The organism is Paenibacillus agricola (assembly GCF_011440305.1).
Lineage (GTDB): Bacteria > Bacillota > Bacilli > Paenibacillales > NBRC-103111 > Paenibacillus_S > Paenibacillus_S agricola.
Genome location: NZ_JAAOIW010000015.1, coordinates 1 through 115,343 on the forward strand (window position 1 = coordinate 1; position 115,343 = coordinate 115,343).

Here is a 115,343-nt window from a genome sequence, read left to right on the forward strand (position 1 = left end):
TAATCCTTTTCGATGGATTATGGACAGGTGCTACCTGACCATTTCATTGTAAAGGATTTTTTTATGCCTGAACGATAGAAAGTCGGAAAATTATGAAGATTCAGAGAAAATTAATGCAACGCTAGTGATACAAAACATAAGATTAAAGCGGAATATAGGATAAGTTATGGGTGTAGGTACAAAATAAACGAGTTGGGAAAGTAATATGATGCCTAAAATTATCATCGTATACATTCGTTTCAAAAATGAAATGGGCAGCAGGTAGTCTTGCTTTTCCTTCAAAAACACAACAAAGAAATGCAGAAAAAGGATGGGAACCAGCATCACTAATAAAAAAATCATGATTTTCCCCATTGCATCTCCACGAATTGAGGCTCCAAGAGCCATAAACACACCTTCCATGTCAAGCAATATCAATGACAAATACTTCGCAGATGGTGAGTTTTGTTTGTTTTTAAGCAGTAAAAGCGAGCCAACCAATGCAATCGCCGATACAGTTAATGCCAACACATCGAAGTCCGAAAAGTTACGATCGACTTGAAATGAAATCAACAATGGGATGTCATTTCTTGTAATATGCACATCCTTCGCCTGGTCGATTGTCCTCCATTTCATTATTGAAGCAAACTGATTGGGATCACCATCGTTAACCCGTTCAATCACATCGCCAATTTGCAGTCCCGCTTGCAGAGCTACATTTCGTTGGGCTATCGAACTAACGACCCAGCTACCCATTGCATCCTGTTCGACATTCACCCCAATTACTGGGTACTGCGAACTAATATAAACAAACCAAAGTTGGATTGAAATAAATAAAATCAGGACATATTTGGAAAAAATGATACTTTTCATCCCGTAACCTCTTTCTTTTTTAAAAAAATGTGATATAAAGGAATTAATAGATTTATTTGTCAAAGGAGGTGATAACATGCAAATGATTTCATGGTCTGCCGATCTTCATGCAACCGTTAAAAATCTCAAAAAATTGGATCCTTCCGCTCTCCAAGCACGCCTAAATGACCGTAATTTTATGAATTCCTTGGCTCTCTCCGCATCAGAAGAGCAAGCATTAGCATCTTCATTCCAATACAAGAACAACAATGAGATTAAGGCAGATTGGGGTTAAATCACCACTTCAATATTTTACCAAAAAAAAGAGAGAATGTATATCAAGAAACTGTCGTTTCTGATATCCATTCTCTCTTTTTATGTCGAAGCCTGCAATGGGTTGCAACTAAAGTCTGCCTCCTTACGCACTATAAATGTGCTGATATCCGAAGCAAAACCATATATGATAGAAGTACATATTATGGGAATTAATGGAATGGAGTGCAACATATGCGCATGCTTAGTGATCTTGTACTTATCGAGTGTTTTTGGGATTCTTTGGAGCTTGAGCTTGACGAAGATTTTATTGAACTATTAATATCTGAAATGAAGGAACGTAATATAGAAATCCCATCTTTGGATAACCACTTGTTTCCTTATTGCGAAAACCCTACTTTGTTCCCCGCTTCTATTAGCTATAGATCATAAATAGAGATTATTCGTGGTTTGTAACTAATGAAGCCTGCGGCGGAAAACATCTTAACAATTGCAGCTTTTCTCCGGTGGTACGTTCGCAACGAAGCTCTTCCACGCCTGCCGGCAAAAATATTTGGTCTCCCTGCTTTACTTCCATGCTGCCACCATCCCAAACTAAATTACCACCGCCTGTGGCAACAACAAGCGCTGAGAAGCTTCCCTGTTGGCCCACTACGCACGAGGTCGTAATTTCAATAGAGCTAAGTGCAAAATATCTAGTATCCTCGTAGCTAATGAGTGATCTCTCTATAAACCCCTTCGATTCATGGAGAAGCTTGGGCTCTAAGCGAAATCTCTCTGCAACTTCTTCTCGAGAATAAGCATCGTAATGAAAGCAATCAAACATTCGCTCGAAACCAATCCCTTGATGGCACATGAAGTCTGGAATAACTCTTCCGCCAGGCGTTGCCCGCTCTACACGAATCGTAAAATCCGTCGGCTCTTGGATCTCTAGCAGGAAACAGCCCGAACCAATGGCATGTGGCATACCGCCCTCAACCAAAAACACTTGCCCAGGCTCAACCTTTAATTTATTAAGTGAATCGATCATACCTGCTATATCTTGGTCCCAAAAAAGCTTTTCCCATTTTTCCCGAGTCATTCCCTGCTTAAATCCATATAAAATATAAGGCTCCTCGCCATCGATCTCTCTGCCTCCGAGAATGTACCAAGCCTCTGTTTTACCAAAAGCGGATTGAAAAAGCGCTTTCGCAGTTTGTCGATCGGGATGCACTTGGATGGTCAACCGTTCAGCTGAATCCAGTGCTTTGACAAGCACGCCCAGTTGGCTGCCAAACATCTGTACATGGCGTTCTCCCAAGAAGGAAACCGGCGCTGTGGACACAAGCTCCAATAAAGAAACAGGTGTCCCCCCTTCGATGTCCACCAAGCTTAAGCCCTCTATGATATGCTCTCGTCCCGCATTACGAGCCTGGACAACCGAAGCAATCCACTCCTCTGGAAAAGAATTATCCTGTGGTTCCTCATTGCCCTGCCATTGCTCAATCATCTTCCCTCCGTGGTAGGTTCTCCACACTCGGTTAGATAAAAGCTTCAATGGTCTTTGGCTCAAGTGTAACGATGGTTGCGGTTGCATAAGTAATCCAGCCTCATTTCTTGATCAATTAGTTACGAGTATAGCATAAACTTTCGGAATTTATAATGATATTGTGTTCGCCTTCTCCGATTATATGTTTACAATCGCCTTAATGACACCCGTTTCCGGCTTCATCCAGGACTCATAGGAGGTAATCATCTCATCAAAAGCAGCGCGATGCGTAATAAAAGCATCCGTGTCAACCTGCCCTTCAAGTATACTGGCAATTACCCGTTCAAAATCAATACGAGTAGCATTACGGCTGCTCATCATGGTCATTTCACGTTTATGGAACTCCGGATCGCTGAATGTAATATCCGCTTTCACCAAGCCGACATAGACCAAGCGCCCGCCGTGGGACACATATTGGATAGCGTTTTCCATGGACTTGGCATTGCCGGTTGCATCCATAACTACTGTAGGCAGGTCGCCTCCTGTAATCTCCTCAATTAATTGCATAGGGTTCTGCAACGCATTGACCGTATAATCGGCAGGCACCCAATTTGCGCAAAATTGCAGGCGATCCTCATTGATATCCATAGCGATCACCTGAGCACCTGCAAGCTTAGCATATTTCATCACACCCAAACCGATGGGACCGGCACCGATAACGAGCACAAATTCACCAGGCTCAATTTGCGCTCTGCGGACAGAATGGGCACCGATACTATAACATTCTATGATGGCGGATTGGTCAAGGGAGAGACCGGAGGTTGCAATTAGGTGGTCCACAGGCACAACCATGTATTCCCTCATGCCACCGTCCTGATGAACGCCAAGCACACTCATCTGGGTGCAGCAATTGGTTTTGCCTTTGCGGCAGGCAATACAATGGCCACATTCCATGTATGGCATAACTGTCACAACATCACCCAAGCTTAAGCCGGTTGTACCCGGTCCAAGCCCCGCCACTTCTCCGGCCAACTCGTGGCCAAGTATACGTGGATACACAAAGTAAGGCTGCTTGCCTGTATAGGCATGCAGATCCGTCCCGCATATGCCGACTCTGCGAATCCGCACCAAAGCTTCTCCTTTGGCGGGAACGGGTTGTTCCGTTTCTGTCATCACAAATTGAAGGGGTTGCTCACAAATAATCGTTTTCACTATAATTTGCCTCCTAATACATTCATAATATTTTGTTAACCATCCTTATCTCTTCATTCCTTATCTTACTCTTCAGCTATGCGATTCGGTGCTGTGGCGAAAACGGCGAAAGCCCCATTTCAACAACAAAGGCACAATAAACAAAATAAATAAAATCCGAAACATCTGGTAAGCTACGACCAACGATACATTAGCGCCTACCGCCGTAGCTGTAACCCCCATCTCCGTCATTCCACCTGGCGATGTACCCAGAAATGCAGTCATTACCGAGATGGGCAGCAGCATGCTGAATACATAAGAGAGCCCTAACGAAAAGCCTACAACTGCCGCACTCCCTATAATCGAATAAGGAAGCAGCTTCTTCCAGTTGTGCAGGCTGCTGAGCTTAATACCTAACCCCATATAAATGCCAAGGCTCCATTGGGCAAGAAGTACGAATAACGAAGGCAGCGGCGGCGGATCATAGCTTCCTACGGTGAACAACGCCGCCGCGAGGATAGGTCCAAGGAAATAGGGCGTCGGAAATCTTAGTTTGATCGCGATCCATGTCGTAGCGATTACCCCGAGAAGCAGGATAACGGCAAACATCGGCCTTGCCCATACAGCATCCAGGGCAACCGTAAAGGAACCTAGCAAAGTATCTTGGATGCTGTCCGCTTGCCTGCCAAGCCCCGCCACTCCGCTGACCGACCCATTAGCCAAGCCATGCACAGCGAGAAAGGGGACAGTAAATATAACCGTCAGCAAACGAATCGTCTGCATAAAAGCGACCACTGCAGTGTCCGCGCCCTCCACTTCTTCGCTAAGCACGACCATTTGCGATAGCCCGCCGGGTATACTCCCGATGGCGCTACTCGCCACATCAATGCCGGTTTGCCGCGCCGTTATAAAAGCCACAATCAGGCTGAATATAACGGTTGTGATCGTCGCCACCAGCATGGAGGGCAGCTGTGTGGATATTTGACGGGCGCTTTCCATTGTAAAGGAAAGCCCCATGCTGTAGCCGAGCAGCGCCAAGCTCATATTGCGCAGCCCCACCGGCCAAGCCAAGCTGCGGCGGAGTAGAGCCGTCCATAGCAGCACGGCCGTCAAGGGTCCGAGCATCCAGCTTAAGGGCACATGGAGCCATGTGAAAACCATTCCGCCTGCAAATGTGACAAGGATCGTTTCTGCGAATCGATTCATAGAGTTTCCTCTTTTCCATATGCCGTTATCAAACGATACCTTCCATTATAACAAATGAACAGGGATGGGTATGAACTATTTTTGGAATCATGGCAAAAAGCCAAGCTTCACGGCTATTGCCCGTCCACTTGACTCTGCTATTTATGCGATGGATATAGAGCTTAAAACTGCACCAGGTCGGCAACCTTAACAGGCAGCCCGGTTTTGATGGAGCGGTTGCCAGCAATCCCTGTGAGGATCGACATCGCACCATCCACATGGGAAGCGGCACGCTCGAACCGGTCTGGAGCCGGTACGCCGAATAGATCGTTTAGCAGCACAGGATCTCCACCGCCATGCCCACCCGTAGTTTCCTCTACCTTAACATCATAAGGAGCGTCGAACATCGGATATACCGTAATTGCTTTTCCTTTTACAGCACCTTCGAGGGCTTGTTCGCCACCAGAATTCACGTAGGAGGCTTCGACTACATTCATCTCGATCCGTCCTTTGGTACCATTAAAGTTAACGCGGAAGCCTTCCCAAGGCGAATACGCATACAGGTTATAGGTCAAAATCGCATTGCTGCGGTATTTCACCATTACGCCCATTGTATCTTCAATATTAATGCCATCGCCGAACACGCTTTGGTCGCGGATATAGCCGTCATCCTTCTCGGCATCCAGGTACATAGCCTTGAGCTTGTCGTTCTCTTCCATATGGAGTGCGAACGGGTCATTTTTGGCATATTCGCTGCCATGGGAACGCGTGTAAAATTCGGTAACGCCACGCTTCTCTGCATTTTCACGACCGTAGAACATTAAATCGCCTAACGCATAAACCGTAGCCGGCTGCGTGCCGAGCCAAAAGTTTACAAGGTCGAAGTGATGCGTAGATTTATGGACAAGCAGACCGCCACTATTGCGCTTGTCGCGGTGCCAACGGCGGAAATAATCCGCGCCATGCTTCGTATTGAGCATCCATTCAAAATGTACACTTGTGACATCGCCGATAGCTCCGTCCATGATCAGCTCACGGATTTTTGTATTATGAGGGGAGTAACGATAGTTAAACGTAACACGCAAATGCTTGCCCGTTCTCTTGACCGCATCCAAAATTTCCTGGCATTTCTCTTCATCAACCGTCATCGGTTTTTCAGAAATCACATCACAGCCAAGCTCCATCGCCCGGATAATATACGTATGGTGCGTACGGTCAACGGTCGTGACGATCACGATATCAGGCTTGGACTCCTCAATCATTCGCTCAAATTCATCTGATTTATAAGTAGGTAGCGGCCCCACACCAAAAGGGGCGATTTGCGAATTTGCATAATCCATTCTAGTTTGATTGACGTCACAAAAAGCGACCAAATCGGAGGTATCCTTAAAATCCTCAACAATAGCTTTGTAGAAAAATGCAGCGCGCCCTCCAGTACCAACAAGCGCATATCTTTTACGTTCTGACATCTGTATTTCCTCCCTTGTGTATGCTATTGTGAGTATAGCGCAATAAATACATGAAAACAGCACTAAAATTGCTTACATTTCATTTTCACAACTTATCTTGCTATTATATAGCTGCTGAAGGAGGATGAACTGCCTAATGAACAATCAACGAGAGCCCAAGAAGCTTATTCATACGGAAAAAGATCTCTTTTATTTACATCATAATATTCGCACCGCCCCCTATACCATGCTGCAAAATCATGCCCATAATTCCTATGAAATCTATTATTTGCGTTCGGGTGAGCGCTATTATTTCATAAAAGATCGCTCCTACCATGTCAGAAAAGGGGACCTGGTATTGATCCAGCCTAATGTGCTGCACAAAACGATGCATGCGGAAGCTATCAGCCATGAGCGGATTTTGATCAATTTCCGTGAGAGCTATATCGATGGCATCTTCCACGAGATCTCCCCGGACTTGCTGCGCGTTTTTGATGAGGAGCCCGTGATCCATCCTGATTCTCTGGAGCTTGCGATGGTGGAATCGATCATGGAAAAAATGATGCGCGAGCAGAAGCACGCAGAGCCTGGGGCAGCGGGCTATACCAAGCTGCTGCTCGCAGAATTGCTGCTGCTGCTTTACCGGCATGTGCGGCCTGTGGACAGCCAAGGCAAAACTTCCGAGCATCCAACCACACTGCACCGCAAGGTATCGGATATCGTCAAATATATTAACGAGCATTTCCGTGAGCCCTTAAGTCTGAAGGGCCTTGCTGACCATTTTCATATTTCTTCCTATTATTTATGCCGCATTTATAAAGAAGTAACCGGCTTCACCGTGATTGAATATGTTAACCAACTACGCGTCCAGGAGGCGCAAAAATTGCTGAAAACGACCCGTTACTCGGTGACGGGCATTACCGAAAAGGTAGGCTTCGAGAGCAGCACCCATTTTGGGCGTATATTCAAAGCCTTATGTGGGCTCTCCCCGCTGCAATACCGCAAATGGAATGGATAGGCGCTATGCACTAAAGGTTCTCGTTCATTGGCCTTACAATCTTTAATAACAAAAGCAGCATGCCTAGCCCCAAGTGGGACAAGCATGCTGCTTTGAATACTCAGCGCACCGATCCTGGGCACGCATAGCTGCTATTGATGTTGCTGTGCTGGTAGTACTGCCTTAAATGTTAAATTAAATTTTCCGGATTTAGCTGCTCCAGCTCCGCTAGCACAAACCGCCCATCCTTACGAATCAGCACATCGTCAAAATAAATTTCGCCGCCTCCAAATTCCGGACGCTGGATGAGCACCATATCCCAATGCACGGAGGAACGGTTCGTATTATCTGCATCCTCATAGGCATTGCCTGGTGTAAAGTGGATACTGCCGTCGATTTTCTCATCGAACAAGATATCCTTCATCGGCTGCTTAATAAAAGGATTGACACCAATCGCAAACTCGCCAATATAACGAGAGCCCTCATCAGTATCGAGAATCTCATTAAGGCGTTTTGTATTGTTGCTTGTTGCTTCAACAATCCGGCCATTCTCAAAGCGCAGCACGACATTATCAAAAGAAGTTCCCGTATAAATCGTGGGGGCATTATAGCTGATCACACCATTAACCGAGTCTTTGACAGGTGCTGTGAATACTTCCCCATCGGGAATATTATGTGTGCCCGCGCAGGGGATAGCAGGGATATCTTTAATGGAAAAGCTTAAGTCGGTTCCTTGTGAAACCAAGCGCACCTTATCTGTGCGATTCATCAAGGCGACGAGCGACTCCATCGCTTGTGCCATTTTACTGTAATCCAGATTGCATACCTGGAAATAAAAATCCTCAAAAGCCTCGGTGCTTGTATTGGACAATTGCGCCATTGAAGCGTTCGGGTAGCGCATTACGCACCATTTGGTATGGTTGACGCGTTGCTCCACGACAGGACGTTGGTACTCCTGGACGTACAGCTTCATTTGCTCCTCAGGCACATCGGACGTTTCCGTAATGTTATCGCCGCTGCGTATCGCCAAGTAAGCATGCATCCGCTTCATCCGCTCCAGCTCCAGCACTTTAAGCGTCTGGTATTGCTCCTTCGTGCCTCCAAGCATTAAGCTTCGGGTTACTGCCGGATCACGAAGCTCGATAAAGGGATGCCCGCCAGCCGCGTAAACCTCCTCGATCAGGCATTTCGTCAGCTCTTGGTCATGCAACCCAATCATCTCGATCAGGATATGCTCACCCGGCTGTAAATTGACAGAATAACGTATCAAATTATTAGCGAATACTTTTAATCTAGGATCTCTCATTTCCAACATCTTCCCTTCTATTGGCCTACTACTTACTAATGTAACCAATTTCGGGGCAAACATCAATCATTCGCGATTTAAGTAGTAAATACCCATCACTATCCAGCTAAGCATAGGAGACATCATCATGCTACCAAGCACAACAGCGGCAGAAAGGGCTTCTTCGGCAGCTCCTTTGGCTATCGATTATTTATTAGTGGATCCCTCGCCCTTGATTAAATGCCTGAACTATCAATAAGCTCCAGCTCTTCGATTTTTTCAAACTCATTTAACACCTTAAAGCGTAGCTCCTGAAAAGATACATTCGATTTTTTCCTTGGGAATGGCAAGTCAATAGGAACGATATTACGGATCGAGCCAGGACGTGGTTTTAAAATAACAACTCGATTGGCCAAATAAATCGCTTCATCAATATCATGAGTAACAAAAATCATCGTCATTTTGTTTTTTTGCCAAATATCAATCAATACTTCCTGCATATGCGCTCTTGTGAAAGCATCCAAGGCACCAAACGGTTCATCCAACAGCAGCACCTTCGGATTTCTGAGCAAGGCTCTGGCAATGGCGACGCGTTGTGCCATACCACCTGATAGCTCCCTAGGGTAGGATTTTTCAAAGCCCTTTAAACGAACCAATTCGATCAGCTCATCTACCTTTTTGCGGGTATCCGCATTTTTTAACGATAGATCAGCGGCGATATTTTTCTCGACTGTTAACCATGGGAATAAACGAGGCTCTTGAAAAATAAACCCTTTTTCGATTCCCGGCCCCACTACCTGGAGATTTCCAAGCTTTACACTGCCGTTATATTGGGTATCCAAACCTGCAATTATTTTCAATAATGTGCTTTTCCCGCAACCACTTGGCCCGATGACAGTCAGAAATTCGCCCTCTTTAATATTCAGTTGAATATTGTGCAAGGCTTGCACAGACCCCTTGTTGGATTGAAATGTTTTGTTAAGATGGCTGATTTCCAATAATACTTCGCTCATTGTTTTCTCCCTTTCTTTTTATATTTGTAATTTCTAAAAAAAAAAACGAAGATATCCCAAGCTTTCTGGGACATCTCCGTTTGTACGGTCGATATCGTATTGCATTCATTTTTAAAAACCAAGTATTCCAATAAGATTTAATAAAGCTGATATTATCAAGATTTATGTATGCTGTCAATCCTTTTATTCTGATAACTCATGCTGGCATTTTCAAAAAAATATTATTTACTCTGCACTTATATGGGTAATGCTTTAGTAAGTGTATTTTACAGATCGTTTTTAATCTAAAGGAGGCGTTTTTTTATGAGTCCAGAAAAAGTTGCGCAAGTAGAGAAAATCCGTAAGGAAGAGAAACAATACCATGAGCAGTATTACGAGGATCATAAGCTTTATGAAGAGGACTCCTGGCTGGAAGAACCCGTTCCGCTTATTCTGGACCTAGCCGACCAAGTGAATATCGGGCAGCCGATGAGCATATTGGACTTGGGATGTGGGGTAGGCCGCCACAGTATTCCTTTGGCTCAAAAGGTGCAAGCAAACGATGGAAGAGTTGTCTGTGTAGACCTTCTGGATAAAGCACTTCAAAAACTGATTCACTACAGTGGCCAGTACCAAGTGAAAAATGTGATTTATACGGAGCAAGCCGATATCAGCGAATATCCAATTCCTGAAGGTAAATACGATTATATCGTAGCAGCATCTAGCCTGGAGCATGCCAGATCTAGACCTAAGCTAAAAAAAGTGCTGGATTCCATGGTTAATGGCACTAAAGGCGGCGGGATTAATTGTATTATTATGAATACGAATATCGAGGAATATGATGCCAAAAGCGGAAAGCAGCAGGATGCGTTATTTGAGGTTAATATGAGCAAGGATAAGGTATTAAAGCTATTGCGCCAGCACTATGAAGGCTGGGAGGAAATCCACGTTTCAGACGAGCCTTTGGAATTGGAGATAATCCGAGAGGATAAACCTGTGCTATTGAAGGCAGATTCACTTATATTCGCAGCACGAAAGCCTTAAATAAGGAATTCTTAGGCTCCAAAAAAATATAAGCCTCGGTGCTTGGTCTAAGAGCCAAATGAGCCGAGGCTTTTCTCGGTCTGTTTTAGAGCTTAGCGGCAGCAGTAATGGTAAATTCGTGCGTTGGCTTGAAGGGGAATTGCAGGGGGAGTAAAATCACGGCAAAATAAATAGGAGGTCCCCGGAAGACCCCCCCATTTACTTCTTCATATTATAGCCGGCTTCCCCAAAGGGCTGAAGCTGCTCGATCCATTTGGCCTCCAGCTTTTCAAGCTCATCAGGTATGTCCTGGTAGCCCTCATTACGTTGTTCTAATTGCTCCAGCACCTCAAACACAAATTGCTGCTCCCCAAATTGCTTCCAATCATTTTGCAGGTCGGCGATACGCTCCATATTCATGTTTAACTCAAATTGATGCCGGTTCCACCTGCCCTCCAGGTTAAGGCTGCTGCCAATAAATATTTTGCCATTCGCTGTGTTGCGCAGCCTGTATATGCCCATTGGCTTCTTCATTTCTTTGTAGGCCAGCACTAGCTCTTTTCTTTTTTCCTTCGACATTTGCTTTACCCCCTCCTTAACCCAATAAGCACTGCCATCAGGTTCCCGCTCCATTAATCCATATTCAATCATATAACGGCGCAGCGTCACATGATCGGCATACGCTTCTTGCAGCACCGAATTAATTTCCTTTTCTGTATAACGTTTGTTTGTCTTAAATCGGGAAATCAGATGGCGAAGAATGATGATTCTCCGTTTCTCTTTAGAAGGAAAGCTGGTAAGCGGCCCATCCAACCCTTCGGCGAAGGCATTCAATATGACTTCCTGGTATTCCTGTTCCGTGATCGCATATCGCCCATCTTGAATGGGAGCCGACCGTTGCGCAGCTGTCTGCTGCTTCATGGTACGTCCGCTCTTAGGGGAGCTGCTCGTTTTCTGCTCCAGCAAATCCATAATAGCCAAAAACAGCTTGGCTTGCTTCTCCTTCTCGCGCAAGGCAAAGCGGTGGTTACGGATCGTTGATGTGCTGCCGCCATCCAGCTTGTCAACAATTTCATTGTCGTTGACACCCTCATAAAAAAGCTGCAGCAGGTTTTTTTGCAGGTCGCTTAAGCCTGTTTGCCTTTTGCCCAAACCTAGCAAATACTCGAACATTGATCCATGCTCTCGGGTAATATGGATCGTTGTAAATTTTTCAGCCTCATAATAAACTTCAGCTTCCTTATAAATAACCCCTTTAGTAAAGCTGCTGCCACATGCTAAACAAACGAATGCAGCCGTGCTTTTATCAAAAGTATAACCCAGCTTTAGCTCCTCTAAAGGTACCTTCCACAATAACTCTGCATCCAACATTTATAAACATCATCTCCATACATCTATCAATATATAGATATATTATAATAATGTTTGTTTATTGTCAAACATTTCGATACCATGTCGGGATAATCCGTTCAAATCCAAGATGATCCTCCAACACAACTGCCATTCGTTTTTTCATGGATTCCAGCTGCTTCGGCACAACCTCAAGTGTCCAGGTAAGGGTTGGATATAAATTCATCGCCGTGTATAACGCGTATAAACCCCAGAACGAATCAGGTACCTTATTATCAAAATAACCATGGATTTGCCCTATACAAAAGGGAACGCTTACTTCCCGGCTAAAATAAGCAATTTTCAAAAAGTCTTGGTAGGGATCCCCCCAATCGTAGCGGTTAAAATCAATAACGCCGGAATAGCTCTCACCCTTAACCAATAAATTGCTAGGATGAAAATCATCATGCTGGAAACGGTTAGGACGATCCTTCATAAGCTGAAGATGAGCTCCAATAAATGCATTCACCTTCGCCTCCCCGTCAAATTGAACCCCACAGCTTGTGTACGCAGCCAAATGCCGCAAGTATTTGCCCTGCCTGCGTACATGCCAAGCCTCCAAGCCTGCTGGAGCCTCCAGTCCATGCATAAGCCGCAGCTCGGAGCCAGCATTCACGCCTATCTGGTATTGCTGGTCCCCAGTTAATGTAGGCAAGCGCTCAGCCGCCTCTTCTCCATCTACATAACGCAGAACCATATAACTTAACTCAAGTGCCTCAATCGTCCCAAATAGGATGGGCTCCGACGTTTTTACGCCAAGATCGTACACTCTTTGGATCACTTCATATTCAGCTTGCTTCTTAACATATTGCGACAATGGTGCCGTTCTTAGTACAAACGCTGGTTGATGATTGGCTTCACTCAAAAAATATTTACTGTCAAAAGAAAACCCACGTTCTACCTTGCTTACATGGGATATACCACTAAGCGTTGGCATATACAGTTGAACAGCAGCCAAGTCCATAGACTAGCCCTCCTCCTCATCATCATCATGCTGCCATAAATGGCGCAGCTCCTCATTCGTTTCCAGAAGCGATTTAAGCGTGCCTTGCGCCTCAATGCGCCCATCTTTCATCACGATAATATGGTCAGCGTGGGCAAGCGCGGTTTTGCGATGCGAAATGACCAGGCAAGTCGTCTCGCGTTGTGCATAGATACGCTCCCACAGCTTGCGCTCGGTTTCGACATCCAGCGCGCTGGATAAATCGTCGAACACCAGCAGCTCCGCGCCGCGGACGAACATTCGCGCCGCGGCCGTTCGCTGCGCTTGGCCTCCTGAGAGCTTCACACCCCGCGGACCGATGACGGTATCCAGACCGTGCTGCAAATGCTCAAGGTCAGGCTCCAGAACTGCCGCATGTACGGCAGCTTGCAGCACGCTTGGGTCATTAGCTTGACCCAGCAATATATTGTTCTTTAGCGTATCGCTGTAAAGCCGTGGAACCTGGGGTGTATAGGCGCTTTGCGGTGGAACGAAGAAATCTCCCGGCCGCTCCACGAGCTTGCCGTTCCAGCGAATACCACCAGCATCCATCGGAAGCAACCCAAGCAAGGCGCGAACCAGCGTTGTTTTGCCTGAACCGATCTGCCCGGTAATGACCGTAAACGAGCCCCGCTTAAGCTGCATACTAATATTCTGTATGCCACGGCCGGTTGCTGGGTATTGGTAAGTCAATCCATCCACCTCAATGACTTGCAGGCTTTCCTCACCTTTAGGAGGCGCATGCTGGGCACGAAGATCAGCCTCACTAATATTTTGGCGTAAATAAAGCGGGTGATGCTCCGTAAGCGTGTGCTCATCTGCGCCTTGGACTAAATCTGCCAACCGTTTTTTGGCTACGGTGCTTTGTTTAAAGTAGGTCAGAAATTTACCGAAATTTTGAATAAACTGGGTAACCGACGATAAATAATAAACAAATAAGGCAAAATCGCCAACCGTAAAGCTTCCATCTCTCATCGCTTGGGCGCCCAGCAGTAAAATAAACCCTGTGCCAATATTGACCGTATTCGAAAATATCGAATCCAGCGACTGGGTCAGCAGCACATCCTTGACCATCGCATGGCGGCGAGTTTCGTTCAGTTCACGAAACCGCCCAATTACCCGTTCCTCTGCCCCCGCTACCTGAATGGACTGCACCGTGCTAAACATTTCACTGATGGCACCCGTAACCTGGCTGGTTGCTTCTCGGCTGGCCGCACGGAATTTCTGCAGCATTGTTGTAGCTGCCTGGGCAATCGTAACGACAACAATAAGCGGCAGAAACACCCACACTGTCAACGATGCATTAATTCCATATAAAATCGTAAACGACACAACGGCAAAGGTCATCATTGCAAAGGCATCCACCGACCAGCTTACAGTTTCCTCAATTTGCTCCACATCATCACGAAAATTGCTGATGGCCTCCCCAGGCGAATAGGGAATAGCTTTTGCCCCCGGCTTCTTGAGGATGCGGCTGAGCATGTTTCTGCGCAGAAGCGCACCAACCCGGAAACGAAACTGTACATCGGTTACAAAGCCGATCACGATTAGGACAACACGCCCCAATGCGGAGGCAATAAGCAGAGCAATTAAAGCCCATACACTAAAGCCGAATGGGGAAGAGCCAGTAAGCGTATCGAAAAACTGCTTGGTTATCCAGCCCGGTATAATCGGCATCAAATAAATCAATGTCCAGGCAAGGGCATTAAGCAAATATAAGCCGATCCGGTAACGGGTTAATTTAAACAGAAAACCAAATGTACTCATGACAGCATCTCCTCCATTCCAACCTGCAGCATATGGCTATAACGGGAGCTACTGTCGGCAGCAAGTACGCTTCTGTCGCCAAACTCGATGATCCTGCCTTGCTCCAGTACGAGAATCTTGTCGGAGCGCCCAATTGTTGCCAAGCGGTGGGCGATAATAATACAGGTACGGTTCACCAATAATCGGTTGATTGCCTTCTCGATATGGTGCTCAGTAGCTGGGTCAAGTCTAGACGAAGCCTCATCCAGAATAACTAAGCCCGGATCAGACAAAAAGACGCGGGCAAAAGAGAGCAACTGGGCTTCACCAGCCGATAATCCGCCTCCGCCCGATTCCAGCAGGCTATCCAGTCCAGCAGCCAAGGAATGAAACCAATTGCCCAGCCCAAGCTCCTCCAGCACATGAATGATGTCCTTATCTTTAATCGCATTGTCAAAAAAAGTTAAATTATCCCTAACGCTGCCTTGAAAGATTTCGATATTTTGCGTGACCAGCCCTACCCTGCTACGCAGCTCCTTCAGTGTCATATCCCGCAAATCAACCCCCTCCATAAGCACACTTCCTGTGCGGGGATCGTAAAATCGCAGCAATAAACGGGCAAGCGTCGTTTTGCCGCTTCCGGTTCTCCCCAACACACCCAGCACCTTGCCACGCTCCAGATGAAGGCTCAGGTTATGCAGGGTCGTGATATCGGCCTCATAACCAAACTCTACTTGATCAAAGGTGACCGATAACGCCCCTTCCGGCAGCGGCAGGCCGATGCCATCCTTAATCGCCGATTCGGTCTCCAGCAGCTCCCGCACCCGAATAATGCTGGCATCCGCTTTTTGCAAATCCTCCATTTGTGTACGGATTTTCTCAATAGGCTTAGCCATCAGCTCGGTATAATAAAAAATCATATAAACGGTTCCAATCGTAATCGAGCCCTGTTTATATAAAATCGCGCTTAATCCAAAGGCTACAGCGTTGCCAATTGTGAAAATAACGAGCGTTGTGACCCACATCGCTGCCCAGCCCAAAAACGCTTTAACGCGCAAAGGCAGCCATTCCTTCATCATCATATAAAAGCGATACATCACGTAATTCGATGCCCCGTTGGCCCTTGTATCCTCCGTCCCCTCCAGGTGCTCGCCAAGAAAACCATAAAATTTGGAGCTCATCTGCCGCATATTCCCCCAATGTGGGACAGCAAACTGGCGTATATATTGGATCAAATAGATCGCAAAAATAACGAATAGGGTCATACTTACCCCAATTACCCAGCCTTCGAGAAATAACAATACCAGCATGCCTATAACCAACAATAAATTGCTTAATAAAGAAACGACAAAGTTAGAGAAAAAATTCGCCAGATTATTAATATCACCATCCACTCTTTCAATGATCGCACCCGAGGTGTGGGCCTTATGGAAGGACATATCCAGCTTCATGCAATGCGCCGCTACGTCGCCACGCAGCTTATTGGTGGCAATCCAGCCGATATTCTCGCCGATATAGGTTGCTGCTACCGTGAGGCCTTGATGGACGAGCGACACCCCAATAAACAATAAAGCCGCATAAACCAATGGTGCCGTGCTATCCCTGGTTTGGGCTGTATCAATAAAGTAACGAATAATTTGCGGATTGATTAATTGCATCACGATTCCACCAATGAGCAGAATAGAAAGCCATGTAATGCTTTTGCGCTGAGTATTTAAATAGTTTTTTAATAAGCCGATATATTCAGCTACCGGTATTTTCCGGTTCATAAAGTTCTCCCCTGTTCTAATCTTAAATAAAATTCGGGCAATTCAGCTATAGGTATTGATATGCATACTATTGACCCCTATAATATACGTAAAGTAACCTAATAGAATAATGGAAGCGCTTAAGCGGATGGGAGCATATTTATGTTATTTAGGCCCGCCAACCTTTTACGTTCAGCGGCTGTTTGTATAGTTGCCTTTCTTTTTATAGTTCTCAGCACCTCCTTGCCCTATGCCGAGCCCACACATCCTTTAGTGCTGAAAGAGAAGCAGGACGATTGGATACCTGAAGACTTACAACGCAACCCCAATATCATTATAGTCTTAAGCGAAGCCTTCTGGGATCCGACAAAAATTCAAGGGCTTAGGTTCAGCCGCGACCCCATCCCGACCTTTCATGCGCTCCAGGAAAAATATACGAATGGAACGATGCTTTCTCCCCAATTCGGTGGCGGGACAGCCAATGTAGAGCTTGAAGTATTGACAGGCAACTCGATGCGTTTTCTGAATTCAGGCGAGATCGCTTATGAGAAAATGATCCATCACCCGATTGATTCTTTAGCAAGTATTTTGGGCAGACAGGGCTATACCACTACGGCCATTAACCCATTTGATAACTGGTATGCGAATAGCCTTAATGTATACAGGCGTTTTGGCTTCTCCCGGGTCATCCCTATTGAGTTTTTTAATCCCAATGAATATGTAGGTCCTTATATGGGCGACCACGCCGTTGCCAAACGAATTATCGAAGAAAGCAAACGCAGTGACGGGCCAGATCTAATATTTACGAATACTATGGAAAACCACTACCATTACTGGTCGGATAAATTTAAATCCAATTCGATTCAAGTCAAAGGACCCATATCCGATGAAGCGCTGGCGATTGTCGAAACGTTAGCACAAGGCATCCATGGATCCGACGCGATGCTGCAAGAGCTGGTCAAATATTTCGGGCAGCTTAAGGAGCCAACGATTGTTGTTTTTTTTGGAGACCATCTCCCCCACTTGGAGACCGATTATTACGTCTATCGCGAAAGCCAATATATTCAAGGAACCGACGATCCTAATTTTCTCGATAAAATGTACCGTACGCCTTTATTAATCTGGAACAATTATTTGCCTGCCAACAAAGAAATTGTTCATTTCAGCCCTTCTTTCCTAAGTCCCTATCTGCTAAACCTGGCTAAGCTTAAAGGCAGTGCGTATACAGATTTTCTATACAAGCTTTCCCAAAAAATCCCCGTTATCCCGCCAAAGCCCTATTATGAGGCTATGGGCATTAACGAAGCGGATTTAAGCGAATACGAGCAACGCCAGCAGGCGATTTTTGCGGAGCGCGAGGATGCAGGTGAGTATGCGGACGAATTTACAGGCAGACTTATGTCCGAAGCCACACAGCCCTTTATAATCGGCTATGGCGAGCCGACCATTGAATCTGTCACACCTGAAAGCATCAACGTGAGCGAGGGCTTTGTGGCCGATTGGATGAAGACCATGACGCTGATCGTAAGGGGCGGGCGGTTTGGCATCGGCAGCATCCTGTTCGCTGATGGCAAACCCTTGCCAACAGTTTGGCAGACGGAAACAAGCTTAAGTGCAAGCCTTCCCAAAGACATGTATGAACAGCCCCGGGGAGGGCTGGAGCTGCAGGTTCGTGTTGTTGATAGCCAAGACCATGTGCTTGCCCAATCCCGCAACCATTGGCTGCCCCTCACAGGAAATATACAATGAGCTGCTTTTCACAGATAGCTGGCCCTTATGGCTAACGTGCATCTGTGAGCTGCAGCTTGTTTTGCTTGCGGAATATGGCAGGCGTCATGCCTTTGCTTTCTTTGAATATACGGGTAAAGGTATTATAAGAACCGTAGCCTGCTTCCAACGCAATCTCCAGCACGTTCATTTCGGTTGCGATTAATAAGGCGCACGCCTGGCGAATTCGCACCTCATGCACGAAGGAAACGAAGTTTTGCCCGATTGTTTTTTTAAAGAGCTCACTTAAATAAGAAACGCTAAAGCCGAACCTCTCTGCTAGCCCAGACAGTGTTAAATCTTCCCTATAGTGCTCATGAATATATTGAATCGCTTTCCAAATATCGCTGTTTGCCCTTCCCCGGTCTCTTCCCTCAAGCTTCGCCACGTCTGGTACCGGCTCTTCGTGATCCGTATTCCTTCTAAGCCTGTCGAACCGGATCAGCACCTCCGTCAGCTTGGCCTTGATCAGTCCTTGCCTCCACAATTGCGCTCCCTTATACTCCGCAAATAATTCTTCCATAATGGCAAGGAATTGCGGTTGCTCCGCAGCAGGCACTTGTGCATATGGCGGCACCTCCACATCTTCGGAGGCTTCAATCGAACCTGGCAGCGGCTCTGCCGAATTGTATAAATGGATGCCGAAATTGCAATTATATAGCCTTAATGGACAATCTGGATCGGTATGGATTGCATGAAATTGATAGGGCATAACTAACGTAAAGGTACCAGGCTCCATTGGATGCTTAACCCCATTAATAATTTCAAAGCCACGGCCTTCAATTACATAGGAAAACTCCAGGAAATCATGGCGGTGTGAGCCAAAATCCCTGTTCAAATGGTTAAGTTTAATATGAAAGGGCAATGCCGTATCCATATTGGGGTAATGAGTTAAATAGACCGGTACAACCGTCATAGGCCGTTCACTCCTGTTGAGCATTTATTGAAAGCTTGCCATAAGTTTAACACGCTTACATCTTACTATATAATGAAAGTGTACCACAACTTAATTTATCGGAGGTTCTAGTCATGAAAATGAATGAAAAAATCCGTCTCGGTATTATCGGAGCAGGTAATATCGGTAATGTGCACATTAAAACTTTCAAAAAATTAAGTGCGGATATTGACATCGTTGCCATTACTGACTCCCATAATCCATTAGCGCAATTACGTGCTGCTGAGCACGGGATTCCCAAATGTTATATGACTACAGAAGAGCTTATTCAAGATCCGGATATTGATGCTGTTGTCATTGGTGTACCTAACCAATGGCATGCCCCATTGGCTATACAAGCCCTGAGGGCAGGCAAGCATGTGCTTCTGGAGAAGCCCATGGCTATAGATGTTCCGTCTGCCCGCGAAATCGTCCGCTCGCAGCGAGAAACCGGCAAAGTGCTGATGATTCCTCATCAGATGCGTTGGGAATGGCTGCCGATGCAAGTGAAGCAGCAGGTAGATAAAGGTGCCCTTGGCGAGATTTATAATGCCAAGGTCGGTTGGCTCCGCCGCAAGGGCATCCCCGGCTGGGGAACCTGGTTTACCAAGCAAGAGGAATCCGGCGGCGGCCCGCTGATTGATATAGGCGTACATATGCTGGATCTGGCTTTCTTTTTCATGGGTGATGTGAAGCCATTATCCGTATTTGGTTCTACCTATGCCGAATTTGGTCCCAAAAAACGTGGCATCGGCACCTGGGGTACACCCGATTGGAACGGCTCCTATAATGTAGAGGATTTGGCGACAGCCATGATCAAAATGGATAATGGCAGCACGCTAACGATCGAGGTGAGCTGGGCGGTGCATATGGATACAGACGCCAAGCATTTTGTTCACCTGATGGGCACAGAAGGTGGCGCCTCCATCCGCGGCACTCAAGGCAAGCTGCTAACCGAAGCATTCGACCGGGCAACCGAGGTGGAGTTAGTTACACCAGATAATGACGAAGGTGGGCGTATCCGCCTTAGCCGCCATTTTGTCGAATGCATCCGTGAGGGTAAAGAGCCAACAACGTCAGCTATGACCGGCTATACGAATAACCTGATCCTCGATGCGATTTATCAATCCTCACGGACAGGACATGAGGTTATCTTGGATTGGTCGTTCTAAGCTGCCAAAATATCGGCTTTGCTGAAAAAATGGGATACCCTCCGTAAAAAATGAAACGTTTTTTATGCGCTTACATTTTATGATAGGTGAAGGAACTGACACCTAAATTTATGATTAAGCGGAGGCTATTACGATGACAATTAATAACAAAATAAGGCTTGGCATTATCGGCTCGGGTAATATCGGCAATGTCCATATGAATATTTTTAAGCAATTGCCTGAAGACGTTGAGCTTGTTGCTTTAACTGATATTAACTATCCCTTAGCGCAAAAATGCGCCGCTGAGCATGGCATTCCTACTACTTACGTAACCAATACAGAATTGATTGAAGATCCGAATATTGATGCTATTGTTATCGGCGTTCCGAATCAATTTCATGCTCCACTAGCGGTACAAGCACTGCGCGCCGGCAAGCATGTACTTTTAGAGAAGCCGATGGCTATTGATGCTAAAGCTGCCCGCGAGATTGTAATCGCACAGCGTGAAACAGGCAAGGTGCTGATGATTCCTCATCAAATGCGTTGGGACTGGCTTCCTTTGCAAGTGAAGCAGCAAATTGATAATGGCTCGATCGGCAAAATATATAATGCCAAGGTAGGTTGGTTCCGCCGCAAGGGGATTCCTGGCTGGGGAACCTGGTTTACCGACCATGCCCAATCCGGTGGCGGACCGTTGATCGATATCGGTGTGCATATGCTTGACCTTGCCTTCTTTTTTATGGGAAATGCCAAGCCAGTTTCCGTCTTCGGCTCTACTTATGCAGAATTCGGTCCCAAAAAACGTGGTATTGGCACATGGGGAACTCCAGATTGGAACGGCAGCTATGATGTTGAGGATTTGGCGACGGCGCTTATTAAAATGGACGATGGCAGCACCTTGTCCCTTGAAGTAAGCTGGGCTGTACATATGGATACGAATAGCACGCATTTCATTCATCTGATGGGCTCAGAAGGCGGCGCATCGATCATTGGCAATAAAGCCAAGCTGTTAACTGAAACGTTCGAACGTGCAACCGAGGTGGAATTGGTAACACCTGAGAAAGACGAGGGCGGACGTATCCGCGTTAGCCGCCACTTTATCGAATGTATCCGTGAAGGCAAGCAACCTACTACATCGGCAATGAGCGGCTTTACTAACAACCTGATTCTGGATGCCATTTACGAGTCATCCCGCACCGGCCACGAGGTTATACTGGACTGGAATATTTAATAGATATGAAATTAAGAAATGTACTGAAGGAGGCGCAAATATGTTAAAAGGACTTACACGTGCTGGAATTGGCGCCGTGGGCAGTATCGAAGATTTTGTCCGCGCTGCCGCCGCGCATGAATTCGAGGCCATTACCGCCGGAGGCAAGGAGCTGGAGGATTGGATCACCGAGAAAGGTGCAGACTCCGTCAACGCCTTTCTAAGCGAGCAAGGCATTAGCATTGCCAGCATCGGCTTGTCCGTCCAATGGCGTACGACCGAGGAGGAGTTTACCGCCGGTCTTGCCCGTGTGGCCAAGGATGCAGAAGCTGCTGCTGCCGTAGGCTGCACGACCTGCACCACCTATGTACTCCCGTCCACTGACGATAAAGCGGCACATTTTATGGCGATAGCCACACGCCGTTTGCGTATTTGTGCGCAAATTCTGGCGCCTTACGGTATTCGTTTTGGTCTTGAATTTGTTGGCCCCCACCATCTGCGGACACGCTGGGCCAATCCGTTTGTCTGGGGTTTACAGGAAACGATTGATTGGATTGATGCGATCGATGAACGCAATGTGGGCTTACTCTTCGACAGCTACCACTGGTATACGAACGAGCTGGGTATCGACGATATTTTACGTCTGGATCCAAGCCAAATCGTATTGGTGCATATCAACGATGCCCCTGACGTACCCGTGTCCGAGGCGATCGATAATGAGCGCTTATATCCCGGTGAAGGCGTTATTGATTTGGCAGGCTTCCTGCGAGCGCTTAAGCAAATTGGTTATAAAGGCACAGTTGCCCAGGAAATCCTGGTGCCTAAGCCCTCCGAAGAATCCAGCGAAACCTTGCTGCTTCGTTCCCAAGAAGGCTTCCGCAAGGTTTACTCGGCCGCGGGTTTATAAAATCTTATATTAGGAGGGGCTCACTAAGGTGAGCCTCTTTTTTTGTCATAAAATGAGGAAATCTGACAAAATGTTAAATTCAGCTTGTCTAATTGCAGACGTTGTAATATTATCTAACATATAAAGATATTATTTATACTCAATAATGTTATTTATACCTTAACTAGAAGGTAAAACCGAGGAGTGAGACCCTATGTATGATTTGAAAATTTTACTATGCGACGATTCTCTGCTTGTCCGGAAGAAATTAAAAGGAGCCCTAGCGGAACAAGGCTTTACCCAATTGTTCGAAGCCGTTGATGGCGAAGAAGCTGTCGCTTTCTGCCAAACCAAACAGCCCGATCTCGTTCTTATGGATATCGTAATGCCCAAGAAGGATGGTATTGAAGCGTTGCAGGAAATCAAACTACATAACCCATCCATTCACGTTGTGATGGCCTCTTCGGTGGGTACTCAAAGCAATTTAATTAAAGCTCTTAAGTTGGGAGCGAATAATTTTCTCCAAAAACCAATTGCCGTTGAAGCAATTGTCGACATTGCGAAAAAAATCATCGAAGAACGGGGTGCCCGCTAATGTTCGCACAATACTTTGGCCAATTTTTATTGAATCGTTCGCTTGTTACTGCATCCCAGCTGGACCAAGCCATGTCTGCACAAAAGGAAACCAGGGTAAAGCTCGGGGTATTGGCTATTAATAAAGGTTATCTGAGCCCCGAGCAGGTTGAAGAAGTACACCAAGCCCAAACCAGAATAGATAAAAGATTTGGCGAGATTGCCGTGAATCTAGGTTATGCCAAGGAAGAGCAAATAAGCGAGCTATTGTCCTCGCAGCAAAGCGCCCACCTTACTCTTGGCCAAACCCTTATTGATCAAGGCACGATCGACTACGAAGGATTTGCCAGCGCTTTAGCCCTTTATAAAAAGGACTACAGCCTGACCGACGATAAATTCGACGCTATTGTAAACGGCAATATCGAAGCTCTGCTGGAAGCTATCCTGACTAAGGAAGGCATCAGCCTACATTGGGCTATGAACGATTATATAAGCCTATTCTCCAAAAATATGATCCGTTTCATTGATAGCCATATTCGCCTCGAAGTAGCAACTGGCGAAGCAGCGACTGCTTATGAATGGACGGCGCAACAGCCATTATTGAGCAGTGACCGCATCATCTCCAGGATTACAGGCATAGGCGGCAGTGAAGCCTCATTCTTGAAGCTTGCTTCCTTGTATGCTCAAGAAGCTGTTGAGGCACCTGACGAAATGATGGAAGCCTCAGTAGGTGAATTTCTTAATCTTCATAACGGCATCTTCCTTGTGAACCTGTCCAACAGAAGCATCGAGCTTGAAATGGAGCCTCAATCCGTCACAAGAGGTACCGAATTGGCAACCACCACTCCCGTTAAAGTCATTATCCATGTAGATGGGCCTCAAGTTAAATTCGACCTCATTATTGCCGATCTTGGCGATCTTATAGCTACTAATTACAACAGAGAAGCTTGAATCCATGCTTAATTGCCCAACAAAAAGCCTCGACAACCACAAGAAGTGGCTGCGAGGCTTTTTTTCATTTTCCTATTGCATTCCTGGATTCACAATTCAATAAACGCCTATAGCTCTAAACCTTATATCCATTTCCTGCTTTAAGGATGCTTTCTCGCGATCCTCCAAAAATCCAGATTCCACACCATTTATCACCAATGTTGAAAGCTCACGGAGCGTAAAACCAAAACGTTCCTTCAAGACCCGGTATTCTTTGGTTATATCGGTGCCCGAGACGATTGGATTATCCGTATTCACTGTAATCTTAATCCCTTTGTCAAAATATTCACGTACGGGATAGGCATCCCAGCAGGAAACTGCCTTAGTTTGGATATTGCTGATCGGGCACATCTCCAGCGGAATCTCCTGCTGTATCACCATGTGTAGAATAGCCGTATCCTCTTTGAGCCGGACACCGTGGCCAATGCGTCGGGCCCCCAGATTGTTAACAGCTTCCTTAATATTATCTGCTCCAGCAGCTTCCCCAGCGTGGATGGTTACCGGAATCCCCCGCTTATGGGACAAAGCGAATACTTCCCTGAACAGCTCAGGTCGGAACGACGCCTCATCTCCGGCCAAATCAACGGCTGCCAACCCTTTACCTATATATGCAGCAGCAGCTTCAATAACCTCCAGGTTATCCTGAATAGAATGATTCCTCATGCAAATGGCAATCACTCTGGCTTTAACTTTAAACTGCCTTTCGCCCCTCCTCAGCCCTTCTATCACATGATGAATGCTTTCTTCTGCCGACAAGCCATTGCTGCGATGTAGCTGCGGTGCAAACCGTACTTCAATATATAGGCAGTTATGGGCAGCTGCTTGCTCAACAACCTCATAGGCAACACGCTCTAACGCTTTGGCAGTTTGCATAAAACGTGTGGTGAATTCAAATTTGCTTAAATATTCAGCCAAGCTGCTGCAGGTCTCATCCACTTGCATATAAGGAAGCAATAACTCTTTAGTAGATACGGGCAGTTCGATCCCTTGCTCACGCGCCAGCTCCATAACCGTCCCCGGATTCACGCATCCATCCAGATGCAAATGAAGATCAACCTTCGGTAACTGCTGTAACAAATCCCCACTCCAATTCGTTTCCATACGGATCCCTCCTTAGGATTCAAACGATTTGTTTAAATGTAAACCAATGTTATTTACATGTCAATATATTTAACATAAATTGAACAGCCTAATTTTCATAAAAAAAGGCACCCTTTCGGGCGCCTGTAGGCTTTTAATGGAAATACCATTCACTTTCGGGTTAGCAAATACAGAAAATAGGGAGCGCCGACCGCAGCGGTGACGATGCCTACAGGAATATCGACTGGCTGGGCAATAATTCGTCCTATTGTATCGGACACTAGGACAAGAATGGAGCCGATGAGAGCCGATGAAGGAAGCACTACCCTGTAATCCCGGCCGATTATCCTCCTGGCCAAATGTGGAGCAATTAAGCCGACAAAGCCAATGCTTCCGGCAACAGCTACACAAGCGCCAGCCAACCCTACAGCAATAGCCATTAGAATGGTGCGTTCCTTTTGAACCGAAAGTCCTACTCCTGTCGCTATATCCTCGCCCATGTATAAAATATTAATGCGGTGTGACTTGTAGAATGCATAAGGGAGCAACAGCAGCATCCAAACCAAAGCAGCCAGCACGTAATCCCAGTTCGTCCCGGATCGAAGGTTATTTATTTTTCCGACTAACCAATACTACAAATTCTAATCTACTAGCGTAACCGAAACACGAACGTCGAGCTTTTGGTTCCCGCCACGATATACGCCCTGTAGCGGACTTACATCCGCGTAGTCACGTCCGGTTCCAACCCGGATATGGTTCTCTAAAGCTTCCACATTGTTAGTGGGATCCAGACCAACCCAGCCTACGCCTGGAACCATCACTTCTACCCATGCGTGGGTAGCTGAGTCGCCTCTAAGTGCTGAGTCCTCACCTACATATAAGTAGCCGCTAACGTAACGGGCAGGGATATGCTTGGCGCGAAGGATACCGAGCATCACATGGGTCGTATCCTGGCATACGCCTCTTTTTAGCTCGAAGGATTCCTGGGCTTTCGTATCGACATTAGTGGAATCACCATTATACGTAAATTTCTCAAATAAATACTTCATGACATCAATAGCAAACTGGACAGGGTTTTCCACCTTGCCTATATCGTCAATCACTTCCTGCACCTGATGGGGCAGTAAATATGTGTAGCCCGTATCATTCAGATAAGCTAGGTAATGCAAGCGAAACAGCTCAGAATGAAAGATCGCTTCCATTTCCGGTGAATAATCGATCCGATGAATAAACGGGCTTCGTTGAATGCTTACGACGGAAGTCGTTTTCACCTCCAATAAAAAATGCTGCTCTGGAATAAAAAAAGTTTCCACTTGGTTACCCCAAAGATCCGTATGCTCCTTAGTTAGCGATGCAGGCAGGATGTCTGCCCGGTAAGCCACAAGACGCTGGCACTCATCCGTTAGCGGTTTTAACCTAATGGTATTCATACTTTGATCGACAGCCGACTCATACTCGAACGTATTCGTATGTACGATTTGATATTTCATAAACGATCGTGCCCCCGTATTCTGATATTGTAGCTGGAAACCTGCATTCCCATCCTTGCCCAACAGCGTAACGGGTTCAACCAAATAATAGGTTTTAGCAAAGATACGACCAATTTCATTGCAGCTATTCTGGAATTGATCCAAAAATGCACTCAATTCATCCGAGTTCAATTCCTTAATTTTTACTTCATCGAACTCATCCATTAGTGCATCCAAGGACGCATACATTTCCCAGGAATATTTGGTTACTTTCCCGTTCTCCAATTCGTGGATGGCATCCCGTACATGGTTCATGCAATACCGAATCGACCTCGGAAAATCATCATCCGCAATCAGAAAGGACAACACCGTTTTGGAGTCCATTAAAGGAGGGAACTGCTTTAAATAAGCTTCATATCCATTAACCAGTTGTAGCGCCGAACGCCAATAATAGTAGTTCTCACCAGGTCTCCCCTGCTCGTTCTTACCGTTGGCATTACTGATTACATTCAAGATACGCGCCGTTTTCTCGGCTCGCTCCAGCCATTTGCCGATCTTGATAAAGCGGTAAGCCACGCCTCTGGACATCGAGGACTCAATATCGCCCTGGGCGGTGAGGGATGTCATTTTCATTTGCTGCAGAAAATATTGAATATCTTTTTTGGAGCCATTGGAAACACGCGCCTGCTGCGTATATAAGTAAAAGCCATTCCAAATTTCCCAAAAATCATTGGGCAAATGCGTTCTTGTATAGCGTGCATTTTCGCGTGCCATGCGGACACAATTCGCTATCGAATTCGGATTGCCTTCAGCGAATGAAAGGTGCTGGATGATCGCGTCTCCATGCACGGTGTCCGTCCCATGAAGCTGCTTGAACAGCTCAAAGCTTTCCTTCGAAGCACAAATTTCAAAAATAATTTTCCAGTCATGGTTTGCCAATATTTCCTCTTCCGAGGACTCTAGCATTTGAATTAACTGGACACTTAATATCCGGGCATTATTCTCGGCACGTTCAATATTACGTCCCATCCAATATAAGGAATCTGCTACTCTGCTTAACATTAAGCGTCACTCCCCCCGCTTCTAATGACCCATGTATCCTTGCCGCCGCCGCCTTGCGAGGAATTGACGACCAAGGAACCATCCTTCAATGCAACCCGCGATAAGCCTCCCGGCAATACATGTGTTTCTTTACCGCGCATGACATAAACCCGTAAATCTACATGGCATGGGTAAAATCGATTATCCTGAAAAGCTGGTGCCCTCGACAATTTAATCGTCGGCTGAGCAATATATTGGTGCGGTTCACTAATAATTTTTTTGCGAAAAATTTCGATTTCTTCGGCAGACGCATGAGGACCAATAAGCATATCATAACCGCCTGAAGCTCCTACGTTTTTGACAACAAGCTGATCCAAGCGCTCCAGCACCCATTTACGTTGCTCCGGATCCTGCAAGCGGTATGTAGTCACATTAGGAATAATAGGCTCTTCCTTTAAGTAATAACGAATCATATCCGGCACATAGGCATACATCGCCTTATCGTCGGCAACACCATTGCCAATCCCATTAAGAATCGCTACGTTTCCTCTTCGATAGGCTTGCAGCAAGCCGGGAACACCAAGCGTAGAATCCTCACGGAATGCTTTCGGATCTAGGAAATCATCATCTATGCGGCGATATATAATATCTACGCGCGTTAGCCCCTTAATGGTTTTCATATAGACGACATGGTCACGAACCTCAAGATCACGTCCCTCCACCAACTGGAGATTCATCTGCTGCGCCAGGAATACATGGTCATAGTAGGCCGAATTGAACATCCCGGGTGTTAGCAACACTGCCGTTGGCTCCGTGCCTTTTTTCATCGTGTTGGGGGCATGGGACAAAACAGCCTCATGTAAATACGAAAGCTGATGCTCCAAGGAATGGATCGAATGCTTATTGAAAAATTCCGGATAGACCTGCCTCATTACATAACGATTTTGGAAAACATAAGATATGCCCGAAGGATTGCGTAAATTATCCTCCAATACATGATATTCTCCGGATTCGTCACGAATCAGATCAATACCAGCTAGAAAAATATGGTTTTTCAGAGGAATATCAATACCTTTTACTTGGTGGTGGTAATAATAAGGATTCTGCTCTACCAATTCTCGTGGAATAATGCCCTCCTGCAAAATCTGCTGGTCCCCATAAATATCCTCCAAAAACTGGTTAAGCGCTTCGGTTCTTTGAATCATGCCTTGCTCAATTTTCGACCATTCCTTCGGAGGAATGATAACAGGGATAAAGTCGAACGGCATTGTTCGTTCTATGCCCACATTGTCACTATAAACGGTAAAGGTGATACCTTGCCTTAAAAAAGAGAGCTGAGCAGTCTCATGCTTCTCCTTCAATTCTTCATCGGAAAATTGCTGTAGCATCTGGTGGAATGCTTCATAATGCTCTCTTGGTAAACCGTTCGAATCTAGCATTTCATCGAAAAAAGGTTCGGTTTTGTATGGTTTAAACATTTCGATCAGCCTCCACCTTTTCAATTAACTCGTCCACTCCATTGTGGTGCAATGATGCAGGGTCGATGTTAACAAGTATATCATTCATTACCCGAATTTTCTAAATAAAACTATTTTCCGCAGAAATAAATCGGTTGACAAGTAAGATACCTAACATGCGACCCTCTTTACAAAACGCCAGCATTTCCGTAATCTTAATAGATAAGTGTTTATCAAGTAGTGAAAGGATGAATATCCATGACAAATGACCAGAAAAAAGCAAGAATAGCTGAATTGAAAATGGACTATATTCGGCTTCAGGAGGATATGGAAAAGATGGAGTCTAACGGTGTTAATATGGATAATGCCGAGCGCCAGTTGGTCGCTATTGAGGAAGAATTGAAGCAATTGCATCAATAAAGCAGTTTCTACGAAGCAATTTTAACCAACCTATATTAATTGGGTAATTGGTATGACCAAAAAGCCTGCAAAACCACCGAAGTGGAATTGCAGGCTTCATCTTCATCGTTCAAGCTTCATATACTACAATCCCATTGGCCACAGTCTCTACGATATCTAGCAAATGGCCGTCTTTCAAGCGATAAACAATAAAGTCAGCCGGAGCACCTATCTCTAGGCTGCCCAATCCATCACCATCAATGCCAAATAACTGGGCTGGATGGAGCGAAGCCATTCGAATTGCTTCTTTCATCGAAGCAATTCCTAGCCTAACCACATTCTCTACGCCGCGGTATAGCGGCAATGCTGCTCCCGCCAAAATATCGGGTGTATCGGCTAGGTGCAAGAAACCATTGGGCTCCAGTACAACATTATCATTCAAAGGAGTAGCATAACGTCCGGGTGGCATCCCCGCCAAATTGACCGCATCGCTCACAAGGACCGCTTTATCCCCTTTGGTTCTGATCATGACTTTCAGTGTAGACGCCGGAAGATGAAACCCGTCGGCTATAAGCCCTGCCCACAAACGATCATCAGCCAGCTGCGACCAAATATAATTCGGATGGCGTTTGATATAAGGGTGTGCGCCATTGCCGAGATGAGTGCTCATCGTGGCTCCCGCCTCTACTGCCTGCTGAATAATTTCTTCTGACGCATGGCAGTGCCCAATCGAAGCCACGATTCCGCGATGCTTAAGCTTGCGAATGAAATCAATGGCCCCAGGCTTCTCCGGAGCAAGCGTCACTTTGGCTATTTTCCCTGCGGCCGCTTCATCCCATTGCTCAAATTCTTGCCAATCAGGATCACGAATCCAATTCTTATTATGCGCACCTCGGGGGCCGTCTTCTCCAGATAGGAACGGACCTTCAACGTGAATCCCGATAACGGCATAATCCACGATTGGATCAGCCGCGCAAGCCGCAGCGATTGTACGGATACAGTGAAGCATTCTTTCTTTGGGCCCTGTTACTATAGTCGGACAGAATCGGGTAACGCCGCCCTTCTGCAAATAACGCACAACCTCTTGGACAGTTTCAACCGTAGTATCCATGCCATTGAGGTCAAAGCCACCAATACCATTCACCTGTACATCGATAAGACCGGGAGCAATCCATACATCAGATGGAACCTCCACAGACTCCTCTTCGGCAATCCTGCCGCCTTTCGTTGTAAGCTTCACCGCTTGCCCATTCTGCCAATGTCTTGCAACCCAAGAATGCTTCATCTATAATCCCGCCTGTTACTTGGTATTTTTATCAATGTCTTTGATCGTTTTTTCTGTTTCATTGATAAATGTTTCCAAATCATACTTGCCTGTTAAGTAATTCTGTAATTGGACCGGGATATACTTGTCGAGTACCGGATATTCCTTGTAAAAAGGAGCTGTTACCGATTTATCAATGATGGATTGTAGCGTTAATTTCCAGTCCGCACTAATTTTTCCATAGGATTCGTTAATAACCGGAAGCTTTCCCCATACGGTAGCCGTATCACCTTGAACATCAACATCCATAAGTGCCTCTTTAATAAATTGTACGGCCAGCTTAGGAGCCGGAGTAGCTTTGGGAATAAGAATACCAGCGGCAAATGCCGAAGAACCTTTTTCCAACGAGCCCGGGATTGGTATTACCGAAACATTCTCAGCGCCTACAGTCGGAGCGGCTTCCGGAGCACGAGCGCCACTTTCTAGCAACATTGCCACCTGGCCGGCTTTATAATTGTTACGTCCCGCATCTTTGTTCGTGAATGTATCGATGGAGAAAACACCTTCATCCGCGCCTTTTTTCCATATTTTCAGAATTTCTCTAATTTCTGGTGTATCGAAGCTGATCACATTGTTTTTATAAAAAGTTCCGAGTGCAGCTTGCTCTACGGACATGAGCGTATAAAGAGCATTAGGCCCCCATTGGATGGTCATACCTTGCTGAGTAACCTTATTGCCATCCTTAATGGTCATCTTCTTCGCATATTCGTAAATTTCCTGCCAATTTTTTGGATTAATTATTTTTCCTGAAGCATCCGTCAAACCTGCTTCTTTAAACATTTTTGTATTTACATTGATCGCGTAAGCTTCCAGACTAATCGGAATTGCGAATTGAACCCCATCCAAGTCACCAAAGCTCAACGTTTTTCCTACAAATTTGTCTTTAGTCGTATTTCCCGTAAAAAATTCGGTTTTATTAAAATCCAGAACTAAATCTTTGGCCAAATATTGTACAGCTGAAGCCGTTCCATCCACCATCACGACATCCACATCTGTTTTGTTCTGGCTCCACTGTAAGGCAAAGTTAGATAAAATCGATTTATCAGCGTAGGGGGCAATGATTACATTAATATCCGGATGCTTGGCTTTAAACTTCGCTACAGCTTCATTGACTAGCAGCTTTTCCACCATCCATGATTCTACACCAATTCGGAGTGACTTGGGTTCTTCTTTAGCTGCTACAGGTGCTCCCGCTGTATTTTCTGCTGGCTTTGAGCTGCACCCTGCCAACAGCACTGATAGACATAATGTGGAAACCCCAACTACTTTCAAACTTCTCTTCAACATATAACCGCCTCTTTTCATTTATTATGTGCATGTCCACTTATCTGACTTACCCCTTAACTGCACCTTGCGTAATACCCTCAACCAATTGCTTTTGGAAAATGATAAATATGATAATAGGTGGTAGCATCGAGAGAACAATAACGGATGCCAGCGTCCCAAAAGCCCAGGTCTCACCCTTAAACAAAGTAAGCCCAACAGTTAGAGGCATCGAAGCCTGGTCGGTGGCGAGTGTCTTGGCGAGTGTAAATTCACCCCAAATGTTGTAAAAGGCATGGATAACAATGACTACAAGACCATTCTTACTGATTGGCAGCATAATTCGCCACCACGTCTGTAACACACCGCATCCATCGATCTCCGCCGACTCTTCAACTTCCTTAGGTATGGAGACGAAAGCACCACGCATAATAAAGATAGCAAAGGGCAGGACGACAGCGACATTCGGCAAAATGAGGCCAAGGTTCGTATTCAAGATATTAAGGTTGTTTTCCATCATATATATCGGGATCAGGAAAATAGCTAAAGGCATTGTAATGGTCATCAGTAGAAGGACAAGCATCCCTTCTCTTCCTCTAAACGGCAATCTGGCGAATGCATATCCAGCCAAAGAGCTTAGCAATACCACAAGCAGCACGCCCCAGAAAGTAATAATGACACTATTCATAAAATAACTAATGAAGCTACCTTGGGTAAAAATCTGGGCATAGTTATCAAGGATGAAGTTTTTCGGAAAAAAACTTTGAGGCACTTGATAAATTTCCTTTTCCATTTTAAATGAATTGAAGAATGTATAAATAAAGGGGGTGACGAAAAAAACTGATGTCACAATTAAGACTACATACATAACTGCTTTGGAAACAATCTTTGCTTTCATGACTCCACCCCCTAAGCTTCCTTAGTACGATTCACATAAAAATTAAGCAAGGCAAACAGTAAAGCGATAAATCCAAGAATGTAAGCCATGGCGGATGCATATCCCATATCAAAGAAGGAAAATGCGGTGTGATAAATTTCCTGGTACAATACGGTAGTTGAATTACCCGGTCCACCATTGGTCATGACCATCGGCTCAACAAACACCTTTAACCCATGTAAAATCGCCCAAATTCCAGTTAAAATATAAGTTTCACGCAGATTAGGAAGGATAATATAAATTATCCTCTTAAAGCCGCCTGCTCCATCCACTTCCGCAGCTTCAAGTACTTCCTGCGAAATCGATTGCAGCCCACCGAGGAACAAGATAGTCTCAAACCCTATCGTTGACCATAAGCTTACCCCGATGATACTTGCCATAGCAGTCGTCCCATTATTTAACCAAGGAAGAGCCAAATCCGGAAGATGTAACACATCTCTGAGTACCGAATTGAGCAGACCGTAGTTTTCTTGGAGTATCCACATAAAGACAAGCGCGGATAGCGACACAGGAACAACAATCGGTAAAAAGGTAAATGTTCTAAATAACCCACTAAACCTATTTGTATGGAACAGCAGTAACGCCATAATGAGCGAAGCGACCATAATGACTACAAAGTAGACAGATCCAAAGACAAATGTATTCGACAATGCGGTTAAAAAACTATCATCTTGGAAGGCTTTCACATAATTGGCGAAGCCAATAAATTTAGGCGAGCTATCATAAACAAAATTAAATTTATGCAAGCTCATGTATAGGGAATAGACGATCGGGTAAACCATAAATGCAAATATGAAGAAAAACGCTGGCACGACGAACAGAATACCGTACCATCTTTTTTGTCGCCAGATCTTGCTTGAGTGTGTTTTGGTTTTGGTAACTTGTGTCTTCATAGCCAACCCATTTGGCATCCTGTTTACCCCCTTAGCAACTTATTTAATGGTTTCGAGAAGGTCTTTATCTACTTCAGAGGCGGATTGTTCATCAAGGAAAAGAGCCATATTCCGATGTGTTTTCAGCATAGTTGCCGGGATCAGGTTCGTTACATCATTAGCAATCATGTCCTTAATTGCTTTCGCTTTAACGCGATGCGGGACACTGGACACGATAACTTCGCTTTGCATGATCTGGTGTACCGTCATTGAAATCGCCTGATTAGGCACTTCTGCAAGGGATGGAAACCAGCCTTCACCTACCTGCTGCTTCTTGCAGCCTTCATCGAGATCAACAACGATATAAGCTTCTTTCGTATCAAAATCAGCCGGTGGATCATTAAAAGCGATATGGGCATTTTCCCCAATACCGATCAGCGCTAAATCGATTGGAGCTTTTCTAATTTCTGCTGTCAATTGCTCGATTTGTTTAAGCACATCGCCTTCACCGCTAACAAAATGCACGTTCAACATAGTGGGAACCAGGTCCACTAATCTTTCTTGCAAATATTTACGGAAACTTGCTGGATGGCTAATAGGAAGATTGACATATTCGTCCAGATGGAACATCTCCACTTTGCTCCAATCTAATGGAAGTGCAATTAAAGCCTTCAAGGTGTCAAATTGGGAAGCACCTGTAGATAAGATAATTCTAGCTTTTCCATTTTGTTCGATTTTCTCTTTAATTACCTTTGCTGAATACAATGCTGCTTGCTCGCCTAATTCTTGAGAATCTTTCCACACAGAAACTTTCATTTTGTTATTCCTCCAGGTTAATGTTATTTTAACTAACATATAAAAATAAAAAAATTATTAAAATAAAAAAGTATTAAGATGAGATAAACTATAAGAAATCGATTACTATGGGTATATAATACCATTATATATCATTTATCGTCAATAAAAACTTAAAAATGTTGTTTAACTGCTAGATATCTTTGTAAATATTGGTTTACAGTCAATACCAAAGCAATCGATTTCTTTTTTATTTAAACAAAAAGGCCTCACTTAAAGATGCCCCTTTATGTTAGATATATTATCTTTCCTCATCTAACAGCACCTCAACTGATTTCCTTTCAATTAGTTTAGGCTGAAGCACAACTTCTTTAATGTTGGATTCCACGCCTTTCAACAAATCAAATAACATGTTGCCGGCAAACCGACCCATTTCGTATTTCGGATGCCCTATGGTCGTAAGGGGTGGATAGATCATTTGTGTCATTTCGATATTATCAAACCCTATAACCGACATCTCACCGGGTACTTCTATACCCTGATTGTTCAACTCGTTGATTACCCCAAAAGCAATCATATCATTACAAGCAAATATTGCTGTAGGCCGCTGCTCAAGACTTAGCAGCCTTTGTGTTAATTTCTTCCCAATGGCAAACTCCCATGTACCCCCTTCTATCCCTTCCTCACCACGCTCAGAAACCTGCAGCCACGATTCAAGCGGCTTAATTCCATAATCCTCCAGCGCCTCCAAATAACCACGATAGGTACCTTTACGGCTTGGGCGATCCAATGGTGCAGTTACGAAGGCAATTTTACGATGACCCTTCGCAATTAAGTGCGAAGTTGCCATATAACCTCCCTTTCGATAATCAAACCCGATTTGATAAATGTCCGCATCCTCGATCATTTGATCGATCGAAACGACATTTATCTTTCTTCTTATATATTCGCTGAGCATATCCTTGTTCAATATTACGGATGAAATAATAAGCCCGTTCACTTGCTTTTCAATTAATGTTTGCAAGTATTCATGCTCCAGCTCCAGGCTTTGATGAGTGTTACAAAGCAAAACATGATAACCGTTGTTACGCGCAACCTCTTCAATCCCTAATACAATTTCCGAATAAAATGGATTACTAATACTTGGTATAATGACACCGATCGTCATGCTGTTATTTTTTTTCAACTGTCTGCCAAGCATGTTTGGTGAATATTTTAGTTCCTCAGCTACTTTTCTGATCTTCTTACTCATTTCTAAGCTTACCGGATAACTGCTGTTGCTAAGCACCCGTGAAACCGTAGCCGCTGAGGCATTCACTTTTTTTGCTATATCATAAATGGTGACGGGTTTATCCATGATTCCCTCCTAGTAGATATAGATGCTCCAATAATTTGGATTGATGATGCATTATTATCCTATCACATGTTTCCAGTCTTTATATAGTAGTTTGGCTCATAAATTTAATCTAGAACTCCCTCAATATTTTTGAACTGGTTGACGAACATTCGGTTATACGCCCCTTGTTCCTTGATCAGGCGGTCATGGTTGCCTTGCTCAACTATCTCACCATGATCGATAACCATGATCGTATCCGCGTCACGGATCGTATTTAACCGATGGGCGATAATAAAGCTGGTGCGCCCCTGCATAATGCTTAACAGCGCATCCTGGATATGAAGCTCGGTTCGCGTGTCGATGCTGCTTGTAGCTTCATCGAGGATAAGAATGGACGGCTTGGCCAGGATCACCCGGGCAATCGCGAGTAATTGCCTTTGCCCCTGGCTTAAGTTGCTGCCATTTTCCGAAAGCACCGACTCATATTGATTAGGCAGACGTTTAATAAATATATCAGCATTGGCCATTGCTGCCGCGGCTTCAATTTCCTCATCAGTCGCATCCGATTTGCCGTATCTGATATTTTCCTTAATGGTACCGGAGAATAAATATGTATCCTGCAAGACGATGCCAAATGCCCTTCTCAGGCTATCCCTCGTATACTCTTTAATATCTCGGCCATCAATGAGGATTCGCCCGCCTGTAACATCATAGAAGCGAGTTATCAGATTAACGACAGTTGTTTTACCTGCTCCTGTCGGCCCGACGAATGCGGTACTGCTGCCTTGGCCCGATTCGAAGCTGATGTTTTTCAGGATAGGTACATCCGCCCGATAGCCAAAGCTGACATTCTCGAATACCACATGTCCTTTGGAATTTTCCAAAGGAATCGCATTCGGCGAGTCCAAGGTTTCCTCTTGCTCATCAAGTACCTCAAACACGCGTTCCGCACCTGCTACACCGGATTGCAGGACATTGAAAATATTGGCAATCTCATTCAAAGGCCTAACAAATTGGCGGGAATAGCTCAAGAAGCTAGCTATAATCCCAACGGTAATCATGCCCTTTACCGCCAGAACCCCACCTACGACAGCTACAGCAGCGAAGCCTAGATTGTTAATGACCGCGAGGAGCGGCATCAGAAAGCCGGACCAGATTTGCGCCTTCAAGCCTACCTCACATAGCTTCGCATTGACGATATCAAACTCTTGAATCGCTTGTTGCTCATGGTTAAAAGCTTTAACTACCTCAATGCCCGAGATCGTTTCTTCTACATGGCCATTGAGCTTGCCCAGCTGGATTTGCTGGTCTTTAAACAGCACACTCGTTTTCTTTGTAATCGTGCGGGCTAGCAAATAAACCAACGGTACCGTAATCAAGGTAGCCAAGGTGAGTATAGGGCTTAAGATCAACATCATCACCAAGGAACCAATGATGGCTATTGAACCGCCCATCAGCTGGGTGATGGATTGCGATAAGCTATTGCTCACATTGTCAATATCGTTGGACAAACGGCTCATAATTTCTCCATGCTTGCGTGAATCGAAATATCCCAGAGGCAGCTTCTGTAGCTTCCCGAATAACGCAGTCCGTAGATTCATCACGATGCGCTGCGAGATGCCCGCCATTAGCCAGCCTTGGAGAAAGCTTAACAATCCATCTGCCACATAAGCAACAATCAATACAATAATAATAATTTCGAGCAGCCTGAAATTAACCGTGCCTTCCACAGACATCGCATCGACAGAAACACCGATCAAATAAGGCGCCGATAGCGTAAGTACCGCATTAATAAGAACGAATACAAAAACAAGCGTTAACAGCTTCCGCTCGCTTCCCAGGTAGAACCACAAGCGCTTGATGGTCGCCTTAAAGTTTTTCGGCTTTACGACAGCGCCCCTTCCACGCATACCCATACCGCCAGGTCTTCCACCCATGATCGGAATATCAGGAGGAGCCACTGACTCTTTGCTTTGCTCATTTCGACCCGACATGTTTATTCAGCTCCTTTAGGAACAGTCGAATATTGTTCATTTGTAATTTTCGAAGGTTCCCTTCCCAATTGGGACTGGAATATTTCTTGGTAGACACCGCAGCTTTTCATTAGCTCATCATGTTTGCCCATACCTACGACCTGCCCCTCGTCCATAACGACGATTTTGTCTGCATCCATTACAGAGGTAATGCGCTGGGCAATAATTAAACAGGTTAACCCTTTGGCATAGGTTTTTAGGGCTTGCTTAATATTGCTTTCAGTCGTTACATCAACGGCACTTGTGCAATCATCGAGAATAAGAATTTCCGGTTGCCTGACCAAAGCGCGGGCAATCGAAACCCGTTGTTTTTGCCCACCAGAGAAATTGACGCCATGCTGTCCTAATTGAGTTTCATAGCCTTCTGGAAAAGAGGTAATAAATCCATGGGCATCAGCCATCCGCGCCGCATTTTCTATCTCTTCCATAGAAGCGTCCTCTTTGCCAAATTTGATGTTATCCCGCACACTTCCCGTAAATAGCATCGTTTTCTGGGGAACTATGGCAATCTTCTCTCTGATTCTATGCGGATCCATCTGTCGTACATCTTCCCCGTTCACTTTGACAACACCCGAGCTTGCATCGTAAAAGCGCGGGATCAACGCCACCAGGCTGCTTTTGCCAGAGCCTGTAGAGCCAATAATTCCAACGGTTTCTCCAGGCAAACAGGTCAATGTCAAATTTCGGATTACAGGCAGCCCAGACGTTCCTGCATAGGAGAAGCTCACATTTTCAAAATCCACTCTTCCTTTAATCGGAGTTTCGCTCACAAAGCCACGATCCCATTCCATCCCATTTTCCTGCGAAAATACCTCATCAATCCGGCCCGTTGAAGCTTTTGCTCTGACAAACATATTAAACACCATGGAAATCGTCATTAAAGCAAACAAGATCTGGGTCATATAGTTCACAAAAGCAACAATATGCCCTACCTGCATATTCCCTGCACTTACCCGTAAGCCACCCAGCCAAATGACCGCAACAATACCCAAATTCACAGTCATCGTAATGGCCGGGCTAAATACAGCCATCGCACGCATCGCTATCGTCGATCGGGATTGGTATTCTTGATTGGCCTGATCAAACTTATCCACTTCATAATCAAAACGGTTAAAAGCCCGGACGACCCTCACACCGGATAAATATTCCCTCATTACACTATTGACGCGGTCAAGCGCTTTTTGCACCTTCAAAAAAAATGGAAAACCAACCTTCATATTCATAAAAATCAAGAGGCCCACAATCGGAATGACAACCGTAAGCACTACGGATAATTCAGGGTTTAACCGCACCGCCATAATCAGTGCCCCGATACAAAGCAAGGGAGCCTTAGCAAAAATCCTCATTAGCCCATTCACGAAATTCTGCACTTGTGTTACATCATTGGTTAATCGGGTTACAAGAGCGGCACGGTCAAATTTATCGATGTTCTCAAAAGAGAGCGATTGGATTTTTCGAAACAAATCCGACCGGAGCTCTGCAGCAAATCTTTGTGAAACATGCGTTGCCAAAATATTCCTTCCCGTTGCACCCAATGCTCCTACGGCGGTAATCAGCAGCATAAGTCCGCCTAACCTCAGCACCGTATTCATATCCTTATTGGCTACCCCTATATCGATGAGCTCCGCCATGACCGTAGGCAGCAGCAGGTCACACATCGCTTCAAGCATCAGAAAAGCGAAAGCAGCGCTAAACAGCTTCCAATATTTCCGCTTATATTTATGTAAAAATTGCATGGACAGCCCTCCTCCACCGCTATTTTGATGATGGCTAATATAACACGAAGCAACTTTAGCAGGCTGATCGTGCTCAGCTTGTCTGGGCACCTACAGCTTGCGTCCATGCTCGGGCAATCAGTGCGTGGCCACGCCGCCGCCATCAGGGCGTAGCCTTTGCCTAAATCATCAGCTATGTCGCGGTTGCGCTCCCCCTTCTGTAATGCTATCCCCTTGAAATAACACCACATCGCCTTGCCCGATCATTGCTTCCATCGTTCCATGTCCTCCTATATGTAGCGAGTAAGTTTCTTTGAAAATGCTTTGATTATTATACCATATTATTAAAATGCTGGCGTTATCATAAAATGAATGCAACCATTAATTTAGTAGGATTGTAACATAATCGAAAAAAGGGAATTTCATCCTATTCCTAATATTCATTCTCTACATTATACTTAAAGGAAGGCTTTACCCATCTTGTTAATGAAGGGGGCGAATATGACGCATTTATTTCCCAAGCCTATCGGAGCTCATCATTCGCGAGAGCCTATCGGCGGACCCACCAAAAGGCATCAGCACAAGCAGCAGGCTGGCGGCGTTTCCAGCGCTATACCAGGGATTATGCGTCTGCAGGCGACAATCGGAAACCGGGCTGTCGGACAACTCATGAGAGCCGGTACCTTGAACGTTCCTTCGATCCAAACCGCGCAGCCTGATCTATCGATACAAATGATGCCGAAATTTAAGGACGAGCACGAAGCGATACTTTATTTTGAGGAATGGGAAACCGAATCTGCATTCGAAGAGCATTACAATGAAGTTAAACAATTGCTTCGGCTTTGCAGCCAACAGGGCTGGGAGGATTTACAGGAGCGCATTGAATACGCGCAAAGCCAGAGCGAAGCATTCGCACTTCGACAGTTCCGCGAATGGGATTTGTCGACTGACGCCCGTCTCCCAGAAGCGAAGAAGCTGCTGGCGCTGGCACAGGACAACGAATGGGACAATCTAGAGGATCTCGTCATCCATTATGTGCGCAAATCTGAGGATGCCCAGCCTCTTGTTCCGATCAAGCTTGCTAAGGAGCCGTTGCTGCAGATTCAAGAAGAATTTCTCGCTGAGTGGAAGGAACAGGCATCGATCCCTTATGAAGCTTTGCTGAAGCTGGTTATCCATGGCGGTAGAACCAAAGAAGAGCTGGCTTGGCTGCAAACCCTGCTGCGACTACCCATTCCGCCATTAAGTCTAGAGCAATTTGATCTCCTCACCGACTACAAAGCGGATTTGGAAGCCAATGTCCCTGCACTTAAACGAGTGGTGGATATTGTTTCTGTTACACCGGGCACGGAAGAAGCCAAGCAGCATATAGAGCTGGTAAAAGACTTCAATTATGATATTGAATTTGCCTTGGAGGCCATTACAGGTGCTTATGAGCACGCCGAGCATATCCGGGAATCGGAGCTTGCCTTGATTGCCAAAAGATTGCAAGCGGACAAGCAGCAAACGCTACAAGGAAATTATGATGCGGCGGTGAAAAGCCTCACCTCCAAGGAACGAAAGGATTTCGATAAAGGCTTGCGCAAAACCGAGCTGGAGCCTAAGGTGAGCAGCAAGCAGCAGGCGCTCTCTCAGGGTGCCCTCGAGCAAATTGAAGAGAAGGCCAAAGAAGCCGAGCAAAAGGTTATCTTGATGATTGGTCCTGAAGCCTATGAAAAACGGCGAAACGAATATGTCTCCTTTTTCCGCAAGATAAATTATCATCCTGTCGCAATTGCAGCGCTGGCTTTAAGCGGAAATCAGTTCGCATTCGCTGAAAAAATCGTTGAAAATGTTAGACAAGCTCCTAACCTGCAAGCGTTAATCGAAAACGAGAATATAACGAAGCAGGCTTATATGCTATGCCTGAAAGTGCTTAAAGCGACCGATTTGGGTGCGATTTTGAGCAAAATCGATAGCACCGAGCTGCTTATCTTCGCAGTTAACGAGAAGCGCCTTGGCTTGCTGAGCCAGTTACATACCGATAACGTCCCGAATGCACATATGAAACTGCTGGCCCAAAGCCTCGGCTCATTCAATAGCTATTGCGAGCCTGCGGTAATTAGCGATTTTTCCAGACTGCTCGTCCACTATGAACCTGCCGAGATTGCGAAGCTGATGCCAGTCACCCCAGGAGCGGATCATACAAAGCTGGCATTTCTGCTGACGCTTCAGCCCTATGCGGCATCTGCCGCCGACCTGACTGCATGCCTGGAGCTGACTTCGGAGTTGAGATGGAACCAGGCCACTGTGGCCACGAAAATAGCTTTGTTACCTGCCGGACAAACAGCCGCTCTTTTCAAGACACATATTTTCAACCAAAAGCTTGGGATTTTTATAAGAGACAATAAATTTGCCGAATGGATCAACACGCTGTTCGTTTTAATGAGGGATAATAACTATACCGTTACAACCACCAATGCCTATTTACTAAAAGGCGGCACCACCTATGAAAGAACCTGCAATATTTACGATGATACCGGCACATGGCTGAACGATTTTGTTGTCCACTATCATCCGGGGGCAAAAGCCGATGTCAAAAACCCTAACGGCTCCGGCGCGCATATCAAACCCCATCCCGGCAATGCACAGACGATTCGGATTGGCCTGGATTCTTTGAAAGGTAATCTGAAGGCTTCTATACCCTCGAACCGCCATTAGCGAAAAGGTCTCGATCTTCTATGGCCATCAGAGAATCGAGACCTTTTGCATATGAGCAAAAAAAGGAGATCCGCAGATCCCCCTTGTTCGCCTTCAGCTCATACATACGCATTAACATCATTGCCGCTAAGCCATATTTTCCCACATGGCTTGTGTGACTTCTGTCATTGTTTTCTCCTGCTTCATGCTGCGAACCATATCCTCCACAACACTCTGCATAAGCGCCAGATGACCTTCTACAGTTGCTCCCGCAACATGGGAGGATAACAAGACATTATCCAGCTTGGTCAGAGGGCTGTCCGCTGGTAAAGGCTCCTTCGTGAACACATCCAGTGCTGCAAAAAAACGCCCCTTTTGCAATTCTTCAATCAGTGCTTCCTCATCTACTACATCGGCACGCGAGGAATTGATTAGAATGGCCTTATCCGGAATCGAGCTGATCATCTCTTTAGTGATCATCTTGTAGGTTGCTGGCAGTTTAGGCGCATGGATCGAAATAATCGGGCATAACATGACCTCTTCCAGGCTCGCTTTCTTCACGTGAAGCTGGGCTGCCGCTTCATCCTTTAAATAGGGATCATATACCAGCACATTAACGTTAAAGGGAGCCAGCAGCTTGAGAAAAGCTCTTGCTGTAGAGCTGGCGGATACGATCCCGATCGTTTGTCCGGCAAGCTCTCTGCCTTTTAAAGAATCTATGCGCCAGTTGCCTTCCTTAACCTGCTTATCGAAGGTAGGCATGTAACGCAAGGATGACAATAATACAGTTAAGCAATATTCCGCTACGCTTTGGGCAATTCTTGGCGCTGCGGAGAAAATGCGGATCTCCTTGGCAAAAGCTGTCGGCGGGATACGCCCTTTCACGGTTCCAGCAGCATGCCCAATCATTCGCAGCTTGGGCGCCAGCTCCAGCAGCTCTTCGGTCATGACCGGAGATCCCCAGCTGGTTAATAAAGCTTCAGCTTGGGAGGTACGAAGCAGTTCGGCAAGCTCCTCCTGTGTATAATCCTTACCTTTTTCATTCCAGATCGGCTCGAAATGCTCCTTTAACAAGCTTACGCATTCCGCTGAGCAGACCTCGTCCATTCTTGACTGTGGCGGTAATATAAGTGCTTTGGGTTTTCCCATTGTCGTGCTCCTTCTTCTATTGATATATTAAGTCATAATCGCAAGCTGCTCCTCTTTTACTTCAAAGCGCAATGACTCCTCGTTATAAAAATGTTGCAGCTCCTGCACCATTAATGTGCCTATACGCAGCCTTGAATCGGGATTAACACCAGCCAAATGCGGTCTGGCTATCACATTGCTCATATTGCGGAACACGCTGTCTGCTGACAGCGGCTCCACCGTAAACACATCCAGCCCTGCGTAAAAACGCGCTTTCTTCAATTCTTCGATTAACGCTTCCTCATCAATCAAATCACCTCGTGCCGTATTGATTAGGATAGCACCATCGCGGATGAGCGATAGCTCCTCTTTACCAATCATCTGGAAGGTTTCCGGCACCTTCGGTGCATGTAGCGAAATGATATGCGATTGCGTTATTAAATCATGCAACGGCTTCAGCTCCACACCCAAATTACGGGCAGTTTCAGGATTCACAAAAGGATCAAAGCCCAAAAGCCTAACCCCAAATGGCTTTAGCAGTTGAATAACCTCACGGGCAACCATGCCAAGACCGACCAATCCCACTGTCCTTCCTCGTAGTTCGTAGGACTCATAAGCGGCGCTTTTGGGATGCCCCCCCGCTCCCATTACCCGATCTACTGGGATAATACGGTGGCCAAGCGCCAATATAAGCGCAAGCACGGATTCACTCACGGAAACACCAATCGCATAGTTACTGTTGAGTACACGGATACCCTTGCGATAGATTGCAGTAGTTGGCAGAATCGGTTTTACCGACCCTGCCATATGCGCGACCAGCTTGAGCTGGTCCGCATTTTTCAACACCTCATCTGTAATGGGCGCACTTCGCCAGGTCGTAATGACGGTATCCACACCTTGGATACGCGCTTTCAGCTCTTCCTCAGTAAAAGGACGATCATGCGGATTCCATTCCACTTCTCCTAATAGCTTGATCGCTTCCAGGCTTTCCGGGGTAAAAAAGAGCTCCACTTGATTATGCGGAATTTGCACTAAAATTTTACGCATCCTTGTAGGTTTCCTTCCTGATTTACTATTTCCATCCATGCTAGCTTGCTATTTCTTCACATTTTTGGCATCCAGCGCTTTTTGGTAAATCTCGATGTATTTCTTTAGGTTCATTTTTTCCAGCGTCGCAATATAGTTATCCCAGCCTTTGTCGATATCTTGGTCACCCGTTGTGAACAACGCAATATTGGATACTACAAAGTCATTAATCGTTTTGTCCAGATCAGCAAGCTGCTGGGACTCGGCTGGCGAGAAAAAGATGGGAGGCACGATTTCTTCAAGTTTTGGTTTATACGGATCATAATTTTTCTTCGTGATGTCATAGTACATTTTTTCTTTGTCTGGCAGCTTAAGAACGGCCTGGCCTGCATAGTAATCCTTGTCTGTCCGGTAATTCAACCCGTATTGCGCCCAGTTTTCATTTTGTACGCGGCCATAAGGAATTAACAGCCTGTAGCTTGCCGGAGCGCCATCGCGCCCTAGATCCCCTGGCTTTGCTTTTTCCCAAGAGGAGCCTTCAACACCAAAATTGGAATATAATGCTGCCTCAAATGTGTACATAGCATCCGCCCAGCGCATTGTAGCTTCCTGGTTTTTATTGGCATTGGTAATAATAAATTGGCCCTTACCATTTGAAACCTTGTCATAAGCTAACCAAGTTGCTTTTTGTACGCCGTTTGGTCCTTTAAGCGGTGCAATTGGTTGGTAATCCAGCCATCTTCCGCTTTTCCCTTCAACGATCGTAATATCTGAAGGCGAATGGGCAGGAATCGCGCCACCGATCGCAATATCCGGATTCTCAGCTATCGTTTTTAAGCCAGCCTTGTCTATAGTGAACGATTGGCGGTCTAGCAAACCATCCTTGTACAGCTTGTTCAGGTACTTCAAGCCTTCCTTCCATTCCGGTTTGTTATACGCAACATCGACTTTGCCATTGTTAACCGTCATTCGTTTAAATCCATCATCATAGATGAAAGAATTCATCAAAAACACATCAACCTGTGATTTGGTAGCCGTAGACCCTGCGCCGCCGATTAAAGCAATTTCATCTGCTTTACCGTTACCGTTCGGATCTTTTTCTTTAAAAGCTTTGAGCATATTGTAAAATTCATCAAGCGTAGTTGGCTCTTTTAAACCAAGCTTATCCAGCCAAGGCTTGTAAACGTACATTTTGAAGTCAAGTGAGCAATGGAAGCAATCATTAATATAAGGAAGCGTGTAAATTTTATTGCCTGGAGCTGTTACTGCGCTTTTCGCTTCTGGCATTTCGCTGAAAATCTTTTTCGTGTTTTCACCATACTTTTCAATTAAATCTGTCAACGATACAAATACACCTTGCTCGCCATAAATCATTTGCTGCTCAGGGGAGACATCCAAATTCATGATAACATCAGGGAGGCTGCCGCCTGCCAACAGCAGGTTCAACTGTTCTTTGGAGCTTTTTTCATCCAAAATTGTCCAATCCACATGCACATTGGTTTTTTCTTCCAGCCACTTTGTGTACCCATTCGTTTTCATATCTTCAACCAGGCTGCTGCCTTTAATAGCTACCTTTAATGTAATTTTATCCTTTACAATCGGGAATTGCCCGACAGGCGCTACATTCGAAGCCGTCGCACTTTCCTTAGCTGTACTTGGTGCTGCCGGCGCTGCCGTGTCTTTGGTGCAAGCGGACAATAGTAAAGAGCTACAGAAGAACGTGGTAAACAACATCATGCTCATTTTTTTCATACAGTCGACCTCCCTTTTCTTATCAAACGATATGACTGCGACCTTGCAGATCTACAAGCTATCCCCCATCCTTAACCCTTGATCGAACCAATCATCACCCCTTTAACAAAATGTCTTTGTACGAACGGATAAATCAACAACATCGGAGCCGTAGCTACAACAATTAATGAATATTTCAGCAAATCGGCCAGGCCCTGGCGGGCAACCAAATCCTCTTCGCTTGTTACCATGCTGGGGTCGATTTGATTCTGGATCAATATCGTTCGCAGAACCAATTGGATGGGATAAATGCTTCTTTCTTTTAAATAGAGCAACGCGCTGAAATATGAATTCCAGTGGCCAACTGCATAAAAAAGACCAAGAACCGCAATAATCGGGCCTGATAAAGGAAGCACAATCTTCCATAAAAACTTCCAGTCCGTGCAGCCGTCAACCTGTGCCGCTTCGAGCATTTCACTAGGTATCGTCGTTTGAAAGTAGGTTCTTGTAATAATGACATTAAAAACGCTTAATGCTGATGGCAAAATCATTGCCCAGCGCGTGTCCAAAATACCCAGATCCTTCACCAACAAATAGTTAGGGATAATCCCGCCGGAGAACATAATAGTAAATACGAAGATAAACATAATTGCATTGCGACCAACAAAATCCTTGCGTGATAACGGATAGGCTGCAATAATCGTCAAACCTACATTTAGGATCGTCCCCACGATTGTATAAAATAAAGAATTGCCAAATCCCGTCCAAATAGCCTTATATTCAAATACAGCCTTGTAACCCTTCAAGCCTGGTTCAACCGGCCATAGCCACACCCTTCCAGATATAACCGCATCCGTCGAGCTAAACGAAGCGCTTACAATATAGACAAGCGGGTATAAGACAATAAGAAAAAATATCGTGAGAATCGTGTAGTTTACAATATTGAATAACCTGTCAACGCCTGCTTCTTTAATTGTAGTATTCACTAGTCGCCCCTCCTGTCTACCACAGACTGCTCTGGCCCATTTTTTTAGCCAAGCGGTTAACGGCAAGAAGTAAAATAAGATTGATTATATTTTTAAATAAGCCGATCGCAGAAGAGTACGAGAAGTTAACTACCGTAGAAGCCAAGCCGACTTTATAAACGAACGTATCAATAATTTCGGAGGCCTGCAGATTTAATGGATTTTGCATCAGAAAAGCTTTTTCAAAACCGATCTCCAGCATTCTTCCAACTTCCAGAATAAGCAGGATCATGGCGATAGGCAATATGCCCGGCAGGTCAATATGCCACATTCTGCGAACTTTCGTCGCACCATCCACAACGGCTGCCTCATGCAGCGCAGGATCAATCCCCGCTAATGCGGCCAAATAAATAATACAGCTGAAGCCTACATTTTGCCACACGCCAGACCATACATAAATGCTTTTGAAATATTCAGATTGGCCCATCAAATTAATGGAGCCAAGCCCTAAAGCTCGCAGCATCTCACTAACGATCCCGATTCTAGGGTCAAGCACCTGGAAGATGATACCTACCATAACCACAACCGATATAAAATGCGGTGCGTATGTGACCATCTGCACCATTTTTTTGAATCTTTCGTGCATGATATAGTTCAGGCTTAACGCTAATATAATCGGGAAAGGAAAGCCAGCAGCAAGCTGGTAGAAGCTAAGACCAATGGTGTTCCCCATAATATTCCAAAACTCATACGAATCGAAGAAACGCGTAAAATTGTCAAACCCAATCCATGGACTGCCCCAAATGCCTTTGGTTGCAATAAAGTTTTTGAAAGCGATCTGTGCTCCATACATAGGAATATATTTAAAAATAATAATGTAAGCAAAAGGAAGCGCCATCAGTACATAAAGCTGCCAAACCTTAGCCATATCTTTAAGCAGCCTTCTGCTTTTTTTCTGCTCTTTCACCTTCGATACCTCATTTACGCTCAAGGCTTTCAAACTCATAGCCTCACCTCCTCCAGTTCACTGCCTTTTTCTTGGAGCAGAGCGGAATCTACGACTCCGCTCTGCTTCTATTATTTCCCGCTAAGCAATGCTTGAGCTAGGATCGTTTCTGCAATCTCCATCGTCTTTAACGCATCCTTAAAATTCGACGAAGGTTGTGTCCCGGCATGGAGACAATCGATAAACTCGCGGTGCTTCGCCAGAAAACCGCCATATTGGTAAAGCTCACTGCCTCCCGCCTCTTCGCGGGCATCATATTCCACGCCTGTTGTGTCGCCATCCGCGTATATATAGCCTTTCGTCTCATGCTCGGCCTCGACACAAATATTCGGTGCATGCATTTCTACAGAAAAGATTCTGCGCCCGCTCGACCAGCTATTGATTAAATATCCGGTCGCCCCGTTATCAAATTCAATTGTCGCTGAAATAAAATTAATATCTGGAACGCCTATACGTTTGGTTGTACTCTCAATCTTCACAACCTCGCCGCCGCACATCCAACGAATCGTATCAATGGAGTGGACGGTGTCATCCATCATCCGGTCACGTGCTCCTATAAATGGCTCAATTTCCGATTTATAAAATTTGCACACTGCGTGGGTAATCGGTCCTCGCTTCAGGCATTCCTCACGAAGCTTCGTAACCATGGGCGAGCTGCGCCGCTGGAAGCTCACCTGCGTAATGCAATTGTTTTTCTCAGCCATATATACCAAGGACCTGGCTTGATGGATCGTGATGCCAAGCGGCTTCTCAATATAAAGGTTAAGGCCCTCTTTCAGGCAATACATCCAAATATCATACATAATATGCGGCTGACCAATCGCGTACACGGCATTAGGCTTGGTTTCCTCCAGCATTTTTTTGTAATCGGAGAAACGGTTAGCAATCCCATATTTATCCGCAGTTTGCGCAAGCGATTCGGGATAAAGGTCGCAAATGCCTACGATTTCTACTTCTTCCTTCAATGAAGCCAAGGACGGATAATGGACGCTATTAGCCATTCTCCCTGCTCCAATAACTACCACTCTCAGCTTCGAGCTCATCTGTGCTTCCTCCTATTAGACGAATAATGATTTGGCATAAGCGATATCCTCTTTAATTAAGCGGTCTGTTTCTTCCGCATTCGTATATTCGGCACTTAAACAAATCACTCCGTTATACTCACGCTTCTGGAGATATGCTGCTGTACGCGGCCATGAAGCAAGCCCTTGCCGGCCGGAAGTGAAATATTGCTTCCATTTCGCTGACTCAGCCTCCGGTCCACTCAGAAGCTTATAAAATGCATTCTTGAAATTAACCATACATAGATCAGACCAGACAATATCAAGACCAAATTCAGGCTGCTGTCCAGCAAGCGCATCATGTGCAGTATCCCAAATCGCCCCAACATATTTAGGGTCATAAGGCTCCAGGAAGCTGCGCAGCCCCGCAGAATCAACTACATTGTTACCGTAGTGCTGCTGGCAGCCAACCATCACTCCATACTTTTCGCATAGCGGCAGCAGCTTATCAATTTGCTCTCGCGCCTTTTTCTCTGAAGCCAGATAGCCTTGCTCATGCGTAATGGCAGGCATAATCCGGATCATCGGAATTCCAGCCTCAGCGCAGCCGGCGAATACATTCTCTGTCGGTTCACTAGCCACACTGAATATTTTCAAGCCGTGGTCAGCAAATTGCTTCACCAATTGCGGAAGCTGGTCCGCGTTAGCCGGTTCTAATTGGTAGCCGTCTCGCAATGGAAATTCTATGCCGTCAAACCCCAGCTCACTAACAAAAGCTCCGAGCTCAAATACCGATTTTTGCTTCCAAGGTTTCGTGAAAAGAGAAAAGGATATAGATGAGGTTGTCATATCGTGCACTTCCTTTGTTTTTATTATGGCGAATGGGAATATGTTTAGTTAAACATCAGCTTCGATAAGATAACGCTTTCATTACCATGAAATCATTCTATCTCAGTAATGAATATTATGTCAATATTTAAATTAACTTTACAAAAAAATAACTACTTTGATGAATACACTTAAATAAAGCGTTTTCTTTTATCGATAATATCCACTATTAATGCATGTATGAACCTACGAAATAATCTTATGTCTACTTATGAACTTTAATAGATACGACTATTTAGTCGACTTTCATAGTAATCAGGATTGCTGCCAAGTTTTTCCCAAACAGGTTGTGTGATCTCATTAAGCCGATCGATAGCGCCAGATGTAAGCTCGTAAGTTGCACCTTGAACATTCAGATCCAGCTGTGCGATATTTCTGGAGCCCACAATTGTCGTGCATACCGCTTCATTGGCTACAGCCCAAGCGAGCGAAAGCACGATGGGATGGGTGCCAAGCTCGTCTGCCAGCTTGCGAATATCCCCAAGCGCCTGATTAATTTCCGCCTCTGCTCCCTCCTCACCATGGCGAGTGCCCTCGCCCCTGCTGTGGTGAAAATGGCGGGATCTTGCCTGCATCGGCCTAAGCTCGTCAATACGGGCATATTTGCCAGTGAGCAGCCCTTGCAGCAAGGGCATGTAGCCAATAACACCAATGCGGCTTTCTATGCAATATGGCAAAACACTTTCTTCAATAGCCCGCGACAATAAATTGTAGGCCATTTCATTGGCCACGACCTCAACGCCAGTCGCTTGTACTTCCTTCATCTGCTGCACACCGTGGTTGCTAATTCCGATATGGCGGATTTTACCTTCCTTTTGCAGCTCCCGAAGCGATTCGAATACCTCCTGCACCTGAGGTGGATTAGCGATTAACGCCTCATCCTGCGTAAAATGCTTAACCGAAAGCGGACTGATCGGCCAATGCAGCATGTATATATCAATATAATCGGTTTGCAGCCGCTTTAAGCTGGCTTCGCAATGCTGCCTCAACACGGAGGACTGAGTATTCGAGGTGCTGATTTTGCTGCCGATGATCGCTTCGTGGCGCCTTCCTTTCAAGGATATCCCCAGCGACAACTCGCTTGCTCCATCGTTATACACCTCTGCCGTATCGAAATAATTAACTCCCATATCGAGCGCTCGATGTACTACAGCATCAACGTCCTGCTGGTTTTGCTCGCCCCAGTAGCTGCCGCCCCCATACTGCCAGCAGCCCATTCCCAGCACGCCGACCTCCAGGCCCGATGAGCCTAATGTACGTTTTTTCATGACCGAACCACTCCTTTTTTCAGAATCAAATTGCCCTTAAAGGATCTATCACCTGTGGCTACAATCGCAAATGCTTGAAGAGCGCGGTCATAAAAGGAAAACCGTTCTTCAAACGCAAAGTCCGTGAAGGTACTCTCGTAGGGCTTGATTAATGTGCGATACGTCTCCCATACTTCAGGCGTCGGATCATTAGGAAGCAATGCCATCACAATAGCTGGGCCCTGGGTTGCATGGTCGAGCGGAAAAAGCGGGATAATCGCTTGCAGCAAATCCGGGATCGTATGTCCGTCACTGCGTATTAGCCGTTTGGCAAGCGAAGCTGCCGGAAAATTGCCATCCGCCAATATAATCTCATCACCATGCCCCATCTCCATCAATGTCTTTACCAGCTCAGGTGACAAAATCGCTGGAATTCCTCTTAGCATGTTTGATCCTCCTTCCCGTAAGTAACCGTTTCCAAATTATTTTAGCATCACCTTTGATTTATGTAAAGATTTAAATTATCTTAGTTCATTTCGTTGAGATTAGCTCTTTTTATGCTATAATGGGTAATGTCATCGTCGCCATATTTGTATAAATGAACTTATATACTATAGTTAGGGTGTTATTATGAGCCAACTTGAGCTAAAAGACCAAAAAGGAAGCAAGCTTAGTATTTTACAAACCTTGCGTGTTCACGGCAGTATGTCAAGGATTGACCTAACCCGCCTGACCGGACTAAGCCGCGCGACCATTTCGATCTCGATAGCTGAATTGATCGAATGTAACCTGGTTGGTGAAACCGATAATCGAATGTCTACTAAAGGCAGGCCTGCGACCGCATTGGAGCTAGTCCCTAATTCCAGAGTCATTATTGGGGCTGACCTTGATAACAAGACTTGGACCTTAGGGGCATTTGATCTGCTGGGCAATGTAGTCAAAACGATGAAAATTCCCGTATATACCTTTGAGCCTGAAGAAACCTTTAAAGCCCTGGCCAAAGAAATTGCCAGCTTCGTAGCAGGCTTGGACAAAGCCCCTATTCCTTTGCTGGGCTTGGGCGTTCCTGGCCTGGTCGACGCCGATCATCGGACGATTCGCAGCGCCGCTGACCTTGAATGGAACCAGGTGGATGTAGCCAGTATTATGGAAAGTGAAATTGGCTGGCCCACGGTCGTCGTTAACCGCCACCGCGCCCGCGGATTAACGGAGTGCCGTTATGGCGCAGGTGTCTCCTTTGACAATATGATCTATATTGGCGTAGGGATGGGTATTGCGGCAGGCTTGTACATAAACCGCCAGCTATTGTCGGGCTCGCTCGGTGGTGCCGGAGAAATCGGCCACACCACGATTGAGCCGTCAGGACCGCTTTGCCCTTGTGGCAACAACGGCTGCTTGCAAATGCTGTCGGCAGGTCCCGCCATCGAGCAGGAATTTCGCAAGCTGGTGCGTGCCTCCGAGCATGAGATCGTTTACCCGTACCAGAATGTGGACTTGCAATTTCTGAAGGTGCATGATGTGTGTGCCGCCGCCGAGGACCATGATGAGCTTGCCATTCAGGTCATTACGAAAGCAGGCTCTTATCTGGGCATCGCGATGGCTAACCTGTTGAATACATTCAACCCCGAGGCGATCATCCTGGGCGGGACGATCCCTAGCGCCAGCTCACTGTTTGTGGATATCGCCACTAAGGTCATGCGCCAGCGGGCAATGCGTCCCCTATCCGCTGATACCATTGTCAGAACCTCTGTATTTAAGGATATCGGCGGTGCGTTGGGCGCAGCAAATTTCGCCTTTGACAAAAATATGTCCATTGGTATTTTCAACTAATTGAGTGAATTGATGCAAATAATGTGACACATTAATGCAGATTTACAGTGTTGATCATAGTAACATAAATAGGCTTCGTAGGTCGATCACTAGGATCGACCTACGAAGCCTATTTCTACTTTTTACGTGCTGGCAATTTCCTGCGATTAAGCAAGCATTTTAATGCCCGCCAAAATAATCCCGATCAGAAATCCGCATATCGCACCATTAACGCGAATCCACTGCAGATCCCCACCAATTTTATCCTCCATGAGAACAATCAGCGTTTTATCATCAAACCGGTCAATATTTTCACGGATCAAAGCGCCTATCTTATGGTGGTTAGCTTCAATCCAACGTGCGATTTGCTCCCGCAGCCCACTTTCCAGCCGATCAAGCAACTCCACATTGCTGCAAACCTCGTCAACAAGGCGGGTTACGAGCGGAATTACATACACCTCAACATAATCCTCACGATGCACCCATTCCAATGCTTGTGCCTGCAAACGCTGAAGCAGCTCCAGCAGCTTCTCATCCAGCTTAAATTCATCCAGCATTTGCGATTTCCAACCATCCAGCTCCAAGGTAATCTTCTCCTGATTGGACGGATTGTCCAACCAATTGTGGATCGCCTTCATAACCGCCCGGCGGTTAGGGTTGCTATGCAGCCTCAAGCCCTCGATCCCATTAAGCATAAACTGCTGAATCAGGCTGCCCAGCTTCTCGTCATTGAAAAACCCGGCAAAAGCATTAAGCGCAAACTGCATCATACCGCCTGCATTAAGATTTTGCAGCGCTTGGGAAGCCATCGCTCCCATACGGTCACGAATCTCCGGCTTCATAATCAAATTCTCAGCCGTATCCAAGGCAAAATCGAAGGCCAGTTCATCGTAGCCTCTTGTGTATACCTGCTGCAACGCTTTTTGCAGCATTTCACGCAAATCGACCCCATCCACGATATTACGGATTTCCCGCTCTCCTATTGCCGCTAGCTTGTCCAACGGCAGCTGGCGAATCGCGTACTCACTAAGGGATACCATTCCCATTTTGGCTGATTCCGAGCCTAATTGCTCGGCTGCACCTCGCAGCAGCTTCTCCACGATCGGCACCTGCGCCAGCTTTTCGGTAATACTTTTTTTGCTGAGCAAATCATCCTGAATGGTTGATACCAAAGCACGTGACACTTTTTCACGATTTTTGGGCAAAAGCGCTGTATGCGGGATCGGAATACCCAAGGGATGGCGGAATAAGGCGGTCACCGCAAACCAATCGGCCAGCCCCCCTACAAGACCCGCTTCAAATCCACTTTGCAAAAAGCGAACCCAAGTGGACCCTTCAAAAAACAAAGTACCTACAAAGCCTACCGCCATGACTACAAGCGATACCGTAGCCGTATATCTGGAATTACTCGCCATTGTCATCTTCACCATCCTTAGAGTCTGTGGAGCAAACTAACTTCTTAGCATCACAACATTATACCATCAATGGACATACCAAGGAAAATAAGCCCAGCATCTATGCTGCCGGCGTCGACACCGTTGGCTCCACACCATATTTTTTAACCAATCTTTGACCGAATAAAGCAGCGAGAATTTGCTGAAAAAGCATGCCGGCAATAACCGGAATCGCAACCGGAGGAGGAAAAAAGCTAATAGCGAGTACGGCACCCGCACTTAGATTCCTCATCCCAGAGTTGATCGTAAGCGCTATCGTAACCTCGCGATCCCATTTCAACCAATGGGCAACCAGCCATCCGGCCACATAACCAACAACCGCAAGCACAAGCGCTACAATAAATATTTTTAATAGCTTGATATCAAAATTTTTCAAATAAGGGGCAACCACCGAGCTGTTAATCGCAACCACGACGAACAAGCCGATTTTGGAAAAGGGAGCAAGGTTAGGACCCCATTTGGTTTTGATTTTACCCTTCGTCCATTGATTCAGCGCCATCCCGATTAATGAAGGCAACACCACCATCCAAAGCAGCCCACCCATAATATCCAGAGGCTCCATATGCACCTTGGCCCCTACAATCCATGACAGGCTCAAGGGAACAATAAAAGGAGATATCATCGTATCCAGCAAAATCAAAGCTAAGGTCAACGCCAAATTACCGCGGTAAATCGTGACCCATACAAGGCTAACGACACCTGTTGGAATGACAAATAATAGGACAAGTCCGGTTTGGGTCAAATCATCCCCAGGGAAAAAGATCAGTCCTGCCGCCCAGCCTAGCAGAGGCATGACCAGATGCAAAATAAGCAGATTAACGACTATCGGCTGTGGATGCATCAATACTCGTTGCAAGTCGCGAAAATTAGAACCAATGCTGCCCGTAAAGGTCATTGCCGCAAAAATCCAAGGCACAATAAAGCTAAGATTATGCAGCCATACGGCACCAATCAAACCAACTACCACACCCGTCGGGGTTATAAACGGCATAAATTTTTCTAAAGCCTTATTCAAACGATTAATCATACTCAGCCCTCTTCTGAATTAAGATTAGGATTCGATCAGGAATCATCGTTTATTGTAGCATAACCTTGACAAGCAAAAACGATCTATTTTGTCAATTTTTATAAAATGCAAGCACAAAAAAGAGCAACTTTGTAAACAAGTCGCTTTTTTCCAATAAATTTGCAGCTAGGGGTAGCTAGACACAGCTACCCTTATGGGCTTATTCGCCACCTAAACCCTCACCAGAATAGGAGATAAGCGGCGAAATCTCGACGGGCTCTTGGAATTGATCCAAGGGAACACCTGCTTGTTGCAGCCAGCTTCGGTGCAGGTTATACATAAGCTGCCGCGCGGATTCCGGGCTGTCGATTCCCGTTTTGTTTTTGACTGGGGCAAATTCGCCTTCGCGCTTCATGCGGAGCACTGTAATCTCGCTAGCCCGAGGGAAATAATCGAAGATTAGCGTTTCGAATTTGTAGCCATCCGGCTGGTCGCTCTCTACCTCATGGCCCTGCTCATTTATGTGCTTGATTTTTTTGTGCGCCTTATGGTAGGGAAGGTCACTGCCAAGCTGTTGTTCAATCCAATCACGGCGAAATACATGGATCGAAATATTACCCAGCCCATAAACAAGCTTCCCTTGATCATCCCGCTTATGCATCAATGGCTCCGGTAAATCCGTATATTCAATAACAGCTGGCCGGTTCTTGTTCATGCAAATAATACCAACCTTCTCCTCAGGGCTTGCTTTATCCACAACTTTTGTAGCAATAGGATGATTGAAATGGGCCGCTACTCCAACAAATTTGGGATCAGCCACCTGGATCAACGCATTATCTACATTATAATAAAATAACCAATCCACTCCGCGGCGCTGCATATCTGCTAATGCACCCTCACGATGCAAAACGGCAAAGCATTCCCCATTGCCACTCGGAGCCAAGCTTATTTCATCCTTAGCCGCTAATAAAATACGACCAGCCCCATCAACAGCAGGCATAACCCCTTGCTTTACAAACATACAGCTTTTACGGTCATATCCAAAATAATTCGCTTCCAAGAAAAAACGCAGCGTTTCTATATGGTTATCTGGGCTTGTCATAATATACCACGGAATCGTACTTCCCGCCCGGCTAGAAAGGTTCATCAGCCGCTCAGCCTGCAGCTGAAAAAGCGATTTATGCGAGGGCAGACCGATATCAAATGTCCCTTTAGGCCCGCTATGACCGAGCCTGCTGCCTTGCCCGCCAGCTACAACAACCGCTCCTACCTTGCCGGTCTTAAGCAGCTGCCAGCCTTTTTCTTCGTAAAAGCGCTGCTCCTCTGGACTAAAAGCTTCCCAATCATAACCCTCAATCGGTGCTAAATCTGCGAATGGATCGACGGATAAATCGGTCGGGCTTGCTGTTGAATTCAGGGAGCTGCTCAGGCTTGCTGGAGCCTGCCCGAATGCTGAATGGGCTAAAGCAGCCTCAAGCTGCTCCCAATTCATAAGCCTAATTTGCTCCAGCAGCTTCTGCTGGGAAGACTCCGGCAGCTCCGCATAAAATCGCAATACATGCGTCTGGCGATGCTGGGCGAGAACCTCCAGAGCAGCCTCATAATTTACGTTCATTTGGGCTTCGATCCCATGGGCAGCAGCCCGATTAAATCTTCCATCGGAATTTCGGGGTCTGGGTATGACAATGACAGCTTTTTGAGCGCATCTACCAGAAGGCCGAGCACGACATAGTCCCGATACCACCGATTGTTAGCTGGCACCAAATGCCATGGGGCTTCCTTCGAATTACAGTTTGTAAAGACACCCTCATAAGCCTTTTGATAAGCATCCCAATAGTTACGCTCCAAAAGATCGCTCGGATCAAATTTCCACTTTTTCGCCGGGTTATGAAGCCGCTCTTCGATTTTTTGAATTTGAAAATCCTTCGAGATGTGCAAAAATATTTTCAATATAATCGTATCATGGTCAGCCAAAAGCTTTTCAAAGCTTTTAATATGTTTAAAACGTTTTTCTGCTTCCTCATCATCAATCTGGTTATGTACACGGGTAATGAGCACATCTTCATAATAAGAGCGGTTAAACGCCGTTATAAATCCACGCTCGGGCGTCTCCTTGTGGGCGCGCCATAAGAAGTCATGTGCAGATTCCTCGATAGTCGGTTTTTTAAAGGAGTTGACCTTGAAGCCCTGCGGGTTGACCCCGGACAGTACTTTTTTAATAACACCGTCCTTGCCGCTGCAATCCATACCTTGAAAAATGATCAGCAAGGAATGTTTTTTTTCGGCAAATAACATGTCCTGCAGCTCCGTCAATTCTTCCTTAAGCTTGGCATAATGCTCAGCGACCTCATCCTTATCTTTGAACGAAGCCGTATCATCCGGGTCGAACTGGCTGAGCTTAATCTTTTTATCACGGGGCAGCTTATAGTTTCGGGACATATCTTCATCACTCCAATTTTATTGTATGAGATGCTCTAGCTTGTAGAAATGCAGTGCATTATGCCCAAAAATCGCGGCACTCTCGGCTTCTGTCAAGCCCTCCGGTAACGCTGCTTCCAAAATTTTCACGACTTGCCCATAGCTTGCTGCAAGCAGGCAAACAGGCCAATCACTGCCGAACATCACGCGGTTTGTCCCAAAGGCCTCCACCATATGGCGGACATAAGGGATAAAATCCTCAACGGCCCAGCCGTTGTGGTCAGCCTCAGTGACCATGCCCGATAGCTTGCAATAGATCCCTGGATAGGAGGCAAGTTCTTGTAGCTGCGATGCCCATGGCTCCCATTGTCCCTTTGCGATATCAGGCTTGGCGATATGGTCAATAACGCCACGAAGCGTTGGCACCTCACGCAATAGCTGCTGCACCGATGAAAGCTGGCCGGCATGCATTAGCAGATCAACCGAAAAATTTTCGTCAGCCAAAAATTGTAACGCTTCCAATGAAGCTGGACGCAAAACATCGTCTGCATTTTTCATGCTCTGGATCATCACACGGATACCCACCAAGCCTGGCTGGGCAAGCAAATGCCGGTATTGCTCCCGGTAATCGCTGCGCTCAAGATCCATCCAGCCTACCACGCCGGCTATCGACTCATTGTCTTTAGCTAGTCCAAGCATAAACTCGGTGTCCTGCAAAGTCGGGGCAGCTTGCACCACGATGGTCTTGTCGATTTTACTCTCTTGCAGGTGCGTTTTCAAATCCAACGGCAAATAGTCACGGTGAAGCACCTCTTTACCTTGTGTCCAACCGTAATCTCCCCTGGCTATTTGCCAGAAATGCTGATGTGAATCCACTCTCATTTTTGCAGCCTCCATTTTTCATAGACTTCCTTTGGAACCATTTTACAATAGTTTTGAGCATTTGGCACATTCAGTCATTTTTTTCATCATTAGGTGTTTTAAATAAATCGGAATGGGTTAATAAGGTGTAACGAAGAACTACGGTAAAACGAGAAAGTAAGATTACCCGAAAATGCCTTTAAAATGTAGCCAAATTTTAATGTTATTTTAATAAACGTAATATATACTATTATTATATCCAACTATTAGGCGGGTGAGCGAAATGAAATTGTTTATAACAGTCCAAAATAAAACAGTTCCTGTATACTCTGATGAGAAGAACAAAAAGAAACTCAACCTTTTGGTATCCGCTTTGGAATCGAAGGTAGTTAAAGGTAAAAGAGCGATTAAAAAATGTCTGGATTCTTTGATCAGCATTGAAATCGTTGGATGCGAAGCCATTCTCCATTCCTACAATGAAACTGATTCATTGGCTTTATCGCTATACTAGAATAGACTCCTATGCGCGGTAAAGCTTTCATGCCCTACCAGCACTATACATATTTGATACACAAAGAAGCTGCATATGCGGCTTTTTTTGCCATGAGCTTTAGTTTAAATATCCTCCCTAAAACAGCTTATTACTTCTCCTAACATCGCTTATTTTCATATTGTGTCCATAAGCGTTATGATAGATTTCAGAATGAACCCTATGGAGTGATGTTATGGCACTATTGCCTATTAATACTGTTCTTCCTCAACTAATGAAGGCCTTACATACCCATACAGGTGTTGTGCTGGTTGCTCCGCCAGGCGCAGGCAAAACCACCCGAATTCCACTGGCATTGCTGGAGGATGAGCTATTCGCAAACCAGAGGATCCTCATGCTGGAGCCGCGACGTTTGGCTGCTAGGACAGCAGCGAGATTCATGGCGGCCGCTTTAGGGGAGCAGGTCGGCGAAACGGTCGGCTATCGGGTACGGCTGGATACCCGGGTCGGGCCCAAGACGCGAATAGAGGTGATCACGGAGGGCGTGCTCACCCGCATGCTCCAGCATGATCCTGGGCTGGAGGGTGTCGGCATTGTGATCTTCGATGAATTCCATGAGCGCAACCTCCATGCCGATCTTGGCTTGGCTTTATGCCTGCAAGCGCAGGCTTTGCTTCGGGATGACCTGCGGATTCTTGTCATGTCCGCAACCCTCGACGCGCAAGCGGTCGCTAAGCTGATGGGCCAAGCACCAGTCATTATAAGCGACGGGCAAAGCTACGAGGTAGCTACCCACTATCTCGAACGCCAAATTGAGGCACGACTCGGTGCGGCTACATCTGTTGCGCGCATTGAAGCGGCTGTAGTGCGAAGCATTTCCGATGCGCTTGACAAGCATGAAGAAGGGGATGTGCTCGTTTTTCTTCCCGGAACGGGTGAAATTCGGCGTGTCGAATCACGGCTAAAAGCGATGAAGCTGGGCTCCTCTGTACAAATCATGCCGCTATATGGCTCCTTGCCGCAAGAAAGCCAGGATAAAGCCATTGCGCCCGCAGTACCTGGAATCCGCAAAATTGTGCTGACCACCTCCATTGCGGAGTCGAGCCTGACGGTTGGTGGCATTCGCATCGTGATCGACAGCGGACTCAGCCGCGTCCCCCGCTTCTCGCCGCGGACCGGCATGGCACGGCTGGAAACCGTGCAGGTATCGCTGGCCTCGGCAGACCAGCGCCGAGGGCGTGCTGGACGGCTCGGTCCCGGCACCTGCTATCGGCTATGGACGGAAGCGGAGCATAAGCTTCTCGTCCCACTAAGCAGGCCGGAAATCGCTGAGGCTGATCTCGCTCCCTTGGCACTCGAACTGGCAGCTTGGGGCGTAGCCGACCCGCTTGAGCTGCAATGGCTGGACCCGCCGCCCCAGGCGGCCTTCTCGCAAGCGCGCTCCCTGCTCGTCCAGCTAGGCGCGTTGCATGCGGATGGATCGATTACGGCAGCTGGGCGCCAGATGGCTGGCCTTGGCATGCATCCGCGCCTGGCGCATATGGTGCTGAGCGCCATCCCGCTTGGCTTGGGGGAATTGGCCTGCGAGCTGGCCGCAATGCTCAATGAGCGCGATATCCTCAAGGGAGATCCGGCAACACCCAATGCCGACCTGCGGCTTCGCTTGGAGGCGTTGCATATGGCGATGAGATCTGGATTCGAGTACAGTTCGGGGGATTTCGGGCGTGTTGAGCATGGTGCAATGCCCCGGCTCCAGCACAATACGAAGGAATCCGAGCTGGGCTCAGCGATGAAAGCTCCTCTTTACCATGAAGGATTCAGTGTTGACCTAGCCGCCTGCAAACGTATATGGACGGAAGCGAAGCAATGGAAAAAGGAGCTTCAGTTAACCCGTCCCTACAATACCGAGGATGTGTTTGCCTGCGGTCTGTTGTTAGCCTTTGCATTCCCTGACCGCATTGGGCAGCGCAGAGCGCAGGGAAGCTTCCGCTTAAGCAATGGGCGCGGAGCAACGTTCGCACAGATGCAGCCGCTATCGGCGGCGGCTTATTTGGTGGCCGCTGAGCTCGATGACCAAGGCACAGACAGCCGGGTTTACCTTGCTGCTCCCATTGACATAGAGGAGGTGGAACGCCACTTCCACAGCAGTATTGAGCAGCAGAAGGTGACGGCCTGGGATGAATCCGTCCAGGCCGTGCGCTCGCGCACCTATGTCCGCTTAGGTGCGCTCCTGCTCAAGGATATGGCGAATCATTCGCCCCATCCTGATGAAGTTCTAGCTGCGCTGCTGAACGGGATCAGCGAGCAAGGCTGGGCGACGATGCTGCCCTGGAGCAAGGCAGCGAATCAATTGCGCGAGCGGCTCCGCTTCATGCATCGGCATGATGCCGAGTGGCCCGACGTTTCCGATGAGGCTCTCACCGAATCGCTGGGCCACTGGCTCGCGCCGCATCTGCACGGCATGAAAAGCCGCGGCGACCTGCAGCGGCTGAATGTCGTGGATGTGCTGGAGTCGCTGCTCAGCTGGGAGCAGCGACGCATGCTCAACGAGTGGGCTCCCACCCACATCACCGTCCCAAGCGGCTCGCGGATTGCCATTGACTACAGCGACTGCGAGGCCCCGACGCTTGCGGTAAGGCTGCAGGAGCTGTTTGGGCTGAAGCAAACGCCGCGGATTGCCCGGGAGCGAGTTCCGCTGCTGCTGCATTTACTGTCGCCTGCCCAACGCCCCGTCCAGGTTACAAGCGATCTGGCAAGCTTCTGGAGCAACACCTACTTCGAGGTCAAGAAAGACCTCAAAGGGCGTTACCCGAAGCATTATTGGCCAGACGACCCGCTCGTTGCGATGCCCACTAGCCGGGTTCGTCCCAAGAACATTCAATAATCGTTATCCAGTGCGAAACAAAAAAACAGCTCTGTCGCATTCAAGCGCCAGAGCTTTACTTATTTGACCCAACTTCCGTATCAATCCTATGTATTTCTAATCCAAAGGAGTCTCAATTACTACTTTATTTGCCTATTCCGTATTCCTTACTCCCAAGGAAACTTCGTAATCAAAAAATGGGCGAACTTTTTGCTTTCCTCGCGACGGTACTTGCGCATCTCCGCACGTTTGAAGCCTGTTTCATGAAGCTGGCGCTCCTCCTCGGTTTCGGGGACAACTGCGGGAACCTTGACGGTTTTCCGATTGCTGTCCATTGCCACAAAGGTCAGGAACGAAGTCGCGGCAATTGCGCGTTCGCCGGTTTTCAAATCCTCGGTCACTACCTTGACGAACACCTCCATCGAGCTTGTTCCTGTCCAAGTGACGAATGACTCCAAGGATACAGCATCACTCGGGTTGATCGGCAGCAAAAAATCGACCGAATCCGTCGAAGCTGTAACGACCGAGCAACGACAGTGCTTGGATGCCGCAATGGATGCAATATCATCGATATAGGCCATCAATTTGCCGCCGAACAGCGTGTTATTGTTATTGACATCAACCGGAAATACCCGTGATGTTTTGTAAGACCTTGACTCTTTTACAAATCGTTGCTGCTCCATAGATGGGCTCCTTTGCATATAAACTTTACATATCATATCATATCTTCTCGAATTCGGCCTACTACTTACATTAAACCCCCACAAGCTTTTGAGGTAGGTCCAGGGACTATTAACTCGTGCAGCTTTTTCATTACAAATAAACATGGTAAACTACGTATAAGATCAAAAACTTTCAGGAGGAACACCTATGGCACATTGGATCAGTCCCGTTCACTATTCGAAGTTCGACGATGAAGAGCAAGCGATGGCTTTTTGCAAAAGCTGGGGTCTATTGCCCCAAAAAGCGACCAAGCCCAAAACACTACGATATCGAGCGCAAAATATGGATGTGGCTTGTGAGGTTATTGGCTACGCGGATCTGGTGTTCGCTGTTATTCAGGTTGGCGAGCATCTCCATAATATTCATCCTTCTTATCTTCGAGAGATGCAAACCGCAAGCTTTGGCAAAGGCAAGCTTGAGGAAGATCCCGACGTTTTGGAGTCGGATTCCTCAGGGATCGCTACCCTTGAGGCTGGGGTGGTAGAAAATGCCTTAGAAGCTGGGACTCGAGATGCTGGCGCAGCAGAAGCTGAGTTCGTCAACTCGGTTGAGAAGAAGCCAGCCAAAAGCGAAGCGAAAAAGGAAGCCGGCAAACCCCAAGCTCCACCCGAGCCACCTGTAGAGCTTCCCGAGGGCAAGGTCTCCATTGAGGCTACTGTCTCTGAGTTTGCGATGGTGCCTAATCCATTCAGTGATAATGATGATGAGGTTGTTATCTTTGAGTCCGTTTCCTTTGCCAGTAATGAGGAAACCTTTACGTTAGACACGGCCTGGTCCAGCTACAGTAATGCTTTGAAAAAAATAGAGCTGCAGATTGGCGACAAAATTACATGTGAAGCCAAGCTGGTAGCGAAGAAGCTAAGCAAGCATCCAGTCAAATACAAAATCAACAATGCGGCCAAAATCGTGAAAACCAGCTAGGCAGGATCAAGGCTTGGTCAGACAAACTTGATCTCATCTTGCTAACTATGCATGTGGCCATGTCTCCACCTTATCTTCAACTATGCATATCGCCTAACAAAAAAGAGCCCGAAGCTGATCATACAGCAGAGGCTTTTCTTTTTTTGTCTAATCTCATTATTGGACAAGCTGGGCAGGGGAAGCCTGCTCGGCTAAGGTAAAAAGCGCGCGTAAGGCTTGAATCGATGCCATTTGTAAATGATCTCCATTTTGAAACTGCACACCATATTCAAAAAAATCGCAATCCTGCATTTCTTGAAACCAAGCGATCTTGCCGCTAAATTCATAAGCTTCATTGAAAATTTCGATTCTAAATTTGATAACCGTATCCCCATAAAGAGGCATCCTAGCCGCCATTAAAAAGTTCAGCCCTTTAGCTCCTATATGGGTAACCAACACTTCTTTAATACCAAGCTCCAGCTTTTTGTCTTTGAACATCTCTATTTCCATCATGGCGATTAAGGGATTAACCCAATCAAGTCGTGAATAACCTCTACGGTTACTTACTATCTTGGCCTGGTTCCTGATCGCCAGTTGAGTATTCATTTGCTTACTTTTCAATAATGCCTCTAAATCCTTGATATCCAGTGGACGGCTGAAATAATAGCCTTGGATTTCATCACATTCCTTCGATTTCAAGAACGCATATTGCTCTGCTGTTTCGACACCCTCAGCAACTACATTCATATTCATTGCCTTTGCCAGGCTCAAAATACACTCAATAATGCTTTTATTCACAGGATTTGTTAAAATCTCTTCTACAAATGATTTATCTATTTTAATAGTGTCCAAGGATAATTGTTTAAGTAAATATAACGAGGAAAAGCCTGTTCCGAAATCATCCAAAGACACTTTGATTTTCCGTTTTTTCAGCTCATCAAGCAAATGGATCACTTCTTTTTCATTACTGATAAAGGAGCTTTCTGTGATTTCAATTTCCAAATACTCTGGAGAAAGTCCGGTTTCCTCAACAATGCGGTCGATCGTTTGCAAAATATTTTGTTGCAATAGCTGCTTTACTGAGAAGTTGACCGATACGGTCATGCTCGTAAAGCCCATGTCCTGCCATCGTTTATTTTGCTTGCAGGCTTCACGTAATACCCATTCCCCTATCGGAATAATCAGCCCTGTTTCTTCGGCAATCGGGACAAATTCTGCTGGGGATACTAGGCCCCAATCAGGATGATTCCAGCGGACGAGTGCCTCCACTCCCAAAATTTCGGTCGTTTGGGCTTGAACACGAGGCATATACTGAATGAATAGCTCATCTTTAGCCAAAGCCTTCCGAAGGTCATTGCTTAAAGCAAAGTGTTTAAATGAATGCATATTTAAAGCGGCGGTATAGTACTGAACCTGGTTTCTCCCTTGTGATTTGGCATAATAGAGAGCTGTATCCGCATGCTTAAACAAGCTATCTACTGTGCTTCCGTTCTCAGGGGAACGACTAATGCCGATGCTGGCAGAGATATGAAGCTCATATCCATCTGCGATAAATTCTTCTTTGGTCATTTGCAAAATTTTATCCGAAACCATTTCAATCTCATCCTGGCTTTTAATATCCGTTAAAATAATGCAAAATTCATCTCCGCTAAGCCGATAAACCGTTTGTCTTTCATCCAGGCAGCAGCCTTGCAATTTGGTAGCAAATTGGTTTAGAAGCGCATCTCCAATAGCATGTCCTAATGTATCGTTCACCAGCTTAAACCTATCCAAATCGATCAGCATGACGGCTATTTGTTGGGTAAGATCTAAATTCCCGCTAAGCAATGTACCTAGCCGCTGCTCAAACATTCTGCGATTAGGAAGCTCCGTTAAATAATCATGGTAAGCGATATATTGGTTCAATTCCTCCGTTTTTTTACGATCTGTAACATCCAGAACGGTACCAATTGTCGCAATTTCTCCCTGGTGAATGATTCTGGTATAGTGAACCTCAACAATAATAATCGTGCCATCTTGTTTGATTGTCCTATGGCTCAGATTCCTGATCGATTGGCCTTCCTTTAAAGCAAGAATCTGAGTAACTACATTCTGCCTATCCTCAGGATGTATGCTTTCATAGATATCGGTGCCCAATAAGGTAGTTTGACCAAGCAGTTGATTCAAATGCGGGTTCGTGTAGACAAATTTACCATGCTGTGCAATAAAAACACCCACAATAGACTGCTCTACAATACTTCGATATTTAATATCTGCTTCCCTTAAAGATTGTTCAAGCACTTTTTTATCGGTAATATTTTTAGCGATCCCATATACACCCACCAATTCACCATTAATGATAATCGGGATATTCGTCAAACTAAATTCCATCCGATCCCCATTTTTGTGGATTCCAATGCTTTCATAGTTTTGAGGCATTAGCGTGGTTTTTGTTTTCATAAAGAAATCTAATGTTTTTTGATAGCATTCCGGTTCAACAACATCCTTAAAGCTTAATTTTAATAGCTCTTCCTTACTGTAGCCAAAGGTCTCCTCAAGCACTTTATTACCAGACAAAAAATTCCCTTCAAGGTCAAAAGAAAAAATAGAATCCGCATTATTGTTAAACAATGATTCGTAGTATTGTTCTTCTTCTTTTAAACGCAAACGAAGACTTTTGTTTTCCGTTACATCTTGAATGACACCTATAATCGTTGCCAATTCGTTGTTTGAATCCAGCATAAATTGCACAGTTTCGATCACATACCGCACTTCACCGCTTGGGCGGACTAACCTTAGTTCAATTTCATATTCGGTCTTATTTTCAATAGCAGCTAACATCTTTTCCTCTGCTTGCTTCCGATCCTTAGGGTGCACAAGTTTGAAAAAGTCTTCATGCTGCATAGTCACACCTGTAGTAATACCACATATGATAAACATTTGCTGGGACCACGTCACAAGATTACTCTTATAGTCATATTCCCAAGTACCTAAATTTGCTATCTTTTGGATAATTTCAAAGCTTTTATTTTTTTTTATATGTAGCCGGACTAACTCATCATGATCCGTTTCACTCAAATTTGGAAAGTCTTTATGGATGATAAATTCGTTTCGCATCGTCTACTCTCTCCGATCATCTTGTTTACGCGTTAAATTAAGTATATAGCGCCAATGTTAGAAAAGTATTAGACTTATCCTTGAGAAGTATTAGTTTTACACACGAAAAAACCCAACCTGGTCAACGTCCACCAAGCTGGGTTTACTTATTCTCTTATTATTTATCGATTGATCTTGGAAGATAAATGGTCCTTCGTGCTTTCCGCTGCTGCTCTTATTAGGCCCAGAAAATCGCAAATTTGCTCATAAGGCGGCTCTGAAAGATATTTGGGGTGATTGACATCAGCATTGACCCATAATGTCTCTAATGGAATATACCCCCTGTAATTGCTATACCGAAGTCTGGTAAAGAACTCCAACAGATCAGTTAGCTGCTCAGTATTGGGTCCGGCAGGCTTTCTTTTGACCTGAAAATTAAGGGTGTAAGGAACGACTGCTTCAATATCGTCATACCAAGCATAGCCTTCACCAGTTTTTTCGTTGAACTTCTTGTAGCAACCGGTATCATTAACTACGCCAAGATTCGGGTGATCCACCCACTCCAGGATGCGTATGACCTGATCGGCCGTTGAAGTCATATCGCCATGATTTTGCATGCCAATCTTGACCCCTTTGGTTGCTCCGTATTCGGCACATTCTCTTAAGCTTGGTACGATCCGCTCCTTGGCTATGGTTTCCCAATCCTGGCTTAGTATATCTTCTGGGATCTCCCCATTAAACACACGCATAACAGGGGCTCCCATTTCGACCGCTATATCGATCCAATACTTAACACGCTCGATATCTAATGCACGTCTTTCCTCATTCGGGTCGGCAAAATCGTTCTTGACCCCCGTCCCGCTGATGGCTATTCCCAATTCAGCACAAAGCTTTTTGATATTCCTCGCATATTCGACGATTTCTTCAACTGGTTTCGTGGGCAAGGTGAAGTTCTCATAGCCAGGAATATAATAAGCGGTGATATCCACAGAATCAAAGCCAGCTTCCTTAGCAAAGCGGATGAGCTGCATCGTATCAACCGGAGGCGCGCCATCCGTGCTGCCTTGCAGCCATGAGCTCAAATTATGACTGAAGCTATACAGATTGAGACCCAGCTTGTAATCACCCGTATAATAGGGCCCATTGTGGTTGTTTATCAAATAATGGCTGGTCGGGATTTGTGTATAAACCTTTGCAAATGAGTCCTCTGTAGATTGTATATTACTCAAGACTGTGTCCTCCTTTTCTTGAGGCAAATTTTATTGTTTATCTATTTCTTTGAACTCAATCATAGTGCCCATCTTGGCGACTGAATCAAAATAAGCATAACGTTCCTTGCCTTTCTCTTGCTTAAAGAAGGCCGGCATTTCTTTACTTCCCATTAATTGAATATGCTCCTCAAAGCCATCAATATGAAATGTCATAAAATGGATGCCCGGTCCATGCTGCTCTCTAAATTCGGTCCAGGGACTTTCTTCATCGTAAGGCTCTATCAATTCAAGATAGATGGGCTCCAAAGGAATGATAGCCGTTCTGCAACGTGCTTTTTTGTATTCGCCCCTATACCATACAAAGGGTGTATTTCCTCCCTCCGGAGCTGCTGTTGCAGTAGAACCGGCTGGTGTGGAATCAGACTGTGGGGGTCTGGGTTTGGGTGCTCTCATTTTGGCAGGATCAAGCTTAAATAAATCCATATAGTATTGAAACGCTTCCTCCAGATTATCCACGACAACACCCAGCTTAATGATTTGGTTATTCGATATCTTATCCAAATTAATCGCTCCATTCATTCGTCATTATAGTCTTTGGCCTATGGTTCCATCGCTCAAATACGTGTCGTCTATTCCTTCAGTTGATAACTCACAAATGCCAGCTGCTTGCTGTCGGGCGACCATGAGTTGACATTGAGTGTGCCCTGTCCGCCGAATAGCTGCGCCAGAGTCTGAAATCCGCCACCGTTGGATGACATTAATCGAATTTCAACATCTTTATTCGGTGGATGATCTCCAGGAGCTACATCACCCTTGCGGTAGGTGATATAAGCTATCGATTCTCCGTCCGGGGACACGTGCGGAAACCAGTTATTGCTTTCATCGAAGGTCATCTGCGTCTGTTCGCTGCCATCTGCGTTCATACGCCACACCTGCATGAGTCCCGTTCGCGTTGAATTAAACCATATATGCTTACCATCCGGTGAATATTCGGGGCCATCGTCAAGACCTACCACATCAGTCAGCTGTGTCTCTACACCACCTGTTACCGATATCGTATAGATATCGTACTGGCCGTTTCGTTCCGCACAGTAGGCGAGCTCGCTTCCGTTCGGCGACCAGCCGTGCAAATAGCTGGGAGCCATAGGGGTGAGCAGCACCGGATTACCACCCTCAAGGGGTACAACGTAAATGCGGGACTTGCCATCCTCGTAGGTGGCGTGGCTAATCGCGATTTGTGTATGGTCGGGGGATAAGACATGGTCATTATTGCACTGATCCGCGTATCCGGTATCGATAACCGTGCTTTCCTGTGAGTCGATGTCAAAGGAATATATGCGACCAAGGCTGTTATAAATAAGCTTCTTTCCGTCTTGAGTCCAGTTCGGAGCCTCGATCAAATAGTCGAACTGGGATCGAACAATTCGCTCACCCGTTTGAATATTTATAGTTTCAAGCGTACTTATCACGTTCCGCCCTGTAATCCTGCGAGGAATTTTTAAAGTATCCATCATCAAAGCCTCCCTGATTTATTGGGCTGTGCATAACTCAATTATTAAATAACGAATCTGGTTCCTTATATATCAACGCAGCCAAGGCGTAACGGTCATATTCTCTATATGTACGGTCATCGGAAGACATAATAGATACATGACCAAGCTGGATATATCCTCAGGCCTTAACATGGTAGCCCTGTCCTCTGGTGTCACAAAATTGGTTTTGTGGTTCCATATTGGGGTATCGACCGCACCTGGACTAATCGAGGAGATTCGTATCCCTGAGCGCCTGTTTTCTTCAATCATTGCCTCGGTCAAAGCCCTTACTCCGAATTTCGAAGCTGCATACAAGCTATTACCGCTTGAACTCTTATACGCGGCTGTCGATAAAATATTTATTATGAAGCCCGAATTTCTACTGATCATAAGGGGCAGAGCTTCCCGGCACATCAGGTAAGTTCCTGTTAAATTCGTGTCTATAATCCGTTTCCACTCTGCTGTATCAGAATCTTCCAGCCGTTTCTTATCACTCATGCTTACTCCTGCACAGTTCACAAGAATATCAATATGGCCAAATTCGGTAATGATTTGTTTAAAAGTCTGTTGCACATCGTTCTCATCTCTAACATCCGTTCTTATACCTGTAATCTGAGCTTTGCTTGCTGCACCTAAAGAGTCCAACGATTGATTTAATACGTCTAGATCCCGCACAAGCGCAATGACCTTAACGCTCTCTTTAGCTAAAGCTTGCACCGTTGCAAAGCCAATGCCTTGGCTACCGCCGGTAACTACGGCTATTCTATCCTTGAGCTCCACTGGGCCACCTCCTTGATTAGGAATCCTGCGAGATAAAACCGCTGCTTTATGCCTTGTCTCCTCGTGTTAAACCACCGACTCGCAGCATCGCAGTACAGAGCTTCGAAGCAGCTCGATCATCCCTGGATGAAGGAGCCCTTCTTTATTATGAGCCGGAGTCAAGCAGCAAACCTGTCCTTGACCAAAGCTGTGCGCCCAGCCCCCTATAGAGCTGCCGTCAACCGATTCAGATTTCAGAAAAATATCGGTATTCGCCTCATCACAGCTGACAAAATAATGCTCATCCACAATCTCAAACGATATTTCCCGAGACGGCTCGGAAGGAAGCACTCCTTTATAGCTTACTACTTGGTGCTTGGATGGATGATGCTCGAAATAACCTCTGAGCATTTGAATAAATGCCGAATCCGGCGGGTAAGAGGCAAGTCCGGAATGCCAGGCGAGGAAGCCCCCTCCCTCTTCCACATAACGGGTAATTGCAGTCGATAAAGGCTCCGTTAGCCAATGCTCGATATGATCATCCTTTGGATTAACCCGATCCTCCTTAAACAGGATGACTGCCGCAGGCTTGCTAAGTAGTCGATCGGTCAAATCCTCCGCCGATACATACGCCAATTCATATTGACCGCTATCCGTCAGAGGCTTCATAGCTAAACTCAAAGATTGTTGAATCAGATCCCCGGGATGATAGTAATCCCCGACAATCGCATAGATGGTTTTCATGATTTGGTTCCTCCCTATGTGTAAGTAAAGGCTTAAATCGGCATCGGTTCTCCTTTAAAATTAATAAAGAAGTGCTCGTCGGGAATCTCCTTTTTCATCTCCACAATATCGAGGATGCCCCGCGCACTTTCCACGGGGTCGCCGGGAGCCTTCTCACCGCCCATATCCGTTTTGATCCACCCCGGATGGAGAGCATAAACGCGAATTTCTCTACCCTTTACATATTTTCTTAGCTGCTTGGAGAACATGTTGATCGCTGTCTTTGATATCGCGTAGGGATAGTCCCCGCCGTAAGCGTTGGACATGCTTCCCGCTTCAGATGATACATTGATTACCACGCGCGATGCTCCGTCCGGCATTAAGGGCAATATATGCTTGATCACCCTCATCGGTCCGAACAAATTAATCTCAAAGCTCTGGGCTACATCCTCCATCTGCAGGTCTTCGAGCTTGACGCCCCGACCAAGCAGAATGCCTGCGCTGTTGATGATCGCATCTACCGTTTGCCCTGCCGTCTTCAGCTTCTCCGCCAATCGGGCAATAGTCTCCTCACGGGTTACATCCAGTTCTACAGCCTCGATCTGACCGGGAAACCCGTTGATCAGCTCCAGCAACTGCCCGTCCGGGCTGGAGGCACGGATTCCCGCGATAATATGGTGACCCCTCTGGGCTGCAATCGTTGTCAGATGGTAACCAAGCCCACGATTTGCACCTGTTATTAGAATGTTCATTATTGTACCTCCACCTTCGGCATAACCGGATTATCCTTAGGTTCACCCAGCTCCTGCAGACCGAGCGTAACCCCAAGCTTTGCAATCGTGTCAAAATAGCTGTAGCGTCCTTTTCCATATTCGCCTTTATGGGTCAAAGGAAACCCTTTACTTTCCATCAAATTAATATGCTGCTCAAAACCGGGAACTGTAAATGTTATGAAATGAACGCCTTGTCCCGCCTGCTGCTTAAATTCGTTCCACGAGCTAGGCTCATCGTAGGCTTCCAGCAATTCAACTGTCACCGGCCCCATCTGTAAATTGGCTAATTTAACGCGACCCGGAATGAATTGGCCACGATACCAGGTGTATCCGCTCTCTGTATGCTGAGGTTCTTTGCTAAAATCAGGTGTACGAATAACAGGCATCTCCATACCGAACAATTCAGTAAATTGCCTAGCCGCCTCTTCGATGTTATCCACGACGATGCCGATTTTCATTAAATTCTGGTTCTCGATATGCTCCATGTCTTTACAGCTCCTCGCAGGATGGTTACTCGCCTATTTGTTTTTTGCCTACTTCTTTTTATCTCTCTCCAACAGCTCTACAATGATTTTCAAGGGCTCAAGCGTATCGATATAGGCATATCTTCCACCTGTATATTCGCCTTTTTGCAGTAAAGGCATTTCATTACGCGCAAGCGTCGTAACGATATCCTTCATTCCCTCGACTCCAAATGCGATATGATGCGGACCCTCACCATGCTCATCCAAATATTCCCGCCATGTGCTAGGATGCTCATCGGGTTCAATCAGCTCCAGCTGCAGTGAGCCCATATTGAAGAATGCCAGCTTCGCTCTGGCTTCCGAACGTTCTCCTCTGTATTCCGTTTCGGCCACATCCACAGCTCCGGTGATCGACCAGCCCGGATTGGCCACACCGAAGAAGTCGGCATAAGCCTGAGAGGTCTTTTCAATATCATGAACCAAAATACCGATTTGTGTAATAACATGAGTACCCAGCAAGTTTTTTTCCATTTTCCATTCTCCTTTGAACGATTTGTGGTTTAACCTTTTACAGATCCTAGCAGCATGCCTTTATTGAAATACTTTTGCAAGAAGGGATACACGATGAGCAGCGGTGCCGCTGTAAATACGACCGCGGCCATCCTCACAGCTGGACTGAACTCCAATCCCTCCACTGACGCCCCCATGTTTTCACTAGGTTGAATCAACATCTGCCGGAGAAACACTTGTATGGGCAGCTTGTTGGAATCATTAATATACAGGATCGCGCTAAAATAGGAATTCCAATATTCCACGGTGTAAAAGAGTGTGAAGGTGGCGATTACCGGCATGGATAGCGGGATTACGATTCTCCAAAGCATACTGAATTCCGAGCAGCCATCAATGCGCGCAGATTCCTCAATTTCAATGGGAAAGTTCTGGAACGAACTCCGAATAACAATCAGATTAAAAGGAGCAATCGCACTGGTCAAGAATAAGGCCCAATAGCTGTCCAGCAGATGAAGACCTCTTACAAGCAGATAGAGTGGAATCATTCCCCCGCTGAACAGCATCGTAAACAGCACCATGAAATTTATAATATTGCGGCCCTTCAGCCAGGTTTTGGATAATCCGTAAGCCATTAAGGTGGTTAACACCATACTTATCGTTGTGCCAGTTGCCGTGATAATAACGGAATTTTTAAAAGATGTCAGAAAGTTACGGTTATCCATTAGATAGGAATAAGCGTTAGTCGTCCAAACCTTCGGTATAAGAAAAAAACCTCGCGTAATAATTTCTTGTTTGGTCGCAAAGGAGGTCAGAAGTACATACAAAAATGGAATCACGGCTATAAAAATAACGAGAATCAGCAAGCTAAACACTACGGCTTGGTACACAGGAGCCCTACCTCTGAAATCATGTGCTTTCATCTTAATAGACCCCCTCTTCCCCAACCTTTTTGGCTGTCCAGTTCGCGATTACAATCAAGCACAGGCCAATCACAGATTTAAACAGCCCTACAGCTGTCGTATAGCTGAAATCTCCCTGGATAATACCGGTCCGGTATACGAAGGTATCGAATACATCCGATAGCTGCAGGTTCGTCGGATTTTGCATCAGGAGTATGTGCTCGAAACCCGTATCCATTAAATAACCAACCCTGAGAATGAACAGGATAATGATCGTCGTTCTTAATCCAGGTAAGGTGATATGCCACATTTGTCTCCAGCGGCTGGCTCCATCCACAACGGCTGCCTCGTATAAGGTAGGATCAATGGAAGCTAGTGCCGCGAAGAATATAACGGCGCTCCAGCCGGCCTCTTTCCATATACTTTGAAACACATACGTGAAGCGGAAGTAATCCCGATCGGTAAGTAATTGAATGGGATTGAAGCCCCATTCCATCAACAGCTTGTTGACGCCACCTTCCTGTACCGAGAACAACAGGATTGTAATACTGACGACGATTACCCATGATAGAAAGTGGGGGATATAAACGACGGTTTGCACAATTTTGCGGAACCATGTCTGCCTGACTTCATTAAGCAATAAGGCCAGCAGTATCGGTGCCGGGAAGAACAAGAATAGATTCATTCCGCTCAGAATCAAAGTGTTTTTGAGCAGCAGTGTGAAATCCTGCTCCCCGAACAGCTTGCGAAAGTTCTCCAGACCCACCCAGTCGCTGTTAATAAATCCGTCGAAGGGATCAAACGCTTGGAAGGCAATAAGGACCCCGCCCATAGGAATGTATTTAAAAATGATAAAGTATAATAATCCCGGGAAAATCATCAGATATAACGGGATTCCCCGCTTCCATGCACCTAACTTCCGCCTACTTTCTGTCAAAGACGATGCTTCTTCTTGTTTGTCCTTTAGACTTATCGCCTTCATCATCATTGTCCTTTCCCAAGCCATTGTGTAAAAAGATGATCACCAGACAAAATTCTGAATGGTGATCCTCTCCTTATAGAAATGTTCGTTTATTTCGTTAGCTTATACTGCTCGTTCATTTCAGCTATGATGTTGTCCCCACCATTTTTCTTCCATGCATCTACGGCAGCTTCAATCGTATCCACAGGCTTCTGACCCATAATAATGGCTACCATCTCACCCATCAGCTTTTGATCAAGGGATGCGCCGGATTTGGTAGACGTTTCCGAGAAGAGCCCAGCCCCCTTGTCGGCCACCAGATACTTCTTGTTCACCTCAAACAAAGCGAGCACCTTTTTAGGCTTTTCCTGATCTTCCCAAGGTCTTACTGTGTTAAGCGGGTCAAATTTGTGGAAGAACCAAAAGTTGATCAGCATAGGACGGTCGGATTCGAATGCTGGAAGGACTTCATATTTGTCACCTGTTTTTTTGTAGTGAATGCCGTTTACTCCATAAGTGATTAGAGAATGTCCTTCATCTGTCACCATATAATCCATCAGTGCCATAATGCGTTCTTGCTTTTTCTTATCTATTTTGGCATTAATAACAACCTTATTGGTGGTCGCATATGTCGTATTACCCTGACCTGCAGGTCCTTTTGGCGGAACGATCTGCAGCACCTCCGCGGTAGGCACAACCTTAAGCAGATTCGGAAGACCGCTGTCATAAATGTTGGTTGCAGGCACATCCGTAAACCCGACCTTGCTGGCTTCGAATTTAAAATCCGGATCCTGATTTTTATTGATGGCAAAATCCTTATCAAGAAGCCCATCCGCATACATTTTATTCGTAAAGGTTAAAAAGTCTTTCAATTCCTTGGTTTGTGCCTGCCATGGAACGATGGCCCCGTTTACTTCCTTCCACCCGTTAGCTAAACCAAAAGCGAAGCGGAGCGGGTCTGCACCACGGGTAAAGCTTCTGTTGTTCGAGACGGCAAAGGAGTAACCCATAGTGTCGTCTTTACCGTTGCCGTCTGGATCGTTCTTCGTGAATGCTTTGGCAACTTCATAAAATTCGTCGATGGTTGTTGGCGCTTTCAAATTCAGCTTCGTCAACCAATCCTTACGGATAAGCAGTGTTTCGCGGGCTTCCGGCGTCCAGTTCGGCAGGGCATACGTTTTCCCTTTGGGATTCCCGACAGCAAGCACTTCCGCGGAAATTTCCTTGGTTAAGTTCGGATAATCCTTGATCATTGGGGCTATGTCCAGAAAAACACCTTTATCGCGCCACTTCAAAAATTCAGAGCTATTGATTCTGAATACATCGGGAAATGAATTGGAAGCGGCCATAACACCCAGTTTTTCTACATAGTTGTCGGAGGGAACCCACTGAATTTTCAAATCGATATTAAGTTTCTTATTTAGTTCATCGATCACCGGGTGCTTGTCCGACCATGCCCCACCTTCATAGGCAATGGACATCATGTTAATACTAATTTTCTCGCTAAATGCATCTGCTGGTTTGTTTTCTGTGGGTTTGTTTTCTGTCGGTTTAGTTGCTGCATTTGGGCTTGGTGCTCCTTGAGAGCATCCAGCAACGATACTGGCAGATAATGTAAGCACGGCCGATATTTTCATCCACTTAACCATTCTACGTTCCCCCTTATTCAACCTTAATCTTACATACTAAAGATATACTAAAATGTAAGCGAATACATTATTCAATCTTCTGATTACTGACTCAATCCTATCATCTTTAATGAGCATTTCTTATTGCTCTAGTCATTCTAGATGGATCGGTATGCGCAGGGAAACCACAGCTCCCCGACCCGGAAAGGAAGTTAGCTTAACACCATACTCCTTACCATATTGCAAGACCAGCCTTGCATGGACATTAGCAATACCAAGCGAGTCCTGCTGCGTATCATTCTGTTCGACTGTAGCAGAAAAGTTGTCCAATTGCTCGGTTATCCGCTCAAGCTCACGTTCCTCTATTCCCGGTCCGTTATCCGCCACCTCAATGACGAGATCGGGACCATCATCATAGGCACTAATATTCACGATCCCTTCCCCACCTCTTGGCTCAATAACATATTTGACGGCATTTTCCACTATGGGCTGGAGAATAAATTTAACAACACGGCATTTATTGAATTTTTCATTGATAAGAAACTGGCTATGAAAATGCTTTGGAAAACGAACATGAATAATGTCCAAATATTTGCGAAGATGCCCCAGCTCTTCTTCGAGCTTCACTTCCATATCGGTAAATTTTGCGGAGTATCTGTACACATCCGCCAAATTACGCGATACCCTCTCAATGACCGGAACCTTTTCAAGATAGGCCATACCGGCAATAATACCTAGTGTATTATAAAGGAGATGGGGATTAATCTGATTCTGCAAGGCTTTAATCAATGTCTCCTTTTGCTTTAACAGCGCTTGCATTTCCTTCATCTGCAGCTTGGAATTCGTAACTAGCAATTCATCCAGCCGCTTAACCATGATATTAAAGCTATGAAACAGCTGCTGAAGTTCATCCTGCCCCGGCACGGATTCGGTTTGTACGCTTAGGTCACCCTTTGCCACCTGCCTCATCAGCCCTCTTAAGGTCAGAATCGGATTAACAAAACGATTAGACAGCAGCGGCACCATAAAAATGACTAGTAAAGTAATAATCCCAAGTACCCATAACATGGAAAGCCGTGCAGAGCTTAATCCTACCGCGACCTCAGCAAATGGAACTAACGATACGATTTGCCAACCTGTGACAGGCGATCGAGAGCTGCCAATTAAATACTCATCTCCCCGGAACATTTGAATAGAGGTCTCTGCTTTATCCGGGATTTGTAGTGTAGCCAACTCCGTCTGTTTCATCGGAAGCCCATTCCACTCTTCATTGGGGTGGTAGACGATCGAATTGTCTTCAGATAGGATGAAAAAAAATCCCGAGCCTCCCAATTGCGAGCTTTTGAAGGATCGGTCAATTTCCTGCAATGAGATATCCACAGCCAGAGTTCCAACTAATTCAATCGTTTCCTTATTATAAATGGGGAGTAGCACGGATATGACAGGTCTCCCATAGGCTCCTTCATATCTGGCAGTATGAGTAGGAAGAATCACGATTTCGGATGTGAGTGTCCGACCATACCAAGGCTCATCAGCGAACCGGTCCAGTTTACCGAAATATTGAGCCATGGAAACAATTTCATTGGATTTGGAGATGAGGAACATACCCTGGATTTCCGAATAATTCAAAGCCAGATATCTCCGCATTTCCTTTTCAATATTCTGTATATCCATATTCGTGTAGCTTTCACTGGTCAACCATTCTTGAATCGTATTATTTTGAATGAGGGAATGCGTAGATTGCTGGAGTTGGTGATAATAGTAGTCCAAATGATAATTCAAGCGTGCAGTCGCTTCATTCGAGATCGTGAAGAACTCCTTTTCCACCGCTTTACTGTAAAAGTAATTGGAAAACAGCCCTAGCAGCAGCACCGAAAATACACTTACACTGAGAAAAGCCAGCACCATCTTCATTTTGATTGATAATCTCCGCAGCGTTATATAACTGTTCATAAGCCTAATCGCTTTCTATACTCCACAGGAGTTAAGGTGACTATTTGTTTAAATATCCGGTTAAAATAAGCCAAAGAAGAGTAACCTATCATATCGGCAATCTCATAAATTTTCAAATCGGGCTCTTGCAATAGCTCTTTCGCCTTCCGAATCCGAACCAGATTCAAATAATTCAAGCAGGTTTGACCGGTTGTTTTTTTGAAAAGCATACTAAAATGTGAGACACTCATATGCGACATTTCCGCCAGACGAATCAAAGAGAAGTTTTCAAAGTAATGAACCTCCATGTATTCACATATTTTTTTTATGGAGGCATTCATTTGTTGACCTGCATATTTAGGATAGTTGAGTAGTAATTCTTTTATCAATTCGATAAAATATTTGTTGATCCCTGGCTCGTCCTCAGCAACCAACGGTATAAAGGTATGGTGGGGGTTATATGCTTGAAGCAGCCCATTCAATTTGGTTGATAAAATGGCTAACAGGCTTTTTCGCATACTCAATGTGGTTACCCTTAGCTTTAAAATCGAAGTTAACAAAGATTTTAGTTCAGTTAGCACCGCCTGCTGACCTATTTCGAACAAATGCTCAACGAACCTTTGGATATTCAATACCCCTTCACGAATCTCAGCCATGTCCTCCAAACGTTTGATTGATCTTGTCAAAGCACCGTGCAACTCCTCTTCATCGACTGGTTTCAATAAATACTCGGAAATACCAAAACGCATCAATTGCTTCGCGTATTGAAAATTGTCGTAACCGCTTACAACAATAGTAACAAGAGGCAGGTTTGCCTGGTGAATTTGCTCACTCAACCAAAGCCCGTTCTTACTAGGCATCATAATATCCGTAATAATAATACTCGGCCATTGCTCCTGAATGAAATCCCAGGCTTCCCCACCATTACTTACTTCGCCCACTACATTGAACAAGGGCTGGAACTTCTCCACCATTTCCACAATAGCATCCCTAATCCATACTTCGTCCTCAGCTACTAATACCTGAAACATCAGTCTAACCCCCAGTTTCTCAGAACCTCGCATCTTCTTTTAGAAAAAACCCAACCTGGTTAACGTCCACCAAATTGGGTTTGCTTATTCTCATGTTTATTCTATGAATCCGCGGCTCATATTTTTCCCATAAAAGATTTCATCCATTTCGGTTTTTAAACGGTCCGTAATTTCGTTCTCTTCTCCGGGCTTTAATTTTTCTTTGGAATAACCAAACAAATAATTGTTGATATCAAATTGCTTCAGTTTGCATTTGGTATGGAATATATTTTCCTGATATACGTTCACATCAATCATGTCGTATTGGTCAATGATCTCATCCGGGATATAATTTTGGATCGAGCTAATATCATGATCAATAAACAATTTGTGGCCGTGGATGTCTCTTGTGAAGCCCCGTACCCGATAATCGATTGTCATGATGTCTGTATCGAAGGAATGGATTAAAAAATTCAAGGCTTTAAGCGGGGAAATTTCCCCACAGGTGGATACATCGATATCTGCCCTGAATGTGCTGATGCCTTCATCAGGATGGTATTCAGGATAAGTATGCACGGTAATATGGCTTTTGTTCAGATGCATGACGACCGCTTCTGGAAGTGGTCCTGGGGATTCATCGAAGGACTCGGTTTTGGCTTCTACCGGCTCCTCCGAAATCAGGATCGTAACACTCGCTCCCTGCGGGTCGTAATCTTGACGGGCAATATTAAGCACATGGGCACCGATGATATTCGTCACCGTTTCCAAGATTCCTGTAAGTCTCTCCGCATTATATTGCTCATCGATATACTCAATATATGCTTGGCGCTCTTCTTTAGTTTTGGTGTAACAAATATCGTACATATTAAAGCTTAATGATTTCGTAAGATTATTAAAGCCATGTAATGTAATACGTTGCTCTGGTGTCAGCTTCACGATGAATGCTCCTCTTTTCTGTTTTAGTAGCAAGCTTAAGTTTATATATATTACCCAGAAAAATAAAGAGTTTATAAATTATTTACAAATACTTCATGCGATTACATCTGTTCAAGCCTTTCAATTCGCGATTGGATCGAAGGATGAGTGCTCCACCAGCTTGTTCGTGCCGCTCTCCGCTGTTTGCTAAAAGGGTTCACCATGTACATGGAAGCGGTCGCCTGCTTAGCTTGCTTGACGTCGAGCTCGCTTGTGCCAATTTTTTGTAACGCAGATTTAAGACCTGTTGCATTGCGTGTCAGCTCCACGGCTGTCGCATCCGCCAAATATTCACGGTTTCGCGAAACCGCCAAATGGACGAACCTCGCCGCGATCGGTGACAATATAATAAACACTAACGCGATAATCATAATCGCCGGATGTGACTTCTTATCATTGCCCCGCCGCGGGAAAAACAACATACGAATGCCTATATCTGATAATATCGCAATAACACCAATCAAAGCAATGCTGATCGTCATGAGACGAATATCATAATTGCGGATATGAGCGATTTCATGGGCGGCAATCGCTTCAAGCTCTTCACGGTTAAGCTGCTCCAATAATCCAGTTGTGAACGCCACAGCCCCCTTCTCCGGTTTAATTCCGGTTGCAAATGCATTAGGGGAAGGATCATTGACAATATAAATTTGCGGCATCGGGATGCGGGCAGGAATACAAAGCCCTTCCACAATGTTATAAAGCTGCCCGTATTCTTCACGGGTAGCAAGCTTGGCACCTGACATCCCAAGCACTTGCGCATTCGCAGATAGGTAAGTAATCGGAACATAAAATATAAGAATCACGGCCGCTAATCCTAGACCTAGGTATAGATCCCCATAGCCCAGATACCCTACGGCACTTCCTGCTCCCAGCACCAATAGGCTAAAGAGCAAGACAAGCCAGATTGTTTTGCGTTTATTTTGCTCAATTTGTCTATATAGCATATGCATCACCCTCTACTTTGCCGAATCCAGCGAGCCATCTGCTAAAATGTAATTTTGGGTACGATCTTTTCCTCTTCCGGAGTCACCAATAGCTGCTCTTCTTTGAAATTAAACATACCGGCAATCAGGCTGGAAGGGAAGGTTTCTCGCTTAATGTTATAATCGGCTACCGTTTTATTATACAACTGGCGGGAATATGCGACCTTATTCTCGGAATTCGCCAATTCCTCCTGTAGGCTAAGGAAGTTCTGGTTCGCTTTCAAATCCGGATAGGCTTCACCTAAGGCAAAAATAGATTTGAGCCCACTCTGGAGCTGGGTGTCGGCTTCAATCCGTTCATGTGGTGTGCCGCTGATCAGTTGGTTGCGGGCCTGGATCACTTTTTCCAGGGTTTGCTGCTCATGTTTGGCATAGCCCTTGACCGTCTCCAATAAATTAGGAATCAGGTCATGTCGACGCTTGAGCTGGACATCTATCTGGCTCCAGGATTCCTTGACCCAGTTGCGTAATTTAACCAGCCCATTGTAGGAGACTATCACATAAATGGCAATAAGAGCAATAATGCCAAGCGCAATTAGCCATTCCATATTGTATCATTCCCTTTCTTCTTTAGCCGATTCTAACTTTCAAAAGTAATGACCAGCTCAATAATTTCCGACCTGCTGCCAATGCGGATAGGCGGTCCCCATGTTCCATACCCTGAGGAGACGATGGCGTGGAGCTTGCCTTTTTTCAAATAACCCCAGTCCAGTTCAAACAGCCTTCGCGTAATGAAATGGTTAGGCATCATTTGCCCGCGGTGCGTATGTCCCGACAGCATCACATCAACGCCTGCTGCCTCTGCCAAATCCAACCGATGCGGCTGATGATCCATCAATATAAGCGGAATCGATTGATCCACATCTGCGAGCAAAGCATCCAGCTTCATTCTGCCATCCGGTCCTAGGCCCTCCGCTGCTTTATCCTTCCGGCCAATCACATAAAAGCTGTCGGCAATCCGTACCGAGCGATCCATTAACAGGTCAATCCCACTTGCACTCATTTGCTCGGCGAACTCTTGAATATGGCCGCCCATATACTCATGATTACCCAAAACCGCGTATTTACCCAACGGTGCCTTAAGCTGCTTCATGATATCGCCCATATTGTGGTGGATAAATGGCTTGATCTCATCATCGATCACATCACCCGGCAGCAGGATCAAATCCGGCTCCAACGCATTAATCTGATCCACGAGCACCTGAAGCTTTTTATTGCCCACAATCGTCCCTAAATGTAAATCAGAGGCTACCGCTATACGCAACTTGGCCAGCTTGCCTGCGCCTTTGGGAATAGTAATAGGATAGGTGCGAACGATGGGATGACTGGCATTCCATGAGCCACGAAGCATCAACAGCAATACCAGCAGGCAGAGCAGGCTCCCCAGGATTAGGATCGTGAGGGCAGGCTCCACGGAAAACAGCAATAGCCCTCCGGCGGCCAGATCAATAAAAGGCAGCAGCACAAAGCTGAAAAACATAATAGCCAGCCAATAAGCGCCAACCAGCTTTGTCAAGCTGGATAGCCAATAGGGCATATAACGCGAGCCCAACCGCCCAATTAAAAATGAAAAAACGACCAGCCAAAACAAAACCCAAAATAAAGTGAATTGCTCGATATGAAACACGCTGCCCAGAAATAACTGGATATGCCAACCAATATAATAATTAATAAGGGCAAACAAGCTTATAAATACAGCAATAATGATTATAAAACGCGGCTTCATCCTCTGACTCCCCTAGGTGTTAATATTCCTTTTTTATTTCTGATGCCGCCCATTGCTCAAAGGGGCGTTTATAGGCATCCGGCTTTAAAGGTTTCATCAAGAGCGAACGTCCTTCCATCGGCATAGCCAGCTGTTCGTATATAAATTGGTCATCAAACCCGATCGCAGCCGCATCTTCCTTCGTGCAGGCATAATAAACTGCATCAGGACGTGCCCAATAAATGGCTCCAATACACATCGGACAAGGCTCACAGCTGGTATAAATCACAGACCCGGTTAATTGAAAGCTGCCTAGATGCTTGCATGCTTCCCGAATAGCCTGCACTTCTGCATGTGCAGTAGGGTCATTATGTAAAGTTACATTATTGCTTCCCCTACCAATGACCTTGCCGTCCTTAACAACAATGGCTCCGAAGGGTCCGCCCAGCCCGCTTGTTACATTTTGCACCGCGAGCTCAATGGCTTCTTGCATCCATTTTTCTTTTTGAGTATCCATCCGCGCCAACCTCCTCTAATTGATAACCGTTAAAAAGATGATAGGTTTCCTTACCTCACTCCTAAGATATTTTACCTCACTTCCCTCATAAAACAAAGCGGAAAATGAACAAGCTCGATGCCGTAAAAAAGCGGTGTGGGTGGACTGGACATGATTCATAAGAGGTAAATGAGGTTAAAAATAGAGTAAACCGTTTCGTGGAGGAGGAAATTCACATGGCCAAAACTATTTATTATGTTTCCGTCGCAACGGGAATTATCGAGCAAAAGCAAGCGATGGAAGATTCCGCTAATTTTACGCATGAATTTGTCGTGGAAGCTACCGAAACCGAGATTAACACTTTACGCAACCTTTTCGAAAAGGAAGCTACCACTGAAGAAACAACCTTTAAAAGGGCTCCAATCCCTTATAAAACCGCCGACCATGATCCTGCTACCGAGGAATTTAATGGAGATATCCTGAATATATACCGGTTTTTGTATGAAATCGGAACTGCCGAAACCAAGCAGCATATTGAAAAAATGGGAATTTTGCCAAGACTACTCAGCCCTGATTACCATCATGAGGGGTATGAAGAGCAGAAAACAAAGGCCTAGCTCCTAGTTTTACCAAATGAACCTATGATAACTAATAATAACCCAAGAAGCACCTCAGCCTCCACTTAGATAGTGGTTTCTGAGGTGCTTCTTTTCAAGCAATAGCAAATCAAGCTGCTTGGCTTTACTATTGATTCCGCTCAACCAGCGCTCCACGAGTCGCAGCTTCACTGATTTGCTTCAAGCGCTTCATCAGCGGATTGGCGCCGCGCCCGAAATAATCATGCAGCGTACAATATTCCGCATACAGCTGGTCATACACAGCTGTATGCTCTGGAATCGGCTGGAACGTATCCTCTCTTACTCGCGCCATTTGTAACGCAGCATCGACGATATTGTCATACCCGCCAGCGGCGGAGCCTGCCGCCACGGCTCCGAACATCGCCGCACCCAGTGCTGGCGTTTGCGTCGAATCAGCGATTTTGATTTCGCGTCCAGTCACGTCCGCATAAATCTGCATCAGCAGCCGATTCCGCTGTGGAAGCCCACCGCATGCGTAAAGCTCGTTTACGGACACGCCATTGTCGGTGAAGGCATCGATAATTTTGCGTGTCCCAAACGCTGTAGCTTCCAGCAGCGCCCGATACATTTCCTCGGGCTTTGTTTGCAGCGTGTAGCCAACCATCATCCCGGTCAAATTGGTATCAACGAGCACAGATCGGTTGCCGTTCCACCAATCCAGCGCAAGCAAGCCGGTTTCACCAGGCTTATAAACCGCGGCCTGCTGCTCTAGCCATTCGTGCACACCAATTCCTTTATCGGAGGCTGCACGTTCGACATAAGCAGGCATCCCTTGCTCGACATACCACGCGAAAATATCACCAACGGCAGATTGGCCCGCTTCATAGCCATAATAGCCGGGAATGATCCCGTCCTCTACGACCCCGCACATGCCCTCTACCTGTTTCTCTGAATTATCCAACAACAGGTGGCAAATCGAGGTTCCCATTGCCATCACCAGCTTGCCCGGCTCAACAACGCCTACAGCAGGGACGGCGGCATGGGCATCCACATTCGCTACCGCTACGGCAATACCTGCGGGAAGTCCCATTTGCTGCGCCATCTCCGGCGTCAAGCCACCAGCTTTAGTACCTAGCGGATAGATCGCACCACGCAGCTTCGTATCCGTTAGATCTGCAAGCCGCGGATCCAACGCTGTCAAGAAATCAACAGAAGGATAGCCCTGCTCCTTATGCCAAATCGCCTTATAGCCAGCCGTGCAACTATTTTTGGCGATTTGTCCCGTCATGCTAAATACGACCCAATCGGCTGCCTCCAGAAATTGATCTGTCAAGTCATACAAATCAGGTGCTTCATTCAAGATTTGCCATACTTTGGCCAGCATCCACTCGGAGGAGATTTTGCCGCCATAACGTGCAAGGAACTCTTCTCCCCGCTGTTCAGCAGCCTCATTAATCCGATTAGCCTCATCCTGTGCCGCATGATGCTTCCATAGCTTAACCCAGCTGTGCGGGTTAGCCCGAAGCTCCGGATCAAAGCATAACGGAGTGCCCGAGCTGTCCAAAGGCAGCATCGTGCAGGCTGTAAAATCAATTCCAATCCCGATAACATCGGCAGGATCGATCCCGGATTCACGGATGACGGCAGGCACAGATTGACGCAGCACCTCCAAATAATCATCAGGATGCTGCAACGCCCAATCCGCCTCCAGCCGGAGACCTGAGCCTGGCAAGGTTTCGTCGATTACGCCATGCGGGTATTTCGTCACATGCGTGGCGACCTCCGCTCCGTTAGATATATCGACAAGCAGCGCCCTGCCCGATTCAGTACCGTAATCGACGCCAATTGCATACGTTTTTTTCATATTGAACGAGACCTCCGTAGCCATGCCTTATTTTTATCAAGCTCTATTTTTTGCCGTATAAAGGTCCAAAATTGTCGCATGCCCGAAAATCTGCCCCTGTGCGGTCATTGGCACCAAAAGCTGTCCAAGCGCTTGGCTGGAACAATTGCTCTTCAGACACATTGTGCATACTGACCGGAATACGCAGCATAGAAGCAAGCGTGATTAAATCGCTACCGATATGGCCATAGCTGACCGCACCATGATTGGAGCCCCAGTTATTCATGACGGAATATACGTCTTTAAAGGCACCTACACCTGTCAAATTCGGTACAAACCAAGTGGTCGGCCAAGTCGGATTACTACGTTGGTCCAGCTTATCATGAACATCATCCGGCAGCTCGACCGTATAACCCTCCGCTATTTGCAGTACGGGGCCAAGACCGGCAATTAAATTGATGCGGGCCATCGTTACGGGCATACCGCCACGAGTTGTGAAGTCGGTTGAAAAACCTCCGCCACGGAAGAAATCGACTGCCGGGCACCACTGTGTAGCCTCAAGAGATTGCTTGACCTCATCTTCCGTAATATCCCAAAAAGGCTTCATAGCCGGTTGCCCATCTATACTTTGTCTGCCCGTTCCGTCCAGCGACGCAGGACCGGAGTTAATCAGGTGAATAACGCCATCCTTCGCTCTGCCTTCGAGCTCTTTGCCTGTTACACGCTTCACGGCATCCGGGCTCCAATAGGTACGAACATCGGCGAAAATTTGAGCCGCATCCGTCAGCAAATGGCCAAACAGCATCGTAATTCCGTTTAACGTATCATTTTCTGTAGCGATCACATAGGGCTCACGAATGCCGTTCCAATCGAAGGAGCTCGATAGCATAGCTTCCATGAAATCGCCGTTCGGGAAAAAATCCGTCCAGGCCCGTTGGCCTTGAAAGCCGGCAGCAATGGCATTGCGGCCCAATGCTTCCTCGCCATAGCCAATCGTATCCAGATGTGGATTGCCAATCATCAGGTCACGCGCGATTAGCGTCATTTTGACAACGGTTTCCCAATCCTTATCCTTCTGCTCACGAGTCCGGGTAAGCTCAGGTGGGTTCACGTCGCCACCTTCCTTGCAGTTTTCCTTCGTCCAAACTAACGCCCGGTCGTACTCTTCTTTATCATAAATGCCAAGCTCCATCCGGCGCACAAATTCTGTCATATCGATATACTCGTTGCGCATGCCCAGATAATTCTGGAAAAAGCTTTCATCAGCGATACAACCGGCAATCCCCATCGACACTGAGCCCATCGACAAATACGATTTGCCGCGCATCGTTGCTACAGCCAAGCCTGCTTTGGCGAATTGAAGCAGCTTTTGCTGGACATCAGGCGTAATGGCGGTATCGCCAATATCCTGTACATCCTTGCCATAAATGCTGAAGGCAGGCAGTCCCTTCTGGTTATGTGCGGACAATGCAGCAGCCAAATATACGGCACCCGGACGCTCTGTTCCATTAAAGCCCCAAATCGCTTTAGGAATCGTCGGGTCTGTATCGATCGTCTCAGTCGGGTAGCACCAGGAAGGCGTTACGGTAATGCTGACGCCAACACCTGCACGTGCAAACTTCTCAGCCGTTCGCGCCGCTTCCGCAACACCGCCGATGCAAGTATCGGCAACTACACATTCCACGGGCAGACCGTTGGAGTGCCGTAGATTAGCCGTTAGGAATTCCGCTACCGCGTGCGCCATATTCATGGTTACATCCTCAAGCGATTCACGGATACCTCCGCGGCGACCATCTACAGTGGGGCGAATGCCGATTTTTGGCATACTGCCATTCAAACGATTAACTGCTTCTACATGTTTCATTAGTAAAGCTCCTCTCAGGATGGTAAAGTTTTAAGTGCGGGTTGTAAAATATCGCGGATTGGCTCCGGCTCCGGGCTGGCAGCGTCTCTATCCAAGCTTTTATCTAAACCTTTCTCCAAGCGGTGTAAAACAGTCTGTCCTGCCTTGATGCCAAGATCATAGGGCTTTTGATCCACATACATAATGCCAGAGTGCTTGAGCAGCCGGGCTGCTTCGATCTCGCCATAGGACGCAATTGCGATATCACCCGGAATATCTCGTCCGCTTTCGGTAAGCTCTACTAGAGCACCAAAGGTCATTTTATTATTGAAGGAAAGCAGTGCTGAAGGCGGTTTAGCCATTTGCAGAAAATAACGCACAGCCGCCCTTCCCCCAGCCTCGGTAAAATGGCCATCATATAAAAGCGCTGGATCATGCTCAAGCCCTGCTTCATGGATCGCCTTTAAGTAACCAACAAAACGATCCTGTCCCGTGCTTACACCCATACAACCGTTAATGACACCAATTACAGAATGACCAGCCAAGATCAGCTGCTTGGTAAGCTCGTAAGCTCCATATACATCATCCTCAGCCACGAGATCAACAACCGCTCCAGACTCAGATAACTCAAGCTCCAGTCTTCTGTCTACCAAAATAAAGCAAACTCCTGATGCGGCTAAGCGTGTAATTAGCTCCTCATTGCCTCCCGTAGTGGCGAGCACAATAGCATCGACCCTTTTTTCGACCATTAGATGGAGCAGCTGCTCCTCCTTCTCCGGCTTTTCATCAGAGCTACAAAACAATAAATGATAGCCTTGCTCCTGAACGATATCTTCAATCCCACGACAAATCGTCATAAAAAATGGATTAGATATGTCAGGAAGTACCACTCCAATCGTAAAGCTTTTATCCTGCTTTAAGCTTCTGGCAATCGCGTTGGGCTGATAATGGAGCTTAGTAACGGCGGCCATAACCCGTTGTTTAACCTCTCTACTTACATATCCGCTACTGTTCAACACCCGGGAGATCGTGGCTGTGGATACACCCGCCTCTGCCGCTACCTGCTTAATCGTTGCTTTTGCCAAGATAACAGCCCTCCTCAAGAATTTCAGTCAAGTAAACGATTACGTAATCGATTACATATAATATAAAACGTTTTGATAATCAGGTCAAGAGGCAAAAATCCAAATTACATTATCACTTTGTAAGACATCATGCAGATGAAAACCCTAAGATGTGTTACATTAAACTTAATACCACTAAAGGAGCTGGCTGCCATGTCATTAGATCAATTATTGGAAGAATCCAAATCACAATTCGTCGCTAATACCCCACTTGAAGTCCATATGGAAATGTTCCGCAGTATTCGGGAGCTGCAGCAGTCCGGGCTTTCCAGTGGCTTGCCGGTAGGAAGCAAAGCTAAGGATTTTTCGTTAAAAAACACTTATGGGCAAGCCATCTCGCTTTATGAAGAACTCGCCAAGGGCCCTGTTGTACTGACCCTGTATCGCGGTGGCTGGTGCCCCTTCTGCAACCTGCAGCTGCGTGCTTACCAGGACATCCTGCCGGAGATTCATGCGCTTGGCGGCCAGCTAATTGCCGTCAGTCCACAAAGCCCGGACAATACCCTCTCCCAGAAGGAAAAGGAAGGGCTGCAATATCAAGTACTAAGCGATACGAATGGTATTGTCGCTTCCAAATATAATGTCTTGTACGAGGTACCCGCTTATATCCAAAACATTATGCAGAACAGCTTCGGGCTCAATCTGGCTGAATACAATGCCACAGACCGCTGGATTTTGCCGGTGCCGTCTACCTTCATGATCGACGAAAGCGCGATTATCCGCTCCGCCCATGTCAATCCCGATTTTATGAAAAGGCTGGACCCTCGCGAAATTCTAAATCAATTGAGCAAGCTGTAAGGCTTCGTATGAACAGCGTTTTTCAAAATGTGGTCGGGGCTTTTCTCATAGAAAAAGCCCCGACCACATGAACGTGGAATCAGGGCTTTATATTAGGTTACACTTATTTGGCAAGCTCGCCGAATCTGGAAAGGACGGCAAGCGCCGGATCGATTGGAACCTCGGCACGCTGAACATCAGCGGGTATGAAGATCGTTGGTGTCCTGCGCACGGCTTTGCCTGCGAATTGCGGTAGCCAGTCTCTTTGTGCTTCCAGCATCTCCGAAACCATTTCACGGGTTTCGTTCAGAGTAAGCACCGCGGATGTGAGCGGGTCCATTGCACAAGCTTGGACAAGTGTCTCCGGGTCGCCCGATTTGGCAGCAAGCACCGCTAACCGCTGGACGTTAATATTGGTCATATTTAATGCAGCACATTGTGGTGGCAGCTCGCCGATCAGCACCCGGTTTAACCCATTACGATCAGCGAAGATCGGTCCCTCCGCACAGCAATCGGCTGGAAGATTCGCAATCATTCCATTATTACGTAAATTCCCATTAAACTTAAACGGTTTGCCCGTTTCCAGGGCCTCTATGATGTATGCGCAGTACTCTACGCTCCGCGGCGGAAGCTTATATGACTCACCCACCAATAAATTTTGCTCACCATATTTGCTATATACATATTGGCTCCAGTTATAAAAAGCTCCGGATTCACCGCCAAAGGCTGGCTCATCGCAATATAGCTCCAGTGCCTTGGCATTTTTGCGGAACCATGGCACATATTCGGATAAATGTCCCGTCGATTCGGTCATAAAATAGTTGAAATGGCGAAATACTTCACCCCTGACCTTTTCATTGACGTAATATTCAGGCTGCTCGAAGCGTTCGCGCAGGATTGGGTATAAATCCTGGCCTTGATGCTCAATTTTTGTAAACCAGCCCATATGGTTAATGCCCGCACACAGGAAATCAATCTCCTCCTTCGGTACGCCCACATAACCGGCAATCAAATCCAACGTCGTCTGCACGCCGTGGCAGAGCCCAACGAATTTGATCTTCGTTTCTCCTAACGCCCAGCAAACCATAGCCATCGGATTGACGTAATTGAGAAGCGTTGCATTGGGACACAGCTCCTCCATCTCCCTGGCCACCTCAAGGATAACGGGAATGCTGCGCATCGCCCGAAAAATGCCCCCAGGTCCCAGTGTGTCGCCAATACATTGGTCTACACCATACTTAAGCGGAATTTTGTAATCAGCTTCATAAATATTCAAGCCACCAATCTGAAAGGAGCAAATCACATAGTTGGCATCTATAAGCGCCTCACGCCGATCTGTAGTAACGACAATCCGCGACTTCAGGTTATTTTCCTGGATCACTTGGTTGGCAAAGGCTTCAACCTGGGAGGTTTTGCCGGTGGAGGGCGCCATTAAATAAAAAGTCGTTTCCTCCAACGCTTCGGTAGCCATCATATCGAGAATTAACGTTTTGCAAAACACAATACTGCCTGCACCAATAATAGCGATTTTCCTCATGGTTACACCTGCTTTTTGATTTTATTTTTCAAAAAAACTTTTCCAATCAAAGCTTCCCGGCTTGTTCTCGAATCCAGCTTGTACCTGTATGTTCAGTTGATGGGGAACCATGCTTTGTGGATTGAATGCGTTTCCTTGGGCGTCCCGAAATTCAGCTAAATGGATGCTGCTTACACCTCGTGGCATTTTGTCTGCTTGATACCTATAGTTTTTATTGATGGTCAGTGTGACTCCGCTCCACACAAAATCATTGCCGTTATCGATCATCATATTCGTAGTCGAAAACGTGAGAGCCGGCTGCAAGCCTGTATTACTGCCAGTGCCCTCACTTAATAAAGGGCTGCATGCCGTGGAAAATAACCCTAGAGCTATGAATACTAAGATGAGTGCCATCTTCCTGGCCGCAGGAGGGAAGCCAGGCCGCACGCCGATCAACGTCAAGATTCCAAAAATACCCTTCGTTATATTCATTGTGTTTACCTCCTTGGACCGTTCCGTTGGCTTTATTTTTTGTAAGATAAGCTGGCATCAAACCACAATTCAGGCGTCTGCGGATGGCTGCCGTGAACCTCAATGGCGAGCGTGTTCACCCCTCTAACCACTACATTACGCTGGTTCGTTAGGGGATAGGTCTCGAATAAGCCGCCTTTATGCGGAATCCCCACGGAACGAAAATCGACTAAGCCTTCCCTTATCGAATCGCGGGCGATTTCAATCCCGTTCAGATAAGCGATAAACCCATCCTCAAAAGCAACCTGCAGCAGCCATTCCTTCATCGCTGCCGGGTCTTCGTCAACGACGAAGGTTTTGCGGAAGTAATACGCAGGCGATTCCGGCGTAGCTGGCAAAAGTGTAGCAATGCCGCTGCGTGGAATGCTTTCTCTGGAGCGGCCAAACGGCGCGGCCGCCCAGCCCCATTGCGCATCCGCGAAAGCGGGGCTGCGCCAGTCCTCACGCGGGAGCGCGACCTGGCTGGTGAGCGGCTGCTCACCAGTCAGGTCCAGCCCCTGCGGGATGACGGCGGGCAGATCCGCCCCGCCGGCGCGGTAGCGCCACATCGCGCCGATGCTGAGCGCCGAGCGCTCCTGCACCGCAGCCGGCTGGCGCAGCCCGGCTGCATCCAGCGCCAGCCGGTCCGCTGCGCGACCGGGCGTGCTCGCAGCCGTGGCTTCCAGCCGGCTGCCGTTGCCCTCGACCTTGAGCAGCCCGCTCGCCGCGGGGCCGCTCAAGGTCCAGGCCGCCCACCCCGGGTGGGCGGCGCTGCTGCTGTAGCCGGCCTTCGGCCGCTCGGTTACAGCGGCCTCCGGCGCGTAGGCCAACGCGCCGACAAGCACAAGCTCGACGCCGCTGTCCGCGAGTCCGGCCCATACCTCAGCCTGCATCGGTTCCTTATTCAGGAACACGATCCGATGCAGCTGTGGGTTTTGCTCCGCCGTCCGCTTCAGCCACGCCAGCTGCACAGCCGGCTCCGTCGCTAGGCGCTCCGCATTGAGGAACCAAAAGCGGGCTTCGCCGTAATCGACGAAATAAGCCGTCCTTCCATATCCTGCTAGCTGCTCCTCAGGAATATGGGAGAAGCGCACTCCCATATTGGCATCCGTTGCTGAGCCATCCCACACGGGGAAAAACGACCGTGGTGCCGGAACAGCGCCTGTTCGCTCAGCCTTAGCCGCTAGAACAGCCGGTCCTACAAAAAACAAAACATTTTTGTTCTGCCCCATCTGCCTGGCCAGTGTATCCGTATAGGTAGGTCCCTCATCCCCTACATATCCGATGGTCCAAGGCTCCCGCTCTGCCGATGAAGCCAGCTCAAAACGACCGGAAACAGGCGGCATCGACCACGCAAGAGCTCCGACAAGAATAGCAAATAAAAACAGGCATAATAAAGTAATGAAATAGCCGCCTCTTTTATTACTTTCATCGATAATTCGTTCTTCCCGGCTCTGCAAATGCTGCTCCTCCTGACCCTTAATGAAGTAATCCCATTTCTGCATTCTTCAGAAATAAGCATTTTAACCTTGAAAAGCTTACGTCTCTACTCATCTGCATCAGGTAGGCCATCCATAAATTTTATGGTAAACAGGTGGCCACAGCAGTACCAACAGGATCATAACTGCAATTGAAAACACATAAATCCATGGAATCAACCGCAGCTCAAACCATTTGAGCATCAGGAATAGCAGAAGCCAGCTTCCAAGCCAAACGGTAAGCGCTGTTAGCTCCTTGCCCCCGTAAGGACCAATGCGCAGCCCTTCGGGCAGCCATGAGCTCAAATACATAAAAAACAAATTAGCATGGGCCGGATCCGCCGCACTCCACCAATGACTAGCCGTTAAAGCAGCCATACCCAGCACCGCTGATAACATCCCGGCAACAATCTCCCCTGAGCGAGGCGATTTGGCAGGCTTGTCACTCTTTCCTGCTGGAGAATCGAAGGATCCCACAAATATGTGCCCTCTTTGATGATCTGGCCCTGTCTCTTTCGCTCTATCCATCCCTGCTGCTTCTTGCTCGATTTCTTCCCAGTCTCTACTAGCTATCTGTTCTCTCGCTTCCAGTCTAGCTTCCTGATCCTCAGCACTAACCTTTGATCTCCGTACAGAGTCCACGCCTTCGCCCCCTTCCAATTGGACTATACACCTTTCCATTTTGAAAGCACCAATCCGAATGTAAAACCAATTAACAAACATAGCCACATCATCGTGAGCAGTACACCTACGGCATGGCGAATCTCTGGCCGCTTCTCATCCATTCCGGCAAATCTCCTTATGATCACAGCTGCCACAATGCCAAAAGGAATCGTCATCAACGAAACAAACTCTTTATACTCCATCACTACCCAATGCCCGAACGGCAAATGCAGCTTAAACCATTCTGAAGCCCCCTCAGGCGCTTGATAGCCAATATATAACCAATTTCCGATAATGACGGTCAATAATACGAGCACATTCGTCACGAGCAGCCGCCATTCCAGCTTTACTCTCGCCCCTTTTATCCCTCTTGCATAGTTATAATAGGCATGCCAGGTATACGTCGCTACTAATAAAGTCATAGACGCCCCGATTCCATGTAACACACCAGCCAACCGATGGGCTCCAGATCCCCCATATAGATTGGCGAGCGGGATCAGCAGAAACAGTAAAACAGCGATAAACCCTTGTGCGACCGCCAAATCGCGAAACTGTGGACTGATTTTCATGCTTCACCGCTTTCTTATCGCTCTACCGTGAACGAATCAATTTCATTTTGCTGTAAATCATAAGCCTTAAATGTTGCCTTACCGCCATCCACATCAACAATCATAAAATGATAGCTTGCTTTAGGTCCAACCACGACCTGCTTCGTTTCTTTGCTTCCATTATATAAGGGTGCACCTGCGCCACCGATCGTTAGCTGATAAATCGTATTTTGAAAATGGTACCCGCTGTCATCGAAGCTGCTGTCCACTTTGCGGCGATTGTAATTATGCTCATGCCCTACAAGCACCGCTGTAACATTGTACTTATCCAACAACGCCCAAAGCGCGTCGCGTGAAGCCGAATCAGCATCCAATGAGCTGCCCAAATGGGCTCCTACCGGATAGGCAGGCACGTGAAATTGTACAAAGACATGCTGTTTGCCGCTTGTTTTCAATTGGTCTTCCAACCAATCGCGCTGCTGCTTATCGATGACATAATTGCCTTTTTCATTTTTGCGATCTGAATTTAACGTAATAAATCTTGAATTTCCATAATCGAATGCATAGACCGTCTTACGGTAGCCTGTTAATTGCTCTTTCGGCAGCTGGGTAAAAACATCCGAGAAGATCACTTCATCATGCTCGTGGTTGCCCAGTGCTGGGTACACCGAGGTCATCGGAAAATAATCGTCCACGAGATTTTTCCATGCTCCAAGCTGCTTGCCAACATCGGAGCCTCCAACTACCTGATCACCCGTAAAAAGCAGAAATTCCGGCAACGGATTGAGTCCCTTTACCTTAGTTAAAAGTGCTCGGAGCGTCACTTGATTAATCCCATTAGAAGAGCCACGGCTATCGCCCATCACCAAAAACCGAAATGGTTTGTTTAGGGCATCTACGGAGCTAGCTGCCTCTTTATTAGGTATAGGATCTACTATTCCAGATGCTGCAGTACCGGAATTGTCTTTATTCGGAGGCTGGTTATTGGGCGCAGATGTACCTAATGAACAACCAGACAACATTATGAATAGAAATAGCAGACCTATGAGCTTTTGCTTGTTGGCTTTTTCCCAAACCTTGATCTCTCTCAATATTGTCACTTCCTCTTATATGCAGGGTCAATTTTTGTCAAAGTCCCTATTATACTATCATATTTTATACACCCAACCAAGAACAGGCTCCTATCTAACTACTTGTATGGACTACTAGTGAACAATAAGCTTTCAGCTAGCATTCAGCGGACGTTCAACCTGGTTGTTAGGCGCTTCATAGACTTTACGGAAGTTAAAATATTAGGCTTCAAATGTAAATAGTTTGTGAAGTTTATACCTTTTCACTATTTTCGAGCATTTTAATGTTTTATTTGGGTAATAACAATTAACAGAAACCGAAACCCCTAAGAGGACATAAAGAACCAACAGGATAGCAGTGCCATAACCTAGAGAGGTGGAGATTCAATATGAAACGTTTTATGAAAATTTTGTTACCCTTTGTTCTCATGATGACCATAGCGACACCATTAAACGCCACTACTACAACACCACCAACCACTGAAGAAACTATAGCCAATGAGGAATGGACTAGATTCCCCTTAATCGCTCATGGATTAGGGGGCATCGACGGTGTAGATTACACCAATAGCCTTGAAGCCTTTAAGGTCAATTATGATAAAGGACAGCGTTTGTTCGAGGTAGACTTCTCCATTACCAAGGACGGCCAGCTTGCCGCACGCCATGATTGGATGGGGTATTTGGCTACCAAATTCGAGCAGGATATCCCTGCTGAGAAGCTTGAAGAGCCTTTGACTTTAAGAGAATTTAAAAGCTATAAAATTCTTGAAGATTACACCCCGCTATCCTTCGGTGATGTGGCACGGTTAAGCAAGCAATACCCTGACGTCTACTTTATAACCGATACAAAGGAAACGGATCCGGAGCTGGTTAAGCAGCAATTTACGATTATTCGTGACACTGCCAACCGGGTTGATCCTGCTATCCTGGATCGTTTTATCCCGGAAATTTATTCCCCGGAAATGATGGAAGTAGTAAGAGGAGTTTTCCCTTTCAAGCATGTGATCTTCTCGCTTTATTTAACAGCGATGGAGCCTTCGGAAGTCGTTGAATATGTCCAAACTAATGACGTCCATGTGGTGGCCATGCCCGAAGAACGAGCGACCAAAGAATTTATCCAAAGCCTCAACGATGTTGGTGTTCTCTCCTACGTGCATTCATTAAACAAGGTAAGAGATGTTAAAAAGCTGATGAAAATGGGTGTGCATGGCGTCTACACCGATTTCTTGACCTACAAGGATCTTGGCATCGACGTAGCTCCACTTATCGCAGCAGGTGAAACTCCTGCCGGGCCGACTACTGTACAGTCGCTTACTACGGTTAGCGCCGCATCTTCAGCACCAGCATCCGAAACCATCACACAAACCGTTGTGACCCCTCCATCTGCTGCACCCAGCACTTGGGAAAAGTTCAAACTAATGATCAGTAACCTATTCACATTTTGAAACTCATCACCAATACGATGGAGAACGAGCTTCTAATACGATGATTGCTATCGTGTTAGAAGCTTTTTAGCGCATTCCATGCCAAATGCCCCCAAACGATGTAAATATCGTTTGGGGGCATTTAGTTCCACAGGTGTATCCCCCAGCAAGCTGCGATTCCCGATAGGGACAGCACCGCGGCCGGGCTTCCCTACTGCCTCTCTTGCCTCCGGCAAGCTGCGATTCCCGATAGGGACAGCACCGCAGCCAGGCTTCTCTACTGCCTCTCTTGCCTCCGGCAAGCTGCGATTCCCGATAGGGACAGCACCGTGGCCGGGCTTCTCTACTATCTCTCTTGCCTCCGGCAGGCTGCGATTCCCGATAGGGACAGCACCGTGGCCGGGCTTCTCTACTATCTCTCTTGCCTCCGGCAAGCTGCGATTCCCGATAGGGACAGCACCGCGGCCGGGCTTCTTTACTATCTCTCTTGCCTCCGGCAAGCTGCGATTCCCGATAGGGACAGCACCGTGGCCGGGCTTCTCTACTATCTCTCTTGCCTCCGGCAAGCTGCGATTCCCGATAGGGACAGCACCGTGGCCGGGCTTCTTTATAAGCAGCGCATGCCTCCCACTGTCCAACCAAACCCTCCGCTCCACAGTCAGGCGGGTTCCAAAGGGACGGTAAGCGGGCATCCCCACCACACTCTCAACAGAAATCCACTCCTCTCCAGTCAAGCGGGTCCCGAAGGGACGGTAAGCGGGCATCTCCATCACACCAACTAAACAACTCCACCAGCTCCTCCAACCTCGGCACTAACGGGAGTCCAGAGGGCAAAGCCCTTTGGGGCCCTCCCTTATAGGGAGGGTGGGGTGGGTCAATTTGCTGTAAATGTCCATACCTCAGACCTGCTTAACCCACCAAAATCATCACGCGCAATCGCATACCAAGGGTAGGTTTGGCCGGGTTGAACAGAATAAGGAATTGTAGCGGTTTGCCCGCTCGGTACCTTCGCCACCTTGCCAATGAGTTCATTGGTTCTGGAGTAAATCCCGATATAATCGGTGGCTACCCGCTTTTCAATCGGCTTCAAATTAAGTGGCAAAATAAATTCATCCTCTTCAGACTTGAAAAAATTGTATTTTTTCAAATAAGGCGAATAGGTGTTAACTAACAGCCGTTTATTCTCCACATCGAATTGCAGAAAACGCATAAAGCCCTGGCCCCCTTCGGGACCGTTCTGGTAATTGCTAAGCAATTCCAGTACGGTGCGTTCTCCGGTTTTTTTGATATTATAAGCAACACCCGGATTATGCCCACCGAGCACCATAAATACATTCGGGTTAGGCTCGACAAGCCGCTCATAGACCCATCGGCCTTGGCCAAAATACGAATGGTTGGGCTTTAAATATTCGTGAGTCGCAAGAATGGCATTGCGGTCTGCGTACTTTTTCAAAATACCGTCAGCCCAATCAAACGTTTTCTGGTCGATCACCCAGCCGAGATACACGATCACGAAGTCATGGCCTTTAACAGACACGAGGTCATAATGATCCCGATTATTGTTCAAATCACCACCAAAGGTAGGCTGCTTCACATACCGGTCACGACCAAAATATTTCCAATATTCCTCATAGTTGCCTAGATCATAGGCTACATCATGGTTCCCTGCTACAATGCCATAAGGTATATTAGCGTCATCCAAGGTTTTCATGCTTTTTGAGGCATTTTCCCATTCCGTTTTACTATTCCAGTTATTGACGATATCTCCCGTATGGATCATATAATTGAACTTTTTTTCCTTCCAATTATCAACCGTCCATTTGGTCATTAAATCATAAATTTTCGGGAAGGATTCCGAATAATATTGAGTATCGCTCATCCAAAGAAAAGCAAAATCATACTCATCCGGCTTAGGGATCCGATCCTGCACAAGCACTTCCACCTTACCGTTACGCACCATGGATGCTGGTTTGATCCTGCCTTTTAGTGTAAAATCCTCTGTGCCTCTATTGGAATCGGCATCCTCCCAGACCAACGTTTCGAAATTCCAAATATACATCGTGACCAATCGGTCAGGCAATGAATGCCCTGTCCAGACGACCTCAGAATCGGTAAGAGGATCGTTACCGATCTCAAAGGTAAACCGATGGTACGGAAACTTTTCTTTGTTATCGTTAACCAGATATTGCTGGTCTCTAGTTGCGACAAGAGCACGCTGCTCTGTTGTCATCGCTGTCTCGCCCTCCGGAACCAGCACCAGCGGCGGCTCCCGATCTACGGCGTGGATTAAGGCTTCATGGTTGACAGAACCATTTAAGTCATAACGCCTCGCCTTATAAAAGGATACCTCCAAAGGATCCTTCGTAGAATCATTAACCTGCACACTTAAGCTAAGATTAGTCGTCGATACCGTGGATCGATCTGCTGGAGCTGGTTGTATCGGTAGCTCAGGCATCTCATTTAATACTTGAAAGGAGACGGCCTTGTTTGTTTCATTACCAGCTTTATCCGAAGTAGTAACCTCAAGCTTATGCGTGCCCACCTGAAGCTCCGCAGTTTGTAGCTCCGCAGGCAATTCTAGCACTTTGCCGTCAAGCTTAGCGACCATCGAAGAATCGCCAGATATCGCATCTACCGATTTCACGTTGACGACAATTCTGTTTTTGTAGGTTCTTCCTTCTACAGGAGAAATAATTTCCAGTACAGGCGCTGTATTATCGACTTGGACGATAATGGTTTTGGCTTTTTTACTTGTACCTTCCTCAGCAATTAATTCTACCTTGTGGCTGCCTTCAGGTAATTTATCTGTATCCCACAAATAAAAAGCGCTACGGTATTTGTCTTCTTTAATCACATAATTAAATTCCTTCTGGAAAGCTGCAGCATTCTGGGCAGTGCCTGCTGGGCTTCCCACTGTGTATATGGTTGCTGTTTTATAGTTGGGATCATCCAGAACCGTTCGATCCCCTAATTCAAATTTAAGGGCACGAAATTTCCACAGATCATGCTCCCCTTCTTGGTCATCCGGCGACTTCTTCGTTCCTGCGCGAATTGTAATTTTATTATTGCCTAGCTGCAACAAATCGGCATTAATGGGTACCGACATTTTCGTGTAGCCCGTTAGATTTTGGTCAAATGTATAGGCTAGCTTGTCATTTACCCATATGCTGTTTTTAAAACCATCACCTGACTTCATCCCATCCGCTTCAAAGGTAAGCATGGCTCGCAGCTGCATAACAGGTTTTGTCGGCATCGGGACTTCGTCAATTAGCAGGCTTAGCTTGGTTTCGGGCTTGCTGCCTGTAGCAATAATACCTTTGGCTCCGCGTACTATATCCCCATTATCCATGGAAAGCGTGAAGGTAGCATCATTCGCCAAAGCCTGTGGAATACCTACCTTATCTATAGCAACCCATCGAATAATCCAAAGTAACCCAATGAGTGCAAGTGCAGAGAAACTGACAAGAACAATCTTTTGCAAAAAATTGAAGCGTGCTTCCTTCTTCATGCTGTGGCCTCCTTGTTACGCAAATCCCTTATATATATTCTACACTAGCATAGGGTCCAGAGACAAAATAGCCTTCGCCTCTAAAGCCACGAAGACTTCGCTTACAGCTCCAGCCTTGTTCTTATCCATACGTCGCCCTTCTCATAAGGCGCTCATCTCATAGATAGAAGCCTTAGCCCATATAGAATCAGGCTAAGACTGTTCGAGCTATTCAGTATCCCTTCGATTTCGAGGCTGTAAGCCTTATTTAACCGTTACATCAAAAGTTGCTGTTTGGCTGCTTGGAGAAACTACATTCACCTTAAAGCTGGTTACATCTCCAGCAGCACCGGTGTATTTGACTAACCCTGTTTTGGCATCAATCGTTACAGCACTCGGGTTACTTCCTACCACATTCGTTAAGAAGAAAGAAATTTTTAGTACTTCATTATTATTAAAGCCTGCATTGCCGACCTTCACCAAATTATTTTCATTCAACACGCCTTCTTCATTTAAAGAGCCTACTGCACCCTCTGCAACAAATTCATTGGCATATTGATCCTTCACTGTTATTTTTTCTGCCAATTTAGCATCCCATAAGTAAAGCCCCGCCTGCAGGTCGACCATTGTCACATCTTTACCTACTTTGTTTAACATCATGCTGCTTACAATCGGGCCTTCATTCTTCACGGTAACATCTATCGCAGCTGGTATGACCTCGTTTTTGCTATTTGTAAAGAGGATGCTCAGCTTCGAGGTTCCTGCCTTACCGCCAGCTACAAAATGGGCTCCATTCGGATCTACTGATTTGCTGGCAACCTCTGCGACCTGGGTATTACTTGAGCTAATCGAAACAATAGAGCTTGGAACCTTTACTTCCTCGCTACCATCTTTCTTAGCTCTTACTTTAACTTCTTTGGCGAAGCTCCGGAAGTTATCATACACGTATGCAGCCCCCGTGGAGCCTGAACCTGCAGTAAAATAATCATCAGCAGCAAGCAATGTAGAATTCGATTTGTCTAGGTAAGCTTCATAGGTCAGCTTATTGGCTGAGTCATTCGGATCAATGACCTCTAAGCTGGTTAAAAGTGTATCAATCTCCATAAAGTTAGCTCCATTAACGATGATGGTTCCATTCGGATCTGCCTTTAATAAAGAAGCTTTAAATGTAAAATTCGCTGCCTTGGCTCCCGCTTCTGTATAAAAGTTAAATGTTTTGTCAAACACTGAATCCACCGTCATATCTGTTGTATTTTGCGCTAGCTTAAAGTCCATTGTCATTTCTTGGCCTAAGCCTACAGACTTCAAAATATACTTCCTTGCCGATGCAACATTTGCTGGATCTACCCTTTGCCTGCTTGCCAGGCTGGTGGCAGCCAAGCTTGTTGCGTCACCTGCGATAGCTTTCAACGAATAACGGATCATATATTGGTTGCTAGGATCATATTTCATTTCCGCGCCGAACTGGTCGTAAAGTTTAATTCCCAGCTCATTACTTGTATTGGCTGTCATATATTTGGCTGGTGTCACTGCAAAACGGATATCATCAGCCTTGCGTAATTCATTCCCGCTTAATGTCAGCTGCGCCCTCACATCTGGAGTTTCTTTAAGCTGGATCGTAATAATTGAATTGTCCTTGCTATTTACTTTGGCAATCGAGATCATGCCTTTATGTGAGCCTGATCCGGAGATTGGATCAGCTGCCAGCGTAATTCCGTTAGTTGCCGTAATAATAAACTTATCGCGTTGGTCGTAAATCTCCTGCGCCGTTAGCTGATTACCTTGGGAATCCTTAACCAGAATGGGCACATAAAATTTGGCGTCAGCCACCTCATCCCCTGAAGGCATATCCCCATTGGATAAGCTATAGTTATAAGCGCCAAAAGCCAAGCTTGAAGCAACCTGATTCGCAGCGATTTTAATTACCTTGGTATAGGCTTGCCCTGAGCCATTGGCAATAATCGAGATGTTAATATCCTTCGTTTTATCCGATACGGAGCGCAGCATCAAGTCTGCAGCCGTATCTCCAATTACGCTATCTACAAAAGCTGTCGTGTCACCGACATTTCCCTTTTCTAAATCGGAATCATTCGTAATGACGACAACGCCACTATTCAAAAGTGCTTTATCTTCTACGCGTACGCCATATTGGTCATAGGCCAAAACGACTACATAAGCAAATCCCTTAGAGGATATCGATTCCAGCTTAGTCCCCGAGCTACTCACTAAATCACCGATCTCCAGCTTGGATACAAGGCTTTTGTCACCGATTGTAAATAGCTTATTGCCCGATATACCCGTTGACTCATGCACAACTGTTAATGATAAGCCTTCACCCTTTGAGACAGCATCAGGTAAATCGAGATAAAAAGCCTGCTCGCCTGTAATTGGCGTTATTGTTCCTTTACTAGTAAAAATATTGAAGTTATTCGATGATAAAGAAGACTGGCCGCCGTATTGGTTGGCTGCTTTAAAGTCAATCCGAATTCTTTTATTATTAGGAAGCGTATCGCTAGTTGCCATAAAGGAGATCGCAGTAATTTGCTCCACTGTTGTTACGAATTGTGCCGTTTTGCTAGCTTCATCCAGGTTGGTTACACCATCTAAGGTAACGGTCCAAGTAGCCGCATCAAATTTGCTATCAAATTTTAAGGTAGCTGTATTTTTATCAGCGTTCCAAGTGGTCGTATAGCCACTCGTTACAGCTGCTCCGTTTCTAGTGACATTCAGCTTGGCGACGGCCGTATCCGTTAATGCACTGTTCAGCTGCACGGTGAATACGTTGGAATCTCCTGCTTTGAAGGAAGCAATTCCATATTTGCCGCTGAACACCGGATTAAATTGTTGGGAAGCTTCATAGGACGAAAGCACTAGCAAATCACGCGTCGCAGGTGACGTTCCGCCAAAGGTTCCATCCGCATTTGTAGATAACAGCTTATTGCTCAGCGCCAAGGCTACATAGCTTTTCGCCCAAGGGGATACCGTAACATCATTTATGGCCGCAGTTGCTTTTGCCTGCGTATCCAGCCCTAATCCGCGAAGCAAGAACGTAGCCAATTGCTCCTTTGTTACTTCACCCGCTGGATTGTATTGGCCCGGTGCAAAGCCGTCAGTAATACCCGCTTTTACAATAGCTTCAATAAAGGGCAAGGCATAACCATTAGCTGGGTCACTAACGACCACATCGCTAAAGGTTGAGGTCGTTGCTGCGTTATTGACAGGCAGCTTGAAAATCAAAGCAGCAACCTTGGCGAATTGGGCGCGGTTCATTTTGTCCTTCAATCCGAAGGTAGTGGCAGCCACTCCATCAAAAACCCCTGCACTAATCAAAGCATCAAATTTCACTTTGGTAGCTGTATCAAGATCCTTCAAATCTGTAAAATCAACAGACGTTTTTGCTGAAACACTTCCAGCCATCGATAAAGCTGAGAAGATAACGGATAAAGACACAATAACGGATACGCTTTTTTTCATCTTAATTCCCCCATAAATAAATTTGATAAATAACTTTCATAAGTAATTTTCATAAGTAATTTGATTAAACCCTATGTAATTGCCTATCTAAATCATGTATACTATCAATCATAATAGTATCTATTACCCATTTCTTCACAAATGAATTGGTTTTTATCAGATTTAATAAAAACTGCTTGCTTGTATGAAGCTTATCCATCTCTTGTCTATCACTAGAAAGCTTCCCTAGCCATGTGAAGCATAAACGCTGATCTTGATATCATAGCTGCTCTGAGCTATTTAAAACTATCCGTATTTATACGTTTAAGCTAATTGATTAAAGACGAAGAACGTCCCATTTCCATTCTAACGAGTGGAAACGGGACGTTTTCTATTTTTCTGGAGGGGGATGAGAAAATGGCTTTTGAAGAAGCACACACCAAATTTATCAGTCATCATCTTGCAAGCAGGACGGGAGAACCCGGGCTCGGATGGTTAGGGGGCATCTACATGCAGAATCTCAATTTCTTAGGAACATTTGGTGGCCACTTAAGGGTAACTTGGAGCATCTTCATCCCGAATATCTCAATCTCAATAATATTGAATCTTACTGGAAAACCTCCATCTAATTTCGCGCTTTTTTAAAGATTTCTATGAATTCGAACAAATTAGCTGGAGCTTTTACTTTTATAGGGGACAAAAGGCAGGAAAGTGAGCAATTAAAATGACAAATTTGAAGAAGTAAAATCTAAACAAGCAAAGATGGCGAGGCCCGCTTTGCTTGTTTACTCCTGCATCAAACCGACTTGGGGCATTCCTTTAGCTTACTGACTGATTCTCCGGGTTTTCAAGCACAGGCAAATCTTGGGCGTGTTGAGACATGCAGTCGAACCCAGTCATGTTATGATGTTGCATGGCATTCGAGCCCATACACAGCTTGCTATAAACACCTAATCTCACGCGGTAAACACCTGGTTATTGCGATCCACCAGCAGCTTGCTCGCTAGCAAGCCGTCCAAAACCAATTCAATCGCTTCCTTCAAATCATCTGTTGAGCGGAAAAAACCTAGCATATGGACAACAGCTGTGGCAATCAGCGACCTCTCGATGCCGTATGAATCGACGGCTACTTTCATAATGGCCATGGCAATTTCCTGCGGGCTGACAAGCTCAATTTTCTTGTTAGGCAGCTCCCGTCGATCTCTTAAAACAGGCGTCTCCATGCCGTCTAGCCATAAAAATTCTTGCTTGATGCTCAAAATATTGCGCTGCATTAAGTGGTTGATCGCATCCTCCAAAGCTTGCTGTATGCGTGTTCCCATTCTTTTAATACCAGCAGCATCAACAATTCGTTTCATAACCTCGCTTTTGTGCACAGGGCTTTCAATCGCTACTACGTCTTGCACCCACTGCGCGATTCGAGCCACCGGAATGGTATGGAACTCCTGCCCATCCCAGTCGATCGTTAACTGGGCACATTCGTACTTGCTGATTCCACTTTCTTGCGGATGCTCATCGGCTGTAGTGCTGCCCCGCTGGATTTCATCTTGTGCTACCACTAGCGCATCCGTTAATATACCGTTCGTCTGAACGTTCCCTGCAACGTTCACAGCGTTCGCAGCATTCGCTTCATTTGCCCAACTCGCCGTATTCGCTTCTTCCGCCGCCCTCTTTTCCAGCTTTAGCTTAACGCCCTCCTCAGCTTGCAGCTTCGCTTGCTCGATGGCCTCAATCGTTCGCTGTAGTTCGCGCTCTGGATGCCTGAACCAATCAATGCTCCAAATCCGATGGATGCTCCAGCCTAAGCCCTCTAATACCGCCTGTCGTAAACGGTCACGATCTCTTGCAGAGCGGGCACTATGGTAGGTTGCCCCATCACACTCAATGCCCAGAATGAACCGTCCGGGCACTTCAGCATCCACAATAGCCAAATCGATAAAAAATCCGGCTGAGCCGATTTGCTTGGCTACTGTATAACCCGCATCCGTTAGTGCATCGTGAACTGCCTGCTCGAACGGGGAATCAAAGTCTTTGCCGGTGGCCACAGGCACGTCCAAACGCCCACTTTCGGCATAGGTAAGGAAAGTTTTGAGCGCTTTGACCCCACGTGCATTGCTGCGAGCAAGATCAATATCCTCAGGCTTCAAATTCGTAAATACTTCACAGCGTATTCGTGCACGGGTAATTAATACATTCAGTCTACGTTCACCGCCATCGCGATTAAGCAGCCCAAAGTCCATCGCCAAATAGCCTTCGGCGGTTTTTCCATAGCCGATACTGATCAGGATTACGTCCCGTTCATCCCCTTGGACGTTCTCCAAGTTTTTGACGAAAAACGGTTCATGCGGGTGGCTGCTAAAAAACTTCTCATTCGCCCCACTGGATCGGCGCATCATTTCGAGCTCATCCATTATCGCCTGCATTTGCGCCATGCTGAAGGCGGCTACGCCTAAGGTCAAGCCCGGCTTGTCCCGGGCATGCTGCATCACAGCGATGGCAACAGCACGCGCCTCCAGCTTGTTCGTCCGGGATCGCCCACGGTCATACGCGGTCTCTGGCAAGTGGTGGTAGATTAAGCCTGAATCGTTTTTTTCGGCATCGGGGCTAGGAAATACGATCAGTTTGTTATCATAAAATTCGTGGTTGGACACCGTAATAAGCGATTCATGGCGGCTTCGGTAATGCCATCTAAGCATGCGTTGCGGTGCATTTTGTCCAACAAACAAGCCAAGGATGCTTTCCATATCACCCACGCCATCCTCTTCGGATTCATCATCTATCGATAGCGAATTAAACAGGTCCGTAGGTGGCATCTGCTTGCTGTCGCCTACCACGATGGTTTGCTTACCGCGAATAATCGCACCAAAGGCATCAACCGGCTTCACTTGGCTGGCCTCATCAAAAATAACCAAATCAAACTCAATGCTGCCTGGCGGCACGAAGGTCGCGATCGATAAAGGGCCCATCATAAATACAGGCTTAATTGCCTGTATAGCATGGCCCGCCTTCTGCATAAGCTGGCGGATGGGCAAATGCCTGCTTTTCTTCTCGAATTCCCGCTTCAAAATCCCCAGCTGTCCTGTGGCATCCTGCTGCTTTGGCAATTGGCTCCAATGAGCCTCTGCAAGCTTAAACCGGTTCCTATGTGTCATCTCAACATCAAATTCGCGAAACTTGTTAACCGCCTGCTCGTGCCTGCCGCCTTCAAATTGCGATAACGGCGTGTGCTCATGAAAGGCCTGGCTGCTAATAAGCTGATACCAATTGATATGGTAACAATCGGCCAGCAGCTCCCCGGCAGCCTCCCAAGCCTCGCTTAATTCCACATAGGGGGCAAGCCCTTTTTCATTGCATAGGCTCGCCAGTTGGTTGTAGGAGGCTAACGGTTGAATGTCCAAGGTGCGCTTGGACCATAGCGCAAGTAAATCGGACACAACTGAAAAATGCTGGTCCAGCAGCCCTTGCTTATTAGCAAAACGGACGCTTCCGTCAAATTCAAGCCATTCTTCAACCGCGCTAAGGTTTCTTTTATACAATTCATAGTTACGTTTATATTCGGTTAATAGCTTGGAGAGCTCGTAGATATCACTAATCCCATCCATATAATCCAAAGCCCAAGCAGGCAGCAGCTTGCTGGATAGCTCCTTGTGGAGCCCATACGCCCATTGGCTAAGGCTAGCTATTTCCTTCCAGTCCGAACGCACTCCGTCCCATGAGGCTCCATACAGCTCCCTGCCTAGCTGCTCATGCTCAGTCACTGTCTTTTTACAAAACCGCGCTTCTGCAATCGCATCAATGATCTGTAGGTAATTACCTTGCTTGCCGTGAGGGTCACCTTGGGGTTTCGCCCCAGGATTGCGGAATAACGCTTGGATACGATTTTTCGTCCTTCTGTAGCTGCCCGATAGGAACCTCCACCATTTATGCTGGGTGGATATTAACACTTGGCGTGCCTCTCCCAAATCCTGCTCCCAAGCATCAGGAATAAGTAATTCCTCATATTCCTCATGAATTTGGGTGTAGCTGCTGCCTGCTTTGATTAATTCGTCCAAGCTACTTTTGGCGCTCACCCATTTCTCTGAGCGCAGCGCAGCATTCGCCAGAAGGCTAGGAGCATCAACGACCCGCTTAAGCAGGCTTATCATCAGCTCCGCATCTATGCTACCGTCCAGCTCAGGAAAATGGGTATGGTCTGCGATAAGCGCAGACTGTTCTTGAAAGCTTGTACAGATCTCTTGGGCTACATGCAGGATACGTCCCAGCTCGTCGAGCTCATGGGGCATAACGACCTGCTTCTTGCTGCCCCAAAATAGATGCTGCTTAGGGATACCGATCGATTTTATTACACTTTGCAGCTCTTCGATCAACAATCCTCTTTCGTTATATATGCCAGCAGTCCATGCTTTCATCGCTTCCATATTCACCTTGGGCATCACGAATTGCTTGTATTTCCCTTTATAACGCGCCAGCTGCCCTAATGCCTCATAAGCTGATACCCCGTAGCCCCCCACTGGAGCATTTACCGCATGGGCATGAGTATTTAGACGCTCCCTTAGCTGGTTAAGTATGGGAATATTAGGATTCGGGGCATAAATCGGTTTGCCCAGATCCAAGGTTTGTGCAAGCTCGTTTAACAGCAGCTTTTTATTCGTCTTATGGCTGTGCAATTCCAAGCAGGCTACACCGAGTCCCACTTCGTCCAGCCTTCGTTTTACAACCTCAAGTGCAGCCATTTTCTCGGAAACAAACAGCACTTTTCGGCCGCAGCCAATCGCTTCAGCAATCAGATTCGTAATCGTTTGCGATTTCCCAGTTCCCGGCGGTCCCTGAATAACGAGGTTACGCCCTTGGTTAGCGTCCAATATCGCCATAATTTGCGAGCTGTCCGCATCCTTAATGAAGTTGTTATCCTCCCAGATTAGATAGGTGTCTAGGTGGGCATCATCCCCCATATCGGAACGCGGCTCTTTAAAGCCGGACTGCAATAAAGCGGTAATGACAGGATGCTCCAGTGGCTTTGTGTGCTCGGGCCAATGGACTACATCCAAATCGTGGTACATCAGAAATTTACCGAACGAAAAAAAGCCGATAACAATCGATTCTTCATCGACAGACCAGCGCTGCTGCCCTTCTATTGCGGCAGATACCTGTAACAAATAAGATTCCAGCTGAAATTCCTCATCGTCAAATACAGGAAGGCTAATGCCAAAATCCTGCTTCATTTTGGCGGCTAATGAGATATTGAAACCAATATCATCCTCTGTGAAGGAAACGGTAAAACGCTCTTTGGCATTGTTACGTTCCAAGCGGACTGGAATAAGCAGCAATGGGGCTTGCCTGCGTTCTTTACTCTGGTTTGCTTCATACCAGTTCAGCATGCCCATCGCCATATAAAGAATATTGACCCCCTGCTCCTCGATATAGGTTCTTGCCGCGGTGTAGCTATGGAGCAGCCGATCTTGAAGCTGCTTATCCAGATAGGGTGTCTGGAGGCGGGAATCCCTATGTGAACTGGCTTTCCCGGCAGCAGCAGGGGGTAGCTGCTTCTGCAAATCTACAACACCTGCACGATCTGAACTTGAACTAATTGGACTATCTGTGCTTTCCACAAACGTCATTTTCCGTTTTTCAACAACCATCATACGAAAAACCTCACTAGGCTTTTCATCTATAAGTTCAAGTCCGCGTGCCTTCGACGCTCGATAATTCAATAACGGGTTACGAAGGCCCAGATCAAGTAATTCCTGGCGAGCCTTATTCAATTGCTGGGCAATATTGTTCATGCTCATAGCCTTGGTTCCTCCGGGTTGATTCAATGTATGTGTTGGATGTATGTGTTCGATGAATGTATTGGATGTAGATATTCGATAAAACAATATTCGCTAAAAAAGACGAAAAACCTCCTTATTTGAGGAGGCTCATCATTTAAACACCTATACATGCCGTCTCGCTATGGGAAGGGCTACTGTGAATGTACTTCCCTCGCCTAATGAGCTGCTGACACCAATCGTACCATGATGGGCGTCGACAATGGATTTGGCGATGGCAAGACCAAGGCCGTGGCCGCCTATTTGCCTTGATCTGGATTTGTCTGCCCGGTAAAAGCGATGAAAGACCTGCTTCTGCTCCTCCTCGGCAATGCCGATTCCTGTATCCTCCACAACCATCACCAGCTTGCGATTCGAATCGTTGGCATCCATAGACAGCAGCAATCGAACCTGCCCTCCACTTGGCGTGTACTTGACTGCATTATCCAGCAATATATACAACAGCTGCTTGATTCGCTCGACATCCCCTTCCATTTCGAAGGGACCCTCGGCTTCCAGCTGTAGGTCAATTTGCTTGGATGCAGCGATCGCTTTCATCGATTGCACAACTATTTCACTCTGTGCATGGACATCGAAGGTATCCACCTGCAATTTGTACTCCGGCGTATCGGAGCGTGCGAGCAGCAGCAGGTCACTAACGAGCTTGGCCATCCGTTTGACCTCATCCTTCATATTAACCAGCAGCTTACGTGAAAAAGGATCCGTGTTAGCCGTCTGCTCCATTTCCAACGAATCTATCGAGGACAGCATCACGCTTAATGGTGTTCTCAGCTCGTGCGAGGCGTCCGAGACGAATTCCCTTTGTCTTGTATATGATTGTACAATCGGAACCATCGCCCGCTTCGACATCATATGGCTCATGTACAAAGCAAGGCCGAAGAATAGCAACGCCAAGCCTCCAAAAATATACAATAACCAATTAAAAAGCTCATAATTATAGGAAATATTTTTGCCTACATAAAGAAAGCCTACCCGCTTGTTTCCTTGCATAATCGGCTTGCCGGACGATAACAGACGAATCTCTTGGGTATTATCCGGGTTCAAAGGCACGTTATAGCCACGCGGAAAACGGCCGACTCCGAAACGTTCCTTGGACAGCTTTAATTTTTCATACCGCAGCTCATTATTTACTGGCACCCAACCCTTTAATAAATCCATTAGCTGCGGGCGCAGGCCTCGTCCAATATCAGTGCCTTGGATCAATTGTCCAGCAGGATTCAATATATAATGAAACAACTCGTCCTGAGAGGGGCCGATGATCCCTTGCAGCTCCAGTACCCGTGGATCGAAAACAAGAGTCTGTTTGATCGATTCCTCTATTAAACGCACCTCTTGGTCAACGATTGCCCGCACCTCGCGCTCCTGGTCATTAAGGATAATAAAATAAAGCAAGGCGTAAACAATGACAATAAAAATAACAAGGAATAGCATTAACAGCCCACTATAGACGAGCGTCAAGCGACTTTGCGTACGTTGAAAAATATCGCCCTCCGTCCGCCTTCTTCTCCAAGCCTTCCATTTATCCCTCAAGCTTATACCCCACCCCGCGTATACTCTGAATGAGCTCCTCCGAGCCTAAGGGCTCAAGTTTTTTCCGTAATAGCTTTACGGTGGCATCAACGATCTTGGCAGACACATCGGAATCATAGCCCCATATCCGATCCAGCATCACCTCACGCGTCAACACCTGCCCTTTATTATGGACCAATAAATCAAGCAGCTGAAACTCACGGGGGGTCAATTGAATGACGAAATCCCCTTTTTGCACCGAAAAACTGGTTCGGTTCAGCAGCATATCCTGGATACCTACAATTTCTTCGGTAATCGGCGCATAGTTTCTACGGGACAACGCGCGCAAGCGAGCTAACAGCTCATCGATCTCAAAGGGCTTGATTAAATAATCATCGGCTCCTGCATCCAAGCCTTCGACACGATCCTCAAGCGAATCCCTTGCCGTCAGCATCAGAATGGCACCGGAATAACCTGCCTTTCGAAGCTTGCGGCATGCACTTATGCCATCTCCGTCAGGCATCATCCAATCCATAATGCATACCTCATAATGAGAAGCAAGCGCGTAAGCACAAGCATCATCACCTGTCATCACCCAATCCACTTGGTAGCCGGCCTTCTTTTTTAACATATGGGCAATCAGCTCGCCAAGGCGTATATCATCTTCGGCCAACAAAATATTCAATCCCTGCACCCCACTTCTTTAAATGAAAGCATACCATAATTACATGAAAAATTAGTGAAAAGGCCGTGAAAAGAAAATCCAAAAAAAGATAGAGGTAAATGATTCCTTTCACTCAATTTTCACTTTACTTGATTATATTTAGATTGCAAGGAGATGAAAGCGCAAGCAATACACAAACCAATTAGGAGTGATATAACCAATGAAGAAAAAACTATTACCCATTACGTTAGGTCTTGCCCTTATGGCGATCGCAGGTACTGCATACGCACAAACCGTTACAACTCCAACTACAACCGATACTTCCATCCATCAAAAGGCAGCAGGCGATAAAAACAGACAAGGCGGGTATGCATCAATGGTTAACCAAGAACTGTTGACGCTTCTGAAAACCGACCAAGCTACCTTGCAAACTGAATTAAAAGCGGGTAAAACATTAGCAGCCATCGGTGAAGCAGCCGGTGTAACTAAACAACAAATCATTGACCTTCTGGTTGCACAGGATGCTGCGAAATTAGCCCAATCCGTTACCGATGGCAAAATAACACAAGCAGAAGCCGATACTAAAAAAGCTAAACAGCTAGAAATGGCAACCAAAAGAGTAGACCAAGCCGGTAATATGGGCGGTAAAGGCCCAGGTGGACCTGGCGGCAAAGGTGCAGACGGTCGTGGCGGACACGGTGGACCTGGGGGGCAAGGCGGTATTGGTGGTGGCGGATTCGGCGAAACGGTAGCTACTCTTACCGGTTTGACAGCGCAAGAGATCGGCACCCAAATGAAAGCTGGCAAATCGTTAAGTGAGATTGCATTGGAAAAAGGCGTTAGCAAGCAGCAATTAATCGATGCGCTTGTTAAGAAGGAAACTGAAAAAATCACAAAAATGGTGGACGAGAAGCACGTTCCCAAAGCAGCTGGAGCAACTACAGCCCCAACTACTACTCCATAATTGAAGGCTTAGATAACTGAAGGCATACTTAGGTAAGCGCAAGCTAAATGCCAATAAACCTCCAAACCCACTGTGACAGGTGGGCTGGAGGTTTATTGGTATTTACGTTAGTAATATGGTGCTGCTCATTACGGCATTCGAGCCTATGTACATCTGGCATCTGGCATCTGGCATCTGGCATCTGGGCATCCTGTCATCTTGGCACTTAGGCACTTCGGAGACCCACAAGCAAAGCTGGCTATGGAAACGCCTTTTGTTTTCATGGTGTGACTCTTGGACGAACTTTTGTTACAATGGGATACATATCTATAAACCCGAGGAGATTATGATGTGGCTCAAAACCGTCGTTTGGAAACCGATCAAGAATTTCAAGAAGTATTAGAGAGCCAGGCACAAATACGCGTGTTTAAAGACGATCATATTATTGATTCAGGCGTTGTCATCACTCGTTACGATGAAAATACGATTGTTGTTAATTCTGGAGTCAGCGGACTTACTTACCATCCACGAAAGCTATGCGAATTTTTCGAGATCAAAAAACGCTAATTTATGGAAACCAATGCCAAAACAAGCGGCGGATAAAAACCCTCCAAACTTGGAGGGTTCTCATCATTTTTATCCATATGATTATGGGTGGTGTCCAGCTATGCTGGTACTACTCCATTAAAATCTTTGCTTAAACTGGGAACGCCTCATCGATTTGCAGCGTATGCTCCTCGGAAAGCTTCCAGCCGACAGCGCCTACATTCTCACGTAGCTGCTCCAGCTTGCTCACGCCAATAATGGCCGCCGACACGGCTGGACGATGAATAATCCAATTCAAGCTGACCTGGGCTGGGGTTTTGCCAAGCTCGGCCGCAATATCCTTCAGGATTTGCACGCCCTCCTGGAATTTTTTCGCCCGTTCCGCTACGGCTGGCTCCTCCGCGCCACGACTGCCTCTAGGCAAATTTTGCTCATATTTCCCGGATAAAATACCCCCGCCCATCGGGCTATAAAGGATCATGCCAATGCCTTGATCCACGCACATCGGCTGCAGCTCCTTCTCTACGGCACGGTTGGCCAAGCTGTAGTTGGGCTGTACCGATATGAAGCTGGCCAGCTTGTTTACATCGCTCACCCACAGCGCCTTCGTAAGCACCCATGCTGGGAAATTGGAGCAGCCAATATACCGCACTTTGCCTTGGCGGATTAAATCATCATAAGCGCGCAATGATTCTTCAAGAGGCGTTTCCCAGTCCACATTATGCGCCTGGTATAGATCGATGTAGTCCGTGCCAAGACGGCGTAAGCTGTTCTCGACCTCCTGCATAATATGCAGGCGGGATTGACCTCGGTTATTGATACCAGGTCCAACATCACCGTGCACCTTTGTAGCCACAACAACCTCATGCCGGCGGCCTTTAATCGCCCTGCCCAGAATCTCTTCGGCCTCACCGCCCGTATACCGATTAGCGTTATCGAACAGGTTGATCCCTTGCTCCATAGCTTCACGGATAATAGCGACCGAATCCATCGGTGACACCTTGCCCGGCTTTCCCCACGGCGGGGTCGCGCTTCCGAAATTCCAGCAGCCTAAGCTTAGACGTGAAACTTTAAGTCCTGATTTGCCTAATCGTACGTATTCCATAGTTGTTATCCTCCTAAAGTTTATTGGTGAATAAGTTCCACTCCGCTATCTCCAGAATTCGACTATTAATCCTTTTTAAAATAAGGCGCGTTCTTCAAGAAAACGCTCTCTACCTTTTCAACAATAGGTCCGTCCAATTCGGATTCATTCTTGACCCTATTCCATTCAGGGTCGTTGCGAAACGCCTCAAACTTGGCATCACGTTCTTCGCGATCTGGAAACTCCAATACATAATAAAGCCTGTTATGCTCCGGGTCCAAGTCTTCCCAGAATTCAGTAACCTTCATGTCATGCTTTGCAAAAATATTCAGCGTATGGTTAGCAAACCTGTCGTTAATCGCTTTCATTTTACCCGGGTACATATAATAAATACGAAGCTCAACTAGCATAAAGTCCCTCTTTTCGCTTTTTCGTCTATTACTTATCCCATTATAAGCTACATACGCCTCAACGGAAATGACTGAATTTTTCGAAACTTAGTTTCTTTAAGTATAGTAGCTGTAGCTTTCACGCTGGTGAAGATGCACCTTTCTCACGCTGATGGACAATAAGAATACAAACCACACACCCCACTGCAATCCAACCATTGTAAAAAAATACGTTTTTCATCCCAAAAGCCTCACTGGCGAACCCGCCAGCAAAGCTGCCGATAATTCGGGCAACTCCCAGACTAAGCAAGCCGTTTAATGCCTGCCCGCTCGCCCTTAGCTCCTTGGGCACCTGCTGATTGATGTACATCGCAATCGTCACGGACAGCACGATATAGATAAGCCCATGAAGAATTTGCGCGGGAAGCACCCAGATGGGATT

The 115,343-nt window shown here is 46.3% G+C and carries 98 protein-coding genes and 2 pseudogenes (1 of these 100 running past the window's edge); 23 read left to right on the forward strand and 77 right to left on the reverse strand.

Going from position 1 to position 115,343, the window contains the following annotated elements:
* Window positions 1-90: 90 nt before the first annotated feature.
* Window positions 91-852, reverse strand: a complete 762-nt coding sequence (locus G9U52_RS29410; protein ID WP_166154405.1) for a PDZ domain-containing protein — start codon at window positions 850-852, stop codon at window positions 91-93.
* 76 nt (window positions 853-928) lie between these two features.
* On the opposite strand from G9U52_RS29410, the gene G9U52_RS29415 reads away from it, so the two are divergent.
* Window positions 929-1,126 carry a hypothetical protein gene (locus G9U52_RS29415; protein ID WP_166154406.1) on the forward strand — a complete coding sequence of 66 codons (198 nt, stop codon included), beginning with the start codon at window positions 929-931 and terminating at the stop codon, window positions 1,124-1,126.
* 218 nt (window positions 1,127-1,344) lie between these two features.
* Entirely contained in the window at window positions 1,345-1,536 is a 192-nt protein-coding gene (sda, locus tag G9U52_RS29420; protein WP_243767641.1) for a sporulation histidine kinase inhibitor Sda, read from the forward strand.
* A 7-nt stretch (window positions 1,537-1,543) separates the two neighbouring features.
* On the opposite strand, the gene G9U52_RS29425 is transcribed toward sda, so the two are convergent.
* The 4 genes from G9U52_RS29425 to G9U52_RS29440 form a co-directional block, all read right to left on the reverse strand.
* A complete protein-coding gene (locus tag G9U52_RS29425; RefSeq protein ID WP_207953295.1) occupies window positions 1,544-2,593 on the reverse strand; it encodes a type I phosphomannose isomerase catalytic subunit in 1,050 nt (349 codons plus the stop codon).
* A 177-nt stretch (window positions 2,594-2,770) separates the two neighbouring features.
* Window positions 2,771-3,784 carry a zinc-binding alcohol dehydrogenase family protein gene (locus G9U52_RS29430; protein WP_166154411.1) on the reverse strand — a complete coding sequence of 338 codons (1,014 nt, stop codon included), beginning with the start codon at window positions 3,782-3,784 and terminating at the stop codon, window positions 2,771-2,773.
* Window positions 3,785-3,856: 72 nt separating this feature from the next.
* Complete coding sequence (locus tag G9U52_RS29435; protein WP_166154413.1) at window positions 3,857-4,969, reverse strand: AbrB family protein; 1,113 nt, start codon at window positions 4,967-4,969, stop codon at window positions 3,857-3,859.
* Window positions 4,970-5,130: 161 nt separating this feature from the next.
* The gene (locus G9U52_RS29440) at window positions 5,131-6,417 is read right to left on the reverse strand and encodes a Gfo/Idh/MocA family oxidoreductase (protein ID WP_166154415.1); all 1,287 of its coding nucleotides are present in this window, start codon (window positions 6,415-6,417) and stop codon (window positions 5,131-5,133) included.
* A 136-nt stretch (window positions 6,418-6,553) separates the two neighbouring features.
* Between G9U52_RS29440 and G9U52_RS29445 the strand changes: the two genes are divergently transcribed.
* Entirely contained in the window at window positions 6,554-7,414 is an 861-nt protein-coding gene (locus G9U52_RS29445) for an AraC family transcriptional regulator (protein ID WP_166154417.1), read from the forward strand.
* A gap of 169 nt (window positions 7,415-7,583) precedes the next feature.
* Here G9U52_RS29445 and G9U52_RS29450 read toward each other — a convergent pair whose 3' ends face one another.
* Entirely contained in the window at window positions 7,584-8,699 is a 1,116-nt protein-coding gene (locus G9U52_RS29450) for an aminopeptidase (protein WP_166154419.1), read from the reverse strand.
* 215 nt (window positions 8,700-8,914) lie between these two features.
* Window positions 8,915-9,691 carry an ABC transporter ATP-binding protein gene (locus G9U52_RS29455; protein ID WP_166154421.1) on the reverse strand — a complete coding sequence of 259 codons (777 nt, stop codon included), beginning with the start codon at window positions 9,689-9,691 and terminating at the stop codon, window positions 8,915-8,917.
* A gap of 303 nt (window positions 9,692-9,994) precedes the next feature.
* Between G9U52_RS29455 and G9U52_RS29460 the strand changes: the two genes are divergently transcribed.
* Window positions 9,995-10,714 carry a class I SAM-dependent methyltransferase gene (locus tag G9U52_RS29460; RefSeq protein WP_166154423.1) on the forward strand — a complete coding sequence of 240 codons (720 nt, stop codon included), beginning with the start codon at window positions 9,995-9,997 and terminating at the stop codon, window positions 10,712-10,714.
* Window positions 10,715-10,912: 198 nt separating this feature from the next.
* Here G9U52_RS29460 and G9U52_RS41875 read toward each other — a convergent pair whose 3' ends face one another.
* From G9U52_RS41875 to G9U52_RS29480, 5 genes and pseudogenes are all read right to left on the reverse strand, one after another.
* Window positions 10,913-11,272, reverse strand: a complete 360-nt coding sequence (locus G9U52_RS41875; RefSeq protein ID WP_375790299.1) for a GIY-YIG nuclease family protein — start codon at window positions 11,270-11,272, stop codon at window positions 10,913-10,915.
* A gap of 15 nt (window positions 11,273-11,287) precedes the next feature.
* A pseudogene (locus G9U52_RS29465) lies at window positions 11,288-12,064 on the reverse strand (DUF2087 domain-containing protein); the annotation flags it as partial.
* A 64-nt stretch (window positions 12,065-12,128) separates the two neighbouring features.
* Window positions 12,129-13,046: an aminoglycoside phosphotransferase family protein gene (locus tag G9U52_RS29470; protein WP_166154427.1), complete on the reverse strand. Its 918-nt coding sequence runs from the start codon at window positions 13,044-13,046 to the stop codon at window positions 12,129-12,131.
* A 3-nt stretch (window positions 13,047-13,049) separates the two neighbouring features.
* Complete coding sequence (locus G9U52_RS29475) at window positions 13,050-14,831, reverse strand: ABC transporter ATP-binding protein (RefSeq protein WP_166154429.1); 1,782 nt, start codon at window positions 14,829-14,831, stop codon at window positions 13,050-13,052.
* Entirely contained in the window at window positions 14,828-16,579 is a 1,752-nt protein-coding gene (locus G9U52_RS29480) for an ABC transporter ATP-binding protein (protein ID WP_166154431.1), read from the reverse strand. Before G9U52_RS29480 ends, G9U52_RS29475 begins: the two co-directional genes overlap by 4 nt.
* Window positions 16,580-16,720: 141 nt before the next feature.
* Between G9U52_RS29480 and G9U52_RS29485 the strand changes: the two genes are divergently transcribed.
* Complete coding sequence (locus G9U52_RS29485) at window positions 16,721-18,307, forward strand: LTA synthase family protein (protein ID WP_166154433.1); 1,587 nt, start codon at window positions 16,721-16,723, stop codon at window positions 18,305-18,307.
* Window positions 18,308-18,338: 31 nt separating this feature from the next.
* Here G9U52_RS29485 and G9U52_RS29490 read toward each other — a convergent pair whose 3' ends face one another.
* Complete coding sequence (locus tag G9U52_RS29490) at window positions 18,339-19,241, reverse strand: AraC family transcriptional regulator (protein WP_166154435.1); 903 nt, start codon at window positions 19,239-19,241, stop codon at window positions 18,339-18,341.
* Between the two features lie 113 nt (window positions 19,242-19,354).
* On the opposite strand from G9U52_RS29490, the gene G9U52_RS29495 reads away from it, so the two are divergent.
* From G9U52_RS29495 to G9U52_RS29515, 5 genes are all read left to right on the forward strand, one after another.
* Window positions 19,355-20,431 carry a Gfo/Idh/MocA family protein gene (locus G9U52_RS29495; RefSeq protein WP_166154437.1) on the forward strand — a complete coding sequence of 359 codons (1,077 nt, stop codon included), beginning with the start codon at window positions 19,355-19,357 and terminating at the stop codon, window positions 20,429-20,431.
* 133 nt (window positions 20,432-20,564) lie between these two features.
* Complete coding sequence (locus tag G9U52_RS29500) at window positions 20,565-21,641, forward strand: Gfo/Idh/MocA family protein (protein WP_166154439.1); 1,077 nt, start codon at window positions 20,565-20,567, stop codon at window positions 21,639-21,641.
* Between the two features lie 40 nt (window positions 21,642-21,681).
* On the forward strand, window positions 21,682-22,527 hold the full coding sequence (locus tag G9U52_RS29505) for a sugar phosphate isomerase/epimerase family protein (RefSeq protein ID WP_166154441.1): 846 nt from the start codon (window positions 21,682-21,684) through the stop codon (window positions 22,525-22,527).
* 193 nt (window positions 22,528-22,720) lie between these two features.
* Complete coding sequence (locus G9U52_RS29510; RefSeq protein ID WP_166154443.1) at window positions 22,721-23,101, forward strand: response regulator; 381 nt, start codon at window positions 22,721-22,723, stop codon at window positions 23,099-23,101.
* On the forward strand, window positions 23,101-24,030 hold the full coding sequence (locus G9U52_RS29515; protein ID WP_166154445.1) for a cyclic di-GMP-binding domain-containing protein, MshE-related: 930 nt from the start codon (window positions 23,101-23,103) through the stop codon (window positions 24,028-24,030). The genes G9U52_RS29510 and G9U52_RS29515 overlap by 1 nt, the downstream gene beginning before the upstream one ends.
* 96 nt (window positions 24,031-24,126) lie before the next feature.
* On the opposite strand, the gene add is transcribed toward G9U52_RS29515, so the two are convergent.
* The 4 genes and pseudogenes from add to G9U52_RS29535 all read right to left on the reverse strand — a co-directional run bounded on the left by add (window position 24,127) and on the right by G9U52_RS29535 (window position 29,137).
* Complete coding sequence (gene add, locus G9U52_RS29520) at window positions 24,127-25,170, reverse strand: adenosine deaminase (RefSeq protein ID WP_166154447.1); 1,044 nt, start codon at window positions 25,168-25,170, stop codon at window positions 24,127-24,129.
* Between the two features lie 149 nt (window positions 25,171-25,319).
* Window positions 25,320-25,769: pseudogene (locus G9U52_RS29525) on the reverse strand (FecCD family ABC transporter permease); the annotation flags it as partial.
* 21 nt (window positions 25,770-25,790) lie between these two features.
* Entirely contained in the window at window positions 25,791-27,680 is a 1,890-nt protein-coding gene (locus G9U52_RS29530) for an alpha-E domain-containing protein (RefSeq protein WP_166154449.1), read from the reverse strand.
* Window positions 27,680-29,137 (reverse strand): circularly permuted type 2 ATP-grasp protein, encoded by a 1,458-nt coding sequence (locus tag G9U52_RS29535; RefSeq protein WP_166154451.1) that lies wholly within the window; start codon window positions 29,135-29,137, stop codon window positions 27,680-27,682. Before G9U52_RS29535 ends, G9U52_RS29530 begins: the two co-directional genes overlap by 1 nt.
* Before the next feature lie 237 nt (window positions 29,138-29,374).
* Here G9U52_RS29535 and G9U52_RS29540 point away from each other — a divergent pair, with 237 nt between their 5' ends.
* Window positions 29,375-29,536: an SE1832 family protein gene (locus G9U52_RS29540; RefSeq protein ID WP_166154453.1), complete on the forward strand. Its 162-nt coding sequence runs from the start codon at window positions 29,375-29,377 to the stop codon at window positions 29,534-29,536.
* Between the two features lie 109 nt (window positions 29,537-29,645).
* Here the strand turns inward: G9U52_RS29540 and nagA are convergent, their stop codons facing one another.
* The 8 genes from nagA to G9U52_RS29580 form a co-directional block, all read right to left on the reverse strand.
* The gene (nagA, locus tag G9U52_RS29545) at window positions 29,646-30,800 is read right to left on the reverse strand and encodes an N-acetylglucosamine-6-phosphate deacetylase (RefSeq protein WP_166154455.1); all 1,155 of its coding nucleotides are present in this window, start codon (window positions 30,798-30,800) and stop codon (window positions 29,646-29,648) included.
* 15 nt (window positions 30,801-30,815) lie between these two features.
* Entirely contained in the window at window positions 30,816-32,126 is a 1,311-nt protein-coding gene (locus tag G9U52_RS29550; RefSeq protein ID WP_166154457.1) for an ABC transporter substrate-binding protein, read from the reverse strand.
* Window positions 32,127-32,172: 46 nt separating this feature from the next.
* Entirely contained in the window at window positions 32,173-33,000 is an 828-nt protein-coding gene (locus G9U52_RS29555) for a carbohydrate ABC transporter permease (RefSeq protein ID WP_166154459.1), read from the reverse strand.
* 11 nt (window positions 33,001-33,011) lie between these two features.
* Window positions 33,012-33,950, reverse strand: coding sequence for a carbohydrate ABC transporter permease (locus G9U52_RS29560; protein ID WP_207953296.1), 939 nt, complete (start codon window positions 33,948-33,950; stop codon window positions 33,012-33,014).
* Window positions 33,951-33,971: 21 nt separating this feature from the next.
* Entirely contained in the window at window positions 33,972-34,727 is a 756-nt protein-coding gene (locus tag G9U52_RS29565) for a 6-phosphogluconolactonase (protein ID WP_166154461.1), read from the reverse strand.
* A 280-nt stretch (window positions 34,728-35,007) separates the two neighbouring features.
* The gene (locus G9U52_RS29570) at window positions 35,008-36,063 is read right to left on the reverse strand and encodes a LacI family DNA-binding transcriptional regulator (protein WP_166154463.1); all 1,056 of its coding nucleotides are present in this window, start codon (window positions 36,061-36,063) and stop codon (window positions 35,008-35,010) included.
* A gap of 104 nt (window positions 36,064-36,167) precedes the next feature.
* Window positions 36,168-38,036 (reverse strand): ABC transporter ATP-binding protein, encoded by a 1,869-nt coding sequence (locus G9U52_RS29575; protein ID WP_166154465.1) that lies wholly within the window; start codon window positions 38,034-38,036, stop codon window positions 36,168-36,170.
* A gap of 2 nt (window positions 38,037-38,038) precedes the next feature.
* A complete protein-coding gene (locus G9U52_RS29580; protein WP_166154467.1) occupies window positions 38,039-39,811 on the reverse strand; it encodes an ABC transporter ATP-binding protein in 1,773 nt (590 codons plus the stop codon).
* A gap of 27 nt (window positions 39,812-39,838) precedes the next feature.
* On the opposite strand from G9U52_RS29580, the gene G9U52_RS41070 reads away from it, so the two are divergent.
* Together G9U52_RS41070 and G9U52_RS29585 are read left to right on the forward strand one after the other, a co-directional pair.
* A complete protein-coding gene (locus G9U52_RS41070; protein ID WP_279538772.1) occupies window positions 39,839-39,964 on the forward strand; it encodes a hypothetical protein in 126 nt (41 codons plus the stop codon).
* Between the two features lie 327 nt (window positions 39,965-40,291).
* Complete coding sequence (locus G9U52_RS29585) at window positions 40,292-42,490, forward strand: hypothetical protein (RefSeq protein ID WP_166154469.1); 2,199 nt, start codon at window positions 40,292-40,294, stop codon at window positions 42,488-42,490.
* 126 nt (window positions 42,491-42,616) lie between these two features.
* Here G9U52_RS29585 and G9U52_RS29590 read toward each other — a convergent pair whose 3' ends face one another.
* From G9U52_RS29590 to G9U52_RS29630, 9 genes are all read right to left on the reverse strand, one after another.
* On the reverse strand, window positions 42,617-43,618 hold the full coding sequence (locus G9U52_RS29590) for a hydroxyacid dehydrogenase (protein ID WP_166154471.1): 1,002 nt from the start codon (window positions 43,616-43,618) through the stop codon (window positions 42,617-42,619).
* A gap of 27 nt (window positions 43,619-43,645) precedes the next feature.
* A complete protein-coding gene (locus G9U52_RS29595) occupies window positions 43,646-44,644 on the reverse strand; it encodes a hydroxyacid dehydrogenase (RefSeq protein ID WP_166154473.1) in 999 nt (332 codons plus the stop codon).
* 48 nt (window positions 44,645-44,692) lie between these two features.
* A complete protein-coding gene (locus G9U52_RS29600) occupies window positions 44,693-46,375 on the reverse strand; it encodes an ABC transporter substrate-binding protein (RefSeq protein ID WP_166154475.1) in 1,683 nt (560 codons plus the stop codon).
* A 71-nt stretch (window positions 46,376-46,446) separates the two neighbouring features.
* Window positions 46,447-47,340 carry a carbohydrate ABC transporter permease gene (locus tag G9U52_RS29605; RefSeq protein ID WP_166154476.1) on the reverse strand — a complete coding sequence of 298 codons (894 nt, stop codon included), beginning with the start codon at window positions 47,338-47,340 and terminating at the stop codon, window positions 46,447-46,449.
* Between the two features lie 16 nt (window positions 47,341-47,356).
* Complete coding sequence (locus tag G9U52_RS29610) at window positions 47,357-48,325, reverse strand: ABC transporter permease (RefSeq protein ID WP_166154478.1); 969 nt, start codon at window positions 48,323-48,325, stop codon at window positions 47,357-47,359.
* Between the two features lie 71 nt (window positions 48,326-48,396).
* A complete protein-coding gene (locus G9U52_RS29615) occupies window positions 48,397-49,368 on the reverse strand; it encodes a Gfo/Idh/MocA family protein (protein ID WP_166154480.1) in 972 nt (323 codons plus the stop codon).
* A 15-nt stretch (window positions 49,369-49,383) separates the two neighbouring features.
* The gene (locus tag G9U52_RS29620) at window positions 49,384-50,175 is read right to left on the reverse strand and encodes a sugar phosphate isomerase/epimerase family protein (protein WP_166154482.1); all 792 of its coding nucleotides are present in this window, start codon (window positions 50,173-50,175) and stop codon (window positions 49,384-49,386) included.
* A gap of 257 nt (window positions 50,176-50,432) precedes the next feature.
* A complete protein-coding gene (locus G9U52_RS29625) occupies window positions 50,433-51,482 on the reverse strand; it encodes an aldo/keto reductase (protein ID WP_166154484.1) in 1,050 nt (349 codons plus the stop codon).
* Complete coding sequence (locus G9U52_RS29630) at window positions 51,479-51,907, reverse strand: RbsD/FucU family protein (protein WP_166154486.1); 429 nt, start codon at window positions 51,905-51,907, stop codon at window positions 51,479-51,481. Before G9U52_RS29630 ends, G9U52_RS29625 begins: the two co-directional genes overlap by 4 nt.
* 184 nt (window positions 51,908-52,091) lie before the next feature.
* Between G9U52_RS29630 and G9U52_RS29635 the strand changes: the two genes are divergently transcribed.
* A complete protein-coding gene (locus G9U52_RS29635; RefSeq protein WP_207953298.1) occupies window positions 52,092-53,291 on the forward strand; it encodes an ROK family transcriptional regulator in 1,200 nt (399 codons plus the stop codon).
* A gap of 146 nt (window positions 53,292-53,437) precedes the next feature.
* Here G9U52_RS29635 and G9U52_RS29640 read toward each other — a convergent pair whose 3' ends face one another.
* From G9U52_RS29640 to G9U52_RS29660, 5 genes are all read right to left on the reverse strand, one after another.
* Window positions 53,438-54,691: a DUF445 domain-containing protein gene (locus tag G9U52_RS29640; RefSeq protein ID WP_166154488.1), complete on the reverse strand. Its 1,254-nt coding sequence runs from the start codon at window positions 54,689-54,691 to the stop codon at window positions 53,438-53,440.
* A 94-nt stretch (window positions 54,692-54,785) separates the two neighbouring features.
* Window positions 54,786-55,751: a bile acid:sodium symporter family protein gene (locus G9U52_RS29645; protein WP_166154490.1), complete on the reverse strand. Its 966-nt coding sequence runs from the start codon at window positions 55,749-55,751 to the stop codon at window positions 54,786-54,788.
* A 199-nt stretch (window positions 55,752-55,950) separates the two neighbouring features.
* Complete coding sequence (locus G9U52_RS29650) at window positions 55,951-57,345, reverse strand: UTP--glucose-1-phosphate uridylyltransferase (RefSeq protein WP_166154492.1); 1,395 nt, start codon at window positions 57,343-57,345, stop codon at window positions 55,951-55,953.
* A complete protein-coding gene (locus G9U52_RS29655; RefSeq protein ID WP_166154494.1) occupies window positions 57,342-58,169 on the reverse strand; it encodes a PPK2 family polyphosphate kinase in 828 nt (275 codons plus the stop codon). Before G9U52_RS29655 ends, G9U52_RS29650 begins: the two co-directional genes overlap by 4 nt.
* Window positions 58,170-58,187: 18 nt before the next feature.
* Window positions 58,188-59,030, reverse strand: coding sequence for an amidohydrolase family protein (locus tag G9U52_RS29660; RefSeq protein ID WP_166154496.1), 843 nt, complete (start codon window positions 59,028-59,030; stop codon window positions 58,188-58,190).
* A gap of 262 nt (window positions 59,031-59,292) precedes the next feature.
* Here G9U52_RS29660 and G9U52_RS29665 point away from each other — a divergent pair, with 262 nt between their 5' ends.
* Both G9U52_RS29665 and hrpB read left to right on the forward strand, forming a co-directional pair.
* Window positions 59,293-59,520, forward strand: coding sequence for a 3-dehydroquinate dehydratase (locus G9U52_RS29665; protein WP_091169112.1), 228 nt, complete (start codon window positions 59,293-59,295; stop codon window positions 59,518-59,520).
* Window positions 59,521-59,734: 214 nt separating this feature from the next.
* Window positions 59,735-62,383 (forward strand): ATP-dependent helicase HrpB, encoded by a 2,649-nt coding sequence (hrpB, locus tag G9U52_RS29670; protein WP_166154498.1) that lies wholly within the window; start codon window positions 59,735-59,737, stop codon window positions 62,381-62,383.
* 146 nt (window positions 62,384-62,529) lie between these two features.
* Here hrpB and G9U52_RS29675 read toward each other — a convergent pair whose 3' ends face one another.
* Window positions 62,530-63,045 carry an acyl-CoA thioesterase gene (locus G9U52_RS29675; protein ID WP_166154500.1) on the reverse strand — a complete coding sequence of 172 codons (516 nt, stop codon included), beginning with the start codon at window positions 63,043-63,045 and terminating at the stop codon, window positions 62,530-62,532.
* A 187-nt stretch (window positions 63,046-63,232) separates the two neighbouring features.
* On the opposite strand from G9U52_RS29675, the gene G9U52_RS29680 reads away from it, so the two are divergent.
* Window positions 63,233-64,006, forward strand: a complete 774-nt coding sequence (locus tag G9U52_RS29680; protein WP_166154502.1) for a hypothetical protein — start codon at window positions 63,233-63,235, stop codon at window positions 64,004-64,006.
* A 156-nt stretch (window positions 64,007-64,162) separates the two neighbouring features.
* Here G9U52_RS29680 and G9U52_RS29685 read toward each other — a convergent pair whose 3' ends face one another.
* The 19 genes from G9U52_RS29685 to G9U52_RS29775 form a co-directional block, all read right to left on the reverse strand.
* Window positions 64,163-67,081: a sensor domain-containing protein gene (locus G9U52_RS29685; protein ID WP_166154504.1), complete on the reverse strand. Its 2,919-nt coding sequence runs from the start codon at window positions 67,079-67,081 to the stop codon at window positions 64,163-64,165.
* Between the two features lie 161 nt (window positions 67,082-67,242).
* Window positions 67,243-68,289: a sugar phosphate isomerase/epimerase family protein gene (locus G9U52_RS29690; RefSeq protein ID WP_166154506.1), complete on the reverse strand. Its 1,047-nt coding sequence runs from the start codon at window positions 68,287-68,289 to the stop codon at window positions 67,243-67,245.
* Between the two features lie 30 nt (window positions 68,290-68,319).
* Window positions 68,320-68,832 carry a VOC family protein gene (locus tag G9U52_RS29695; RefSeq protein ID WP_166154508.1) on the reverse strand — a complete coding sequence of 171 codons (513 nt, stop codon included), beginning with the start codon at window positions 68,830-68,832 and terminating at the stop codon, window positions 68,320-68,322.
* Window positions 68,833-68,900: 68 nt separating this feature from the next.
* Window positions 68,901-69,785 carry a TolB family protein gene (locus G9U52_RS29700; protein ID WP_166154510.1) on the reverse strand — a complete coding sequence of 295 codons (885 nt, stop codon included), beginning with the start codon at window positions 69,783-69,785 and terminating at the stop codon, window positions 68,901-68,903.
* Window positions 69,786-69,854: 69 nt separating this feature from the next.
* Entirely contained in the window at window positions 69,855-70,583 is a 729-nt protein-coding gene (locus tag G9U52_RS29705; RefSeq protein WP_166154512.1) for an SDR family oxidoreductase, read from the reverse strand.
* Window positions 70,584-70,649: 66 nt separating this feature from the next.
* Complete coding sequence (locus tag G9U52_RS29710; protein ID WP_166154514.1) at window positions 70,650-71,306, reverse strand: ThuA domain-containing protein; 657 nt, start codon at window positions 71,304-71,306, stop codon at window positions 70,650-70,652.
* Window positions 71,307-71,338: 32 nt separating this feature from the next.
* Entirely contained in the window at window positions 71,339-72,037 is a 699-nt protein-coding gene (locus G9U52_RS29715; protein WP_166154516.1) for an SDR family oxidoreductase, read from the reverse strand.
* The gene (locus G9U52_RS29720; protein WP_166154518.1) at window positions 72,037-72,543 is read right to left on the reverse strand and encodes a VOC family protein; all 507 of its coding nucleotides are present in this window, start codon (window positions 72,541-72,543) and stop codon (window positions 72,037-72,039) included. Before G9U52_RS29720 ends, G9U52_RS29715 begins: the two co-directional genes overlap by 1 nt.
* A gap of 48 nt (window positions 72,544-72,591) precedes the next feature.
* On the reverse strand, window positions 72,592-73,053 hold the full coding sequence (locus G9U52_RS29725; RefSeq protein ID WP_166154520.1) for a VOC family protein: 462 nt from the start codon (window positions 73,051-73,053) through the stop codon (window positions 72,592-72,594).
* 29 nt (window positions 73,054-73,082) lie between these two features.
* Window positions 73,083-73,952: a carbohydrate ABC transporter permease gene (locus tag G9U52_RS29730; protein ID WP_166154522.1), complete on the reverse strand. Its 870-nt coding sequence runs from the start codon at window positions 73,950-73,952 to the stop codon at window positions 73,083-73,085.
* Window position 73,953: 1 nt separating this feature from the next.
* Entirely contained in the window at window positions 73,954-74,937 is a 984-nt protein-coding gene (locus tag G9U52_RS29735) for an ABC transporter permease (protein ID WP_243767636.1), read from the reverse strand.
* 65 nt (window positions 74,938-75,002) lie between these two features.
* The gene (locus G9U52_RS29740) at window positions 75,003-76,541 is read right to left on the reverse strand and encodes an extracellular solute-binding protein (protein WP_166154526.1); all 1,539 of its coding nucleotides are present in this window, start codon (window positions 76,539-76,541) and stop codon (window positions 75,003-75,005) included.
* A gap of 132 nt (window positions 76,542-76,673) precedes the next feature.
* On the reverse strand, window positions 76,674-78,473 hold the full coding sequence (locus tag G9U52_RS29745; RefSeq protein ID WP_166154528.1) for a cache domain-containing sensor histidine kinase: 1,800 nt from the start codon (window positions 78,471-78,473) through the stop codon (window positions 76,674-76,676).
* Entirely contained in the window at window positions 78,470-79,483 is a 1,014-nt protein-coding gene (locus G9U52_RS29750; protein ID WP_166154530.1) for a response regulator transcription factor, read from the reverse strand. The genes G9U52_RS29745 and G9U52_RS29750 overlap by 4 nt, the downstream gene beginning before the upstream one ends.
* Window positions 79,484-79,579: 96 nt before the next feature.
* Window positions 79,580-80,398, reverse strand: coding sequence for an adenosylmethionine decarboxylase (gene speD, locus G9U52_RS29755; protein ID WP_166154532.1), 819 nt, complete (start codon window positions 80,396-80,398; stop codon window positions 79,580-79,582).
* Window positions 80,399-80,499: 101 nt separating this feature from the next.
* Window positions 80,500-81,384: a M48 family metalloprotease gene (locus G9U52_RS29760; RefSeq protein WP_166154534.1), complete on the reverse strand. Its 885-nt coding sequence runs from the start codon at window positions 81,382-81,384 to the stop codon at window positions 80,500-80,502.
* A 41-nt stretch (window positions 81,385-81,425) separates the two neighbouring features.
* Window positions 81,426-81,971, reverse strand: a complete 546-nt coding sequence (locus G9U52_RS29765; protein ID WP_166154536.1) for a LemA family protein — start codon at window positions 81,969-81,971, stop codon at window positions 81,426-81,428.
* 32 nt (window positions 81,972-82,003) lie between these two features.
* Window positions 82,004-83,149 carry a metallophosphoesterase gene (locus tag G9U52_RS29770; RefSeq protein ID WP_166154538.1) on the reverse strand — a complete coding sequence of 382 codons (1,146 nt, stop codon included), beginning with the start codon at window positions 83,147-83,149 and terminating at the stop codon, window positions 82,004-82,006.
* 19 nt (window positions 83,150-83,168) lie between these two features.
* Window positions 83,169-83,645 carry a nucleoside deaminase gene (locus G9U52_RS29775; protein ID WP_166154540.1) on the reverse strand — a complete coding sequence of 159 codons (477 nt, stop codon included), beginning with the start codon at window positions 83,643-83,645 and terminating at the stop codon, window positions 83,169-83,171.
* 215 nt (window positions 83,646-83,860) lie between these two features.
* Between G9U52_RS29775 and G9U52_RS29780 the strand changes: the two genes are divergently transcribed.
* Window positions 83,861-84,241 carry a hypothetical protein gene (locus G9U52_RS29780; RefSeq protein WP_166154542.1) on the forward strand — a complete coding sequence of 127 codons (381 nt, stop codon included), beginning with the start codon at window positions 83,861-83,863 and terminating at the stop codon, window positions 84,239-84,241.
* Between the two features lie 127 nt (window positions 84,242-84,368).
* Here the strand turns inward: G9U52_RS29780 and G9U52_RS29785 are convergent, their stop codons facing one another.
* From G9U52_RS29785 to G9U52_RS29795, 3 genes are read right to left on the reverse strand one after another with little or no spacing between them, the layout of a single operon-like run.
* Entirely contained in the window at window positions 84,369-86,066 is a 1,698-nt protein-coding gene (locus tag G9U52_RS29785; protein WP_166154544.1) for a ribulokinase, read from the reverse strand.
* 43 nt (window positions 86,067-86,109) lie between these two features.
* On the reverse strand, window positions 86,110-87,909 hold the full coding sequence (locus G9U52_RS29790) for an L-fucose isomerase (RefSeq protein WP_166154546.1): 1,800 nt from the start codon (window positions 87,907-87,909) through the stop codon (window positions 86,110-86,112).
* Between the two features lie 14 nt (window positions 87,910-87,923).
* Entirely contained in the window at window positions 87,924-88,973 is a 1,050-nt protein-coding gene (locus G9U52_RS29795; RefSeq protein WP_166154548.1) for a LacI family DNA-binding transcriptional regulator, read from the reverse strand.
* Window positions 88,974-89,165: 192 nt separating this feature from the next.
* Between G9U52_RS29795 and G9U52_RS29800 the strand changes: the two genes are divergently transcribed.
* Window positions 89,166-89,810: a peroxiredoxin-like family protein gene (locus G9U52_RS29800; protein WP_166154550.1), complete on the forward strand. Its 645-nt coding sequence runs from the start codon at window positions 89,166-89,168 to the stop codon at window positions 89,808-89,810.
* Window positions 89,811-89,913: 103 nt separating this feature from the next.
* Here G9U52_RS29800 and melA read toward each other — a convergent pair whose 3' ends face one another.
* Genes melA through G9U52_RS29830 form a run of 6 tightly spaced genes read right to left on the reverse strand, consistent with a single transcriptional unit; the run spans window position 89,914 to window position 95,595 of the window.
* Window positions 89,914-91,326: an alpha-galactosidase gene (melA, locus tag G9U52_RS29805; protein ID WP_166154552.1), complete on the reverse strand. Its 1,413-nt coding sequence runs from the start codon at window positions 91,324-91,326 to the stop codon at window positions 89,914-89,916.
* A 21-nt stretch (window positions 91,327-91,347) separates the two neighbouring features.
* The gene (locus G9U52_RS29810) at window positions 91,348-91,797 is read right to left on the reverse strand and encodes a hypothetical protein (protein ID WP_166154554.1); all 450 of its coding nucleotides are present in this window, start codon (window positions 91,795-91,797) and stop codon (window positions 91,348-91,350) included.
* Between the two features lie 32 nt (window positions 91,798-91,829).
* Window positions 91,830-93,320, reverse strand: coding sequence for a hypothetical protein (locus G9U52_RS29815; protein ID WP_207953300.1), 1,491 nt, complete (start codon window positions 93,318-93,320; stop codon window positions 91,830-91,832).
* A 54-nt stretch (window positions 93,321-93,374) separates the two neighbouring features.
* Window positions 93,375-93,935 (reverse strand): hypothetical protein, encoded by a 561-nt coding sequence (locus G9U52_RS29820; protein WP_207953301.1) that lies wholly within the window; start codon window positions 93,933-93,935, stop codon window positions 93,375-93,377.
* A gap of 23 nt (window positions 93,936-93,958) precedes the next feature.
* A complete protein-coding gene (locus G9U52_RS29825) occupies window positions 93,959-94,525 on the reverse strand; it encodes a hypothetical protein (protein ID WP_207953302.1) in 567 nt (188 codons plus the stop codon).
* Window positions 94,526-94,539: 14 nt separating this feature from the next.
* Entirely contained in the window at window positions 94,540-95,595 is a 1,056-nt protein-coding gene (locus tag G9U52_RS29830; protein ID WP_243767637.1) for a metallophosphoesterase family protein, read from the reverse strand.
* 368 nt (window positions 95,596-95,963) lie between these two features.
* Here G9U52_RS29830 and G9U52_RS29835 point away from each other — a divergent pair, with 368 nt between their 5' ends.
* Window positions 95,964-97,019 (forward strand): phosphatidylinositol-specific phospholipase C/glycerophosphodiester phosphodiesterase family protein, encoded by a 1,056-nt coding sequence (locus G9U52_RS29835; RefSeq protein ID WP_243767638.1) that lies wholly within the window; start codon window positions 95,964-95,966, stop codon window positions 97,017-97,019.
* 47 nt (window positions 97,020-97,066) lie between these two features.
* On the opposite strand, the gene G9U52_RS29840 is transcribed toward G9U52_RS29835, so the two are convergent.
* The 3 genes from G9U52_RS29840 to G9U52_RS29850 form a co-directional block, all read right to left on the reverse strand.
* Window positions 97,067-97,771, reverse strand: coding sequence for a hypothetical protein (locus G9U52_RS29840; protein WP_166154558.1), 705 nt, complete (start codon window positions 97,769-97,771; stop codon window positions 97,067-97,069).
* A gap of 101 nt (window positions 97,772-97,872) precedes the next feature.
* Window positions 97,873-100,506 carry a metallophosphoesterase gene (locus G9U52_RS29845; protein ID WP_166154560.1) on the reverse strand — a complete coding sequence of 878 codons (2,634 nt, stop codon included), beginning with the start codon at window positions 100,504-100,506 and terminating at the stop codon, window positions 97,873-97,875.
* Between the two features lie 243 nt (window positions 100,507-100,749).
* On the reverse strand, window positions 100,750-103,959 hold the full coding sequence (locus G9U52_RS29850; protein ID WP_166154562.1) for an S-layer homology domain-containing protein: 3,210 nt from the start codon (window positions 103,957-103,959) through the stop codon (window positions 100,750-100,752).
* A 396-nt stretch (window positions 103,960-104,355) separates the two neighbouring features.
* Here G9U52_RS29850 and G9U52_RS29855 point away from each other — a divergent pair, with 396 nt between their 5' ends.
* Window positions 104,356-104,583 carry a hypothetical protein gene (locus G9U52_RS29855; protein WP_166154564.1) on the forward strand — a complete coding sequence of 76 codons (228 nt, stop codon included), beginning with the start codon at window positions 104,356-104,358 and terminating at the stop codon, window positions 104,581-104,583.
* Window positions 104,584-104,894: 311 nt separating this feature from the next.
* On the opposite strand, the gene proA is transcribed toward G9U52_RS29855, so the two are convergent.
* The 3 genes from proA to G9U52_RS29870 form a co-directional block, all read right to left on the reverse strand.
* Window positions 104,895-109,727, reverse strand: a complete 4,833-nt coding sequence (gene proA, locus G9U52_RS29860) for an anti-phage protein ProA (RefSeq protein ID WP_166154566.1) — start codon at window positions 109,725-109,727, stop codon at window positions 104,895-104,897.
* A gap of 144 nt (window positions 109,728-109,871) precedes the next feature.
* A complete protein-coding gene (locus G9U52_RS29865) occupies window positions 109,872-111,296 on the reverse strand; it encodes a sensor histidine kinase (RefSeq protein ID WP_243767639.1) in 1,425 nt (474 codons plus the stop codon).
* The gene (locus G9U52_RS29870) at window positions 111,286-111,960 is read right to left on the reverse strand and encodes a response regulator transcription factor (RefSeq protein ID WP_166154568.1); all 675 of its coding nucleotides are present in this window, start codon (window positions 111,958-111,960) and stop codon (window positions 111,286-111,288) included. The genes G9U52_RS29865 and G9U52_RS29870 overlap by 11 nt, the downstream gene beginning before the upstream one ends.
* A gap of 199 nt (window positions 111,961-112,159) precedes the next feature.
* Here G9U52_RS29870 and G9U52_RS29875 point away from each other — a divergent pair, with 199 nt between their 5' ends.
* Entirely contained in the window at window positions 112,160-112,903 is a 744-nt protein-coding gene (locus tag G9U52_RS29875; protein ID WP_166154570.1) for a hypothetical protein, read from the forward strand.
* Between the two features lie 330 nt (window positions 112,904-113,233).
* Window positions 113,234-113,449 carry a hypothetical protein gene (locus G9U52_RS29880; protein ID WP_166154572.1) on the forward strand — a complete coding sequence of 72 codons (216 nt, stop codon included), beginning with the start codon at window positions 113,234-113,236 and terminating at the stop codon, window positions 113,447-113,449.
* A gap of 130 nt (window positions 113,450-113,579) precedes the next feature.
* On the opposite strand, the gene G9U52_RS29885 is transcribed toward G9U52_RS29880, so the two are convergent.
* The 3 genes from G9U52_RS29885 to G9U52_RS29895 all read right to left on the reverse strand — a co-directional run.
* The gene (locus G9U52_RS29885) at window positions 113,580-114,533 is read right to left on the reverse strand and encodes an aldo/keto reductase (RefSeq protein WP_166154574.1); all 954 of its coding nucleotides are present in this window, start codon (window positions 114,531-114,533) and stop codon (window positions 113,580-113,582) included.
* Window positions 114,534-114,598: 65 nt separating this feature from the next.
* Entirely contained in the window at window positions 114,599-114,922 is a 324-nt protein-coding gene (locus G9U52_RS29890; RefSeq protein ID WP_166154576.1) for an NIPSNAP family protein, read from the reverse strand.
* 118 nt (window positions 114,923-115,040) lie between these two features.
* A protein-coding gene (locus tag G9U52_RS29895; RefSeq protein ID WP_166154578.1) for an MFS transporter crosses the window boundary here: on the reverse strand, window positions 115,041-115,343 show its final stretch. Its footprint extends 840 nt past the window's final position; the window shows 303 of its 1,143 coding nt (coding positions 841-1,143); the start codon falls outside the window, past its right edge; the stop codon is at window positions 115,041-115,043.

Coding starts and splice junctions, on each gene's coding strand:
- G9U52_RS29410 (WP_166154405.1), bottom strand. CDS start 852: ATGAAAAGTATCATTTTTTCCAAATATGTCCTGATTTTATTTATTTCA.
- G9U52_RS29415 (WP_166154406.1), top strand. CDS start 929: ATGCAAATGATTTCATGGTCTGCCGATCTTCATGCAACCGTTAAAAAT.
- sda (WP_243767641.1), top strand. CDS start 1,345: ATGCTTAGTGATCTTGTACTTATCGAGTGTTTTTGGGATTCTTTGGAG.
- G9U52_RS29425 (WP_207953295.1), bottom strand. CDS start 2,593: ATGATTGAGCAATGGCAGGGCAATGAGGAACCACAGGATAATTCTTTT.
- G9U52_RS29435 (WP_166154413.1), bottom strand. CDS start 4,969: ATGAATCGATTCGCAGAAACGATCCTTGTCACATTTGCAGGCGGAATG.
- G9U52_RS29440 (WP_166154415.1), bottom strand. CDS start 6,417: ATGTCAGAACGTAAAAGATATGCGCTTGTTGGTACTGGAGGGCGCGCT.
- G9U52_RS29445 (WP_166154417.1), top strand. CDS start 6,554: ATGAACAATCAACGAGAGCCCAAGAAGCTTATTCATACGGAAAAAGAT.
- G9U52_RS29450 (WP_166154419.1), bottom strand. CDS start 8,699: ATGAGAGATCCTAGATTAAAAGTATTCGCTAATAATTTGATACGTTAT.
- G9U52_RS29455 (WP_166154421.1), bottom strand. CDS start 9,691: ATGAGCGAAGTATTATTGGAAATCAGCCATCTTAACAAAACATTTCAA.
- G9U52_RS29460 (WP_166154423.1), top strand. CDS start 9,995: ATGAGTCCAGAAAAAGTTGCGCAAGTAGAGAAAATCCGTAAGGAAGAG.
- G9U52_RS41875 (WP_375790299.1), bottom strand. CDS start 11,272: ATGTCGAAGGAAAAAAGAAAAGAGCTAGTGCTGGCCTACAAAGAAATG.
- G9U52_RS29470 (WP_166154427.1), bottom strand. CDS start 13,046: ATGGACTTGGCTGCTGTTCAACTGTATATGCCAACGCTTAGTGGTATA.
- G9U52_RS29475 (WP_166154429.1), bottom strand. CDS start 14,831: ATGAGTACATTTGGTTTTCTGTTTAAATTAACCCGTTACCGGATCGGC.
- G9U52_RS29480 (WP_166154431.1), bottom strand. CDS start 16,579: ATGAACCGGAAAATACCGGTAGCTGAATATATCGGCTTATTAAAAAAC.
- G9U52_RS29485 (WP_166154433.1), top strand. CDS start 16,721: ATGTTATTTAGGCCCGCCAACCTTTTACGTTCAGCGGCTGTTTGTATA.
- G9U52_RS29490 (WP_166154435.1), bottom strand. CDS start 19,241: ATGACGGTTGTACCGGTCTATTTAACTCATTACCCCAATATGGATACG.
- G9U52_RS29495 (WP_166154437.1), top strand. CDS start 19,355: ATGAAAATGAATGAAAAAATCCGTCTCGGTATTATCGGAGCAGGTAAT.
- G9U52_RS29500 (WP_166154439.1), top strand. CDS start 20,565: ATGACAATTAATAACAAAATAAGGCTTGGCATTATCGGCTCGGGTAAT.
- G9U52_RS29505 (WP_166154441.1), top strand. CDS start 21,682: ATGTTAAAAGGACTTACACGTGCTGGAATTGGCGCCGTGGGCAGTATC.
- G9U52_RS29510 (WP_166154443.1), top strand. CDS start 22,721: ATGTATGATTTGAAAATTTTACTATGCGACGATTCTCTGCTTGTCCGG.
- G9U52_RS29515 (WP_166154445.1), top strand. CDS start 23,101: ATGTTCGCACAATACTTTGGCCAATTTTTATTGAATCGTTCGCTTGTT.
- add (WP_166154447.1), bottom strand. CDS start 25,170: ATGGAAACGAATTGGAGTGGGGATTTGTTACAGCAGTTACCGAAGGTT.
- G9U52_RS29530 (WP_166154449.1), bottom strand. CDS start 27,680: ATGTTAAGCAGAGTAGCAGATTCCTTATATTGGATGGGACGTAATATT.
- G9U52_RS29535 (WP_166154451.1), bottom strand. CDS start 29,137: ATGTTTAAACCATACAAAACCGAACCTTTTTTCGATGAAATGCTAGAT.
- G9U52_RS29540 (WP_166154453.1), top strand. CDS start 29,375: ATGACAAATGACCAGAAAAAAGCAAGAATAGCTGAATTGAAAATGGAC.
- nagA (WP_166154455.1), bottom strand. CDS start 30,800: ATGAAGCATTCTTGGGTTGCAAGACATTGGCAGAATGGGCAAGCGGTG.
- G9U52_RS29550 (WP_166154457.1), bottom strand. CDS start 32,126: ATGTTGAAGAGAAGTTTGAAAGTAGTTGGGGTTTCCACATTATGTCTA.
- G9U52_RS29555 (WP_166154459.1), bottom strand. CDS start 33,000: ATGAAAGCAAAGATTGTTTCCAAAGCAGTTATGTATGTAGTCTTAATT.
- G9U52_RS29560 (WP_207953296.1), bottom strand. CDS start 33,950: ATGCCAAATGGGTTGGCTATGAAGACACAAGTTACCAAAACCAAAACA.
- G9U52_RS29565 (WP_166154461.1), bottom strand. CDS start 34,727: ATGAAAGTTTCTGTGTGGAAAGATTCTCAAGAATTAGGCGAGCAAGCA.
- G9U52_RS29570 (WP_166154463.1), bottom strand. CDS start 36,063: ATGGATAAACCCGTCACCATTTATGATATAGCAAAAAAAGTGAATGCC.
- G9U52_RS29575 (WP_166154465.1), bottom strand. CDS start 38,036: ATGTCGGGTCGAAATGAGCAAAGCAAAGAGTCAGTGGCTCCTCCTGAT.
- G9U52_RS29580 (WP_166154467.1), bottom strand. CDS start 39,811: ATGCAATTTTTACATAAATATAAGCGGAAATATTGGAAGCTGTTTAGC.
- G9U52_RS41070 (WP_279538772.1), top strand. CDS start 39,839: ATGATGGCTAATATAACACGAAGCAACTTTAGCAGGCTGATCGTGCTC.
- G9U52_RS29585 (WP_166154469.1), top strand. CDS start 40,292: ATGACGCATTTATTTCCCAAGCCTATCGGAGCTCATCATTCGCGAGAG.
- G9U52_RS29590 (WP_166154471.1), bottom strand. CDS start 43,618: ATGGGAAAACCCAAAGCACTTATATTACCGCCACAGTCAAGAATGGAC.
- G9U52_RS29595 (WP_166154473.1), bottom strand. CDS start 44,644: ATGCGTAAAATTTTAGTGCAAATTCCGCATAATCAAGTGGAGCTCTTT.
- G9U52_RS29600 (WP_166154475.1), bottom strand. CDS start 46,375: ATGAAAAAAATGAGCATGATGTTGTTTACCACGTTCTTCTGTAGCTCT.
- G9U52_RS29610 (WP_166154478.1), bottom strand. CDS start 48,325: ATGAGTTTGAAAGCCTTGAGCGTAAATGAGGTATCGAAGGTGAAAGAG.
- G9U52_RS29615 (WP_166154480.1), bottom strand. CDS start 49,368: ATGAGCTCGAAGCTGAGAGTGGTAGTTATTGGAGCAGGGAGAATGGCT.
- G9U52_RS29620 (WP_166154482.1), bottom strand. CDS start 50,175: ATGACAACCTCATCTATATCCTTTTCTCTTTTCACGAAACCTTGGAAG.
- G9U52_RS29625 (WP_166154484.1), bottom strand. CDS start 51,482: ATGAAAAAACGTACATTAGGCTCATCGGGCCTGGAGGTCGGCGTGCTG.
- G9U52_RS29630 (WP_166154486.1), bottom strand. CDS start 51,907: ATGCTAAGAGGAATTCCAGCGATTTTGTCACCTGAGCTGGTAAAGACA.
- G9U52_RS29635 (WP_207953298.1), top strand. CDS start 52,092: ATGAGCCAACTTGAGCTAAAAGACCAAAAAGGAAGCAAGCTTAGTATT.
- G9U52_RS29640 (WP_166154488.1), bottom strand. CDS start 54,691: ATGACAATGGCGAGTAATTCCAGATATACGGCTACGGTATCGCTTGTA.
- G9U52_RS29645 (WP_166154490.1), bottom strand. CDS start 55,751: ATGATTAATCGTTTGAATAAGGCTTTAGAAAAATTTATGCCGTTTATA.
- G9U52_RS29650 (WP_166154492.1), bottom strand. CDS start 57,345: ATGAACGTAAATTATGAGGCTGCTCTGGAGGTTCTCGCCCAGCATCGC.
- G9U52_RS29655 (WP_166154494.1), bottom strand. CDS start 58,169: ATGTCCCGAAACTATAAGCTGCCCCGTGATAAAAAGATTAAGCTCAGC.
- G9U52_RS29660 (WP_166154496.1), bottom strand. CDS start 59,030: ATGAGAGTGGATTCACATCAGCATTTCTGGCAAATAGCCAGGGGAGAT.
- G9U52_RS29665 (WP_091169112.1), top strand. CDS start 59,293: ATGAAATTGTTTATAACAGTCCAAAATAAAACAGTTCCTGTATACTCT.
- hrpB (WP_166154498.1), top strand. CDS start 59,735: ATGGCACTATTGCCTATTAATACTGTTCTTCCTCAACTAATGAAGGCC.
- G9U52_RS29675 (WP_166154500.1), bottom strand. CDS start 63,045: ATGGAGCAGCAACGATTTGTAAAAGAGTCAAGGTCTTACAAAACATCA.
- G9U52_RS29680 (WP_166154502.1), top strand. CDS start 63,233: ATGGCACATTGGATCAGTCCCGTTCACTATTCGAAGTTCGACGATGAA.
- G9U52_RS29685 (WP_166154504.1), bottom strand. CDS start 67,081: ATGCGAAACGAATTTATCATCCATAAAGACTTTCCAAATTTGAGTGAA.
- G9U52_RS29700 (WP_166154510.1), bottom strand. CDS start 69,785: ATGATGGATACTTTAAAAATTCCTCGCAGGATTACAGGGCGGAACGTG.
- G9U52_RS29710 (WP_166154514.1), bottom strand. CDS start 71,306: ATGAAAACCATCTATGCGATTGTCGGGGATTACTATCATCCCGGGGAT.
- G9U52_RS29715 (WP_166154516.1), bottom strand. CDS start 72,037: ATGAACATTCTAATAACAGGTGCAAATCGTGGGCTTGGTTACCATCTG.
- G9U52_RS29720 (WP_166154518.1), bottom strand. CDS start 72,543: ATGGAGCATATCGAGAACCAGAATTTAATGAAAATCGGCATCGTCGTG.
- G9U52_RS29725 (WP_166154520.1), bottom strand. CDS start 73,053: ATGGAAAAAAACTTGCTGGGTACTCATGTTATTACACAAATCGGTATT.
- G9U52_RS29730 (WP_166154522.1), bottom strand. CDS start 73,952: ATGAAAGCACATGATTTCAGAGGTAGGGCTCCTGTGTACCAAGCCGTA.
- G9U52_RS29735 (WP_243767636.1), bottom strand. CDS start 74,937: ATGGCTTGGGAAAGGACAATGATGATGAAGGCGATAAGTCTAAAGGAC.
- G9U52_RS29740 (WP_166154526.1), bottom strand. CDS start 76,541: ATGGTTAAGTGGATGAAAATATCGGCCGTGCTTACATTATCTGCCAGT.
- G9U52_RS29745 (WP_166154528.1), bottom strand. CDS start 78,473: ATGAACAGTTATATAACGCTGCGGAGATTATCAATCAAAATGAAGATG.
- G9U52_RS29750 (WP_166154530.1), bottom strand. CDS start 79,483: ATGTTTCAGGTATTAGTAGCTGAGGACGAAGTATGGATTAGGGATGCT.
- G9U52_RS29760 (WP_166154534.1), bottom strand. CDS start 81,384: ATGCTATATAGACAAATTGAGCAAAATAAACGCAAAACAATCTGGCTT.
- G9U52_RS29765 (WP_166154536.1), bottom strand. CDS start 81,971: ATGGAATGGCTAATTGCGCTTGGCATTATTGCTCTTATTGCCATTTAT.
- G9U52_RS29770 (WP_166154538.1), bottom strand. CDS start 83,149: ATGAAGCCGCGTTTTATAATCATTATTGCTGTATTTATAAGCTTGTTT.
- G9U52_RS29775 (WP_166154540.1), bottom strand. CDS start 83,645: ATGGATACTCAAAAAGAAAAATGGATGCAAGAAGCCATTGAGCTCGCG.
- G9U52_RS29780 (WP_166154542.1), top strand. CDS start 83,861: ATGGCCAAAACTATTTATTATGTTTCCGTCGCAACGGGAATTATCGAG.
- G9U52_RS29785 (WP_166154544.1), bottom strand. CDS start 86,066: ATGAAAAAAACGTATGCAATTGGCGTCGATTACGGTACTGAATCGGGC.
- G9U52_RS29790 (WP_166154546.1), bottom strand. CDS start 87,909: ATGAAACATGTAGAAGCAGTTAATCGTTTGAATGGCAGTATGCCAAAA.
- G9U52_RS29800 (WP_166154550.1), top strand. CDS start 89,166: ATGTCATTAGATCAATTATTGGAAGAATCCAAATCACAATTCGTCGCT.
- melA (WP_166154552.1), bottom strand. CDS start 91,326: ATGAGGAAAATCGCTATTATTGGTGCAGGCAGTATTGTGTTTTGCAAA.
- G9U52_RS29810 (WP_166154554.1), bottom strand. CDS start 91,797: ATGAATATAACGAAGGGTATTTTTGGAATCTTGACGTTGATCGGCGTG.
- G9U52_RS29815 (WP_207953300.1), bottom strand. CDS start 93,320: ATGCAGAAATGGGATTACTTCATTAAGGGTCAGGAGGAGCAGCATTTG.
- G9U52_RS29825 (WP_207953302.1), bottom strand. CDS start 94,525: ATGAAAATCAGTCCACAGTTTCGCGATTTGGCGGTCGCACAAGGGTTT.
- G9U52_RS29835 (WP_243767638.1), top strand. CDS start 95,964: ATGAAACGTTTTATGAAAATTTTGTTACCCTTTGTTCTCATGATGACC.
- G9U52_RS29845 (WP_166154560.1), bottom strand. CDS start 100,506: ATGAAGAAGGAAGCACGCTTCAATTTTTTGCAAAAGATTGTTCTTGTC.
- G9U52_RS29850 (WP_166154562.1), bottom strand. CDS start 103,959: ATGAAAAAAAGCGTATCCGTTATTGTGTCTTTATCCGTTATCTTCTCA.
- G9U52_RS29855 (WP_166154564.1), top strand. CDS start 104,356: ATGGCTTTTGAAGAAGCACACACCAAATTTATCAGTCATCATCTTGCA.
- proA (WP_166154566.1), bottom strand. CDS start 109,727: ATGAGCATGAACAATATTGCCCAGCAATTGAATAAGGCTCGCCAGGAA.
- G9U52_RS29875 (WP_166154570.1), top strand. CDS start 112,160: ATGAAGAAAAAACTATTACCCATTACGTTAGGTCTTGCCCTTATGGCG.
- G9U52_RS29885 (WP_166154574.1), bottom strand. CDS start 114,533: ATGGAATACGTACGATTAGGCAAATCAGGACTTAAAGTTTCACGTCTA.
- G9U52_RS29890 (WP_166154576.1), bottom strand. CDS start 114,922: ATGCTAGTTGAGCTTCGTATTTATTATATGTACCCGGGTAAAATGAAA.